This window comes from Mesorhizobium sp. B2-2-4 (assembly GCF_006442375.1).
Classification (GTDB): Bacteria; Pseudomonadota; Alphaproteobacteria; order Rhizobiales; family Rhizobiaceae; genus Mesorhizobium.
Genome location: NZ_VFWB01000012.1, coordinates 54751 through 159572 on the forward strand (window position 1 = coordinate 54751; position 104822 = coordinate 159572).

General features: G+C 64.1%; 109 protein-coding genes and 1 pseudogene (1 of these 110 running past the window's edge). 55 read left to right on the forward strand and 55 right to left on the reverse strand.

The features are described 5' to 3' along the window. From FJ959_RS26150 to phnG, 4 genes and pseudogenes are all read right to left on the reverse strand, one after another. Positions 1 to 321 (reverse strand): annotated as a pseudogene (locus FJ959_RS26150) (alpha-D-ribose 1-methylphosphonate 5-phosphate C-P-lyase PhnJ) (its annotated part extends 519 nt beyond the left edge of the window); the annotation flags it as partial. Next, a complete protein-coding gene (locus FJ959_RS26155) occupies positions 318 to 1430 on the reverse strand; it encodes a carbon-phosphorus lyase complex subunit PhnI (protein WP_140584116.1) in 1113 nt (370 codons plus the stop codon). The pseudogene FJ959_RS26150 and the gene FJ959_RS26155, both read right to left, overlap by 4 nt. A 2-nt stretch (positions 1431 to 1432) precedes the next feature. Beyond that, a complete protein-coding gene (gene phnH, locus FJ959_RS26160) occupies positions 1433 to 2044 on the reverse strand; it encodes a phosphonate C-P lyase system protein PhnH (RefSeq protein ID WP_140500314.1) in 612 nt (203 codons plus the stop codon). Then, entirely contained in the window at positions 2044 to 2505 is a 462-nt protein-coding gene (gene phnG / locus FJ959_RS26165; protein ID WP_140566022.1) for a phosphonate C-P lyase system protein PhnG, read from the reverse strand. The genes phnH and phnG overlap by 1 nt, the downstream gene beginning before the upstream one ends. A 116-nt stretch (positions 2506 to 2621) precedes the next feature. Here phnG and phnF point away from each other — a divergent pair, with 116 nt between their 5' ends. Continuing rightward, positions 2622 to 3371 (forward strand): phosphonate metabolism transcriptional regulator PhnF, encoded by a 750-nt coding sequence (gene phnF, locus FJ959_RS26170; protein ID WP_140513789.1) that lies wholly within the window; start codon positions 2622 to 2624, stop codon positions 3369 to 3371. A 123-nt stretch (positions 3372 to 3494) separates the two neighbouring features. On the opposite strand, the gene FJ959_RS26175 is transcribed toward phnF, so the two are convergent. The 6 genes from FJ959_RS26175 to FJ959_RS26200 form a co-directional block, all read right to left on the reverse strand. Next, complete coding sequence (locus FJ959_RS26175; RefSeq protein WP_140632884.1) at positions 3495 to 4514, reverse strand: zinc-binding alcohol dehydrogenase family protein; 1020 nt, start codon at positions 4512 to 4514, stop codon at positions 3495 to 3497. A gap of 61 nt (positions 4515 to 4575) precedes the next feature. Then, the gene (locus FJ959_RS26180; RefSeq protein ID WP_140500307.1) at positions 4576 to 5544 is read right to left on the reverse strand and encodes an ABC transporter permease; all 969 of its coding nucleotides are present in this window, start codon (positions 5542 to 5544) and stop codon (positions 4576 to 4578) included. After that, entirely contained in the window at positions 5541 to 7094 is a 1554-nt protein-coding gene (locus FJ959_RS26185; RefSeq protein WP_140584122.1) for a sugar ABC transporter ATP-binding protein, read from the reverse strand. Before FJ959_RS26185 ends, FJ959_RS26180 begins: the two co-directional genes overlap by 4 nt. Positions 7095 to 7156: 62 nt before the next feature. Further along, a complete protein-coding gene (locus tag FJ959_RS26190; RefSeq protein WP_140513786.1) occupies positions 7157 to 8152 on the reverse strand; it encodes an ABC transporter substrate-binding protein in 996 nt (331 codons plus the stop codon). Positions 8153 to 8488: 336 nt separating this feature from the next. Beyond that, positions 8489 to 9487 carry an aldo/keto reductase gene (locus tag FJ959_RS26195; protein ID WP_140632887.1) on the reverse strand — a complete coding sequence of 333 codons (999 nt, stop codon included), beginning with the start codon at positions 9485 to 9487 and terminating at the stop codon, positions 8489 to 8491. Positions 9488 to 9599: 112 nt separating this feature from the next. Continuing rightward, positions 9600 to 11105 (reverse strand): altronate dehydratase family protein, encoded by a 1506-nt coding sequence (locus FJ959_RS26200; RefSeq protein WP_140632890.1) that lies wholly within the window; start codon positions 11103 to 11105, stop codon positions 9600 to 9602. A 253-nt stretch (positions 11106 to 11358) separates the two neighbouring features. Between FJ959_RS26200 and FJ959_RS26205 the strand changes: the two genes are divergently transcribed. The 6 genes from FJ959_RS26205 to gndA all read left to right on the forward strand — a co-directional run bounded on the left by FJ959_RS26205 (position 11359) and on the right by gndA (position 17212). Next, positions 11359 to 12261, forward strand: a complete 903-nt coding sequence (locus FJ959_RS26205) for a GntR family transcriptional regulator (protein WP_140513783.1) — start codon at positions 11359 to 11361, stop codon at positions 12259 to 12261. Between the two features lie 138 nt (positions 12262 to 12399). Then, the gene (locus FJ959_RS26210) at positions 12400 to 12756 is read left to right on the forward strand and encodes a DUF2946 family protein (protein WP_140500463.1); all 357 of its coding nucleotides are present in this window, start codon (positions 12400 to 12402) and stop codon (positions 12754 to 12756) included. Between the two features lie 102 nt (positions 12757 to 12858). After that, a complete protein-coding gene (locus tag FJ959_RS26215; RefSeq protein ID WP_140500295.1) occupies positions 12859 to 13401 on the forward strand; it encodes a copper chaperone PCu(A)C in 543 nt (180 codons plus the stop codon). Between the two features lie 38 nt (positions 13402 to 13439). After that, positions 13440 to 13958, forward strand: coding sequence for a YcnI family protein (locus FJ959_RS26220; RefSeq protein WP_140500293.1), 519 nt, complete (start codon positions 13440 to 13442; stop codon positions 13956 to 13958). 85 nt (positions 13959 to 14043) lie between these two features. After that, positions 14044 to 15648 (forward strand): copper resistance CopC/CopD family protein, encoded by a 1605-nt coding sequence (locus tag FJ959_RS26225; protein WP_246679011.1) that lies wholly within the window; start codon positions 14044 to 14046, stop codon positions 15646 to 15648. Positions 15649 to 15763: 115 nt separating this feature from the next. Then, the gene (gndA, locus tag FJ959_RS26230) at positions 15764 to 17212 is read left to right on the forward strand and encodes an NADP-dependent phosphogluconate dehydrogenase (RefSeq protein ID WP_281405975.1); all 1449 of its coding nucleotides are present in this window, start codon (positions 15764 to 15766) and stop codon (positions 17210 to 17212) included. Positions 17213 to 17316: 104 nt separating this feature from the next. On the opposite strand, the gene FJ959_RS26235 is transcribed toward gndA, so the two are convergent. Continuing rightward, the gene (locus FJ959_RS26235) at positions 17317 to 18360 is read right to left on the reverse strand and encodes a LacI family transcriptional regulator (RefSeq protein ID WP_140632898.1); all 1044 of its coding nucleotides are present in this window, start codon (positions 18358 to 18360) and stop codon (positions 17317 to 17319) included. Between the two features lie 403 nt (positions 18361 to 18763). On the opposite strand from FJ959_RS26235, the gene FJ959_RS26240 reads away from it, so the two are divergent. From FJ959_RS26240 to FJ959_RS26275, 8 genes are all read left to right on the forward strand, one after another. Then, positions 18764 to 20002: an ABC transporter substrate-binding protein gene (locus tag FJ959_RS26240; RefSeq protein WP_140513777.1), complete on the forward strand. Its 1239-nt coding sequence runs from the start codon at positions 18764 to 18766 to the stop codon at positions 20000 to 20002. A gap of 99 nt (positions 20003 to 20101) precedes the next feature. Beyond that, positions 20102 to 20995 (forward strand): sugar ABC transporter permease, encoded by an 894-nt coding sequence (locus FJ959_RS26245; protein ID WP_140500283.1) that lies wholly within the window; start codon positions 20102 to 20104, stop codon positions 20993 to 20995. After that, positions 20988 to 21923, forward strand: coding sequence for a carbohydrate ABC transporter permease (locus tag FJ959_RS26250; protein ID WP_140632901.1), 936 nt, complete (start codon positions 20988 to 20990; stop codon positions 21921 to 21923). The genes FJ959_RS26245 and FJ959_RS26250 overlap by 8 nt, the downstream gene beginning before the upstream one ends. Next, positions 21923 to 23023, forward strand: a complete 1101-nt coding sequence (gene ugpC, locus FJ959_RS26255) for a sn-glycerol-3-phosphate ABC transporter ATP-binding protein UgpC (RefSeq protein WP_181171978.1) — start codon at positions 21923 to 21925, stop codon at positions 23021 to 23023. Before FJ959_RS26250 ends, ugpC begins: the two co-directional genes overlap by 1 nt. A gap of 38 nt (positions 23024 to 23061) precedes the next feature. Next, a complete protein-coding gene (locus FJ959_RS26260) occupies positions 23062 to 23808 on the forward strand; it encodes a sugar phosphate isomerase/epimerase (RefSeq protein ID WP_140632904.1) in 747 nt (248 codons plus the stop codon). Positions 23809 to 23819: 11 nt separating this feature from the next. Next, positions 23820 to 24962, forward strand: coding sequence for a Gfo/Idh/MocA family oxidoreductase (locus FJ959_RS26265; RefSeq protein ID WP_140500277.1), 1143 nt, complete (start codon positions 23820 to 23822; stop codon positions 24960 to 24962). A gap of 133 nt (positions 24963 to 25095) precedes the next feature. Then, the gene (mgrA, locus tag FJ959_RS26270; RefSeq protein ID WP_140632907.1) at positions 25096 to 26142 is read left to right on the forward strand and encodes an L-glyceraldehyde 3-phosphate reductase; all 1047 of its coding nucleotides are present in this window, start codon (positions 25096 to 25098) and stop codon (positions 26140 to 26142) included. 183 nt (positions 26143 to 26325) lie between these two features. Further along, positions 26326 to 26730, forward strand: coding sequence for a Fur family transcriptional regulator (locus FJ959_RS26275; RefSeq protein ID WP_140500273.1), 405 nt, complete (start codon positions 26326 to 26328; stop codon positions 26728 to 26730). Positions 26731 to 26769: 39 nt separating this feature from the next. Here FJ959_RS26275 and polA read toward each other — a convergent pair whose 3' ends face one another. Continuing rightward, on the reverse strand, positions 26770 to 29721 hold the full coding sequence (polA, locus tag FJ959_RS26280; RefSeq protein ID WP_181171980.1) for a DNA polymerase I: 2952 nt from the start codon (positions 29719 to 29721) through the stop codon (positions 26770 to 26772). A gap of 475 nt (positions 29722 to 30196) precedes the next feature. Here polA and FJ959_RS26285 point away from each other — a divergent pair, with 475 nt between their 5' ends. The 7 genes from FJ959_RS26285 to FJ959_RS26315 all read left to right on the forward strand — a co-directional run bounded on the left by FJ959_RS26285 (position 30197) and on the right by FJ959_RS26315 (position 36375). Then, entirely contained in the window at positions 30197 to 31579 is a 1383-nt protein-coding gene (locus tag FJ959_RS26285; protein WP_140632913.1) for a M20/M25/M40 family metallo-hydrolase, read from the forward strand. 148 nt (positions 31580 to 31727) lie between these two features. Then, entirely contained in the window at positions 31728 to 32348 is a 621-nt protein-coding gene (locus tag FJ959_RS26290) for a ribonuclease D (protein WP_140500266.1), read from the forward strand. 83 nt (positions 32349 to 32431) lie between these two features. Next, entirely contained in the window at positions 32432 to 32635 is a 204-nt protein-coding gene (locus FJ959_RS26295; protein WP_140522542.1) for a hypothetical protein, read from the forward strand. A 110-nt stretch (positions 32636 to 32745) separates the two neighbouring features. After that, the gene (locus FJ959_RS26300; protein ID WP_140500262.1) at positions 32746 to 33000 is read left to right on the forward strand and encodes a GlsB/YeaQ/YmgE family stress response membrane protein; all 255 of its coding nucleotides are present in this window, start codon (positions 32746 to 32748) and stop codon (positions 32998 to 33000) included. Positions 33001 to 33023: 23 nt separating this feature from the next. Beyond that, complete coding sequence (locus tag FJ959_RS26305) at positions 33024 to 33170, forward strand: hypothetical protein (RefSeq protein WP_140513770.1); 147 nt, start codon at positions 33024 to 33026, stop codon at positions 33168 to 33170. Between the two features lie 137 nt (positions 33171 to 33307). Continuing rightward, complete coding sequence (locus FJ959_RS26310) at positions 33308 to 35572, forward strand: transglycosylase domain-containing protein (RefSeq protein WP_140500258.1); 2265 nt, start codon at positions 33308 to 33310, stop codon at positions 35570 to 35572. Positions 35573 to 35622: 50 nt separating this feature from the next. Next, positions 35623 to 36375 carry an SDR family oxidoreductase gene (locus FJ959_RS26315; protein WP_140500256.1) on the forward strand — a complete coding sequence of 251 codons (753 nt, stop codon included), beginning with the start codon at positions 35623 to 35625 and terminating at the stop codon, positions 36373 to 36375. Positions 36376 to 36401: 26 nt separating this feature from the next. On the opposite strand, the gene FJ959_RS26320 is transcribed toward FJ959_RS26315, so the two are convergent. Further along, positions 36402 to 37322, reverse strand: coding sequence for a zinc-binding dehydrogenase (locus FJ959_RS26320; protein WP_140632916.1), 921 nt, complete (start codon positions 37320 to 37322; stop codon positions 36402 to 36404). A 143-nt stretch (positions 37323 to 37465) separates the two neighbouring features. On the opposite strand from FJ959_RS26320, the gene FJ959_RS26325 reads away from it, so the two are divergent. After that, positions 37466 to 38275: a helix-turn-helix transcriptional regulator gene (locus tag FJ959_RS26325; RefSeq protein ID WP_140632919.1), complete on the forward strand. Its 810-nt coding sequence runs from the start codon at positions 37466 to 37468 to the stop codon at positions 38273 to 38275. A 90-nt stretch (positions 38276 to 38365) separates the two neighbouring features. Next, the gene (locus FJ959_RS26330; RefSeq protein ID WP_140500250.1) at positions 38366 to 38803 is read left to right on the forward strand and encodes a VOC family protein; all 438 of its coding nucleotides are present in this window, start codon (positions 38366 to 38368) and stop codon (positions 38801 to 38803) included. Between the two features lie 134 nt (positions 38804 to 38937). Here FJ959_RS26330 and FJ959_RS26335 read toward each other — a convergent pair whose 3' ends face one another. Further along, on the reverse strand, positions 38938 to 40722 hold the full coding sequence (locus FJ959_RS26335) for a cation:proton antiporter (RefSeq protein WP_140624421.1): 1785 nt from the start codon (positions 40720 to 40722) through the stop codon (positions 38938 to 38940). 215 nt (positions 40723 to 40937) lie between these two features. Next, positions 40938 to 41387: a host attachment family protein gene (locus tag FJ959_RS26340; protein ID WP_140513765.1), complete on the reverse strand. Its 450-nt coding sequence runs from the start codon at positions 41385 to 41387 to the stop codon at positions 40938 to 40940. A gap of 431 nt (positions 41388 to 41818) precedes the next feature. Between FJ959_RS26340 and cysG the strand changes: the two genes are divergently transcribed. The 5 genes from cysG to FJ959_RS26365 all read left to right on the forward strand — a co-directional run bounded on the left by cysG (position 41819) and on the right by FJ959_RS26365 (position 46707). After that, entirely contained in the window at positions 41819 to 43264 is a 1446-nt protein-coding gene (gene cysG / locus FJ959_RS26345; protein ID WP_140513764.1) for a siroheme synthase CysG, read from the forward strand. After that, positions 43261 to 43554, forward strand: coding sequence for a DUF2849 domain-containing protein (locus FJ959_RS26350; protein ID WP_140500242.1), 294 nt, complete (start codon positions 43261 to 43263; stop codon positions 43552 to 43554). The genes cysG and FJ959_RS26350 overlap by 4 nt, the downstream gene beginning before the upstream one ends. Before the next feature lie 48 nt (positions 43555 to 43602). Beyond that, positions 43603 to 45273 (forward strand): nitrite/sulfite reductase, encoded by a 1671-nt coding sequence (locus FJ959_RS26355; RefSeq protein ID WP_140513763.1) that lies wholly within the window; start codon positions 43603 to 43605, stop codon positions 45271 to 45273. After that, a complete protein-coding gene (locus FJ959_RS26360) occupies positions 45248 to 46012 on the forward strand; it encodes a phosphoadenylyl-sulfate reductase (protein ID WP_140500238.1) in 765 nt (254 codons plus the stop codon). The genes FJ959_RS26355 and FJ959_RS26360 overlap by 26 nt, the downstream gene beginning before the upstream one ends. Positions 46013 to 46173: 161 nt before the next feature. Next, the gene (locus tag FJ959_RS26365) at positions 46174 to 46707 is read left to right on the forward strand and encodes a DUF934 domain-containing protein (RefSeq protein ID WP_140500236.1); all 534 of its coding nucleotides are present in this window, start codon (positions 46174 to 46176) and stop codon (positions 46705 to 46707) included. A 107-nt stretch (positions 46708 to 46814) separates the two neighbouring features. On the opposite strand, the gene FJ959_RS26370 is transcribed toward FJ959_RS26365, so the two are convergent. Both FJ959_RS26370 and FJ959_RS26375 read right to left on the reverse strand, forming a co-directional pair. Further along, positions 46815 to 47837 (reverse strand): fatty acid desaturase, encoded by a 1023-nt coding sequence (locus FJ959_RS26370; RefSeq protein WP_140500460.1) that lies wholly within the window; start codon positions 47835 to 47837, stop codon positions 46815 to 46817. A 164-nt stretch (positions 47838 to 48001) separates the two neighbouring features. Further along, a complete protein-coding gene (locus FJ959_RS26375) occupies positions 48002 to 48202 on the reverse strand; it encodes a hypothetical protein (RefSeq protein WP_140500234.1) in 201 nt (66 codons plus the stop codon). Positions 48203 to 48441: 239 nt separating this feature from the next. On the opposite strand from FJ959_RS26375, the gene grpE reads away from it, so the two are divergent. Beyond that, positions 48442 to 49077 carry a nucleotide exchange factor GrpE gene (gene grpE / locus FJ959_RS26380; protein ID WP_140500232.1) on the forward strand — a complete coding sequence of 212 codons (636 nt, stop codon included), beginning with the start codon at positions 48442 to 48444 and terminating at the stop codon, positions 49075 to 49077. Positions 49078 to 49189: 112 nt separating this feature from the next. After that, entirely contained in the window at positions 49190 to 49822 is a 633-nt protein-coding gene (locus tag FJ959_RS26385) for a trimeric intracellular cation channel family protein (protein WP_140560243.1), read from the forward strand. A 117-nt stretch (positions 49823 to 49939) separates the two neighbouring features. On the opposite strand, the gene FJ959_RS26390 is transcribed toward FJ959_RS26385, so the two are convergent. The 6 genes from FJ959_RS26390 to FJ959_RS26415 all read right to left on the reverse strand — a co-directional run bounded on the left by FJ959_RS26390 (position 49940) and on the right by FJ959_RS26415 (position 56906). Beyond that, on the reverse strand, positions 49940 to 50827 hold the full coding sequence (locus FJ959_RS26390; RefSeq protein WP_140500229.1) for a GNAT family N-acetyltransferase: 888 nt from the start codon (positions 50825 to 50827) through the stop codon (positions 49940 to 49942). A gap of 181 nt (positions 50828 to 51008) precedes the next feature. Then, on the reverse strand, positions 51009 to 53318 hold the full coding sequence (locus FJ959_RS26395) for a PAS domain-containing hybrid sensor histidine kinase/response regulator (RefSeq protein ID WP_140632922.1): 2310 nt from the start codon (positions 53316 to 53318) through the stop codon (positions 51009 to 51011). Between the two features lie 85 nt (positions 53319 to 53403). Then, entirely contained in the window at positions 53404 to 54396 is a 993-nt protein-coding gene (locus FJ959_RS26400; RefSeq protein ID WP_140632925.1) for an MDR family oxidoreductase, read from the reverse strand. 62 nt (positions 54397 to 54458) lie between these two features. Continuing rightward, positions 54459 to 54947, reverse strand: coding sequence for a signal peptidase II (lspA, locus tag FJ959_RS26405; protein ID WP_140500223.1), 489 nt, complete (start codon positions 54945 to 54947; stop codon positions 54459 to 54461). 13 nt (positions 54948 to 54960) lie between these two features. Next, a complete protein-coding gene (locus FJ959_RS26410; protein ID WP_140632928.1) occupies positions 54961 to 55821 on the reverse strand; it encodes an RNA methyltransferase in 861 nt (286 codons plus the stop codon). Then, complete coding sequence (locus FJ959_RS26415) at positions 55821 to 56906, reverse strand: class I SAM-dependent rRNA methyltransferase (RefSeq protein ID WP_140632931.1); 1086 nt, start codon at positions 56904 to 56906, stop codon at positions 55821 to 55823. The genes FJ959_RS26410 and FJ959_RS26415 overlap by 1 nt, the downstream gene beginning before the upstream one ends. Before the next feature lie 134 nt (positions 56907 to 57040). Between FJ959_RS26415 and FJ959_RS26420 the strand changes: the two genes are divergently transcribed. From FJ959_RS26420 to FJ959_RS26430, 3 genes are all read left to right on the forward strand, one after another. Then, positions 57041 to 57727: a YafY family protein gene (locus FJ959_RS26420; RefSeq protein ID WP_140632934.1), complete on the forward strand. Its 687-nt coding sequence runs from the start codon at positions 57041 to 57043 to the stop codon at positions 57725 to 57727. A gap of 102 nt (positions 57728 to 57829) precedes the next feature. Beyond that, positions 57830 to 58225, forward strand: coding sequence for a VOC family protein (locus tag FJ959_RS26425; RefSeq protein WP_140632937.1), 396 nt, complete (start codon positions 57830 to 57832; stop codon positions 58223 to 58225). Further along, positions 58222 to 58653: an EVE domain-containing protein gene (locus FJ959_RS26430; protein WP_140632940.1), complete on the forward strand. Its 432-nt coding sequence runs from the start codon at positions 58222 to 58224 to the stop codon at positions 58651 to 58653. The genes FJ959_RS26425 and FJ959_RS26430 overlap by 4 nt, the downstream gene beginning before the upstream one ends. A gap of 1 nt (position 58654) precedes the next feature. Here the strand turns inward: FJ959_RS26430 and FJ959_RS26435 are convergent, their stop codons facing one another. The 4 genes from FJ959_RS26435 to sppA form a co-directional block, all read right to left on the reverse strand. After that, positions 58655 to 59620, reverse strand: a complete 966-nt coding sequence (locus tag FJ959_RS26435; protein WP_140632943.1) for an ornithine cyclodeaminase family protein — start codon at positions 59618 to 59620, stop codon at positions 58655 to 58657. A 57-nt stretch (positions 59621 to 59677) separates the two neighbouring features. Next, a complete protein-coding gene (locus FJ959_RS26440; RefSeq protein WP_140522516.1) occupies positions 59678 to 60010 on the reverse strand; it encodes a DUF1049 domain-containing protein in 333 nt (110 codons plus the stop codon). A 53-nt stretch (positions 60011 to 60063) separates the two neighbouring features. After that, the gene (locus FJ959_RS26445; RefSeq protein WP_006200394.1) at positions 60064 to 60348 is read right to left on the reverse strand and encodes an integration host factor subunit beta; all 285 of its coding nucleotides are present in this window, start codon (positions 60346 to 60348) and stop codon (positions 60064 to 60066) included. 80 nt (positions 60349 to 60428) lie between these two features. Further along, a complete protein-coding gene (gene sppA, locus FJ959_RS26450) occupies positions 60429 to 61385 on the reverse strand; it encodes a signal peptide peptidase SppA (protein WP_140522514.1) in 957 nt (318 codons plus the stop codon). Positions 61386 to 61768: 383 nt separating this feature from the next. Between sppA and lptC the strand changes: the two genes are divergently transcribed. From lptC to ptsN, 6 genes are all read left to right on the forward strand, one after another. Next, entirely contained in the window at positions 61769 to 62482 is a 714-nt protein-coding gene (gene lptC / locus FJ959_RS26455) for an LPS export ABC transporter periplasmic protein LptC (protein WP_140500206.1), read from the forward strand. Beyond that, positions 62469 to 63053: an LptA/OstA family protein gene (locus FJ959_RS26460; RefSeq protein ID WP_140500204.1), complete on the forward strand. Its 585-nt coding sequence runs from the start codon at positions 62469 to 62471 to the stop codon at positions 63051 to 63053. Before lptC ends, FJ959_RS26460 begins: the two co-directional genes overlap by 14 nt. Next, positions 63053 to 63871, forward strand: a complete 819-nt coding sequence (gene lptB / locus FJ959_RS26465) for an LPS export ABC transporter ATP-binding protein (protein ID WP_140500202.1) — start codon at positions 63053 to 63055, stop codon at positions 63869 to 63871. Before FJ959_RS26460 ends, lptB begins: the two co-directional genes overlap by 1 nt. Positions 63872 to 64066: 195 nt before the next feature. After that, positions 64067 to 65593, forward strand: a complete 1527-nt coding sequence (gene rpoN / locus FJ959_RS26470; protein WP_140632946.1) for an RNA polymerase factor sigma-54 — start codon at positions 64067 to 64069, stop codon at positions 65591 to 65593. A gap of 266 nt (positions 65594 to 65859) precedes the next feature. After that, positions 65860 to 66438 carry a ribosome-associated translation inhibitor RaiA gene (gene raiA / locus FJ959_RS26475; protein ID WP_140500197.1) on the forward strand — a complete coding sequence of 193 codons (579 nt, stop codon included), beginning with the start codon at positions 65860 to 65862 and terminating at the stop codon, positions 66436 to 66438. A 58-nt stretch (positions 66439 to 66496) separates the two neighbouring features. Next, positions 66497 to 66961 (forward strand): PTS IIA-like nitrogen regulatory protein PtsN, encoded by a 465-nt coding sequence (gene ptsN / locus FJ959_RS26480; RefSeq protein WP_135898701.1) that lies wholly within the window; start codon positions 66497 to 66499, stop codon positions 66959 to 66961. Positions 66962 to 67028: 67 nt separating this feature from the next. Here the strand turns inward: ptsN and FJ959_RS26485 are convergent, their stop codons facing one another. Both FJ959_RS26485 and FJ959_RS26490 read right to left on the reverse strand, forming a co-directional pair. Beyond that, positions 67029 to 67298, reverse strand: coding sequence for a DUF1150 family protein (locus FJ959_RS26485; RefSeq protein WP_140500195.1), 270 nt, complete (start codon positions 67296 to 67298; stop codon positions 67029 to 67031). 76 nt (positions 67299 to 67374) lie between these two features. Then, positions 67375 to 67800, reverse strand: a complete 426-nt coding sequence (locus FJ959_RS26490; RefSeq protein WP_013893014.1) for an Hsp20 family protein — start codon at positions 67798 to 67800, stop codon at positions 67375 to 67377. 301 nt (positions 67801 to 68101) lie between these two features. On the opposite strand from FJ959_RS26490, the gene FJ959_RS26495 reads away from it, so the two are divergent. Then, positions 68102 to 69043 carry a nucleoside hydrolase gene (locus FJ959_RS26495; RefSeq protein WP_140584710.1) on the forward strand — a complete coding sequence of 314 codons (942 nt, stop codon included), beginning with the start codon at positions 68102 to 68104 and terminating at the stop codon, positions 69041 to 69043. A 171-nt stretch (positions 69044 to 69214) separates the two neighbouring features. Here the strand turns inward: FJ959_RS26495 and FJ959_RS26500 are convergent, their stop codons facing one another. The 4 genes from FJ959_RS26500 to FJ959_RS26515 all read right to left on the reverse strand — a co-directional run bounded on the left by FJ959_RS26500 (position 69215) and on the right by FJ959_RS26515 (position 73336). Next, on the reverse strand, positions 69215 to 69829 hold the full coding sequence (locus FJ959_RS26500) for a LysE family translocator (protein WP_140584714.1): 615 nt from the start codon (positions 69827 to 69829) through the stop codon (positions 69215 to 69217). 111 nt (positions 69830 to 69940) lie between these two features. Further along, positions 69941 to 71380 (reverse strand): amidase, encoded by a 1440-nt coding sequence (locus tag FJ959_RS26505; protein ID WP_140632949.1) that lies wholly within the window; start codon positions 71378 to 71380, stop codon positions 69941 to 69943. 9 nt (positions 71381 to 71389) lie between these two features. After that, positions 71390 to 72295 carry a ribokinase gene (locus FJ959_RS26510; RefSeq protein WP_140632952.1) on the reverse strand — a complete coding sequence of 302 codons (906 nt, stop codon included), beginning with the start codon at positions 72293 to 72295 and terminating at the stop codon, positions 71390 to 71392. Positions 72296 to 72457: 162 nt separating this feature from the next. Further along, the gene (locus FJ959_RS26515) at positions 72458 to 73336 is read right to left on the reverse strand and encodes a bifunctional helix-turn-helix domain-containing protein/methylated-DNA--[protein]-cysteine S-methyltransferase (RefSeq protein ID WP_140549513.1); all 879 of its coding nucleotides are present in this window, start codon (positions 73334 to 73336) and stop codon (positions 72458 to 72460) included. A gap of 114 nt (positions 73337 to 73450) precedes the next feature. On the opposite strand from FJ959_RS26515, the gene FJ959_RS26520 reads away from it, so the two are divergent. Beyond that, positions 73451 to 74266 carry a class I SAM-dependent methyltransferase gene (locus tag FJ959_RS26520; protein WP_140632955.1) on the forward strand — a complete coding sequence of 272 codons (816 nt, stop codon included), beginning with the start codon at positions 73451 to 73453 and terminating at the stop codon, positions 74264 to 74266. A 44-nt stretch (positions 74267 to 74310) separates the two neighbouring features. Here the strand turns inward: FJ959_RS26520 and FJ959_RS26525 are convergent, their stop codons facing one another. Next, entirely contained in the window at positions 74311 to 74805 is a 495-nt protein-coding gene (locus FJ959_RS26525) for a DUF2244 domain-containing protein (RefSeq protein WP_140500184.1), read from the reverse strand. Between the two features lie 22 nt (positions 74806 to 74827). On the opposite strand from FJ959_RS26525, the gene nth reads away from it, so the two are divergent. Then, positions 74828 to 75631: an endonuclease III gene (gene nth, locus FJ959_RS26530; protein ID WP_140632958.1), complete on the forward strand. Its 804-nt coding sequence runs from the start codon at positions 74828 to 74830 to the stop codon at positions 75629 to 75631. A gap of 1 nt (position 75632) precedes the next feature. Here nth and FJ959_RS26535 read toward each other — a convergent pair whose 3' ends face one another. From FJ959_RS26535 to FJ959_RS26545, 3 genes are all read right to left on the reverse strand, one after another. After that, positions 75633 to 77141, reverse strand: coding sequence for a tripartite tricarboxylate transporter permease (locus FJ959_RS26535; protein WP_140513750.1), 1509 nt, complete (start codon positions 77139 to 77141; stop codon positions 75633 to 75635). 10 nt (positions 77142 to 77151) lie between these two features. Then, positions 77152 to 77613, reverse strand: coding sequence for a tripartite tricarboxylate transporter TctB family protein (locus FJ959_RS26540; protein WP_140513749.1), 462 nt, complete (start codon positions 77611 to 77613; stop codon positions 77152 to 77154). Positions 77614 to 77688: 75 nt separating this feature from the next. After that, positions 77689 to 78666: a tripartite tricarboxylate transporter substrate-binding protein gene (locus tag FJ959_RS26545; protein WP_140496395.1), complete on the reverse strand. Its 978-nt coding sequence runs from the start codon at positions 78664 to 78666 to the stop codon at positions 77689 to 77691. A gap of 309 nt (positions 78667 to 78975) precedes the next feature. Here FJ959_RS26545 and FJ959_RS26550 point away from each other — a divergent pair, with 309 nt between their 5' ends. Next, the gene (locus FJ959_RS26550; protein WP_140632961.1) at positions 78976 to 79515 is read left to right on the forward strand and encodes a GNAT family N-acetyltransferase; all 540 of its coding nucleotides are present in this window, start codon (positions 78976 to 78978) and stop codon (positions 79513 to 79515) included. A gap of 112 nt (positions 79516 to 79627) precedes the next feature. Here the strand turns inward: FJ959_RS26550 and FJ959_RS26555 are convergent, their stop codons facing one another. Continuing rightward, on the reverse strand, positions 79628 to 80476 hold the full coding sequence (locus FJ959_RS26555) for an IclR family transcriptional regulator (RefSeq protein ID WP_246679010.1): 849 nt from the start codon (positions 80474 to 80476) through the stop codon (positions 79628 to 79630). Between the two features lie 183 nt (positions 80477 to 80659). On the opposite strand from FJ959_RS26555, the gene FJ959_RS26560 reads away from it, so the two are divergent. The 5 genes from FJ959_RS26560 (at position 80660) to FJ959_RS26580 (ending at position 85894) form a co-directional block, all read left to right on the forward strand. Then, positions 80660 to 81637, forward strand: coding sequence for a tripartite tricarboxylate transporter substrate-binding protein (locus FJ959_RS26560; protein ID WP_140632964.1), 978 nt, complete (start codon positions 80660 to 80662; stop codon positions 81635 to 81637). 130 nt (positions 81638 to 81767) lie between these two features. Then, positions 81768 to 82304, forward strand: a complete 537-nt coding sequence (locus tag FJ959_RS26565) for a tripartite tricarboxylate transporter TctB family protein (RefSeq protein WP_140632967.1) — start codon at positions 81768 to 81770, stop codon at positions 82302 to 82304. A 4-nt stretch (positions 82305 to 82308) separates the two neighbouring features. Further along, entirely contained in the window at positions 82309 to 83832 is a 1524-nt protein-coding gene (locus tag FJ959_RS26570; RefSeq protein WP_140549523.1) for a tripartite tricarboxylate transporter permease, read from the forward strand. A gap of 15 nt (positions 83833 to 83847) precedes the next feature. Next, entirely contained in the window at positions 83848 to 85032 is a 1185-nt protein-coding gene (locus FJ959_RS26575; RefSeq protein WP_140560258.1) for a CoA transferase, read from the forward strand. Between the two features lie 16 nt (positions 85033 to 85048). Then, complete coding sequence (locus tag FJ959_RS26580; RefSeq protein ID WP_140560259.1) at positions 85049 to 85894, forward strand: citryl-CoA lyase; 846 nt, start codon at positions 85049 to 85051, stop codon at positions 85892 to 85894. A 5-nt stretch (positions 85895 to 85899) separates the two neighbouring features. Here the strand turns inward: FJ959_RS26580 and FJ959_RS26585 are convergent, their stop codons facing one another. After that, positions 85900 to 86376, reverse strand: a complete 477-nt coding sequence (locus FJ959_RS26585) for an NUDIX hydrolase (RefSeq protein ID WP_140496381.1) — start codon at positions 86374 to 86376, stop codon at positions 85900 to 85902. Between the two features lie 123 nt (positions 86377 to 86499). Beyond that, on the reverse strand, positions 86500 to 86778 hold the full coding sequence (locus FJ959_RS26590; RefSeq protein WP_224557047.1) for a hypothetical protein: 279 nt from the start codon (positions 86776 to 86778) through the stop codon (positions 86500 to 86502). A 367-nt stretch (positions 86779 to 87145) separates the two neighbouring features. Between FJ959_RS26590 and FJ959_RS26595 the strand changes: the two genes are divergently transcribed. Then, positions 87146 to 87721, forward strand: coding sequence for an invasion associated locus B family protein (locus FJ959_RS26595; protein WP_140632970.1), 576 nt, complete (start codon positions 87146 to 87148; stop codon positions 87719 to 87721). A 71-nt stretch (positions 87722 to 87792) separates the two neighbouring features. Here FJ959_RS26595 and coaBC read toward each other — a convergent pair whose 3' ends face one another. The 5 genes from coaBC to ubiE all read right to left on the reverse strand — a co-directional run bounded on the left by coaBC (position 87793) and on the right by ubiE (position 91915). Continuing rightward, positions 87793 to 89025, reverse strand: coding sequence for a bifunctional phosphopantothenoylcysteine decarboxylase/phosphopantothenate--cysteine ligase CoaBC (coaBC, locus tag FJ959_RS26600; protein WP_140560367.1), 1233 nt, complete (start codon positions 89023 to 89025; stop codon positions 87793 to 87795). Continuing rightward, entirely contained in the window at positions 89022 to 89264 is a 243-nt protein-coding gene (locus FJ959_RS26605) for a hypothetical protein (RefSeq protein ID WP_140632973.1), read from the reverse strand. Before FJ959_RS26605 ends, coaBC begins: the two co-directional genes overlap by 4 nt. Before the next feature lie 2 nt (positions 89265 to 89266). After that, positions 89267 to 89476, reverse strand: coding sequence for a hypothetical protein (locus FJ959_RS26610; protein WP_140632976.1), 210 nt, complete (start codon positions 89474 to 89476; stop codon positions 89267 to 89269). Positions 89477 to 89550: 74 nt separating this feature from the next. Further along, complete coding sequence (ubiB, locus tag FJ959_RS26615; protein WP_140556481.1) at positions 89551 to 91125, reverse strand: 2-polyprenylphenol 6-hydroxylase; 1575 nt, start codon at positions 91123 to 91125, stop codon at positions 89551 to 89553. Positions 91126 to 91138: 13 nt separating this feature from the next. Next, the gene (gene ubiE, locus FJ959_RS26620) at positions 91139 to 91915 is read right to left on the reverse strand and encodes a bifunctional demethylmenaquinone methyltransferase/2-methoxy-6-polyprenyl-1,4-benzoquinol methylase UbiE (protein WP_140513738.1); all 777 of its coding nucleotides are present in this window, start codon (positions 91913 to 91915) and stop codon (positions 91139 to 91141) included. A 133-nt stretch (positions 91916 to 92048) separates the two neighbouring features. Between ubiE and FJ959_RS26625 the strand changes: the two genes are divergently transcribed. From FJ959_RS26625 to FJ959_RS26635, 3 genes are all read left to right on the forward strand, one after another. Continuing rightward, positions 92049 to 93023, forward strand: a complete 975-nt coding sequence (locus FJ959_RS26625; RefSeq protein ID WP_140556482.1) for an adenosine deaminase — start codon at positions 92049 to 92051, stop codon at positions 93021 to 93023. A 130-nt stretch (positions 93024 to 93153) separates the two neighbouring features. Beyond that, a complete protein-coding gene (upp, locus tag FJ959_RS26630; RefSeq protein WP_140496366.1) occupies positions 93154 to 93783 on the forward strand; it encodes a uracil phosphoribosyltransferase in 630 nt (209 codons plus the stop codon). A 187-nt stretch (positions 93784 to 93970) separates the two neighbouring features. Further along, a complete protein-coding gene (locus FJ959_RS26635) occupies positions 93971 to 94534 on the forward strand; it encodes a TIGR02281 family clan AA aspartic protease (RefSeq protein WP_140556484.1) in 564 nt (187 codons plus the stop codon). A gap of 30 nt (positions 94535 to 94564) precedes the next feature. On the opposite strand, the gene deoA is transcribed toward FJ959_RS26635, so the two are convergent. The 6 genes from deoA to FJ959_RS26665 form a co-directional block, all read right to left on the reverse strand. Beyond that, positions 94565 to 95884: a thymidine phosphorylase gene (deoA, locus tag FJ959_RS26640; RefSeq protein ID WP_140624389.1), complete on the reverse strand. Its 1320-nt coding sequence runs from the start codon at positions 95882 to 95884 to the stop codon at positions 94565 to 94567. Next, entirely contained in the window at positions 95884 to 96690 is an 807-nt protein-coding gene (locus FJ959_RS26645; protein WP_140632979.1) for a purine-nucleoside phosphorylase, read from the reverse strand. The genes deoA and FJ959_RS26645 overlap by 1 nt, the downstream gene beginning before the upstream one ends. After that, complete coding sequence (gene cdd / locus FJ959_RS26650; RefSeq protein WP_140522725.1) at positions 96687 to 97079, reverse strand: cytidine deaminase; 393 nt, start codon at positions 97077 to 97079, stop codon at positions 96687 to 96689. The genes FJ959_RS26645 and cdd overlap by 4 nt, the downstream gene beginning before the upstream one ends. 65 nt (positions 97080 to 97144) lie before the next feature. Next, positions 97145 to 98116, reverse strand: a complete 972-nt coding sequence (locus FJ959_RS26655) for an ABC transporter permease (RefSeq protein ID WP_140496358.1) — start codon at positions 98114 to 98116, stop codon at positions 97145 to 97147. 1 nt (position 98117) lies between these two features. Continuing rightward, positions 98118 to 99257, reverse strand: coding sequence for an ABC transporter permease (locus FJ959_RS26660; RefSeq protein WP_140632982.1), 1140 nt, complete (start codon positions 99255 to 99257; stop codon positions 98118 to 98120). Next, complete coding sequence (locus tag FJ959_RS26665) at positions 99254 to 100786, reverse strand: ABC transporter ATP-binding protein (protein WP_140513932.1); 1533 nt, start codon at positions 100784 to 100786, stop codon at positions 99254 to 99256. Before FJ959_RS26665 ends, FJ959_RS26660 begins: the two co-directional genes overlap by 4 nt. Positions 100787 to 100999: 213 nt before the next feature. Here FJ959_RS26665 and FJ959_RS26670 point away from each other — a divergent pair, with 213 nt between their 5' ends. Together FJ959_RS26670 and FJ959_RS26675 are read left to right on the forward strand one after the other, a co-directional pair. Then, positions 101000 to 101209 (forward strand): SlyX family protein, encoded by a 210-nt coding sequence (locus tag FJ959_RS26670; protein WP_140513732.1) that lies wholly within the window; start codon positions 101000 to 101002, stop codon positions 101207 to 101209. 17 nt (positions 101210 to 101226) lie between these two features. Further along, complete coding sequence (locus tag FJ959_RS26675; RefSeq protein WP_140632985.1) at positions 101227 to 101604, forward strand: hypothetical protein; 378 nt, start codon at positions 101227 to 101229, stop codon at positions 101602 to 101604. Here FJ959_RS26675 and FJ959_RS26680 read toward each other — a convergent pair. The 4 genes from FJ959_RS26680 to FJ959_RS26695 form a co-directional block, all read right to left on the reverse strand. Beyond that, the gene (locus FJ959_RS26680) at positions 101599 to 102039 is read right to left on the reverse strand and encodes a GNAT family N-acetyltransferase (RefSeq protein ID WP_224681353.1); all 441 of its coding nucleotides are present in this window, start codon (positions 102037 to 102039) and stop codon (positions 101599 to 101601) included. The genes FJ959_RS26675 and FJ959_RS26680 overlap by 6 nt on opposite strands. Positions 102040 to 102169: 130 nt before the next feature. Then, positions 102170 to 103159, reverse strand: a complete 990-nt coding sequence (locus FJ959_RS26685; RefSeq protein ID WP_140496350.1) for a BMP family ABC transporter substrate-binding protein — start codon at positions 103157 to 103159, stop codon at positions 102170 to 102172. 193 nt (positions 103160 to 103352) lie between these two features. Continuing rightward, complete coding sequence (locus FJ959_RS26690; RefSeq protein ID WP_140513730.1) at positions 103353 to 103670, reverse strand: hypothetical protein; 318 nt, start codon at positions 103668 to 103670, stop codon at positions 103353 to 103355. 129 nt (positions 103671 to 103799) lie between these two features. Then, positions 103800 to 104549, reverse strand: coding sequence for a hypothetical protein (locus FJ959_RS26695; RefSeq protein ID WP_224655828.1), 750 nt, complete (start codon positions 104547 to 104549; stop codon positions 103800 to 103802). Between the last annotated feature and the right edge of the window lie 273 nt (positions 104550 to 104822).

Consider the following 104822-nt stretch of genomic DNA (forward strand, 5'->3'; position numbering starts at 1 on the left):
GATGCTGGCGCTGGCGGTATCGGTCGTAACCGCCACATTGGCGACCTTCTTGAAAAAGGCGCGGATCGAGACCGCATTGGTGGTGTCGTCGGCGCCCTGGTCGATGACCTTCAGCACATCGTCGGGGCCGATGATCGAAGCGGTAACCTGGACGCCGCCGGTGCCCCAGCCATAGGGCATCGGCATTTCGCGCGAGGCGAACGGCACCTGATAGCCGGGAATGGCGATGCCCTTGAGGATCGCGCGGCGGATCATCCGCTTGGTCTGTTCGTCGAGATAAGCGAAGTTGTAGCTGGCGATGTCGGTCGGTTGCGCGCTCATTCCGCGGCCTCTTTCTTCTCTTCAATCTTGCCGGGATTTTCGCGGGCGTCGTACTCGGCGCGCATGCGGCGCACGAGGTCGAGTTCGGCCTGGAAGTCGACATAATGCGGCAGCTTCAGATGTTCGACGAAGCCGGTCGCCTGGACGTTGTCGGAGTGCGAGATGACGAATTCCTCGTCCTGGGCGGCGGCGACAATGTCCTCGCCGAGTTCGCTTGCACGAAGAGCGCGGTCGCAGAGTGCCATGGCCATCGCCTTGCGCTCGCTCTGGCCGAAGACCAGCCCGTAGCCGCGTGTGAATTGCGGTGGCGCCTTGGCCGAGCCCTTGAACTGATTGACCATCTGGCATTCGGTAACGCGCGCGGTACCGAGCGGCACCGCGAAAGGCAGTTCGGGCACGTCGAGCTCCAGCTCGACCTCGCCGATGCGGATCTCGCCGACGAAGGGATGGTTGCGGGCATAGCCGCGCTGCGTGGAATAGCCGAGCGCCAGCAGGAAGCCCTCGTCGCCGCGCGACAGCGCCTGCAGGCGGATGTCGCGAGCCATCGGGAACTCCAGCGGCTCGCGGGTGATGTCGCCGGGGACATGGTCCTGCGGCATGTCTCCGTCCGGCTCGATCAGCCCATCGCGAGCGAGGATCGCCGAGACGCGCGGCATTGCCTGCGCTTCCGTCTCGCGCCGCAAGGGCGCGGCGACATCGGCGCCGGCGGCAAGCTCGGGATCGAGCAGCCGGTGCGTGTAGTCGAAGGTGGGCCCAAGCAACTGGCCGCCGGGCAGGTCCTTGTAGGTCGCCGAAACGCGGCGTTCGACCAGCATGGTGGCGGTGTCGATGGCATTTGTATAGCCAAAGCGCGGCAGCGTGGTGCGGTAGGCCCGCACCAGGAAGATCGCCTCGATCATGTCGCCGCGCGCCTGCACGATAGCGAGTGCGGCGAGTTCGCGATCGTAAAGCGAGCCTTCGCTCATCACCCGGTCGACGCCGAGCGCCAGCTGTTCGACGATCTGGTCGAGGCGCAGTGCCGGTACCGAGCGGTCACCGCGCCGACGGTCAGCGAGCAGGCTGTGGGCGTTGGCGATCGCGGCTTCGCCGCCTTTTACCGCAACATACATCGCTAGGCCTCCGTCGTCTTGATGCGTGTCGTACGCGGCAGGCAGGCGAGGCTGTCATGTGCCGCCAGGATGATGTCGACGCCGCGCGGAAAGCGGTTGATGTTCTGCTTCCACTGCTCGATGAAATGACGCGGCATGCGGGCCGGCGCGATCGTCGCCGTCTTCTCGATGCCAGGACCTTCGAGCAGCAGCGGCGTGCCTGACGTGAGATCGCCGACCTGCAGGATCAATGTGGTCGAGCGGTCGGGATAGTCCTGCGTGCCTTGCGAGAAACCGTCGAGCGCCATCATCTCGGCCGGCGAGGCCACAAACGCGAAATGCGCGTCGGCCGGGGTGTTGGCCAGCGGCGCACCGCTGTGAAAGCCGAGCCAGGACATGACCGCTGCCGAGGCATGCAGGGCCGGGTCGAGCCAGAGCGGCGTGTCATTGTCGCACAATGCCAGCGCAACCGCGCCCGATGTCGCCGAAAGCGGCGCCGGCGGGCGGGCCAGGGCCGGCAAGGGTTGCACGCTGCCCGGCCGCGCCATTGCGTCCATGACGGCGCGAAACACCGTCTGGGCGTTGAACACCGGATCGGCGAACCCGCCCTCGATCGATTGCGCTGCGATATCCATCAATCTTCTCCGCGAACCATGGTGAAGAAATCCACCTTCGTTGCCGCCGTTTCGGCGCGGCGCCTTTCTCGTGCCGTGGTCAAGGCAGCCCGCAGCGGCGCGAGAAGGCCCGTTTCGACCGCCTCTCGGTGGGCGGGGTCCTGCCACAGCGCGTCGGCGATGGCCGCCAGCTTCGCCTTCTGCTTGTCGCGGCCGAGCGCATAGCAATGGCCGACCTGTCCGGACGGCAGGCGCACTGTGGCGCGGGTCACGGTGGCCTCGCCGACATTGAACGGCGCGCCGCCGCCGCCGATGCGGCCGCGCATGGTAACCAGGCCGGTCTCGGGACCGCGCAGCAGTTCGACCTCGGCAGGCAGGCCGGATTCGTTCCAGAGGCGAACGATGTCGTCGCCGCTGGACTGCGCCAGGGTTGCCATGGCCGCCTTGCGTTCGGCCTGGTCGCGCGCTTCCTGTCCTCGCATGAGCAACATCCTTGCTTCTAATTTGTCTATTGATATAGACAACCATACGAATTATACCCATTACCTAACGCGAGTCCATGACGGGTGCGTGACAGGGGCCGGCCAGGGGCGAAACCGTGAACGGAAAACACGTGGCTGACGGTATCGAGCGGCGCAGCGGCGTCTCGTTGTGGCGCCAGATCGCCGACCGAATCCTGCAATCGATCGCTGCCGGCGATTTTGCCGAGAATGCCGCGCTGCCGCCGGAGGTGGCGCTGGCCGAGCGCTATGGCGTCAACCGTCACACGGTGCGCAGCGCCATCGCGGCGCTCGTGCAAGACGGGGTACTGCGGGCCGAGCAGGGGCGCGGCACTTTCGTGCTGTCGCGCAAGCGGCTGTCCTATCCGATCGGCGCGCGCACGCGATTTTCAACCGGCTTGCAGGGCCAGGCGTCGGAGCGGCATATCGTGCTGCTGGCCTCATCGGTCGAGCCCGCCAGCCGGCGCGTCGCCGAAGCCCTGGGCGTTGCCAGGGGATCGGATGTGATTCGCCTGGAGACGCGCGGCGAGGCCGATGGGAAGCCGGTGTCGCGCGCTTCCGGCTGGTTCGACGCCAGGCGCTTCGCCGGCATCGATGTGGCCATGGCCGAGACCGGGTCGATCACCGCATCGCTCAAGCGTTTCGGCATAGACGATTATCTCAGGCAATCGACGGTGCTGTCGGCGCGTCACGCCGATGCTTCCGACCTTGCCGACCTCGATCTGCAGCCGGGCGGCATCGTGCTGGTCACGGTGGCCGTCAACATGACGCCGGACGGCCGGCCGATCCAATTCGCCGAGGCGCGCTTCCCGGCGGAGCGGGTGGAGCTGAAACTGTCGGCGCTGTAGGCGTGTCGGCCTAACGCTGGAATCAGACCAGCCCGGTCGCGCGCACTTGTCAGCGGCTTGGCGTTTGGGGGTCGACCTGCGCGGGGGTGTGGTCAATTCGGGCCGGGTTCACGGCCTGCCATGTTATGCCCCTACCTCGATCACGGCCTTGATCAGCCCGGATTTCTCATGCGCCCAGCGGGCGAGGTCACGTGGCGTGTCGGCAAGCGTGGTGCGGTGGGTGACGAGCTTGGCCAGCGGCACCGCGCCATCGCGGATCGAAGCGGCGACGTGGTCAAAGTCGGCCCTCAAGGCATTGCGGCTGCCGACAAGCGTCATCTCGCGCTTGTGGAACTCGGGGTCGGAAAAGGCGATGTCGTCCTTCACGACGCTGACCAGCACCAATGTCCCGCCATGCGCGACATGAGCGAAGGCCGACTGCACCGAGGGGGTGTTCCCGGTGGCGTCGAAGACCACGTCGAAGCCTTCGCCTGATGTCGCTTCGCTGACCAGATCGGATGCCGCGCCGCGCGACCCGTCGAGGGTCTTGAAGCCGAGTTCATTGGCGGCGAAGCCGAGCCTTTCGCTGCTCATGTCGAGCAGCGTCACGTCGAGCCCGGCGATGCGGGCGAAGATGGCGGTGCCGAGCCCGATCGGTCCGGCGCCGATGACGAGCGTCCGTGCGCCGGGATCGGCACGCGAGCGCCGCACCGCATGGGCGCCGATGGCCAGGAACTCGACGGCCGCGGCATCGGCCAACGACAGGCCGTTGGCTGGATAGAGGTTTTGTTCCGGGATAAGGATCTGTTCGCACATGGCGCCGTCGCGATGCACGCCGAGCACTTCGATCCGGACACAGCAATTGGGTTTACCGTGCCGGCAGGCGATGCATTTGCCGCACGCCAGATAGGGATTGATGATGACCGGCTCGCCCGTGGCAAGACCAACGCCTTCGCCCGCCTCGACGATGGTCCCCGACACTTCATGGCCCATGATGCGGGGGTAGGCGAGGAAGGGATGCTTGCCCTCGAAGATGTGGTAGTCGGTGCCGCAGATGCCGACATGGCTGACCGCCACCAGCGCCCAGCCGGGAGGCGGCGAGCCAGCCGCGGGACGGTCTTCCACGACAAGGTCGCCGGGCGAACGGCAGACAACGGCTTTCATGCTTCAATCCAGTCGGTTCATGGAATCGTCGGCCGATTTTCGACCCGGCCGGCGATCGATTTTACTTGCCACCTCGGCGGCGCAGGCCGTCGAAGTAGACGATGACGATGATCAACATGCCGGTGATGACGCGCTGCCAGAACGTGTTGACGTTGAGCAGGTTGGCGCCGTTGTTGATGGTGGAGAGGATGAACGAGCCGATCAGCGGCCCGTGCACCGAACCGATAGCGCCGAACAACGACGTGCCGCCGATCACCGACGAGGCGATGGCTTGCAGCTCGTAGGTGTCGCCCTGCGTCGGATTGCCGATGCCGATGCGGGACGCGAGCAGCACGCCGACGAAAGCCGCGCACAGGCCGGACAGCACATAGGCCATGTAGATCGTGCGCGGCACGTTGACGCCGGAGAGGCGCGCGGCTTCCGCGTTCGAGCCGACGGAGAAGAGATAGCGTCCCCATCGCGTGTGGTGCAGGAAGACGTAGGAGGGCAGGGCAACCACGATTACCATCCAGAACAGATAGGGGATCCCCAGCAGCGAGCCGCGCGAAAACGCCTGGAACGCGTCGCTGTTGATCGATATCGAATTGCCATTGGTCATCAGGAGACCGATGCCGCGCAGCGAGGTCATGGTCGCCAGCGTGATGATGAAGGGCGGCAGGCCCATCCTGACGATGCCGAAACCGTGGAACAGGCCGATGGCGACCCCCACCAGCAGCGTCGCCAGAACCGCGATCCAGACCGGCCAGCCGGCATTGATCAGCAGCGCGACGATGACGGTGGCGAAGCCGACGATGGCGCCGACGGAAAGGTCGATGCCGCCGGTGATGATGACGAAGGTCTGGCCGACGGCCAGGATGGCGATCAGAGAACCCTGGCGCAGCAGGTTGGTGATATTGAGCGCCGAAGCGAAGGACGGCGTGGCGACCGCCAGGATGACCCACATCAGAAGCAGCAGGCCAAGCAGCGTCAGCCCGAACAGGGCATTGTAGTTGCGCTTCGGCTTTTCGGCAGGGATCGCCTCGGTGCTCATGTCTGTCCTCCCGTCTTTTCTTGTTTCTCGGCCAGGGCCTGGCCCAGAATGTCCTCGTGATCGGCGGTGCGGAAACCATGCGTGGCCACCAGCTTGCCGCGCCTGAACACATGCAGCGTGTCAGCCAGTTCGTAGACCTCAGGCAGATAGGACGAGATCAGGATGATGCCCGCGCCCTTGGACAACAGCACACTGAACAGCCGGTAGATCTCGGCCTTGGTGCCTACATCGACGCCGACCGTCGGCTCGTCGAAGATGAACAGTTTGGCGCCGTGCGCCAGCCACTTGCCGATGACGATCTTCTGCTGGTTGCCGCCCGACAGGCTGGAGGCCAGCGCGCCGCGCGTCGGCGTCTTGATCCTGAGGTCGGCGATCTGCCGGTCCGCCTCGGCCTTCTCCTGCGCAGACGAGATCAGCAGATTTTTCGATATGCGCTTGTAGATCGGCAGGTTGAGATTCAATGCAACCGGCAGGTTGAGGCACAGGCCCTGGTCGCGGCGGCTTTCCGGTGCCAGCGCCATGCCGAGCTTGATGGCGTCGTGCTCGGAGTTGACCTGCACCTCCTTGCCTTCCCACAACACCTGGCCGGCCGATTTGCGGTGGCGGCCGTAGAGGGTGGTGACGAATTCGCTGCGGCCGGCTCCGATCAGGCCGTAGAGCCCGACGATCTCGCCCGCGCGCACCGACAGAGAGACATTCTCGAAACCCTTGCCGGACAGGTTCCGCGCCTCGGCGATGACGGCGCCCGGCGTGAAATGCTCCTTGTGATAGATCTGCTCGATCGAGCGGTTGATCATCAGCTTGACCAGCTCCGGCTCATTGGTCTCGGCGATGTTGCGGGTGCCGACCAGCGTGCCGTCACGCAGCACCGAGACGCGGTCGGCGAGCTCGAACACCTCCTCCATGCGATGGCTGATGTAGATGATGGTGACGCCTTCACCCTTCAGGCGGCGGATCAGCGTGAACAGCTGGTCGGCCTCTTTGCGGGTGAGGTAGGCGGTCGGCTCGTCGAAAATCAGGAATTTGGTGCCGCGCACGGTGGCTCGGGCGGCGGCGATCAGCTGCTGCTGGCCGATGGTGAGATCGCCGAGCACGACATGCGCCGGCAGGTCGAAGCCGAGACCGTCGATGATCTTCTGCGCTTCCCTGACCATGGCTCGTTGCTGGAGGATGCCGAAGCGCGAGTTCTCCTCGCCGAGGAACATGTTGGCGGCGACGGTCAGGTGGCGGCAGAGCACGACTTCCTGGTGCACGGCGTTGATGCCGAGCGCCATGGCTTCGTGCGGCGTCGCCAGGGCAGCCGGCTTGCCTTCCCACACAACCTCTCCGGAGGTGCGCGGGATGACGCCGGTCAGAAGTTTGATCAGGGTCGATTTGCCGGCACCGTTCTCGCCGACGATGGCGTGGATCTCTCCCGCCTTGAAGGCCAGGGTCACAGGCTTCAGCGCATGCGTGCCGGGATAGCGCTTTTCCAGACCCTGCAGCTCGAGGATCGTCCTGCCGGGCTCCAGCACGGGGGCCGGATGCAGTTCCTGCGCGGTCGACGTCATGGCAATCCTCCCTGTTGTTTCCGGGGCGCAGAGGCCCCGGAAACAGTTGCGCGTGCCGATGCTCAGTTGAGCTTCGGGTTGAGCAGCGCGTCGATCTTGGGATCCTTCATGTTGGCCTTGGTGACCAGGTTGGCGCCGGTGTCGACATTGGTCTCGACCTTTTCGCCCTTGGAGGCGGCAAGCGCGGTCTTGATGCCGTCATAGCCCATCCGGTAGGGATCCTGGACGACGAGGGCGGAAATGACGCCGTCGTTGAGGAACTTGATCAGCTTCTCGTCGCTGTCGAAGCCAACCAGCGCCAGCTTGCCGCCGAGGCTGTTTTCGGCGACAGCCTGCCCGACGCCCTGCGCCATGATCAGGTTGGAAGCGAAAATACCCTTGAGGTTCGGATTGGCGGTGATCAGGTCGGTGGCGATGTTGAGGCCGGTGGTGGCCTGGCCGTCGGCATATTTGTCGGCGACCAGCTTCAGGCCCGGATATTTCGCCTTGAGCTGTTCGATGAAGCCCTGCTTGCGCTGTTCGAGCGAGCCGGCGCCAGGCGTGTTGGTGATCAGGGCAACGTCGCCCTCGATCTTGCCGCCATTGGCTTCGCCGATGGCCGCTGCGAGCCCGTCAGCGGCGACGCGGCCGCCCTGGACGTTGTCAGTGGTCAGGAAGGAGGTGAAGGCCTTGGAGTCGGCGCCGGAATCGATGCCGATAACCTTGACCTTGGCGGCGGCTTCGTCGATCGGCTTGCCGAGCGCCTTGAACTCGGTCGGCGAGATGACGATCGCCGCCGGATTGCTGGCGACGGCGTTTTCGAGGATCGAGATCTGGCCGTTTACGTCGGTCTCTGCCTGGGCGCCGAGCTCCGGCACGTTGACGCCGAGATCCTTGCCGGCCTTGCGGGCCCCGGCCAAGACGATCTGCCAGTAGAAGGACGTGGTGTCCTTGACGATGATCGGAATGGTCACGTCCGCCGCCGAAACCGGCGCCGAGTGCATGACGCCGGCAAGCATCGACGCGGCCGCCAGCGCCATGACAGCGCGGCGATTGAGAATGCTGGTCACGAATTTCATGGAATTCCTCCCTAGGTCGCCCGGTGAACGATACGGAAGCTCGGTTCGGATAGGCGTAGCCAAACAGAACTTTATCAATAAAAAACAGTTGCAGTATTTTGATAGTGCATCGATCCGGTCGATGCAAGCGGTGTTTATGCCATCCTCGGGGCATAGCGGTCATGACAGCACTGGCGCCTTGCTCTCCCCACGCTGCCCGCCGCTTCCGTTTCGTGTGACTAACGTATGGAATATTAATTCCATAAATTAGTAAATATAGAATGCCCGTTCCTTCTTCGGTTCGCGGGATCGTGAAGCCCCGCGATCGCACGCCTTCGCCCGGGCGGATCGGACACTTCATGCCAATTCCTGCACTACGGTGTAGGGGCGGTATCTGGCGTAGTCCGCCTGAGGCACGTCGACATCGAGCAGTTCGAGATTTCGGGTCAGGTTCGCCAGCTTGGCGGTGCCGGTCAGCACGGTGGCGACCGAGGATTCCTGGAGGGGGAACTGGAACGCGGCGGCGGCGAGCGGGTAACCACCTTCGGCGGCGATCCGCTCCATCGCGCCGACGCGGTCGAGCACGTCACCGCTGGCGGGCTTGTAGTCGAAATGGGCGCCCTGCACCGGTCCGGTCGCCAATATGCCTGAGTTGAACACACCGCCGATGACCAGCGAAGTCTGTCGGGCACGGCAGAGCGGCAAAAGTTCGGCTTCGGCGCTGCGATCGAGCAAGGAATAGCGGCTGGCGAGCAGGATACAATCGAGCGGCGCGCGACGCATCACGTCGAGACATACCCGGACTTCGTTGACGCCGAGCCCGTAGGCGGAAATGACGCCGGAGTTTTTCAGTTCTTCGAGCGCCTTGAGCCCACCGTCCATCAACTGGCGAAAGTGCATTTTGGTCTTCTCGACGCCATGCGTGTACACGCCGATGTCGTGCACAAACAGGATGTCTATCCTGTTTAGACCAAGCCGCGCATAGCTGAAGTCGACCGAGCGCATGATGCCGTCATAGGAATAGTCGTAGTCGAGCGCGAAGGGCAGCGGATCGACATAGGAGTGATCGGGAACCTGATCCTCCGGAACGGGCCGGAACAGGCGCCCGACCTTGGTCGACAGCACATAGGAATCGCGCGGCTTATAGCGCAGGAAGTCGCCGAAACGCCGCTCCGACAGGCCGAAACCATAGAAGGGCGCGGTGTCGAAATAGCGCAGGCCCGCCTCCCACGCGCCTTGCAACGTTTCCATCGCCGCCTCGCGCGAACAGGCGCGGTAGAGCCCGCCGATCGCGGCACCGCCGAAGCTTACTTCGGTGACCTCGAGCGCCGTCTGGCCGATGCGGCGTTTTTCCATGCACAACCTCCCCGTTGCCCGCCATTATCCGGCGCGGCAGATTCCAAGACCTCAAGCCGCAGCATTCCAGGAAAGTTCGCGGCCACTTTCCGGACTGCGCGACTTCAAAGAGTTAGAGCGTCGCGCCGAGATGCCAGGGCACGAACTCGTTGTCGCCGTAGCCGAAATCCTCGCTCTTGGTCTTGCGGCCGGAGGCCGTCTCGACGATCAGTTCGAAGATCTCGCGGCCCATGCCGGCGATGGTCTTCTCGCCGGAGGCGATGACGCCGCAATTGACGTCCATGTCCTCTTCCATCTGATGATACATGGTCGAGTTGGTGGCGACCTTGATCGACGGCGTCGGCCGGCAGCCAAAGCAGGAGCCGCGGCCGGTGGTGAAGACGATGATGTTGGCGCCGCCCGCCACCTGGCCGGTGGCGGACACCGGGTCGTAGCCGGGCGTGTTCATGAACACCAGCCCGCTGCCGGTGACCTTTTCGGCATAGCCGAAGACGCCGTTGAGCGGCGTCTGGCCGCCCTTGGCGACCGCGCCCAACGACTTCTCCAGGATGGTGGTGAGGCCGCCGCGCTTGTTGCCGGGCGAGGGGTTGTTGTCGATCGAGGCGCCGTGCTTGGCGACGTGGTCTTCCCACCACTTGACGTAGCCATCGAGCTTCTTGGCGATCTCGGGCGTCGCGGCGCGATAGGCGAGCAGATGTTCGGCGCCGTAGATTTCCGTCGTCTCGGAGAGAATACCGATGCCGCCGACGCCGGCGAGGATATCGACCGCGGCACCTAGAGCAGGATTGGCCGTGATGCCCGACATGCCGTCGGAGCCGCCGCATTGCAGGCCGACGACGATTTCGCTTACCGGGATGGGTTCGCGCTTGAGCTCGCCGACTTCCTCGGCGATCTCGGCCAGTACGCCCATGGCCTTTTCGACCGATTTGCGCGACCCGCCGGCGTCCTGGATGTTGAAATGGCGTTTACCGGCGGCCGCACCCTTCTGGCCGTACAGCGTGAGCTGGTTGACCTCGCAGCCGAGCCCGACCATCAGCACGCCGCCGAAATTGGGGTGGCGGGCATAGCCGGCCAATGTGCGGTGCAGCACCATCATCCCGTCGCCGGTGGCGCTCATGCCGCAGCCCTGGCCGTGGACGATCGGGACGAAGCCGTCGATGCCGGGATATTTTGGCAGCAGCGTGCGGTTGGCCGCGTCGGCGATGGCGTGGCAGACGGTCGCCGAACAGTTGACGCTGGCGATGATGCCGATGAAGTTGCGCGTGCCGGCGCGGCCGTCGGCGCGGCGATAACCCATGAAGGTGCGGGCGCGGTCAGCCTCGGTCGCATGTTCGGCCTCGCTTGGCGGCACCACCGGCAGGCGGCCGGCCTCAAACACCAGATTGTGCGAATGGACATGTTCGCCGGGCGCGATGTCCTGCGTGGCGCGGCCGATTGCCTGGGCATATTTGACCACGGCGGACCCGGCGGGAATCGGCTTGATCGCCACCTTGTGGCCGGGCTCGATGATAGCGGCGGCAAGCGCTCCGCCGGGCAGCGCGGTGCCGGTCTCGATGCGGCCATTGGCGACCGCGACATTGTCGGCTGGGGACAGAAGAATTGAGTTGGAGGCGTTCACGGGCGTTTCCTGGGGTGATCCTGGGAGGCGCGGATTGACACGCGCTTGTTAAGAGTTAATGTCTTTTATCGTGAAAAAACAGTTTTACGTCAATTGTTTTTTCCGGCAGTTCCTGTGCGCCTGGATGAGTAGCGGCGCTGCAACCGGTAAGCGAGCCCCTCGGCAAAGCGATTCCGCTTTCGAGGGCGATAGGAACGTCATATTTGCGCTTCAAGCCGGCCGCCGCAAGCGCCGGCCAGCGATGGGTCAGGGCATGTCGAAGAGCAACAACGTTTACAAGGATGCCTATAACAGGTGCCTCAGGCTGCTCGACGAGACGCGCAGCCTGCCTTCGGAACCGGAACTGGGTACGCTGCTCGGCGTCAGCCGCACCACGGTGCGCAGCATCCTTGGGCGCATGGAAGAAACCGGACTGATCGCCTGGAACAAGCGCGCCAAGACGGTGCTGCGTGAAACGCGCCCCGATGATTTCTTTCCCGAGGAAGAGACCGACACGCTGGCCGAGATCATCGAGCGGTCGTTCATGCGCAGGCTGCTCGCCGGCGGCGCCGAGGCCGGCATGCAGATCAACGAGCTCGAACTGGCGCGCGAGATCGGCGTCGGCACCACCAGCGTGCGCGAGTTCCTGATCCGCTTCTCCCGCTTCGGCCTGATCGAGAAGCGCCGTAACAGCCATTGGGTGCTGAAGGGTTTCACCCGCGCCTTCGCGCTGGAGTTGACGGAAATCCGCGAGATGTTCGAGCTGCGCTCGGCATCGGCGTTCACCGCACTGCCGCAGGACAGCGCGGTGTGGGTCGATCTCGACAATCTCGAAGAGGAACACCGCGGCCTGGCCCGTGACATCGCCACGCGTTTCAACGAGTTCTCGGAGCTCGACGAGCGCTTCCATCGGCTGATCCACCGCGCCTCGCACAACCGCTTCATCGTCGATTTCTATGATGTCATCGCCATGATCTTCCACTACCACTACCAGTGGAACAAGGCGCAGGAGCGCGAGCGCAACGAAATCGCGATCGGCGAGCATCTGGCCTATATCGCGGCGCTCAAATCACGCGACCTGGGCAAGGTCGATGCCGCCTGCCGCAAACATTTGAAGTCGGCGCGCCAGACGCTGCTGACCTCGATTCCCGAGAGCCGGCACCCACAGAGGCCCTGATCGCGCCGCGTTGCCGCAGCACCGATTTGCCGATTTTCCGTCTCTTGCTGCCGTGGTAGACATCTTCCGGTGATCGCTTGAAGATGCAGATGGTTTGAACAGGCAAGTCATTTGACCAAAAAGGGGAGACGGTGGAGCATTCCGGTCGCGCTTGTCGCGGCCTACCTGCTGCTGCTTCAGTCGACGCTGAGCGCATTCGCCTTCGCCACCGGACCGGCCGCCTCGCAAATCGACGCCTTCGGCAACGTCATCTGCACCCACGAGGGCACTGCCCAGCTTCCCGATGGCGGCCCGCATCCGTCGCATCTGCCGGCATGCTGCATGCTGGGCTGCAGCATGGTTTCAGCGGCCTTTGCGCCGCCACCCGATGCCGGGCTTGCGCTGGCCTCGCTTTCGTTCGAAGCCGTCGTTTTCATCTTTCCGGCGGCCACGCATCTCAATTTCGCGCGCCAGCGGTCGCCGTCGAACCCGCGCGCGCCGCCGCTTTCGGCCTGAGCCTGCTGTACGCTCGGCGGAACCTTCCGCCGGTGCTTTCATCCAAAGAACGAATCGTTCGCGACCGGCCAACGGCGCGATCCCCTATTCATGGAGCAAACCATGTCCCAAGCTTTTCATATCGCGGCGCCTCCTTCGGGCGGCCGCACCAAATTCCCGCGCCGTTTCAATGAACGTGTCGGCCTTGCCGTGCTGGCGTTTGTGCTCTTGTTCTTCGGTGCCCAGGCCGTCTGCGCGCATGAATTCAAGGCCGGCGATCTCGAGATCGAGCATCCCTGGTCGCGCGCGACACCCACAGGCGCCAAGGTGGCCGGCGGCTATTTCACCATCACCAACAAGGGCAATGCGGCCGACCGGCTGCTGTCGATTTCCTCCGATGTCTCCGACAAGGCAGAGCTGCATGAAATGGGCGTCAAGGACGGCGTCATGACCATGCGGCCGGTGGTGGGCGGCCTGGAGATCCCGGCCGGCGGCAAGGTGGCGCTGGCGCCCGGCGGCTATCACCTGATGTTCATCGGCCTGAAGCGGCAACCCAAGCAGGGCGAAGAATTCGCCGCCACGCTGACTTTCGAAAAGGCTGGCGCCGTCAACGTCGAGTTCGCTGTCGAAGGCATGGGCGGCGGCATGGACGACCACGCCAATTGACCGCGCCATCCACAACTATTGAATTCAGAGGGACCATCATGAACAAGTATCTTTTGTCGGCCGGCGCGCTTCTGGCGCTGGGGACCAGTGCCGCCTTTGCGCATGTCACGCTCGAAACACAGGAAGCGGCGGTCGGTTCGACCTACAAGGCCATCCTGCGGGTGCCGCATGGCTGTGACGGCAAGGCGACGACCGCCGTGCGCGTGCAGATCCCGGAAGGGGTGATCGCGGTGAAGCCGATGCCGAAGCCCGGCTGGACGCTGCAGACCAAGAAGGGCAAGTACGAGAAATCCTACCAGCTCTACGGCCAGGCGGTGGCCGACGGCGTCAAGGAGGTCGATTGGAGCGGCGGCAATCTGCCGGACGAATTCTACGACGAGTTCGTCTTCCGTGCGATGCTGACGGCAGACCTCCCGGCGGGTCAGAAACTCTATTTCCCGGTGGTGCAGGAGTGCGATGGCGCCGCCGACCGCTGGATCGAAATCCCGGCGGCCGGGCAGGACGAAGACGCCCTGGAGAACCCCGCGCCCGGCATCGAGCTCACGCCGAAAAAGTAAGCTCTCGCGGTGCGCTCCATGTCGGGAGCGCGCTGCATTTCATGGCAATGACATGACGGTGATATTCCCTTCCAGGATGGTTCGCATGGCCGGCAAGCTCATCGGCCGGGTTTCTGCTGGGCTGCTGGTCGTGGCCGTGCTGCTGATTGCCATGGCGGCGACAAATCAGGCTTTCGCCCACGCCGCGCTGATCAAGACCGATCCGGCCGATGGCGCCGTGCTGTCGCAGGCCCCGGCGCAATTCGCGCTGACTTTCAGCGAACCGGTCTCGCCACTGGTGCTGACGCTGGTGAAGCCCGACGGCACGCCCGTTCCGCTGACGTCCTTCCGCCTCAGCGACCAGACCGTCGTGATCGACGATCCGCAGGCACTTGGATCGGGCACGCATGTGCTGAGCTGGCGAGTGATTTCCGCCGATGGTCATCCGGTCGGCGGCTCTCTGCTGTTTTCCATCGGCGCGGCGAGCCAGCCGCCGGCTGTTTCCGAAGCCGTCGACTGGCAATTGCGCTCGGCGATCTGGATCGGCAAGGTCTGCCTCTATATCGGCCTATTCCTCGGGGTCGGCGGCGCCTTCGCTCTCGCCTGGCTGGCGCGGGGTGGCCGCGCCGGACAGCGCTTCGTCGCCGCCGCAATCCTGTGCGGGCTGGTCGCGGCAACCCTGTCGCTTGGCTTCCAAAGGCTGGATGCGCTCGGCGCGCCGCTCTCGCATATGGCGCAGCCGGCCATCTGGACCGCCGGTCTCGGCACCAGCTTCGGCTGGACGGCGTTGATCGCGTTGATCGCGCTGGGGCTCGGTCTTTTGTCGCTGGCCGGGCCGCGCGCGGCCGCCAGGCCCCTCGCGCTCGCCGGCCTGGCCGGAACGGGTCTCGCGCTCGCCGCCAGCGGCCACGCAAGTGCCGCCGAGCCGCAATGGCTGACGCGGCCGATGGTGTTCCTGCATGGCGCGGGCATTGCCTTCTGGGCCGGCGCGCTGGCGCCGCTCGGACTCGCGCTGAAACGGCAGGATGCCGAAGCCGTCACGTTCCTTCGCCGGTTCTCCGCCGCTATCATGCCGGTGGTGGCCTTGCTTGCCGCCGCCGGCGTGGTGCTGGCCGTCATCCAGGTGCAAACACCCGCAGCGCTGGTCAACACCGCCTATGGCCGGCTGCTGCTGGTCAAGCTCGCGCTGCTGGTCTTCCTGTTCACGCTCGCCGCCGTCAACCGCTGGAGGTTGACGGCAATGGCCGAGGCGGGGGCGACGGAAGTGCGGCGCAGGCTCACCCGTTCGATCGGCGTCGAAATACTGATCGTACTCGCCATCTTCGGTGTTGCCGCCGGCTGGCGCTTCACGCCGCCGCCACGGGCGCTGGCGATTGCCGCGGCGCAGCCGGTGTCGGTTCATATCCACGCGCTGAAGGCGATGGCCGACCTCAGCATCACGCCCGGCCATGCCGGGCCGGTCGCCGCCTCGATGATCATCATGACCGGCGATTTCGGGCCGCTCGACGCCAAGGAGGTGACGCTGGTGCTGTCGAAGCCGGACTCCGGCATCGAGCCGCTGAAGCGGGCCGCGACAAAGCCCGGCGACGGCAGCTGGCGTGTCGACGATCTCGTCATCCCGGTCCCTGGCCGGTGGACGGCGCGCATCGACATACTGGTCTCCGATTTCGAGATGGTGAAGATCGAGGCGCCGGTAGACATCAGGCCGTGATGGCTCTCCAACACAATTCGGCGAGGCGGTTGACGCGAGCCTGAAGGCCCGTCAATCATCCTGGCAGGATGCATCTTGGCAAAAACCCGGGCAATCGCGGGCTCGAACAAACAAGATCCGAAAGCAGGGAAGAAACATGGAAAAAGCCGAAATTGGCCTGATCGGCCTTGGCACGATGGGCTCCAACCTGGCGCTCAACATCGCCGAGCACGGGCACCGCATCGCTGTGTTCAATCGCACCAAGGCGCGTACGGATGCCTTTGTCGAGAATGCCGGCGCGCTCAGGGATATGGTTGTCCCCTGCTACAGCCTGGAAGAACTTGCCGCCGCGATCCGGCCGCCGCGTCCGATCATCATCATGGTGCTGGCCGGCAAGCCGGTCGATGAACAGATCGCCGCATTGCGCGGCGTGCTGTCCCATGACGACATCGTCATCGATGCCGGCAACGCCAATTTCCGCGACACGATGCGGCGCTTTTCCGAGCTGGCGGGCTCCGGCCTCACCTTCATCGGCATGGGCGTGTCCGGCGGCGAGGAGGGTGCGCGCCACGGGCCGTCGATCATGGTCGGCGGCACCGAGGAGTCCTGGAAGCGCGTCGAGAAGGTGCTGACGGCAATCTCCGCCAAGTTCAAGGACGAGCCATGCGCGGCCTGGCTCGGCACCGACGGCGCCGGCCATTTCGTCAAGACCATCCACAACGGCATCGAATATGCCGACATGCAGATGATCGGCGAGATCTACGGCATCCTGCGCGATGGCCTGGGCATGGCGCCGAAGGAGATCGGCGCCGTATTCGCCGGCTGGAACAAGGGCCGGCTCAACTCCTACCTGATCGAGATCACCGCCAAGGTGCTGGCGTCAGATGATCCCAAGACCGGCAAGCCGGTGGTCGACATCATCCTCGACCGCGCCGGCCAGAAGGGCACCGGCAAATGGTCGGTTATCGAGGCACAGCAACTCGGCATTCCGGCGACCGCCATCGAGGCGGCGGTGGCGGCACGCGTCCTGTCATCGATCAAGGACGAGCGGCTTGCGGCGGAAAAAGCCTATGGCAACATCGGCGTCACCAGGATTTCGGGCGACAAGGCAGACCTGCTCAAGGATATGGAACTGGCGCTGTTCGCCGGCAAGATATCAGCCTACGCGCAAGGCTTCGCCGTGATGAGCGGCGCTTCGAAGGCGTTCAACTGGAACCTGCCGATGCCGACCATCGCCAAGATCTGGCGTGCCGGCTGCATCATCCGATCGCAGTTGCTCGACACCATGGCCGAAGCCTTCGGCCGCGGCGGCGCTTCGACCAATCTCCTGATGGCGCCGGCCTTCATCACCATGATGCAGGAGGCGCATCCGTCACTGCGGCGCGTCGTGGCCAGGGCTTCCGAAGCCGGATCGCCGGTGCCGGCGCTGTCTTCGGCCCTTGCCTATTTCGACAGCTATCGCCAGGGCCGCGGGACCTCGAACCTGATCCAGGCACAGCGTGATTTCTTCGGTGCGCATGGCTTCGAGCGTATCGATGACAAGGGCGCCTTCCATGGACCCTGGGGGAGCGGCGCGGCTGGCTAGAACGGTTCAGCATTTCGCGGAACGGCGAACCGCTCTATCTCTCTGTTTTTGCGCAATTTCCTTGAGAAAGCTACGCGGGAATTGCTCTGGCGGCGCGGCTTCAATCAGCCGCGATAAGCCACAACCTCGCCCGGCGCGCTGAGCGACTGCAGCGAGCCGGGGGCCGCGCCGCCGATCCAGCCGAGCACGGCGCGGGCGAGCTCGGAACCGGCCAGCCGGAAGTTCTCGTTGACGATCAGCAGTTCCCGGCGGAACAGATGCAGCAATTCCGACGACTGCTTCGACACCACGTCGATGTCGCGGCCGAGTTTCAACCCGGCGTCCTCGACGCCGGCAACAATGGCGAGCGTGGCGGCGGCGGCGCTGCTGACGATGCCGTCCGGCCTGATGTCGCGCCGCATCAGCTGCGCGGTCCTCATCCTGATCTGCTCGATCGAGTGGTCGATCGAAACGGTGTTGAACGGCACCTCCGAGGCGCCGACTTCGCTCAGCGCGTCGGCAAAGCCGTTCACGGTGTGGCCGTGATAGGTCAGGCCGACCGGCGGCGTCACCAGAGCCAGCCGACGCCGGCCTAAGCCGGCCAGATGGCGCACCGCCTCGGCCGCGAAGGCGTAATTGTCGAAATCATGATAGGGGTGCACGAGCCCCATATCGGTGCGGCCGTGCGTTGCAAAAGGTATGCCGCGCTCCAGCATGTAGCGGGCCCTTGGATCGTTGGGCTGCGTGCGCGAAATGATGACGCCATCGGCGGAGCCAGTCTCCACCAGATAACGCACCGGATCCAGCGGATCCTGCGAGCGCGAGTAGGGCGTGACGATCAGATGGTAGGGCGTATCGGCGATGACTTCGGTGACGCCGTAGATGATGTCCGAGACAAAGCTCATGATCTCGTGCTCGGTGTTGAGCACGAGGCTGATGACGTTGGTCTTGCCGGTTCGCAGGCGCACGCCGGCGCGGTTCGGCCGGTAACCGATCTGCTTGGCCACGAGCTGGACGCGGCGCCTGGTCTCGGCGCCGATCTCCGGCGCGTCCTTCAGCGCCCGCGACACGGTGGTGACGCCGAGCCCGGTCATGAAGGCAAGCGTCTTCAGCGTCGGCCGCTCCCTGGCCGACGTCTCGTCATCGCTGTCCGTGCGCCGTCTGTCCATTCGTCCCGCCCCGTCAGGCGCTTAGCAGCCGCCGGCCAGGCCGGCAATCGCCGCCGTCGCTCCCATGGCGCGTCTCCTTAGCTGAACAAGCCTATACTGAAACGTTACAGATTGTCACGACCGGTGTTCGACCAGGCTGTGGCCGAGGTCGAAAGTCCGCATGGGCTCGCCGCCGAAAAGCGTTGGGAATCAGCAGGAAAGGCATTGGGAGCAAGCTTCTTGCGAGCTTTCTGTCTTGCCATGTGGGATTTTGCGTATTGCGCTGCACAACGGGTTCCATCCCGAAAGGATTTTGTTCGCGCCTCGAAAAATATCGAACTGACTTTCAAGGGAAGGGTTGCGCATATCTTGCAATTGCCGTATCGAAAATCTGTAACGTTTCAGATTCTGGGAGGAAACCGAAATGCGATACAAATTCCTGACCGCCGCGCTTGCGGCGACGGTGGCGTTGAATTTTGCCGGGCCGGCGGCCGCAACCGATCTGGAAGTCACCCATTGGTGGACATCCGGCGGCGAGGCGGCGGCGGTCGCCGAACTCGCCAAAGCCTTCGACGCAACCGGCAACCACTGGGTCGACGGCGCCATCGCCGGGTCCGGCGGCACGGCGCGGCCGATCATGATCAGCCGCATCACCGGCGGCGACCCGATGGGCGCCACCCAGTTCAACCACGGCCGGCAAGCGGAAGAGCTGGTGCAGGCAGGCCTGATGCGCGATCTCACCGATGTCGCCACCAAGGGCAAGTGGACCGAGGTCGTGCGGCCGAAGAGCCTGCTCGACGGTTGCACCATCGACGGCAAGATCTATTGCGTGCCGGTCAACATTCACTCCTGGCAGTGGCTGTGGCTGTCGAACGCGGCCTTCGAGAAGGCGGGCGTGCCGGTGCCGAAGAACTGGAACGAATATGTCGCCGCCGCCCCGGCGCTGGAAAAGGCCGGAATCGTCCCGCTCGCGGTCGGCGGGCAGGCCTGGCAGGCATCGGGCGCATTCGACGTGCTGCTCGCCGCAGTGGGCGGCACGGACACCTTCCTCAAGGTCTACAAGGACAAGGATGCGACGTTCGCCGCCGGTCCCGAAGTCGCCAAGGTCTTCAAGGCGGCCGACGATGCGCGCAAGATGGCCAAGAACACCAATGTGCAGGACTGGAACCAGGCGACCAACATGGTCATCACCGGCAAGGCCGGCGGCCAGATCATGGGCGACTGGGCGCAGGGCGAATTCCAGGTCGCCGGCAAGACCGCCGGCAAGGACTATACCTGCCTTCCCGGGCTTGGCCTGAACGAGGTCATCGCCACCGGCGGCGACGCCTTCTACTTCCCGCTGCTCAAGGACGCCGACAAGTCCAAGGCGCAGGAAGTGCTGGCCGAGACCTTGCTCGATCCCAAGACCCAGGTCGCCTTCAATCTCAAGAAAGGCTCGCTGCCGGTGCGCGGCGACGTCGACCTCAACGCTGCCAATGATTGCATGAAGAAGGGGCTCGACATCCTGGCCAAGGGCGCTGTCATGCCCTGGACGGACCAACTGCTCTCGCAGGACAGCCAGAAGCAGAAGGAGGACCTGTTCTCGGAGTTCTTCGCCAAGCCCGACATGACGCTTGAAGAGGCGCAGAAGCGCTTCGCCGACATCATCGCCTCGGCCGATTGACCGCCGACGAGCCGCCTCGCTCCCGACCCGGCCACCGCAGGGCCGGGAGCGAGGCGTGCCGACCTTGCCGCCCTTACCCGATCCAGCATGGCTGCACCGATGAGCAAGAGCGAACGCCCGAGCCAACTCTTCCGCAATCTCAACGCGAAGGTCGCCTCGATCCCGATGATCCTCACCGCGCTGGTGGTGTTTGTCGGCGGCACGGCCTGGACGGTGCTTTATTCCTTCACCAATTCGAAGCTTCTGCCGCGGCTGCATTTCGTCGGGCTCGACCAGTACTACCGGCTGTGGGCGACGCCGCGCTGGCTCGTCTCGATCGAGAATCTCTTGATCTACGGCGTGCTGTCGCTCGTCTTCTCGCTGGTAATCGGCTTCCTGCTCGCCGCCCTGCTCGACCAGAAGATCCGTTTCGAGGACACGTTCCGCACCATCTTTCTCTATCCCTTCGCGCTCTCCTTCATCGTCACCGGCCTCGTCTGGCAATGGCTGCTCAATCCCGATTTCGGCATTCAGGGAGTGGTTCGCGACCTCGGCTGGACAAGCTTCAATTTCGATCCGCTCTACAATTCGAGCATCGTCATCTACGGCATATTGATCGCCGCGCTGTGGCAAGGCACCGGGCTGATCATGTGCCTGATGCTGGCCGGCCTGCGCGGCATCGACGAGGACATCTGGAAGGCCGCGCGGGTGGACGGCATCCCCACCTGGAAGACCTATCTCTTCATCATCATCCCGATGATGCGGCCGGTCTTCATAACCACGCTGGTGATCATCGCGTCGGGCATCGTCAAGGTCTACGACCTCGTCGTCGCGCAGACCAGCGGCGGTCCCGGCATTTCCTCTGAAGTGCCAGCCAAATATGTCTACGACTACATGTTCTTCGCCCAGAACCTCGGCCAGGGTTTTGCCGCCTCGACCATGATGCTCTTGTCGGTGATGATCGTCATCGTGCCGTGGGCCTATCTCGAATTCGGGGGCCGCAAGCGTGTCTGATCATGCCGTCTCCCTGGCCGCGTCCCCCGCCGCCATCCGCGCCGATGCCTCGGGGCCGAGCGGACCGAAGCCCCGGCACATGTTGTCGCGCCGCAACATCTTCCTGTACGGCACGCTCATCGTGGTGATGCTCTATTACCTGCTGCCGCTCTACGTGATGGTTGTCACCTCGCTCAAGGGCATGCCGGAAATTCGTCTCGGCAACATCTTCTCGCCGCCGGTCGAGATCACGTTCGAGCCGTGGGTCAAGGCATGGTCGCAGGCCTGCACCGGTCTCAACTGCGACGGTCTCTCTCGCGGCTTCTGGAACTCGGTGCGCATCACCGTCCCCTCGGTGATCCTGTCGATCGCAATCGCCTCGGTGAACGGCTATGCGCTCGCCAACTGGCGCTTCAAGGGCGCCGACACGTTCTTCGTGATCCTGATTGTCGGCGCCTTCATCCCCTATCAGGTAATGATCTATCCGATCGTCATCATCCTGCGCGAGATCGGCCTCTATGGCAGCCTGAGCGGCCTGGTGATCGTGCATTCCATTTTCGGCATGCCGATCCTGACGCTCTTGTTCCGCAACTATTTCACCTCCATGCCGGAGGAGCTGTTCCGGGCGGCGCGCGTCGACGGCGCCGGTTTCTGGGGCATTTATCTGCGCATCATGTTGCCGATGTCGCTGCCGATCTTCGTCGTCGCCGTCATCCTGCAGGTGACCGGCATCTGGAACGACTTCCTGTTCGGCGTCGTCTATACGCGCCCCGACACCTATCCGATGACGGTGCAGCTCAACAACATCGTCAACTCGGTGCAGGGGGTGAAGGAATACAATGTCAACATGGCCGCCACCATCCTGACCGGGCTGGTGCCGCTGGTCGTCTACTTCATTTCCGGCAAATTGTTCGTGCGCGGCATTGCCGCCGGCGCGGTGAAAGGGTGATGTCGATGGCGGCAAACGGCACCAGCGTTTCGATCCAGGACCTGTCGCTGAACTTCGGCTTGGTCTCGGTGCTGCAGACGCTCAACCTCGACGTCGCCGAGGGCGAGTTCATAGTGCTGCTCGGACCCTCGGGCTGCGGCAAGTCGACCTTGCTCAACTGCATCGCCGGACTGCTCGACATTTCGGACGGCCGCATCTTCATCAAGGGCAAGAACGTCACCTGGGAAGAGCCCAAGGACCGCGGCATCGGCATGGTGTTCCAGTCCTACGCACTCTATCCGCAGATGACGGTGGAAAAGAACTTGTCCTTCGGGCTGCGCGTCGCCGGCGTGCCCAAGGACGAGATCGCGAAGCGCATCGCGCGGGCGGCCGAGATCCTGCAGATCGAGCCGCTGTTGCAGCGCAAGCCCGCGGCGCTCTCCGGCGGCCAGCGCCAACGCGTGGCGATCGGGCGCGCGCTGGTGCGCGACGTCGACGTATTCCTTTTCGATGAGCCACTGTCGAACCTGGACGCCAAGCTGCGCTCCGAACTGCGCGTCGAGATCAAGCTTTTGCACCGAAAATTGCAGAACACCATGATCTACGTCACCCATGACCAGATCGAGGCGATGACGCTGGCCGACCGTATCGCGGTCATGCGCGGCGGCGTCATCCAACAACTCGACGCGCCGCAGACCATCTATAACAAACCGGTCAACCGCTTCGTCGCGGGCTTCCTCGGTTCGCCGGCGATGAACTTCATCGACGGCAGGCTCGAGAAAGACGCTGGCGACTGGTTTTTCGTGGCCGACAATCTCAAGGTTCCACTCGGCACCTATCAATTCGACAAGCAACCGGACGCCGGCCCTGCCGTGTTCGGCATCAGGCCCGAGCATGTCAGCCTGAACAGCGGCACGGGCTGGCCGTTCTCGACGGCGGCCAATGTCGAGGTGGTCGAACCGATGGGGTCCGACACGCTGGTGTGGCTGAAACTTGCAAAGCAGAATTTCAGCGTCCGGGTCACCTCGGAACGCACGCCCAAGAACGATGAGGCGGTGACGGTGGGCTTCGACCCGATGCGCGCCTCGCTTTTCGACGCCCAAACCGGCAGCCGCATCTAACGCCCGATAACCATCCCCAAGCAGAACGGACAAAGACGATGAACTGGTCATTCCAACTTTACAGTGCGCGCAATTTCCAGCCCTGGGAAGGCGTGCTCGAGATGCTCGGCAAGCTCGGCTATACAGAGGTCGAAGGCTTCGGGGGCGTCTATGACGATCCCAAGGCCTTCCGGGCCGAACTCGACAAAAACGGCCTTGCCATGCCGACCGGGCATTTTTCGATCGACGCACTGGAGAAGGATTTCGACGGCGTGCGCAGGATAGCCGAAGCGCTCGGCATCAAGCTTTTGATCTGCCCCTACCTCATGCCTGAGTCCAGGCCGTCGGACGCTGCCGGCTGGCGTGGCTTCGGCGAGCGCCTAGCCAAGGTCGGCGAGACGGCGAAGAAGGCCGGCTACGGCTTTGCCTGGCACAATCATGATTTCGAGTTCAAGAAACTCGCCGACGGCTCGCTGCCGCAGGATCACATCCTGGCTTCAGCGCCCGACATCGGCTGGGAGATGGATGTCGCCTGGGTGGTGCGCGGCGGCGCCGATCCGCTGCCCTGGATCGAGAAGCACGGCAAGCGCATCGTTGCCGTCCACGTCAAGGACATGGCAAGGCCGGGCGAGGGGCTGGACGAGGACGGCTGGTCGGATGTCGGCCACGGCACGATCGACTGGGCCGGCCTGATCGAGGCGCTGCGGGCCAAGAGCGCGGCCAAATATTTCGTCATGGAGCAGGACAATCCCAACGACATCGAGCGCTTCGCCCGCCGTTCGATTGCAACCGTAAAGGCCTACTAGGAACAATCATCATGGCAAACAAACTTGGCGTCGGCGTCATCGGCTGCGGCAACATCTCGAAGGCATATTTCTCGCTGGCGCCGCTGTTTCGCGGCATCAAGATGCGGGCCTGCGCCGATATCAACATGGACGCCGCGAAAGCGCGGGCGAAGGAGTTCAAGCTGCGCGCCGAGACGGTCGAGGACCTGCTCAAGGCCGACGACATCGACATCATCGTCAACCTGACCATTCCGGCCGTGCACTACGAAGTGTCGAAACAGGTGCTCGACGCGGGCAAGCATGTCTATTCGGAAAAGCCGTTCGTGCTTTCGGTCAAGGAGGGGCTCGACTTGAAGAAGCGGGCGGAGAAGAAGGGACTTCGCATCGGCTCGGCGCCCGACACCTTCTTCGGCGGCGCGCATCAGTTGGTGCGCAACCTGATCGATACCGGCAAGCTCGGCAGGATCACCAGCGGCACCTGCCATGTCATGGGGCACGGCATGGAGCACTGGCACCCCAATCCGGACTTCTTCTTCCAGCCGGGCGCCGGCCCGGTGCTCGACATCGGGCCGTATTACATCACCAATCTGATCCAGCTGATCGGACCGGTGAAGCAGGTGGCGGCCTTCGCCACAACCCCGGCCAAGGAACGCACGATCAGTTCGAAGCCGCGCGCGGGCGAAAGGATCCCGGTCAACACGCCGACCACCATCCACGGCCTGCTGGAGTTCGAGAACGGAGCCGTGATCACGCTCAACACCAGCTGGGACGTCTGGAGCCACGGCCATGCGCCGATGGAGCTCTATGGCGAGATGGGGAGCGTATTCGTGCCGGATCCGAACTTCTTCGGCGGCGACGTGCGCTTCACCGAAGCGGCCAAGCCGGTCAAGAAGCTGCCGAAATGGCAGCATCCGTTCGGCGTGCCCAATGAGATGCATTCGCAGGGCATGATGGCCAATTATCGCACCGCCGGCCTCGCCGACATGGCGATTGCGATCTCCGAGGGCAGGCCGCACCGCTGCTCGATGGAGCTGGCGCTGCACGCCGTCGACGTCATGACGGGAATCCTGCGCTCGGGCGAAACCGGCAAGTTCGTCGCCATGCAGACCACCTGCGAACGTCCAGCCGCGCTCGGCATCAAGGAAGCCAAGGCGCTGATGGCGAAGAAGAGCTAGATCGCGGATTATCGATAATTTTGATGAACCCTCTCCCCGTTTTCGCGGGGAGAGGGTAAGGGTTGGTGCGCAGGGCCTGCGCGTCGCGTTCCGATGACAGTGCCCAATCCATCCAGCTTCGAGGATTTTCCCCATGCCCTATGTCGCCGCCGAAAACCGCTATGAAAAAATGGTCTATAACCGCTGCGGGCGGTCCGGCCTGAAGCTGCCGGCGATCTCGCTGGGGCTGTGGCACAATTTCGGCAACGACACGCCGCACGGGACCAAGCAGGCGATCGTGCGCAAGGCCTTCGACCTCGGCATCACGCATTTCGACCTCGCCAACAATTACGGGCCGCCGCCCGGCTTGGCCGAAATTGCGTTCGGTGAGATACTGCGCACCGACTTTGCCGCCTACCGCGACGAACTCATCATCTCGACCAAGGCCGGCTACGAGATGTGGGCGGGGCCCTACGGCCAATGGGGCGGACGCAAATATTTGCTGGCCAGCCTCGACCAGAGCCTGAAGCGGATGGGGCTCGACTATGTCGACATCTTCTATTCGCACCGCTTCGATCCGGATACGCCGCTGGAGGAAACGATGGGCGCGCTCGACCATGCGGTGCGCGCGGGCAAGGCACTCTATGTCGGCATCTCATCCTACAATTCGCAGCGCACGCGCGAGGCGGCCGATATACTGAAGCGGCTCGGCACGCCTTGCGTAATCCATCAGCCGAGTTATTCGATGCTGAACCGCTGGGTCGAGGACGATGGCCTGCTCGATACGCTCGATGGGCTGGGCGTCGGCTCCATCGTGTTCTCGCCGCTGGCACAGGGCATGCTGACCGACAAATATCTCGGCGGCATCCCCGAGGGCAGCCGTGCCTCCCAGGGCAAGTCGCTGCGGCCGGCCTTCATCAACGACAAGACCATCGCCAACATACAGGCATTGAACGCGATCGCGGGCCGCCGCGGCCAGACGTTGGCGCAGATGGCGCTGGCGTGGGTGCTGCGCAAGGGCAAGGTGACATCGGCGCTGATCGGCGCCAGCCGGCCGGAGCAGGTGGAGGACTGTGTCGGCGCGCTGGAGGCGCCCGACTTCAGCGACGCCGAGCTTGCCGAGATCGACAATTATGCGCGCGAGTCCGACATCAATCTGTGGGCAGCCTCGGCCGAGCGCAATGGCCCGCCGAGGAAGTAGGCATCGGAGCCGGCAAACGACAACGGTGGGAGCCCTCCCGCCGGTATCGTTTGCGGAATGCCGCGCCAGCGCGTTTCAACAGAGGAGTAGCAAAGACAGCGGTTCGTCGCTATCTGAATGGGACGGGCCGTTTGCATATGGAAACGGCCTGTATGTGACACAAGGCAGGTCGGAAACAGGATCATGGCGGCAAGGGATGTGCTGACGAAGAACCAGCTGTGCGTGCTCGAGAAACTCGAGGCCGCCAGCGGGCCGCTCAGCGCCTACACCTTGCTTGACCAGCTGCGCGAGCGGGGTTTCCGCGCGCCGCTGCAGGTCTACCGCGCGCTCGACACGCTGGTGAAGTCCGGCTTCGTGCATCGGCTGGAAAGCCTCAATTCCTTCGTCGCCTGCGTCGAACCGCACGATCACAGCCATTCCATGACCGCTTTCGCCATCTGCGACACATGTGGCCAGGTGAGCGAAATGTCCGACCATGATGTCGGCCACCGGCTGGACGAATGGGTGCGCTCCACCGGCTTTGCCGCCAAGAAGGCGGTGATCGAGTTCCGCGGGACATGTGCCAAGTGCCGGGCGCAAGCTGCCTAGTCTAAGGTGTATCGATATTCAGGTGATGCCGGCCTGGCGCTAGTGCGCCTCGTCCCAATTGTTCGCCGCTCGAGCGTCCACATGCAGCGGCACCGACATCGACACCGCCGGCATGGCCGCGTTCTCCATGACATGGCGCACGACGGGGATCGTCGCCTCCACTTCCGCCTCGATCGTCTCGAAGATCAGCTCGTCATGCACCTGCAAGAGCATGCGGGTCGAAAGCCTGGCCTTCTCCAGCGCCTCGTCCATGCGCACCATGGCGCGGCGGATGATGTCGGCGGCGGTGCCTTGCAGGCGCGCGTTGATCGAGGCGCGCTCGTTGAAGGCGCGGATCGAGGGATTGGAAGACCGGATCTCGGGGTAGTGGATGCGGCGGCCGAAGATGGTTTCGACGAAACCGTGCTCGCGGGCATAGGCCTTGGTCTCTTCGATATAGTCGCGGATGCCGGGGAAGCGCTCGAAATATTTTTTGATGTAGTTGCTGGCCTCCTCGCGCGGGATCGACAGCTGGTTGGCAAGGCCGAAAGCCGAGATGCCGTAGATGATGCCGAAATTGATCGCCTTGGCGCGGCGGCGCACTTCCGAAGGCATGCCCTCCACGGGCACGTTGAACATTTCCGAGGCCGTGATGGCGTGGATGTCGGCGCCGTCGGCGAAGGCCTGCCGCAATTGCGGGATCTCGGCGACATGGGCGAGCACGCGCAATTCGATCTGGCTGTAGTCGGCCGAAACCAGGCGGTTGCCCTTGTCGGCGATGAAGGCCGTTCTGATCCTGCGCCCCTCGGCGGTGCGCACCGGGATATTCTGCAGGTTCGGGTCGGAGGATGACAGCCGCCCCGTCGTCGTCGCGGCGAGCGCGTAAGAGGTGTGGACGCGCTTGGTGTCCGGGTTGACGAAGCCGGGCAGCGCATCGGTGTAGGTCGATTTCAGCTTGGTCAGCTGGCGCCAGTCGACGATCTTGCGCGGCAGTTCGTGGCCTTCGGCGGCGAGGTCTTCCAGAAGCTGCGCCGAGGTCGACCATTGGCCGGTCTTGGTCTTGGAGCCGCCGGGCAGACCCATGCGGCCGAACAGGATGTCGCCGAGCTGCTTGGGCGAGCCGATGTTGATGCGCTCGCCGACGAGCTGGTAGATTTCTTCCTCGAGCCGGGCTGCGCCCTGCGCCAGTTCGCCCGACAGTCGCGACAGGATCTGCCGGTCGACCGAGATGCCGCGCTGTTCCATGCGCGCCAGCACCGGCACCAGCGGCCGTTCCAGCCGTTCATAGACCGACACCAGGCCCTTGGCGGCGAGCCGCGGCTTCAGCACCAGCCAGAGCCTGAGCGTCACATCGGCGTCCTCGGCCGCGTGGGCGGTCGCCTTGTCGACGTCGACCTGGTCGAAGCCGACGGAATTTTTCCCGGAGCCGGTCACGTCCTTGAGCTGAAGCGGACTATGGCCCAGCCATTTCTCGGCAAGCGCGTCCATGCCGTGGCCATGCGAGGTGCCGGCATCGAGCACGTAGGAGATCAGCATGGTATCGTCGAAGGGGCCTACGTCGATACCGTAGCGGCTCATGATGACGAGATCGTATTTCAGGTTCTGCGCGATCTTGAGGACAGACTTGTCCTCGAGCAGCGGTTTCAGCACGGCCAGCGCCTCGCGCAGCGGGATCTGGTTGTCGATCGGACCACCGCCGAGCAGGTCGCCATTTCCGCTCCTGTGGGCGAACGGCACATAGGCGGCGCGACCTGGCGCCGTCGCCAGCGACAAGCCGATCAGTTCGGCCTGCATCGGATCGGGCGACGTCGCGCGGGCATCGAAGGCGACGATGCCGGTCTCCAGCGCCTCGGCGACCCAGGCCTTCAGGCTGGCGACATCGCGGATGCATTGATAGGCCGAAATGTCGATCTTGCGGGCGGTGGCGGCCTCCAGGCGAAGCGCCGACAGAAGCGAAGGGGTGTTGCCCTCCTTCGTGCCGCCGGCTGCGGCTAGGGCCGTCTCGCCGTCCTGCTTCGCCTCGGCGCTGGGCGCGACCGGCGCGCCGGCGCCGACATCCGGCCCATGCGCGGAGTCGGCGCGTTCGACCGTCACAGCGATCGCCTGGACGTCGCTTGCCTCGGTTCCCGTGGTTTCCGCCACGCGGCGGGTCAGCGAAGAGAATTCCATGGCCTTGAGGAAGCCGATCAGCTTCGGCCCGTCCGGCGCGTGCAGGACGAATTCGTCCAGCCCCTCGGCCACCGGCACATCGTTCTTCAACGTCACCAGCTGGCGCGAGATGCGCGCCTTGTCGGCATTGGCGATGATGGATTCGCGTCGTTTCTCCTGCTTGATCTCGCCGGCGCGCTCAAGCAGTCCGTCTAGGTCACCGAACTGTTCGAGCAATTGCGCCGCAGTCTTCGGTCCGATGCCCGGCACGCCGGGAACATTGTCGACGGAATCGCCGGTCAATGCCTGCAGGTCGATCATCTTCTCCGGCGGCACGCCCCATTTCTCGATGACCTCGGGAATGCCGATCTGGCGATCCTTCATCGGATCGTACATGCTCACCGTCGGGCCGACCAACTGCATCAGGTCCTTGTCGGAGGAGATGATGGTGGTGTCGCCGCCGGCCTCGCAGGCCAGCCGGCAATAGGTCGCGATGAGGTCGTCGGCCTCGAACCCTTCCATCTCGAGACAGGGCAGGTTGAACGCCCTGGTCGCCTGGCGGATGAGGCCGAATTGCGGGATCAGGTCTTCCGGCGGCGCCGAACGGTTGGCCTTGTATTCGGGATAGAGATCGTTGCGGAAGGTTTTCGACGAATAGTCGAAAATGACGGCGAAATGCGTCGGCACGATGCCGACATCGGTGTTGCGGGCATCCTGCATCAGCTTCCACAACATGTTGCAGAAGCCGGACACGGCGCCGACCGGCAGGCCGTCGGACTTGCGGGTCAGCGGCGGCAGCGCATGATAGGCACGGAAGATGTAGCCGGAGCCGTCGACAAGAAAGAGATGATCGCCTTTTTTCATGCCGGCAGGGATAGCGCGGCGCGGCGGCTTGGTCCATGCCAAAGGCACCGCTTCCAGCAACACCCTGACAGGCAGGCGACGGGTTGGTTGGAAAGAGCTGAAATCGGCATTATTTTCGCCCGCGGGAGGGCTTGGTCCCGCCTGTCGAACGGCAGCTCACGGCCATGTTACAAAAGTGTAATATTCGTGCCCTTGAATCGCCACGTTCGAGGACACAGATAAATGTCATCGGCAATTTTCGCCGACGTCCGGAGCAAGGCCCGTCCCCCGCCTATCCCGGACACCTGCGGCAGCCTATCCCCCCTCTCCGGGCTGCCGCATCGTTTCGAGTAGAAGGGCCGCCGTGGTTCCCCCTCCACCACGGCGGTCTTTTTTTGTTTCGAATAAACGCTTGAGCCCGTGGTCCAATGCTCCCGGGCTTTTCGTTTGTCCGCTCTGCCTTTACGGTTCCGGCACTGAATCGAAAGGCTCGCCAATGTCAATTTCCCCCGTTCTCGACCGTCTCGACAAGAATCTCGACCAGAGCCTGGAGCGCCTGTTCGGCCTGCTCCGGATCAGGTCGATCTCCACCGATCCGGCCTATGCCGCCGATTGCCGCAAGGCGGCCGAATGGCTGGTGGAAGAACTCAAGGTGATCGGCTTCGACGCCAGCGTCCGCGACACGCCCGGCCACCCGATGGTGGTTGCGCATCATGACGGGCCGGCCGGTTCACCGCATGTGCTGTTCTATGGCCACTATGACGTACAGCCGGTCGATCCGATCGAGCTTTGGGAAAACGACCCGTTCGCGCCGGCGGTCAAGGAGATCGAGCCCGGCCACAAGGTGATCACCGGGCGCGGCTCGGCCGACGATAAGGGTCAGTTGATGACCTTCGTCGAGGCTTGCCGGGCCTGGAAGCAGGTGCATGGCAATCTGCCGTGCCGCATTACTATCTTGTTCGAGGGAGAGGAGGAGTCGGGCTCGCCGTCGCTGAAGCCCTTCCTCGAGGCCAATGCCGATGAACTCAAGGCCGATTTCGCGCTGGTCTGCGATACCAGCATGTGGGACCGCGACACGCCGTCGATCTGCGTGGGGCTGCGCGGGCTGGTTGGCGAGGAGATCATCGTGAAGGCCGCCGACCGCGACCTGCATTCGGGTCTCTATGGCGGCGCCGCTGCCAACCCGATCCGCATCCTGGCAAAGGTGCTGGCCGACATTCACGACAAGGACGGCCATATCACCATCCCGGGCTTCTATGACGGCGTCGAGGAAACGCCGTCGCAGATCCTGAAATCATGGGAAACGCTGGGCGAAACGGCCGAGACGTTCCTTGGCCCCGTCGGCCTGTCGATTCCGTCGGGCGAAAAGGGCCGCTCGCTGCTGGAACTCACCTGGGCACGGCCGACGGCCGAGTTCAACGGCATCACCGGCGGCTATACCGGCAAGGGCTTCAAAACAGTGATTGCGGCGCAGGCCTCGGCGAAAGTATCTTTCCGCCTCGTCCACAAGCAGGATCCCAGGAAGATCCGCGCCGCCTTCCAGCAATTCGTCAGGGATCGCATTCCGGCCGACTGTTCGGTGGAGTTCCACCCGCATGGTGGCTCGCCGGCGATCCAGCTTTCCTACGACTCGCCGTTCCTGGCCAAGGCCAAGACGGCGCTGTCGGACGAATGGCCGAAGCCGGCGGTGACGATCGGCAGCGGCGGCTCGATCCCCGTGGTCGGCGATTTCCAGACCTATCTCGGCATGGAATCGCTGCTGGTCGGTTTCGGCCTCGACGACGACCGCATCCACTCGCCCAACGAAAAGTATGAGTTGAGTTCGTTCCACAAGGGCCAGCGCTCCTGGGCGCGCATTCTGGACGCGCTGACGCGCTGAGCCGGGAACTCACGAAAGGCGGGAAAATCAAGTTTATGTTGATTTTTCCGCCGATCACGGCAAGGACGGGTTGCCAGCGCAACGTGCTGGAGCGCGCGCGTCCGCTCGATGGATGCGCGATGCCGAAAGCGCGACCCCGGAGAAGACGATGAGCGATATCCGTTTCCACAAAAACGATCTGCCCGACCTGTCCCGCTACAATGTCGGGGCGGTTGCCATCGATACGGAAACGCTGGGCCTGAACCCGCATCGCGACCGGTTGTGCGTGGTGCAGATTTCACCCGGCGACGGCAGCGCCGACGTCATCCAGATCGCGCCGGGCCAAAAGGAAGCGCCGAACCTCGTCAAACTCTTGGGAAACCACAGCGTGACCAAGCTGTTCCACTATGGGCGCTTCGACCTTGCCGTGCTCTACCATGCGTTCGGTGTGATGCCCGAGCCGGTATTCTGCACCAAGATCGCCTCGCGGCTGACCCGCACCTACACCGACCGGCATGGTCTCAAAGACATCTGCTTCGAGCTTCTGGGCGTCGGCCTGTCCAAGGCGCAGCAATCGTCGGACTGGGCGGCCGAAACGCTGTCGCCCGAACAACTCGAATACGCCGCATCCGACGTGCTCTATCTGCACCGGCTGCGCGACGTGCTGGCGGCGCGGCTGGCGCGCGAGGATCGCACGAAAGAGGCCGACGCCTGTTTCCGCTTCCTGCCGACACGCGCCAAGCTTGACCTCATGGGCTGGGACGAAGAGGATATTTTCGCTCATAGCTGACGGCGTCGCGGCGCTGCCGCCGATGTTCCGTCCGGGACCAGATGCCGGCCGTCGTGTTCCGTCGGCTCGAAAAGAGGGATGACATGACGGACAGGAAGCCCATATCGACCGCGCCCACCGACGGTTCCAAGGTCACCGTGACCTGGAAGGACGGCGACGGCGTGCTCAACGAATCCATCGCGCAATACCGAGACGGCGGCTGGTGGGTCTACATCGACAGCGATACGCAGAAGAAGGTCGAGCCGACGAGCTGGCGGCCCGCCGCGAGCGACGACGGCGACCAATGAGCAGGCCGCTGGCGAGGCCGGCCGCTTTCGCATAGCCTGAAGCCGTTGATATCGAGGCCGATTCGGGGCTTTCCGCTCCGCGCTCGCCTCTTGCTCGGAGGGAAATCGCCATGGGCGTCGAAAGCCTGCTCGTCTTCATCATCATCGGTGCCATCGCCGGCTGGCTCGCCGGTCTCATCGTCTCCGGTTTCGGCTTCGGCCTGATCGGCAACATCATCGTCGGCATCATCGGCGCGTTCATCGCGGGCTGGCTGTTCCCGCGGATCGGCTTGTCCATCGGCGGCGGCATCCTCGCCTCCATTATTCACGCCACCATCGGCGCCATCATCCTGCTGATCCTGGTCAGGGTCCTGAAGCGAGCCTGAGGCCGGGCACCGAGGAGCGCGCCATGAAACAGAATACGCTCTATCTCGTCATTGGCGCGCTCGTCGCCGTGGTCATCGCGCTCGGCGTCTACGTCTACCGCGAACAGACCAAGCCGAAAGGCGTTGAACTCAAGATCGACGACAAGGGCATCTCGATCCAGCAGAACTGAACGGAGCCCGGGCTTGCCGGCTCCGCATTGCTCCCCACGCCTGACTATCGCTGCCTGCCGGATTTAACCCGCCTTTAAACCGCCGCATCTACTCTGCAACCCGAACGCCATAGGCATCGGGATATCAAGCGCAGCGCATGGCGAACCGCAGAGACAGCCGCATCGAACCCAGTTTCGAGGGACCGCCACAAGCGAGATCCCAGACCGGTCTTTCGGTGAGCGAGGAGGATCGCGTCGTGCCCAGCAACCGCAAAGCCTCCGCCAAACGCAAACCGCCAAAGGCAAAATCGTCGCGTGCCAGGCGCGGCAGGAGCCGGCGCGGCCTGTTCGGCGTGCTCGGCCGGCTGGTCTACTGGTGCTTCGTGCTGGCCATCTGGGGCGGCATCGCCGTGGCCGGCGTCGTCGTCTACTACGGTGCCAAGATGCCGGCGGCCACGACCTGGTCGATCCCCGATCGCGCGCCCAATATCAAGATCGTCTCCGCCGACGGCCAACTGCTCGCCAATCGCGGCATGAGCGGCGGCGAGGCGGTCGGCCTGCACGAAATGTCGCCCTACATCCCCGAGGCGGTCATCGCCATCGAGGACCGCCGCTTCTATTCGCATTTCGGCGTCGACCCGATCGGCCTGTCGCGCGCCATGGTCGCCAATCTCGCCGGCGGGCATTTCTCGCAAGGCGGTTCGACGCTGACGCAGCAACTGGCCAAGAACCTGTTCCTGACGCCAGACCGGACGTTGGAGCGCAAGGTGCAGGAGGTGCTGCTGGCGCTGTGGCTGGAGCACAAGCACACCAAGGACCAGATCCTCGAAATGTACCTCAACCGGGTCTATTTCGGCTCGGGCGCCTATGGCGTCGAAGCGGCCTCGCGCCGTTATTTCGGCAAGAGCGCGCGCGATGTCACCTTGTCGGAGGCGGCGCTGCTTGCCGGTCTCCTGAAGGCGCCGTCGCGACTGTCGCCGGCACGCGACCCCAAGGCCGCCGAGGACCGCGCGCAGCTGGTGCTCGCCGCCATGCGCGACGAGGGCAAGATCAGCGCCAAGGAGCTGACCACGGCGATGAGCGCGCCGGCAACGCGCGCGCCGTCCTACTGGACAGGCTCGGAAAACTACGTTGCCGATACCATCATGGAAGAACTGCCCGATCTGATCGGCGACGTGCGCGGCGACATCGTCATCGATTCTACCGTCGACCTGAACCTGCAGAAGCTCGCGGAACAATCGATCCGCCGGCTGATCGACGAAAGCGGCAAGAAGCTCAACGTCACCCAGGGCGCGCTGGTGTCGATCGACGATTCGGGCGCGGTGCGCGCCATGGTCGGCGGCTACGATTATTCGACCAGCCAGTTCGACCGCGCCTCGGAAGCGCGCCGGCAGCCCGGTTCGGCGTTCAAGCCGTTCGTCTACATGGCCGCCCTCGAGGCCGGCCGCACGCCCGACAGCGTGCGCAACGATGCGCCGATCAAGATCGGCAAATGGACACCCGACAATTACGGCGGCAAGTATTTCGGGAAGGTGACGCTGGCAACCGCCTTGGCGAAGTCGCTGAACTCGGTGGCGGCCCAGCTGACCATGGAAGTGGGGCCGGACGCAGTGGTCGAGGCGGCGCATCGCATGGGCATCCAGTCCGATCTGCAGGCCAACACCTCGATCGCGCTAGGCACGTCGGAAGTGACGCCGCTGGAGCTGACCTCGGCCTATGTGCCTTTCGCCAATGGCGGCTACAAGCCGGACATCCATTTCATCCGCCGCGTGACATCAGCCGAGGGCAAGGTGCTGTACGACGCCGGCAGCGGCAGCGCGCCGCGCGTGGTGAAGCCCGAGATCGTCGGCATGATGAACTCGATGATGACCGGGACGGTGGAGATCGGCACGGCCAGGAAGGCGGCCTTCACCTGGCCGTCGGCCGGCAAGACCGGCACCAGCCAGAATTCGCGCGACGCCTGGTTCGTCGGCTACACCGCCAATCTCACCACCGGCGTATGGTTCGGCAATGACGACGGCAGCCCGATGAAGAAGGTCACCGGCGGCGCGCTGCCGGCGCAGGCCTGGCACGAGTTCATGGTCGCCGCGCATGAGGGCGTGCCCGTGCGGCCGCTGCCTGGTACCTGGAAATCGACGCCGGCCGATAGGATCGTGCCGGACGAAATCCCGTCGGCCGATGCGACACAGCCGGCTCCGAAGCCGCAAGCGCCTGTCGGCCAGTCGGCGCCCGCTGCCGTCGCGGCGCAGCCAGCGCCGGTTCGCGCGCCCCGCCCGGCCCAGACGGTCGACGCCGACGGTTTCGATATGCCGGGCGACTCCGGAACCACCGCCTCGGTCGGACATCCGGTGCCGCCGGGCAGTGTCGGCGGTCCGCTCAAGAAGCGGCAGACGTCGATCCTCGACATTCTCGGCGGAGGCTAGCGGCAACTCGCCTCTCGCCAGCGCCACACCGTTCGGCTACACCTCCCGACATGGCAGAGATCGACACCAGGAAGACCATTGTGCTGACCGGCGCCAGCCGTGGCATCGGCCATGCCACGGTCAAGCGTTTCTCGCGCGAGGGCTGGCGCGTCATCACCTGCTCGCGCCAGGCATTTGCCGAGGATTGCCCGTGGCCGGCCGGGCCCGAGGACCACATCAAGGTCGATCTCGCCGACCAGGAGGATGTCGGCATCGCCGTCTCCGAAATCCGCCACCGGCTCGAGGCGCATGGCGGCCAGCTGCACGCGCTGGTCAACAATGCCGGCATTTCGCCAAAGCTCAAGGACGGCAACAGCCGCATGAACTCCATCGACACGCCGATGCATGTCTGGCGCGACGTGTTCCAGGTCAATTTCTTCGCGCCGATCATGCTGGCGCGCGGGCTGTTCAAGGAACTGGCATCGGCGAAAGGGTCGATCGTCAACGTCACCTCGATCGCCGGCACCCGGGTGCATCCCTTCGCCGGCACCGCCTATGCGACATCGAAGGCGGCGCTCGGCTCGCTGACGCGCGAGATGGCGCATGATTTCGGGCCGCACGGGATCCGCGTCAACGCCATTGCGCCGGGCGAAATCGACACGGCGATCCTGTCGCCGGGCACGGACAAGATCGTCGAGACCATTCCGCTCAGGCGGCTGGGTACCACGGCCGAGGTCGCCGACATCATCTTCTTCCTGTGCTCCGGGCAGGCGTCTTATGTGACCGGCTCGGAAATCCACATCAATGGCGGCCAGCACGTGTGATGGGCTGACCTCAGGCTAGGGATCGTTCATCCGGTCATGGTGAGAACAGCCTTGCCGCTGAAGCTGCGCTGTCGCAGCGCATCCAGGGCTTGGGCGATGTCGGTCCATGGCATGGTCAGGGCGACGCGGGTTTCCAGCCGGCCGGCCGCAACGAGAGCGAGCAGCGAGGCGATGTCCGAGCCAATGCCCGCGCCAGACGTGTAGTAGGCGAAAGTCTGAAGCCTCGCCCCCTCGTGACCCGGAACGAACTGGCGGAACCCAATTGGCGTGAGTTCGCCACTGCTTGAGCCGAACATGACGATCGTCCCGCCGGGCGCGACGCGTTCGATCGCGTGGGCAAGGCTTTGGCCGCCGACCGATTCGGTGATCAGCGAGAACGGCCCCTCAGCCAGTTCGATCGCCTCGACGACTTGCCCGGCACCCAGGCGGCGGAGATCCTCGCCATGCCGGGAGGCCGCGACCGCGGTCACGCTCGCGCCCTGTTCGCGCGCGATCTGGATCTGGAAACGGCCGACCGCTCCACTTGCGCCGGTGATCAGGACCCGTTGGCCGGCAAGGTCGCCGCCATGGCGCAAAGTCCTGAGCGCGGTGGTGCCCGCGACCGGAAGCGTGGCCGCGGAAACGAAGCTGACGTCATCCGGCAGGACGGCGAGGCGGTCAGTCGAAACCGCGACGCGTTCGGCCCAGCCCGCCTGGTCGACCAGAGCCGCGACCCGGGCGCCCACGGCTGGCCCGGAGCCGTCGGCCGCTGGCCGTTCGACGATCCCGACGAGGTCCTGGCCGGGTATCCAGCCGTCCGGGCGTATGGTGAGCAGGCGCAATTCGCCGCGATTCAACGAGGTTGTGTGGACCGAGACAAGCGCCTCGTTTGCGAGAGGCCGTGGGTCCTCGACCTCGGCAAGCGTCAGTCCGGCGGGGCTGTCGGAAGATATGGCTAGGGCGAGCATGAGACGTACCTTCCTGCTGGTTTGTGGATGCAAAGCGCGGTGGCATCCTGATCAACCGGGTGCATGGGCAAGCTGGAACCTATCGACTTCCCAGCTTGAAGAATTTAGCTATCGTGGCGTTTAATCGCTAAAAGCCGTCAATCATGAGACAACCTCTTCGTTACCCATGGCTCGATTTCAATGTGGATGACGTCCTCGCACCGGCAATCGCCGTGCGCGTCGACGTTACCGAAACCAGGGCCGAAGTCCCCTCCCATCGGCATCGCAAAGGCCAACTCGTCTTCGCGCTCGGCGGTGGCGTCACATGCCGCGTCCCGAGCGGCCTGTGGATGGTGCCGCCGCATTGCGGGGTGTGGATTCCCGGCGACATGGAGCACAGCAATATCGCGACCGCCAACGCCCGGATCTTCTTCGTCTACATCGAGCCGGGAGCCGCCGAATTGCCGGACCGGTGCTGCACCCTTTCGGTCTCGCCGCTGCTGCGCGAACTGATCATCGAACTGTCCGATGGCGTGGGGGATGATGAGGCGAGGGATGCGCTTTTGATCAGGATGCTGCTTGCTGAGCTGCCGCGCATGCCTGTCCAGCGGCTGCATCTGCCGATCTCATCCGAGCCGCGATTGAGGCGGATCGCCGAAGCGTTGGCGCAGGATCCCGCCGACCGCAGCACATTGTCGCAATGGGCCAGCCGGGTTGCGCTCAGCGAGAGCAATCTCGCCCGTCTCGTCGTGAAGGAGACTGGCTTAAGCTTCGGACGCTGGCGCCAGCAGTTGCATCTGATCGTCGCAATTCGAGAACTTGCCTCCGGTGCGAGCGTGCAGCAGGTCTCCGGCGATCTCGGCTATGATTCCGTCACCGCCTTCATCACCATGTTCAAGAAGGCGCTTGGCAAGCCGCCGGCAAAATACCTCGGCAGCGTCGCGCAAAATGGCGGCTCTGCCTTCGTGGCGTGATCAACCTGGCTGCAGGCGGAGCACCTCGAGCATCCATTGTTGGACCAGGCGACGCCTTGTAGATTCGAACGACACCTTGGAGATGGAAACATGGCGCTCAAGCGGATGGACAACGTAGGAATCGTCGTCGAAGACCTCGGAGAGGCGGTTGATTTCTTTCGCGAACTCGGCCTCGAGCTCGAAGGACGGGCCACGATCGAAGGAGAATGGGCCGGACGTGTCACCGGACTGGGCGATCAGCATGTCGAGATTGCCATGATGCGCACACCGGACGGCCATAGCCGGCTCGAGCTCTCCCGGTTCCTCAGGCCGCCTGTCGTCGCAGATCACCGGAACGCCCCGGTCAACGCCCTAGGCTACCTCCGCGTCATGTTCACCGTGGATGACATCGACGAGACGCTTGAAAGGCTCCGCACGCGCGGCGCGCAGCTCGTAGGCGAAGTAGTCCAGTATAAAGACGTGTATCGGCTCTGCTACATCCGTGGGCCTGAGGGGTTGCTCATCGGACTCGCCCAAGAACTCGGTTAAGCGCAATACGAAGAAATGGCAGGAGTGGCCGATGTCAGCGGGCGCGTCCAAGGCCGCCCCACCTGTTCGAGGTCCAGCCCTCCACGGTCGGCCGCGTTCTCGCTAAGCACGGATTAGGTCCGTGCAGGATCGGCTCAGGCGGCGGACGGTTCAGCCGCCCGCGGCTTGTGACCAAGCACCTCTTCCACGATGCCGCGCGCGATCTCGCGTTCGCCCATGATCACCGTATCGGCGCCGAGCCCCTTGAGATGCTCGACCTCGGCATCGGAATGGGCGCGGGCGACGACGTTGATGGCGGGATTGGCGGCGCGCGCACGCAGCACGATCTGACCGGCCTCGAAGGCATTGGGGATGGCCAGGATTAGCCGTTTTGCGCCTTCGGGGTTGGCGGCTGCAAACACTTCGGCATTGGCGGCGTTGCCGGCCACGGTCTCGATGCCCTCGGCCCTGAGCTTCACCAGTGTCTTGTCGGCATCCTCGACCACCAGGAAGGGCAGGGCGGCTTCCTTCAACGCAGCGCCGACGAGACTGCCGACACGGCCGTAGCCGATCAGGATCGCGTGGCCGCTGAGGGCTGTTCTTGGCGGCGGCCCATCTTCCTGCTTCGCCGCCGAGGCTACGGAAGCCACCTGGCCGGGCTCCGTCGCCGGGCCGACCGGTTTGGGCTCCACAGGCGGCGCCGTCCTGGCGGCGCGGGCCTCGAGCCATGGCTTCATCCAGTCGATGACCAGGAACATCACCGGGTTGAGCACGATCGAAAGGATGGCGCCCGCCAGGATGAGATCGCGCCCCTGTTCGGGCAGCAGTTTCAGCCCGACGCCGAGTTCGGCCAGGATGAAGGAGAACTCGCCGATCTGGGCAAGGCTCGCCGAAATCATCAGCGCCGTCGCCAGGGGATAACCGAAGGCGACGACGATGAGGAAGGCCGCCAGCGACTTGCCGACGACGATGATGGCGAGCGTTGCCAGAATCGGCAAGCCGTTGCTGAACAGGCTGAACGGGTCGAACAGCATACCGACCGAGACGAAGAACAGCACCGAGAAGGCATCGCGCAACGGCAGCGATTCCTCCGCGGCGCGGTGGCTGAGTTCGGACTCGCTCATGATCATGCCGGCGAAGAAAGCGCCCAGTGCCAGCGAGACGCCGAACAGCTTGGCCGCGCCGAAGGCGACGCCAAGCGCTATCGCCAGCACCGAAAGCCGAAACAGCTCGCGCGAGCCGGTATGGGCGACATAGTGCAGGATCCAGGGAATGACGCGGCGGCCTACCACCAGCATGACGATGACGAAGGCGGCGACCTTGGCCAGCGTGATGCCGACGACGCCCCAGATGCCGTAGCTCGCGGGCAGCGACAGCAGGCCGCTCGCATGGGCATCCGCCTGCTCCTGGCCGCCAAGCACGCCGGCAAGCGCTGGCAAAAGCACCAGGGCCAGCACCATGGCCAGGTCCTCGACGATCAGCCAGCCGACGGCAATGCGGCCGCGCTCGGTCTCGATCAGTCGACGCTCCTGCAGGGCGCGCAGCAGCACCACGGTCGAGGCCACCGACAGCGCCAGGCCAAAGACCAGTCCTGCTCCCGCCGACCAGCCGAGCATCCAGGAAAGCCCCGCGCCGAGTGCCGTGGCAAAGCCGATCTGGACGATGGCGCCGGGCACGGCAATGGCGCGGACCGACAGGAGATCCTTCAGCGAAAAATGCAGGCCGACGCCGAACATCAACAGGATGACGCCGATTTCGGCGAGCTCATTGGCAAGGCCTGCGTCAGCGACGAAACCGGGCGTGTTCGGCCCAACCAGCACGCCGGCCACGAGATAGCCGACCAACGGCGGAATGCGGAAGCGGTTGGCGAGAGCGCCGAAGACGAAAGCGAGCCCCAGACCGGCTACGATGGTGGCGATAAGGGGAGTGTCATGCGGCATTGTCTATGGAGCGCCTTTCAAGCCAGCGATGCAGGATATGCGCCGCCCGAAGCCGCCGCCTGCTTGCAATATGGTGGATTGGGTGTCGGCCACGCAACCCCGCAAAACCGGGAATTGCCGGTGAAGCGACAAATACCTCGCCGGTGGGCAAGCAAGCCGGAATTCGAGGTCAGCCGAAATCATGCGCCGCAACGGCGGCGCTCGATCGCCAACGATCAAGCTGCCCGCAACAGGGCCTCGATCTCGAATACCGCGTGGTTGGTCAGCGTCTTGGGAATTTCCGCGCTGACCTTGTCGCTGACTTCCTTGTGCAGGATCTTGCGCATCGCGCCGAGCACGAGCGGCGGCGCGATGAGGATGATTTCGTCAAAAGAGCCTCGATGAGCCAGCTTGTAGAGCCGTTCGGCGAGTTCGTCGGCAAAGCGCTCCTTGCCGATCCGATGCCAATCCGTCTCCTCAACCGCGCTGCGATGAACCGAGGGGCCGTCATTGTAGCGACCGGGACTGTCGCTGCCTTGCTCGCGCGTTGGCGGGTTGTCCTGCCTCATTTCCTGCACCACTTCGAGGTTCGGAAATTTGGTGTCACCTGCATTTCTGAGGAAGAGCGCTTTTTCTCCGTCGGCCACCATGATCCAGATGCCGTGCTTCAACTTGATCGCGCTCATGACGCCGGGCTCCTTCCTTCGCTGCCGCCACGCTTGGCTTCACGCCGCGGCCAGGTATGATTTTGAATTGCGCATGCGGAAGGAACGCGCCTCGATCCGGTAATGTTCCAGCCAAAAAGCCAGGTCATACGGACGCTCCGTCGAGGTGGAGGCGCGCGCACGACCGCCAGGCAGCTTTAATCTACTAAATTAGTAGAATTTAGAAAAAACGGTTTTGTCATAAGCGCGTTCGGCCCAAAAAAGAGGAGAAATCAAGGCCCGCGACAGCGGCTTGATGCCGGTCTCCGCAACAAGGTGGAATATTTTTCTCTTGGCCGCGGCCCTTTAGAAAAAGCGATTGCATCCCGGAAGGTGATGCGCGAGTGGGTTTCTTCAGCTTTTTCGCGCCCACGCGTAGAAGTGAAGACCAGATCAGGATTCCGTTCGTATCCATGCCGCAGCCCGCCCCCAAGCTCAATGCCTTCCCCGTCTTCGTACGGGTCGAGGACGAAGCCGTAACGATCGTCGGCGGCGGCGACGAAGCGTTGGCCAAGGCACGATTGCTTGGGCAGTCCAGCGCTACGCTGCGCATCGTCGCGGAGAGCGCCTCACCGGACATGCTCGGCTTCATCGCGCAGAGTGGCGCCACCCACATCGCGGCCTATGAGGCGAGCCGGCTGGAAGGCTCGGTGATGGTGTTCGCTGCCAGCGGCGATGAGGCGCTCGACCGGCGCGTTGTCCAGGATGCGCGCCGGCTCGGCATCCCCGTCAATGCGGTGGACCGGCCGGAGCTTTGCGATTTTTTCACCCCGGCGCTGGTCAATCGCGCACCGGTCGCGATCGCCATCGGCACGGAAGGCGCTGGGCCGGTGCTGGCGCAGATGCTGCGTGCCCGCATCGACCGCATGCTGTCGCCTTCGTTGGGCAGGCTGGCGGCTCTCGCCGCGTCGTTCCGGGCCGCCGCTGAAAGCCTGCCCAGGGGCAATTCGCGCCGCCGGTTCTGGAGCGAGTTCTTCGGCGGTGCGCCGGCGCGCGCCGTCGAAGCTGGCAAGCTTTCGCAGGCGCATGACGCAGCCGCCGATCTTCTGCGTTCGGCTGCATCCGCTTCAGGCCATATCGCCCTGGTTGGCGCGGGCCCCGGTGCCGAGGACCTTTTGACGCTGCGTGCGCATCGCCTGCTGATGGAGGCCGATGTCATCGTCCACGACGCGCTGGTGCCGGAGGCTGTCGTCGCCATGGGCCGACGCGACGCCGAGCGGCTGGCGGTCGGCAAACGCAAGGGCTGTCACACCAAGAGCCAGGCCGAGATCAACGCGCTGCTGGTCGAGCTTGGCCGCGAAGGCAAGCGTGTGGTGCGGCTGAAGTCGGGCGATCCCCTGGTGTTCGGCCGGGCCGGCGAGGAGATGGCGGCGCTGCGTGATGCGGGCGTGGCCTATGAGGTGGTTCCGGGCGTCACCGCTGCTTTCGCCGCCGCCGCCGATTTCGAATTGCCGCTGACGCTGCGCGGGGTTTCCTCCTCGATGGTGTTCACCACCGGTCATGATCTCAAGGGCAATTCGCTGCCCGACTGGGCCAAGCTTGCCATTTCGGGTGCCACCGTTGCTGTCTATATGGGCCGCTCGGTGGCCGCAGAGGTTGCCGGCCGGCTGATCGAGGCCGGGCTTTCGCCCGATACGGCGGTAGCCGTGGTCGAGAATGCCAGCCTCGGCAATCGCCGCCGTTTCCACGGCACGCTTGCCGACCTGCCGTCGTTGGAAGCGCGCGCCGATCTCTCAGGTCCGGTCATGACCATCATCGGCGATGCGGTCGCCGGCGCCAATTTCGAACGGTCCGAACCGCTCGCGGCACACAGGCATGAAGGTGCGCCCATAGCTGCCACCGAGGGAGTTCAGCAATGAAGATACTGACCGCCAACCGGCTCGCCGACGGCATCGCCGTCTGGTACGCAGACGGCGGCTGGGCCGAGAGGGCGGACCATGCCGACCTCGCCCATGACAAGGCGGCCGAGGATCGCCTGGAAGCGATCGGTGCCAAGGCCCACGCCGACAACGAAGTCCTCGACGTCAACCTCATCGATGCCGAAATCGTGAACGGCGTTGTCGAGCCGGTGCGGTTGCGCGAGAAGATCCGCGCCGCGGGCCCGACCATCCGCAACGATCTTGGCAAGCAGGCCTCCCGGGCGGCGTAAGCCCAGACCGGAAGTGAACACGGGCGGACGCGCCCTGAAAGACGAAGCATGTACCGCTACGATGAGTTCGATCACGATTTTGTCCAGGCCCGCGTCGCCGAGTTCAGCGACCAGGTCCAGCGCCGGCTCGCCGGCGAGATCACCGAGGACCAGTTCCGGCCGCTCAGGCTGATGAACGGCGTCTACCTGCAATTGCACGCCTATATGCTGCGCATCGCGGTGCCCTATGGCACGCTGAACGGCAAGCAGTTGCGCATGCTCGGCCACATCGCGCGCAAATACGACAAGGGCTACGGCCATTTCACCACGCGCCAGAACATCCAGTTCCACTGGCCGGCGCTGTCCGACATTCCTGCGATCCTGGCCGATCTGGCGAGTGTCGAGATGCACGCCATCCAGACCAGCGGCAATTGTATCCGCAACGTCACCGCGGACCATTTCGCGGGTGCGGCGGCCGACGAGGTCGCCGATCCGCGTCCCTATGCGGAAATCCTGCGCCAGTGGTCATCTGTTCATCCGGAGTTTTCCTACCTGCCGCGCAAGTTCAAGATCGCGGTAACCGGCGCGGAGCGCGACCGCGCCGCCATCCAGACCCACGACATCGGCCTGCACCTGAAGAAGAACGCGGCCGGCGAGCTCGGCTTCGCCGTCTATGTCGGCGGCGGCCAGGGGCGCACGCCGATGGTCGCCAGGAAGATCCGCGATTTCCTGCCGGAAGCCGACCTTTTGTCCTACTGCACGGCGATCCTGCGCGTTTACAACCTGCATGGCCGCCGCGACAATAAGTTCAAGGCGCGCATCAAAATCCTGGTCCACGAGACCGGCGTCGAGGAGATCACGCGCCAGGTCGAGGCGGAATGGCAGCAATTGAAGGACGCCGAGTTGAAGCTGCCGGAAGCAGACATCCGCGCCATCGACGCCTATTTCGCGCCACCAGCGCTGACCGCGCGGCCGGACGGCGACGAGGCTGTAAAGCTGGCACGCCTCGATTCCAAGGGCTTCTCGGATTGGCTCGACCAGAACGTGGTGACGCATCGCCACCCCGACTATGCGGCGGTGACCATCTCGCTGAAGGGTATCGGCGAAGTGCCGGGCGATGCGACCGACAGCCAGATGGAAGCGATTGCCGATATCGCCGAGAAGTATGGATACAACGAGTTGCGCGTCAGCCACGAGCAGAACCTGATCCTGCCGCATGTGGCGCGCGCCGACCTGAAGGCGGTCTATGACGCGCTGGTCGATATCGGCCTGGCGACCGCCAATTCGAACCTGATATCGGACATCATCTCGTGCCCGGGCCTCGACTATTGCGCGCTGGCCACAGCGCGTTCGATCCCGATCGCGCAGGAGATCTCGCGTCGCTTCGCCTCGCTGGAGCGGCAGCGCGAGATCGGCGAGTTGAAGCTGAAGATCTCCGGCTGCATCAATGCCTGCGGCCATCACCATGTCGGACACATCGGCATTCTCGGAGTCGAAAAGAAAGGCACCGAGCTGTACCAGGTGACGCTTGGCGGTTCGGCCGACGAGAACACTTCGGTGGGCGAGATCATCGGCCGCGGCTTCTCGTCGGAAGAGATCACCGACGCCATCGAGCAGATCGTCGAGACCTATCTCGGCCTTCGGCTCAACTCACAAGAGAAATTCATCGACGCCTACCGCCGTGTCGGTCCCGCGCCGTTCAAGGAGGCGCTCTATGCTGGCGAAGCCAAGGCCGCTTGACCCTATCGTCGACGCCGATGACGGCATCGCCGCCAAAGCGGCGGGGTTTGACGCGCTTTACGGCCACCTGAATCCGCTCGACATCATCGAACGCGCGGCAGGCGACCTGTTTCACGATGAGATTGCCGCGGTGTCTTCCTTCGGTGCCGATTCGGCCGTGCTACTGCACATGATTTCCGAAGTCGATCGCTCGCTGCCGGTCATCTTTCTCGATACTGGCAAGCATTTCGAGGAGACGCTCGGCTATCGCGACGCCCTGGTCGCCGATTTCGGGTTGACCAACATCCAGGTGATCAAGCCCGACGAGGCAGCACTCGAGCGGATCGATCCGACCGGCAATCTGCACCAGACCAACACCGACGCCTGCTGCGACGTGCGCAAGGTCGAGCCGCTGGCACGGGGCGTGGCGCCTTTCCGCGCCTGGTTCACCGGCCGCAAACGCTTCCAGGCCTCGACGCGCGCAGCACTTCCGGTGTTCGAGGCGGTCGGCCCACGTATCCGCATCAATCCGCTGGCGCACTGGACGACGTCGGACCAGGCGGACTACATGCGCGCGCATGCACTGCGGGAAAATCCGCTGGTCGCCTATGGCTATCTGTCGATCGGCTGCTTCCCGTGCACCCAGCCGGTGCAGCCGGGCGAGGACGCGCGCAGCGGCCGCTGGGCCGGCCATGCCAAGACCGAGTGCGGCATTCACCTGTCGGGACTGGAGAAGTCGCTGACCGACGCATCGTTATAGGGTATGCTGATATTCAGGTGAGGCCGGCCTGCAAACGGCGGCTTCGGGGGCTCACGTACTACAAGTACGCTCCGCTCCGGCTCTCGGAAGCTACCGTTTTCGACTCGGGCCTGCTTGAATCTCCACACCCCCTTGAGCTCTTTGAATTTTAGGAAATTTCGATGACTGAACCGACGATACCGGAGACCCGCCTCTGGACCCCGACGGGTTTTCGGGAGGATGAGTGGGCTCATGCCGAAGGCGCGGAAGCGCTGTCCGGCAATGGCCGCTTCATCCTGCCGCTGCAGGCGTTTCTCGATCTCGATCCGGAGGTGCGCCGGTCGGCCAAGGAAAGGATCGGTGTCGTGCTGCAACCCGGCGATCAGCTCGAAAGGATTGCTGGCCTGCTCGACCAACTGTCGCTGGTGGCGCTGGCTTTTCCGTCGTTCAGCGATGGCCGCTCCTTCTCAAAGGGCGAATTGCTGCGCAGCCGACATCATTTCGAAGGTGCCGTGCGCGCCACCGGCCAGGTGCTGGTCGACCAACTGCCGCATATGCTGCGGCTCGGTTTCGATGAATTCGAAATCTCCAATCCCGTGCTCTTGAAGCGGCTGGACGAAGGCCGCACCGGCGGATTGGGACTCTACTACCAGCCTGCCGCCGTGCCGAAGCCCAAGGGACCAAAATACTCCTGGCGTCGGCTGCGTGCCGGCTGACGTCACGACACTTCCAGCGACAGGTTTGCGGCCGCCTGTCCTCTCCCGTCACGACGACAGGAGGTGCCGCCGGCGGATCGGGGACAGCAGAGCCAGGCAGAAGATGGCTACGCCGCCATCCGTGCCTGGCGAAACGACACCAGCTTGCCGCTGTTTTCATCCCACAGCGCCAGCTTGACGCAGCGCAGGCTCTCAAGAAGGGTGATGCGGCCTATGCCGCGCAGTTCCGGATAATCGCGCAGCACTTCCTGCAGGCGGTAGCCTGGCACCTTCGCGGAGAGGTGATGGACATGATGGACACCGATGTTGCCGGTGAACCAGTTCAGCACCGGCGGCAGGTCATAATAGGAGGATCCGTGCAAGGCGGCACGCTGGAACTCCCACTCATCGTCCTTCGCCCATTCGGTCTCCTCGAACTGGTGCTGGACATAGAACAGCCAGATGCCGGCGGATCCGGCAAGGATGACGATCGGCAGGTGGACGACCAGAAAAGCGCCAATACCGACGAACCATATCAGGATCGACGCTGCCAGAACGATGGCGAGGTTGGTGGCCATCGAGGATACCCAGGGCTTCAGGCCACCGCGCATCATCCCGACCGGCAGCCTTTGCTCGAAGATGAAGAGCCATATCGGCCCCAGTCCGAACATGACCAAGGGATGGCGATAGAGACGATAGGCGAGGCGACCTCTCCAGGACATCCGCCGGTACTCCGCGACCGTCAACGTCTTGATATCGCCAACGCCGCGCTCGTCGAGATTACCCGCGCTGGCATGATGGGTGGCATGAGCACTCCGCCAGCAATCATAAGGCGTCAGCGTAAGCACGCCCAGGACGCGGCCTATCCAGTCATCGGCGGTGCGGTTGGCGAAGAAAGATCCGTGCCCGCAATCGTGCTGGATCATGAAAATCCGCACCAGGAAGCCCGCCGCCGGCAAGATCAGCACCAGCCCCCACCAATGGCCATAGGCAAAGGCGATCGAGGACAGCGCCCAGAGTGCTGCGAAAGGGATCAGGGTGATCGCCAGTTCGACGGCGCTGCGCCGCCTGTCCGGCTTCTTGTAGCGCGCCAGGATCTTCAACCAGGCGCGCTTACTGTTGGCGGCAGTCTCAGGGGAAATCATGTTCATCATGAAGCATAGGCGGAGGGGCCCGGCTCCCGCAAGGCTAATCACGAGAAATTACCGCGCGTAATTGTCGCGATGGGGCGCGGGATCCTCGATCCAGGCCGCGACTTCAGGTTCTGTTCTAACCCTGCAACTCTGCCAACCCGGATCGCATCCGGTCACATGCATCAATGGCGCGCGCCGCCAGCCATGCTGTTTTCCAGGCCGTCGAGACGTTCGAGCTGGTCCCGGAAGCGGTCGGGAATGTCTTTCTCGGCGCGAAAGGCCGGCAGCGCATGCAGAAAGCGTCTCACCGCCGCCGTGCCTAGCTGGCGCCGGATTTCGGCGGCGATCCGATCTTTCTTTTCGCCCTTGTCGCGGGGTGTCATTTCAAAAATCCTGTGTCGGTTCGAAAATCCTCCAGCCAGCAAATGGTTCCCCGATCGCGCCGCCGGGGCAAGCAAAGGTGGAAGCTATGGTAAAGTTTGAATTAAAATCGAAGCATCGCACTGATCGCCATTCGGTTTGAACGGCTGGGCGCGTGCCTTCGCTTACCCCTTGATTTTTGCCCACCAAACCTCGATATCGGGCTCAAAATCCACACTATTCGAGATGATGGGAAACGGCGATGAGCGACCAGGCAAAAGACGAACGCGCGCCCGACGAAATTGAGGCGACCGAAGCCAATGCCGAGCGCACGGAAGGTGGCGTCGATGGCGATTATGAAGCGGTTGTGCGGCTCCTGAAGGAGAATGAAGAGCTGAAGGACAGGGCGCTTCGCGTTGCGGCCGAGATGGAGAACCTGCGTCGCCGCACCGCGCGCGACGTGCATGACGCGCGTACCTATGCGGTCGCGAACTTCGCCCGCGACATGCTGTCGGTTTCGGACAATCTGCGCCGCGCGCTGGACGCTATTCCCGCCGAGGCCAAGGCGTCCGGCGATGCGGGTTTCAAGGCGCTGATCGACGGCGTCGATCTCACCGAGCGTGCCATGCTGTCCGCACTGGAGCGGCACGGCGTCAAGAAGCTCGCGCCGGAAGGCGAGAAGTTCGATCCCAATTTCCACCAGGCCATGTTCGAAGTGCCCAATCCCGATGTGCCGGCCAACACGGTGGTGCAGGTCGTGCAGCCGGGCTATTCGATCGGGGAGCGGGTGCTGCGCCCGGCCATGGTCGGCGTTGCCAAGGGCGGCCCGAAAATCGCCGCCGGCGAAGCGCCGGTCGAGCCGGGGCCCGTCAACGAGCAGGCGGAGAAGGATGCGTAGTTAGGGGAATAGCGCAGTAAGGCAGTAAGGCAGTAAGGGGCGTATCAACAGTACGGCTTCGTGCTAAACATACTTCCCTACTCCCCTGCTGCCTTACTCCCTGGTCCCGCCCTTGAACCCCATCGCGCTTCTCGACTATGCCGGCGTTGCGGTCTTCGCGGCGACAGGTGCGCTTGCCGCGTCGCGCAAGCAGCTCGACGTTATCGGCTTCCTTTTCCTGGCGTGCGTCACCGGCATCGGCGGCGGCACTCTTCGCGACGTCATCCTTAACCTGCCGGTTTTCTGGATCGCCAATTCCAGCTATGTGCTGATCTGCGCGGCGGTTTCGGTGCTGGTGTTTTTCAGCGCGCACCGTGTCGAATCCCGCTGGAAGTGGCTGCTCTGGCTCGACGCCGTCGGGCTAGCCGCTTTTTCGGTGATGGGTGCGGCCAAAGGGTTGGCCATCACCGGTTCGCCAGTCGTTTCCGTCATCACCGGCGTGCTGACCGCCACATTCGGCGGCATCCTGCGCGACGTGCTGGCAGGGGAGCCTTCGGTGCTGCTGAGGCCGGAAATCTATGTTACGGCCGCCCTGGTTGGCGCGTCGATCTTCACATTGGGCGATGTCGCCGGACTGCCGCAGATCGTGTCAGGCTTGGCCGGTTTCGCCGCGGCATTCGCCGTGCGCGGCGGCGCGCTCAAATTCGGCTGGTCGTTTGCGTCCTACAAGAGCCGGCCCGGCAGGCGGCCGGAGGATATTTCGTGAGAGAAGGGATTAGGGGTTAGTGATTAGTGAGTAGTGAGTAGTGATTAGGGTTAATCAGTAGGTGTAAATTATGATGTCTTCACTACTGACTACTGACTACTGACTACTGACTACCGATCACGCCGCAAAACGCTGCGCTTCCCCGCCGTAATAATTGACGTAGCGGGCGCCGATCTCCTTGACCGGCATCACCACGAACACATCGACCGTCGAGAATTCACGATCGATGACGCAGCCGTCGCCGATGCGGGCGCCGACCCTGAGATAGCCCTTGACCAAGGGCGGCATCGCAGCGATCGCTGCCTTGGCATTGACCGCCTCGATCGGCATCAGGTCCATGGAACAATAGCGCCCGGCGACGGCGCGCACGTCCCAAGCCGAATTCGTGCGGCAGTGATGCGCCAGATAGGTGAGCGCCTCGGCATGGGCCGCCGGCACCGTGCCCTGGAAAGACGCACAGCCGGTCATCACGCCAATGCCGTAGTGGTTGATGTAGGCCCAGATGCCTTGCCACAACGCCTCGATGGTGCGCTTCGAACGGTATTCCGGCAGGACGCAGGAGCGGCCGAGCTCGAGAAAGCGCTGGCCGGGGTGACGGGCGATGAGCTTGGTCAGCTCGAACTCGCCTTCGGAATAGAAGCCGCCGGCGGCCGCAGCGATTTCTTGCCGCAGCAGCCGGTAGGTCCCGACGATGCGGCGATGTTCGGGGCCGGAAAGCGAGGTATCGAAGACGAGCAGGTGATCGCAGTGCGGATCGAAGCGGTCGGCATCACGGCGGTCCTGCACCTGAAACAGGTTCTTCCTGGCGCCAAGCTCGTCGTAGAATACCCGGTAGCGCACTTCCTGCGCGGCCGCGATCTCGGCCTCGTTGCGGGCCAGCCGCACTTCGAGGTTGCCGATACGGCCGAGCGCTGCGCCCTTTGTGACGGAATCGACATTGCGCCCGGCAAGCAAGGCGCCGCCGGCGTTCGGCCGAGTGTCACATTCCGGCATAACTGTATGCACGAGTGATTCTCCTTCGAGCCATCCCTCTTGGCACGGGGATACGGTGTAGGTGCAACAGGATTGTGACAGTACCGTGATACGGCGTCGCGGGCAATACTTCGTCGGCTGGCGAATACGGTCAACCGGCTACGTTATGCAAAAGCAGGGTGGCGCCGCTCGGCAGGAGATTGATGAAAAAGTCTCAGGCGGCGACCTGCCCCTCGATGGCGTCGACCAGTGCATCGGGGTCGAGCGGCTTGGTGACAAAGCCGCTGGCGCCGTGGGCGAGCACCGCATGGCGGGTCTTTTCCTGGCTGTCGGCCGACAGCACCATGATGGGCACTGGCGGCACGGCCGTCTCCTCCTCATGGCGGCGGATGGCGGCGATGGCGTCCATCCCATCCATCACCGGCATGTGCAGGTCCATCAGCACCACGTCGAAGCGGTGTTTGTGTCCGGCACCGGTAACGGCCTCGACCGCCGCCTTGCCGTTGCCGACAACCTTGACGCGATGACCGGCCTTTAGCAGCGTGGCGCGAGCGAGCATGGCGTTGATGTCATTGTCCTCGGCGATCAGCACCGACAGGCCACGCTGGCGATCACTGGCGGCGCGAAGCGCCGGCGGGTGGGGCTTTTCCGGCCGTGTCGGGGCAAGCGCCGGCGCATGACTGCTCAGAAGCACACGCAAAAGTGTTCCGCCTCGCACCGGTCTGGCGAGGAAGGTCGCGTAGCCGCTGGCGCGGAACTCGCCGAGCATGCCGCGATCGGTCGGGGCGATCAGCGTGATGGCTTCGCAATCGGAAAAACCGCTTTGGCGCAGCCGCTTGAGCAGTCTTCCGTCGCCCTCTTCCATGGCCGCGTCGACCAGCAGCACGTCGCAATCGCCGGAGAACGATGCCGCCTGCGCCACGGTGGTGGCGATATCGACCGCGCCGCCGTTGGCGCGGATGCTGCGGGCGATGGCGTCGGCCTCGACGATATTTCTCGACAGGATTACCGCGTGCCTGCCCTGAAGCGCGTCCATCCGGCCCGGTGGTGGCTCGCTCGCGGAGATGGCCGGGATATCGAAGACGAATTCCGAACCCTGACCCAACCGGCTGGAGACGGAAATCGTGCCGCCCATGGCGGTCACCAGGCGCTTGGAGATGGCAAGACCGAGACCGGCTCCGCCATGCGCGCGCGTCGAGGTACCGTCGGCCTGCTCGAACTCCTCGAAAATGCGCTCCATGTCGTCTTCATGCAGGCCTGGCCCGGTATCCGCGATGGTGAAGCATATGCGGTCAGTGGTTTCAGTGCGGGCGCGCGCTATACTCACCAGCACCCCGCCGCTGTCGGTGAACTTGATGGCGTTGCCGATCAGGTTGAGCAGCACCTGCCTGACCCGGCCCGGATCTGCGGTGATCAATTGCGGCACGTCGGGCTCGACATGGCAGCCGAGGCCGATATCCTTGGAGAAGGCGCGCGCGGCGAGGAGCTCGACAACGTTGTCGGCGATCTCGCGCACCGACATTGGCTGCGGTTCGGGATCGAAGCGTCCCGCCTCGATCTTGGAATAGTCGAGCAGGTCCTCGATGAGGGCCAGCAGCGCGCTGGCCGAGGTCGAAATGGCGCCGACATAGGTCTGCTGCTCCGGCGACAGGCTGGTATCGGCCAACAGCCTGGCCATGCCCATGATGCCGTTCATCGGCGTGCGGATTTCATGGCTGACGGTGGCGAGGAAGCGCGATTTGGCCTGGCTTGCGTATTCGGCCCGCTCGCGCGCGGTGATCAGCGAGGATTCGGCACGCTTGCGGGCGGTGATGTCGCGGGCGATGGCGCGATGCGAGACAGAACCGCTGTCCTTGTCGCGCACCGACAGTTCGATCCACGAGAACCAGCGCGAACCGCCAGGGGTGCGGATGGCGACGTCGGTGGAACTCAGGCATTCATGGTCGGAAAAGGCGGCGTCGGGAACGATACCGACTTCGATGCCAAGTTCCGCCAGGGTCTTGCCGGCGAGGTCGCGCTGGTCGACCTCGACGAGATCGGCGAACACCTTGTTGGCATAGACGATATAGCCGTCGCGGTCGCGATGAATGACGAGATCGCCAAGCGCGTCGATCAGGCCGCGAAAGCGCTCTTCGCTCTCCTGCATCTCCCACATGCGATCGGCCAGCGTCTCGATCTCGGCACGGCTGCGAGCCGTGGTTTCATCAAGCAGCGCGGCGGTGCGGGATTCGTTCCTTCTGGCGCGCAGGTGCAGGCCGAAGCCGGCAAGGCCGGTCGCCAGCAAAGCGAGGCTGATGAAGATCGGCGCGCCGGTCAGGTGCGTCAGCCCCGCCAGCATGATGATGGCGACGAAGGTCAGCAGCGGCAAGCCTTCGCGGCCGGCCAATCGCGGCTGATTCCTGGCCTGTTGCGGCTCAGGCGCCAGCGGCGGTGCGGCGACGAACCGCCGCGCCGACGCCGGCGGGGGTACCGCATCGACGTCTTCGCCAGTCTCCGCTTCCTGGATGCCGGATTCCGCGACCATGCGAAAACCCTACCGGACAGAAATTATGGAAGCCTGCGGGGGATCGTTCGAATTTTAGCGGATAGGTTGTTTTACCCCGGCGAACTCACTGCATGTCGACAACGACGCGGCCGCGGATCTTGCCGTCGACGATGTCGCGCGCGGCGTCGATGATGTTGTCGAAGCCGATGGTCGTGGACAGGCTGGCGAGCTTGCGCAGATCCAGGTCGGCGCCGATGCGGCGCCAGGCCTCGAGCCGCACCGGTTTCGGCGCCATCACCGAATCGATGCCGAGCAGCGAAACGCCGCGCAGGATGAAAGGTGCCACGCTCGACGGCAGGTCCATGCCGCCGGCCAGGCCGCAGGCCGCGACGGCACCGCCATAGGCGGTCATAGAGAGCACATTGGCCAGTGTGTGGCTGCCGACGGAATCGATGCCGCCCGCCCAACGCTCCTTGGCGAGCGGCTTGGTCGGCTGGCTGAGTTCGTCACGCGATATCACCTCCGCGGCGCCAAGATCGATGAGATACGGGCTTTCGGCATTGCGCCCGGTCGAGGCAATGACGTGATAGCCCAGGCTGGACAGGATGGAGACCGCGACCGAACCGACGCCGCCGGCCGCGCCCGTCACCACCACGGGCCCGCGATCGGGCACGATGCCGTGCCGCTCCAGTGCCATGACGCACAGCATTGCGGTATAGCCCGCGGTGCCGACCGCCATCGCGTCATGCGCGCTGATGCCGTCGGGGAGCGGCACCAGCCAGTTGCCGTTGACGCGGGCGCGTTCGGCATAGGCGCCAAAATGCGTCTCGCCGACACCCCAGCCGTTCAGGATGACCTTGTCTCCCTTGCGCCAGTCGGGATGGGAAGAGGATAAGACCGTTCCGGCGAAATCGATGCCTGGCACCAAGGGCCAGCGGCGAATGACCGGCGCCTTGCCTGATATTGCGAGCCCATCCTTGTAGTTCACCGTCGTCGCTTCGACTGCGACGGTGACGTCACCGTCCATGAGATCGGCTTCGGTGAGGTCGGTCACCGCCACCGACTGTCTCTTTTCGGCGTCGCGCGAAACGAGGATGGCTTTGAAGGTTTCGGGCATTTTTCTCTCCTCGATCTATCGACGTTTGGACTCTGCTGCGGCGGCCGCGCCGGGTCAATCGCTCAGGCGTCGGGACCCTGGGGCTTGGGCTGGCGCCGCCAGCCCAAAACTTCGTCAAGCACGACCAGCGCGGCGCCGACCGAAATGAAGGCATCGGCGAGATTGAACACGGCGAAGGACCAGACCGGAGTGTGGAACAGGATGTAGTCGATGACGTGGCCGTAGACGGCGCGGTCGATCAGATTGCCGAGCGCGCCACCGATGATCAGGGCAAAGCCGGTGCGGGCAATAACATGGCCCGCTGGCGTGTGCGTGGCCAGATAGAGCACGAAGGCGACGACGAGAACGGCGATGATCACCAGCCCGGTATCGCCGAAGGATGAGAACATCGAGAAGGCGATGCCGGTATTATAGGTGCGAAACAGCGCCAGGAAGGGCAGGAGATCGAGCTTTTCCTGAAAGGGAAGGCCGATCTCGACCAAATGTTTTATCCACTGGTCGAGCGCGATGGCCGCGACGACCAGCAGCGCATAGGGAGACCATGATTTCACGATTGGGCAACCCTCATTGCGAATCCACCATAGGGTCCAGTTTCAGCGCGCCGCGGCGGATCTCGAACAGCATGACGCCGGTGGCGACGGCAAGATTGAGCGAATCGGCACGCCCTGCCTGCGGAATCCTGAGCAGCCTGTCGCAACTCGCCGCCAGGCTTTCGGGCAGGCCTTGCTGTTCATTGCCCATCATCAGCAGCACCGGCCCCCGGGAAAAATCGACCGAGCGGTAGTCGACCGCGCCTTTGAGGTGTGTGCCGGCGACGAGGCCCGAAAACCCGCCGCGCCAGGCGAGGAATGCCTCGGTCGTCGTCTTGGCCACCGGAACGGCGAAGATAGAGCCCATGGTGGCGCGCACCGTCTCCACCGAAAAGGGATCGGTGGTGTCTCCGACCAGGATCACGCCCTTCGCGCCTACGGCGTCCACCGTGCGGATGACGGTGCCGAGATTGCCGGGATCACGCACCCGGTCGAGCGCCACCCAGACATCGCCATTGTCGGCGCGGATATCCTTCAGGGCCAGGAATTTCTGCGAGAAAACGCCGATCACCATTTGCGGATTGTCGCGGCGGGTTATGGCGACAAGCACTTTTTCCGAGACTTCAAGCACCGTGCCGCCGGAAGCCACCGTGCGCGCAGCGACCTTCTCAACCGCCGCGTTGCCGCGTCCGGCCTTGGCGAAGACCAGGGTCCTGATCTGCCAGCCGAGGTCGAGCGCATCGATGACCAGCTTCAGTCCCTCGGCCATGAAGGCGTTCTGCTGGTCGCGGAATTTTTTCAAGGCCAGCGCCTTGATGTCCTTGACCAGCGGATTGGCGAGGCTGGTGACCTCTTTCACCTGCCCGACCGGACGGGCGCCGTCATATCCACTCATCAGGCCACCCAGCGCGAGAACAGCGAGGTCGACAGCGCGCGGCCCGCCGATTTTTCGCGGATGATCAATTCGCCCGATTCAACCCTGCCGCCCATGCCGGCAAAGGTGTCGCGCATGAGGGCATGGATGGCGAAGAAGGAGGCGCGGATCGAATAAGCGGTCAGCACCACGGCAAGCGGTTTCGGGGTCAGGATCGATCGGCAGAGATCGGTCAATGCCGGCAGGTCCTCGAACAACTGCCAGACCTCGCCCTTGGGGCCGCGGCCATAGGCGGGCGGGTCGAACAGAACGATGTCATAGCGGCTGCCGCGGCGCTCCTCGCGCTCGGCGAATTTCACTGCGTCTTCGACGATCCAGCGGATCGGCTTGTTGCCAAGCCCGGCCATCTCCTGGTTTTCGCGAGCCCAGCCGATCGCCTTTTTCGAGGCATCGACATGGGTGACCTCCGCGCCGGCGCGCGCCGCCACCAGCGAGGCAAGACCGGTATAGCCGAACAGGTTGAGCACCTTGACCGGCCGCCTGGCCGCCGCGATCAGTCCGGCCATGTGATCCCAGTGCGAGGCCTGCTCGGGAAACACGCCGACGTGGCGAAACGAGGTGAAGCGGCCGAGATAATCGATGCCGTCGTGCTTCATAGGCCAGGTCTCGCCGAGCGGCGTCCCGGGGAAGCGCCAGCGGCCAATGCCTTCCTCGTCGGTATCGCCGGTGAAGACAGCGTCGGCGCGGTCCCATTCCCTTGCCGGTAGCGCCTTCTGCCAGATCGCCTGGCCCTCGGGGCGGACGATCCGATAAGGACCGTATTGTTCGAGCTTCTGGCCGGCGCCGCTGTCAAGCAGCGCATAATCGGCATTGGGCGCCACTTCGAGGATCAGCGGAAGCTGTTCGGCCGGAAGAGCGCCGTCGCGACGGGCCAGGATGCGGGGCGCCGACTTCGGTTCGGGGCGCTCGTCGGCCCTGGCGTCGGGCCGCTCCTGCGGCCTGGCGTCCGGCCGGGCCGTTCCACGACCTTCATGCGGACGCGCCTGTTGTGCACCGCTTTTTGCGGGCGGACGGCTGTCGCGGCGTTTGTCGCGAAAAGATTTCAAGCAGGAGCATCTCCGAGGCGTGGCCGCTTTTGACATAGGGCAACCGGCTTCGCAACCAAGTCCGCCGCGCAAGCGTCGCCTGGTCATGTCGGCTTGCGATGGACCAATGTCAAAGAAACAGGCAAATCTTCGATATGTCCCGCTCCGAACGCCTGCTCGACCTGATCCAGACATTACGCCGGCATCGCATGCCGGTGAGCGGGCAGTCGCTCGCCGACGAACTCGGGATTTCAATTCGCACGCTTTACCGCGACATCGCAACGCTGCAGGGCCAGGGGGCGCCGATCGATGGCGAGGCGGGGCTCGGCTATGTGCTGAAGCCCGGATTCATGCTGCCGCCGTTGATGTTCAGCGACGAGGAGATCGAGGCAATTGTGCTCGGTTCGCGCTGGGTCGCCAAGCAGCCGGATTCGCGGCTTTCGGTAGCGGCCGTCAACGCGCTTGCCAAGATCGCGTCGGTGCTGCCGGATGATCTGCGCGAGGATCTCGACGCCACCGCACTGCTGGTCGGGCCGCCCAGCGGGACTGTCGAAGGCATCGATCTCGGCCTGGTGCGGCAGGCGATCCGCAACGAGCGCAAGCTGGACTTCTTCTATCGCGATGCCGGTGGCGCGGGCTCGCGGCGCATCGTGTGGCCGTTCGCGCTTGGGTTCTTCGACAAGGTGCGGGTCGTGGTGGCGTGGTGCGAAATGCGGCAGGATTTCCGGCATTTTCGCACCGACCGCATAGCCGAGCTCAAGACGACGGATCTGCGCTATCCGCGCCGCCGTCAGGCGCTGCTGAAGGAATGGCGGGCAACGCTCGACACCCCACGGCGTTAGCGGTGTGTAAGCTGTCCAGGGCGCCTTTCGTGACGGATACTGCCAGAATCTGACAGTGATGCGCTTTATGTCTGTCCCGGTCGAAACCCCTGGAGAACAGTCATGGTCACCCCCAATTTCGTCATCCTCTACGTCGACCAGCCGCAGCGTAGCGGCGCCTTCTACAGCGCGCTGCTCGGCCGCGAGCCGGTCGAAAGCGCGCCGACATTCGTGCTGTTCGTGCTCGACAACGGTTTCAAACTCGGTCTCTGGTCGAGGCATACGGTGGAACCGGCGGCGGCAGCGACCGGTGGCGGCGCCGAGATCGTCTTTGCCCTGGATACGCCCGAGGCAGTCGATGCCGCCCATGCCGACTGGTCCGGACGTGGGCTGAAGATCCTGCAGGCGCCGACCGACATGGATTTCGGCCGCACCTTCGTTGCGCTCGATCCCGACAACCATCGCCTGCGGGTCTACTGGCTGTCGGACGGGCAGCAGGCCGAGGGGGAGCAGGAATGAGCGCGTATTGGATCGCGGTGGCGTCGGCGCAGCACGTCCGGCGCGGCCGCGAGGGCGGCTTTATGCAGGTCAACCACGGCAAGGCGGCGCCGCTGCGGCGGATGCAGCCCGGGGACGGCATTGTTTATTATTCGCCGACAACGATTTTGGGCGAGAAAGACGGGCTGCGGGTGTTCACGGCGATCGGCACGGTACGGGAGGGAGAACCCTATCAAGGCGACATGGGCGGCGGCTTCACGCCCTTTCGCCGCGACGTCGACTGGGCGGCGGCCGGGGAAGCGCCGATCAAGCCATTGCTCGACAGGCTGGACTTCACGGCCGGCAAGCCGAATTGGGGGTATCAACTGCGCTTCGGCCTGTTCTCGATAAGCGCGGCCGATTTCGCCGTAATCGCCGAAGCTATGGGCGCTAACCAGCCGGGACAGTAAGCTAGGTCCTGAGCGCCTTGTAGACGGCAATGCCGGCGGCAAGGTCCTCGAGCGCGGCGCCGACCGACTTGAACAGCGTGATCTCGTCGGCGCTCCGGCGCCCTTGCTTCTGACCGCGCGCCAGCTCGTGCAAATCGGCTATGATGGCTTCCGATTTCAGCACGCCGGAAGCGAGCGGTATGACGATGTCGCCCGCTTCCTTGGTGGCGCCGGCGCGGGTGTCGACATAGACCCGGGCGCGCCCTATCGCCTCGTCGTCGCTTTCGCGCATTGTCGGGGTGAAGCCGCCGACCATGTCGACATGGCTTCCCGGCTTCAGGCGGGCGCCCTTGATCAGCGGATCGGTGGCGATCGTCGCCGACGAGACGATATCGGCCTGGCCGAGTTCGGCATCGAGATCGGTCGCTGCGCTCGCCGCGAAGCCCTCGGCGCGCAGTCCGGCGGCGACCTTCTCGGCGTTGTCCAAGGTGCGATTCCAGATGCGGATGGTCCTGATCGGCCGCACGGCGCAATGCGCCTTGGCGAGGAATGGCGACAGCGCACCGGCCCCGATCACCAGCAGCCGGGAAGCGTCTTCGCGCGCCAGATAGGATGCGGCGAGCGCCGAGGCGCAGGCCGTGCGCCATTGCGTCAGCCGCTGGCCGTCGATCAGGGCCTCCGGTTCGCCGGTGGCGCCGTTGAGCAGGAGATAGACCCCCATCACCGCCGGTTTGCCGATGGCATTGTTGTCGGGCGAGACGGTAACGATCTTGACGCCGATGTGTCCCCCGGCCGAGATGCCGGCTGCGTTGAAGTCGGTCCAGGCCGGCATCAGCAGCAAGGTCGAGGCCGCACCGTCCGGCCGTTCGACCGTGTGATGGTGCCGGACAGGTTGCACCGCGCCGTCACGGAAAGCCACGCGCAGCGTCTCCACCAGCCCTGGGAAGGTCAACGCCTGGTCGACCTCTGCGGCCGAAATGGTCAGCATGGGAAACTCCGTGAAGAAAATCGCGGGCCCGAGAGGGCCCACAGCGCCGTGCGGCGGTCAGTTGGTCGGCTTCGGCAGCACCGGTCCCTGCGGTGTCGACGGGGTGCGGCCGATCGCCTGGCGCAGGTTCTCGGCCTCGACGCCGCGCTGGCGCGCCAGCTTGCGGTAGCGTCCCTGCTTGACCCAGGTCGCCAGGCTGCCGACGACCATGCCGACGGCGAGGGCCAGGAACAGGAAGATGAACAGCGGCAAAGTGAGCGTCAGCGCCGGATTGCCGGGATTGAACGGATCCAGCGTGAAGGCGACGAGTTCGCGATTGGCGACGGCCAGCGCGATCAGGATGACCGCCAGGGGCACGAAGACCACGATGAGCATGAAGCGATTGAGCATGATGTTTTCCGTCGGAAACCGGCCTCCCGGGAAGGGCCGGTCTGGCGTCGCGCCTATTTTCCGCCATTCAGCCTTTCGCGCAGTTCCTTGCCGGTCTTGAAGAAAGGCACCCATTTCTCCTCGACCTCGACGGATTCACCGGTGCGCGGGTTGCGGCCGGTGCGGGCGGGGCGATTTTTCACCGAAAAGGCACCGAAGCCACGCAATTCGACCCGGTTGCCTTCGGCGAGCGCGTCGGTGATCTCGTCGAAAATCGCGCCGACGATGTTTTCAACGTCGCGCAGGAAAAGATGCGGATTGCGCGTGGCAATAATCTGCACAAGTTCGGACTTGATCATCGGACGGGTCCCCTGAAATCGGTGCGGTCGAAATTATGAGGATGATTTTGTTTGCTTTTTCATCCACCCCAAACGGCATCTCAAGGGTGCCAGACGGAAACGAGACCGTCAAGAAACAAGCGGTCGGCGCCAAGTTCATGGATGATATCGCCGCTGTAGTCCGGCAGGCCGAGCGCGCCGGCGATCGTGCGCACCATCGCTTTGGAAAACAGGAAGCCGCCGCGCCGCTCAGTGTCCTTCCATTCGACCACCTTGAGTTTCGAGTCGACGCCCTTGGTCGCCAGCCAGTCGATCGCCTCGGTCTCGCCGCCGACGGCGTCGATCAGGCCGTTGGCGACCCCTTGGCGACCGGTAAAGATCGATCCGTCGGCGAGCGCCAGCGCTTGCTCGCGGGTCATCTTGCGGCGTTCGGCGACGATGCCGACGAACCAGTCGTAGCTGTCGAGGATGAGCTTGCGGACCATGGCGCGCTCGTCGTCGTTGGTCGGCTTGAAAGGCGAGGGCGAGGCCTTGAGCGGCGAGGATTTCACTTCCTCCAGCTTGACGCCGAGCTTGTCCATCAGGCCGCTGACATCAGGATACTGGATCAACACGCCGATCGAGCCGACGATCGAGGTCTTGCGGGCGACGATGTGATCGGTGGCGCTCGCGATCATGTAGCCGGCCGACGCGGCGAGCGTGCCGACCTCGGCCGCGACAGGCTTGTCGGCGGCGAGCTTGCGCACCTCCTCATAGATCGATTCACCGCCGACGGTGGTGCCGCCGGGGGAATCGATGGCGAGGATCACGCCTTTCACCCTCGGCGACTTGCGGATGGCTTCCAGCCGCTCGATCAGTTCGTCGTCCTCGGTTATGGTGCCTTCGATCCTGACCTTGGCGATATGATCGACGGCCGACCCGCCGAAATCGTCGCGATAGAACCAGGCCGAGATCGCAATGACGCCGAGCGCAACGATGGCGATGGCCGCAGCGCGCCAGAAGGTCAGCTTACGCCGCAAGCGGCGGCGGTCGATCAGGTCGTCGGCTCTCAATGCCATGGTCAGCCTCACGGTCGATGGAAAGAGATGCTTTTAGACCATGACGTCCCGGTCTGGAAGCAATTCCGTCTGCGCATGACGCGGCAATCCGCGCGCGGCGCACGCGAGGCAAGTGCGCGTCAGCGTCCGCCAAGACGTCGGTTTCGTGATTGGTCCGTGAAACGAACGGCAGGTAAGGAGAGAGCCGGCGGTAACGAAAAATGTACGCCAGACGTCTATTTCTGCTATGAAGCAGGGCTGTCGGTGTCGATCCGTTCTGATCTGCACGACCGCAACTGTCACATTTTCGCGGTTTTCGTCGGCTTGTGCTTGCTTGAAAGCGCCGACGTCCCACCTATAGGCGGTGTTGCCCGGCGGGCAGGGGTTTTTAGAAGAAAGCAGTTATGTTAGCGCGAACGAGTGAAGCGAGCAGCACCGAGACGGAGTTGGCTCCCCCGGCGGACGGCCCGGCGAGGGGGGACGCGTTCGATCGCGCACGGCGGCATTCGCGCCGCGTGCGCGTGCTCAAATTCGCCGTGCCGGTGCTGGCGGCGTTGATCGCCATCGCCTTCCCGGTCTATTCCTACCTCGCCGCACCGGTGTCCGTCGCGGTCCAGGCGGAAGGCACCGCCTTTTCCAACGGCAAGCTGGTGATGGCCAACCCCAAGCTCAACGGCTTCACCAAGCAGAAATTGCCCTATTCCATGACGGCATTGCGCGCCATACAGGACGTCAGCACGCAAGGCATCATCGAACTCGACGGCATCGACGCCAAGGTGCCGATCGCGGCCGACAATGTCGCTGCGATCAAAGCCACGCATGGTACCTACGATCGCGAAGGCAATACGATGCACCTGACCAGCGACGTCACGATCGCCACGACCGACGGCCTTCAGGCCAGGTTCAAATCGGTCTTCCTCGACATGGGCAAAGGCACTATGAAGACGGATGATCCCGTGGACGTCAGCCGTGACGGGTCGCAGATCACCGCGAATTCCTTGTCGGTGCAGGACAATGGCAAGGTTCTGGTGTTCGAGAACAAGGTGCGCGTCAATATCGATCCCGCCAATCTGAAGGCGGCAGAGGCAAAGGGCGAAGAAGCGAATGTGGCTCATTAGTTCGACACGGCTTGCCGCCGCAGCTTCGGCGCTGCTTTTGCTGGGGCTTGCGCCGGCGCTGGCGCAATCCACCGCCGAGAGCGCGTCCGGGCTCAAACTGTCGGGCGACAAGCCCATCCAGATCGAGAGCGACAAGCTGGAGGTCCGGCAGGCGGACAACGTCGCCGTGTTCACCGGCAACGTCACGGTCGTGCAGGGACCGACCCTGCTCAAGTCCGGCAAGATGATGGTCTACTACGTCAAGGACCCGAACGCGGCCGCAAAGGGGACGGAAGCAGCGGGAGCGGCGATGACCGGCTCCGCCAACATCGACCACCTTGAAGTCAGCGGAAAAGTTTACATCAAGTCGAATGACCAGATCGCGACCGGTGATAATGGCACCTTCGACATGAAGACGCAGGTGCTGGTCCTGTCCGGCAAGGAAGTGGTGCTGTCGCAAGGCCCCAATGTCCTCAAGGGCTGCAAGCTCACCGTGCAGATGAAGACTGGCCTCGCCAATGTCGACGGCTGCGGTGGACGTGTCATCATGTCGATGACGCCACCGCCGAAATCGGGAGCGACGAACCCCTGATGGCCAGCCTGTCGTCGCTGACGGCGCGTCTTCCGGGGCGGGCCGCCGGCAAGGTTTCGGCTCCGGCCACGGTCACCGCCGATAAGGCGAAGTTCAAGGGAACCTTGATCGCCAAGGGCCTGACCAAGAGCTACAAGGGTCGCAAGGTGGTCAGCGGCGTCACGCTCGGGGTGCGTGCCGGCGAGGCCGTCGGGCTGCTCGGTCCCAACGGCGCCGGCAAGACCACCTGTTTCTACATGGTCACCGGCCTGGTGCCTGTGGACGAGGGCACGATCGAGATCGACGGCTTCGATGTCACCTCCATGCCGATGTACCGGCGTGCGCGTCTGGGCATCGGCTATCTGCCGCAGGAGGCCTCGATCTTCCGCGGCCTCAGCGTCGAGCAGAACATTCGCGCCGTGCTGGAAGTGGTCGAAAAGAGCCGCAAGGAGCGCGAGCGCAGCCTCGACGAACTGCTCGAGGAGTTCCATATCAGCCATTTGCGCAAGGCGCCGTCGATGTCGCTTTCCGGCGGCGAACGTCGGCGCCTGGAGATCGCGCGTGCGCTGGCCACGCGCCCGGCCTACATGCTGCTCGACGAGCCTTTCGCCGGCATCGACCCGATCGCCGTCGCCGACATCCAGCAACTGGTGCGTCATTTGACGGCGCGCGGCATCGGCGTGCTCATCACCGATCACAATGTGCGCGAGACGCTCGGCCTGATCGACCGCGCCTACATCATCCATGCCGGCCAGGTGCTCACTCATGGCCGGGCTGATGAAGTGGTCGCAAATCCCGACGTGCGGCGGCTCTATCTGGGCGAGGGATTCACGCTTTGAGCGTGAAATTTGTTTCCTGACGCGATTTTTTTCCTGTCAGGGGCCATTTTCTCGCGATTTTGCTCCGGGATAACGCTCCGGTAAGCGGGTTTTGCTAGCGTTTGCCTTGACAAGCAAAAGCCGGGCCAGTTTCTATCGGTTCGCGAAAATTCCTTCCGGCAGTCCGGATGCAGACGAGGCGTTTGAAACCGAACCATGGCGTTGGCGGCGAAACTACAGCTACGACAGTCGCAGTCGCTGGTGATGACGCCGCAGCTGATGCAGTCGATCCGGCTGCTGCAGTTCACCCATGCCGAACTCGAGCACTTCATCGACGAGGAGATCGAGCGCAACCCGTTGCTGGAGCGCGCCGAGCCGCAGGACGACGCCGCCAGCGACCAGGCGCCGAGGACCGAGGCGGCACCGGAAACGGCGGCCGACGGCGACTGGTTCGAGACCGAAGCGGGATGGAGCGCCGAGGCGATCTCGGAAAAGCTCGACACATCGCTGGAGAACCTGTTCCCGGACGACCCGGGCACCAGCGAGCGGCTCGGACCAGACCTCACGGCGCAGTGGAAATCGGCGACCGGCAATGGCGGCACGTCCTCGTCCGATGGCTTCGACGCCGGCGATATGGCGGCGACCGCCATCACGCTGCGCGATCATGTCAGCGAGCATATTGCGCTCGCTTTCGCCGATCCGGCGGCGCGCCTGATCGCCGGCGAACTCGCGGACGGCCTCGACGAGACCGGCTATATGCGCGCCGATATGGCTGAGATAGCCTCGCGCCTTGGTAGCGGCGCCGACGCCGTGGCCAAGGTGCTGTCGGTGTGCCAGACCTTCGAGCCGGCCGGCCTGTTCGCCCGCGACCTTGCCGAATGCCTGTCGCTGCAACTTGCCGTGCGCGACAGGCTCGATCCGGCGATGAAGGCGCTGATTGCCAACCTCGAACTCCTGGCGCGCCGCGATTTTCACACGCTGAAGCGGATCTGCGGCGTCGACGAAGAGGACCTGCTCGACATGCTGGCCGAGATCCGGGCGCTCGATCCGCGGCCGGGCATGGCATTTTCGGGCGGCGCCAGCGACGCCGTCATTGCCGATGTCGAGGTGCGCGCGGCCAATGACGGCAGCTGGACGGTCGAGCTCAACGCCGAAACGCTGCCGCGCGTGCTGGTCGACCACATCTATTTCGCCCAGGTTTCGCCGCACGCCAAGAACCAGGCCGAAAAGGATTTCCTGGCCGAGTGCCTGCAGAACGCCAATTGGCTGACGCGCAGCCTCGATCAGCGGGCAAAGACCATTCTCAAGGTCGCATCGGAGATCGTGCGCCAGCAGGATGCCTTCCTCGTCCATGGCGTGCGCCAGCTGAAGCCGCTCAACCTGCGCACGGTGGCCGACGCCATAGGCATGCACGAATCGACCGTCAGCCGGGTTACCGCGAACAAGTACATGCTGACGCCGCGCGGCGTGTTCGAACTGCGCTATTTCTTCACCGCCTCGATAGCCGCGTCGGGCGGTGGCGAGGCGCATTCGTCGGAAGCGGTGCGCGACCGCATCAAGCAATTGATCGACGAGGAAAAAACCATCGACGTCCTGTCCGACGACGCGATCGTCGACATGTTGCGCGAAAGCGGCGTCGACATCGCCAGGCGTACGGTCGCCAAATACAGGGAAGGCATGAATATCCCGTCCTCGGTGCAGCGCCGGCGCGAGAAGCGGGCCCTTGCCAGCGCCGGGCGCTAGGTTCGGCGATTTTCCACAGGGTTTCGCGCTTCATTGACAAGCTGCGGTGAAGTGGCTAGAAGCCCGCCCGCATGAGACGGGCTCGACGCCCGCTAGCGGATGGTCCGTCACGACAATGGCCTAGGGGTGGTCAAGAAGGCGGCTTGTGATCAACCGGAAAGTTTGGATTTAAATCGGCGCGAGTGACGCCGCAAAGCTTGTGCGCACGGACCACGAGTATAAACTCCGGCCAGTTTGAAGCCTGAGCAAGGAAGGTCAGTTTTCAGATGAATCTGCGCATATCGGGAAAACACATGGATATCGGCGATGCGTTCCGTACGCGCATCAACGATCGTGTCGGCGAGGCGATCGGCAAATATTTCGACCGCGGCTTTGCCGGACATGTCACCGTCATCAAATCGGGCTCGCGCTATTCGGCGGATTGCATGATCCGGCTGGATTCCGGCGCTTCGCTGCAGGCGACCGGCGATGCCCAGGACCCGACGCTGGCTTTCGAGGCCGCGGCGGATCGTCTGGAAACCCGGCTTCGGCGCTACAAGCGCCGGCTGAAATCGCACAATTCGGGCAATGGCGAGCTCACCGATATCGCCTACACGGTGATGGCGCCACTCGCCGATGACGACGAGGACATTCCGGAGGATTTTGCGCCGGCCATCGTCGCCGAATCGACCATGACGCTGAAGACCATGTCGGTGGCGTCGGCGGTCATAGAACTCGACACAAAGGACAGTCCGGTCTTCGTCTTCCGCAACGCCGGAAACAATCACGTCAACATCGTCTATCGCCGGCCGGATGGGAACATCGGCTGGATCGATCCGTCCACGACCAAGGTCGCACAGGGATAAAACCGGCCGCACGAGGGGTGGGGACTGGTGACGGCAGGCGAACAAGGGATTTTCAAGTATGGATCTGAGCGATCTCATCAACGTTCCGGCGATATTGCCGGCGTTGAAGGCGAACTCCAAGAAGCAGCTTCTGCAATTGCTGTCGGAGAGGGCGGCCGCGATTTCCGGCATTCCGGAGCGGGAAGTGTTCGACACCATCCTGCAGCGCGAGCGGCTCGGCTCGACCGGGGTCGGCAACGGCATCGCCATTCCGCACGGCAAGCTGGCCGGCGTGAAGCGCATCGCCGGCGTGTTCGCCCGCCTGGAGACGCCGGTCGATTTCGAGGCGCTCGACGACCAGCCGGTCGACCTGGTGTTCCTGCTGCTGGCCCCTGAAGGGGCCGGCGCCGATCATCTGAAGGCGCTGTCGCGCATCGCGCGGGTGCTGCGCGACGCCGATACAGTGGCCAAGATCAGGGGAACGCGCGACGCCGTGGCGATCCACGCGCTTTTATCGGACACCCAGGCCTCGCACGCGGCCTGACGTTTTCTGGATGAACAATGGTAGGGCCGCCACGGGCGGCCCCGTTCGTTTTCAGCGGAAAATCGCCTTAATGAATGGCGACCGTGGTCAGGTCGTTTTCCATGGCGCCGGCCAGCGCGCGATCGCGCGCATCTGAAAGCAGGATCGGCTGGCCGTTGGCGGCAAACAGCGCCCACAATTCCATGCCGGGCGCGATTTCGCCAATGCCCGGGAAACGGCCGAGCAGTTCCTCGCTCGTAACCTTGCGCAGATAAGCGACCGAGCCCTCGCCGAGATGGGCGAATTCACCGCTGGTCATGGTGGGATTTTGTGTAGGATTTTGGTCAGTTCTGGTCATTTCAAGCCTCCTTGGCGCGAGACGCCGCCCTGGTTCTGGGCAGTAGGCCATCCCGCATGAGAGCCATCGGCAAAGATCAGTCTTTCACCGATATGTTTATTTTCCGTACCAGCCGCTCGGACTCGGGCCGATCGAGATCGATCGACAAAAGGCCGTTCTTCAGCTCCGCCGCAATCACCCGCATGCCGTCGGCCAGCACGAAGCAGCGCTGGAATTGGCGTGCGGCGATGCCGCGGTGAAGAAATTCGCGCTCGGTATCGTCGGTCTGACGACCGCGCACGACCAACTGGTTTTCCTCCGTGGTGACATCGAGATCGCTTTCGGCGAAACCGGCAACAGCGAGCGTGATGCGCAGCCTTTCGGCCTTGCCGTCGGCGCCGCTGAGCCGCTCGATGTTGTAAGGAGGATAGCTGTCACCGGATTTCGCCAAGCGCTCCAGCGTCTTTTCCATGGCGTCGAAACCCAGGAGAAGCGGGCTGGAGAAAGGCGTCATTCGGCTCATGTTACATTGTCCTCTCAAGAGCGACATAAACTGGAAAAACCCAGATGGCATTTTTCCCGATGGTGTTGATATGGTCCGCCCCACGACCAAGTTCAAGCCATCAAAACACCCGCCCAAAAAGACCACGTCGTGGACTCACAAGAATGATCGACATGGCGCTTGAAACGGCAGTGAGATGCAAGGAGAAGCGCTGCGCCGGGATTCGTCCCCCGGGCGGAGCGGTTCGGCAGCTCAAGGCCGGTTCGGTGCGTTTCGCATGCTCGCTCGGACGCATGAGCTCATGGCCAAACAAGGAATCGAAATGCCCCAAACACGCAAGATCATCATCGACACGGATCCTGGCCAGGACGATGCCGTCGCCATATTGCTGGCGCTTGGCAGCCCCGAGCTGGAGATCGTCGGCATATCAGCCGTAGCCGGCAACGTGCCGCTGAACCTTACCGAAAAGAACGCCCGCAAGATCTGCGAACTGGCCGGCCGACCCGACATCAAGGTCTATGCCGGCGCCGTCCGTCCGCTGGCGCGTGAACTGGTTACGGCCGAGGCGGTGCATGGCCAAACTGGCCTCAACGGGCCACAATTGCCCGAACCGACGATGAAGCTGCAGGATAAGTACGCCGTCGATTTCATCGTCGAGACGCTGATGAAGGAAGAGAGCGGCAGCATCACGCTGTGCGCTCTCGGGCCGCTCACCAATATCGCGCTGGCGCTGATCCGCGAGCCGAGGATCGCGCCGCGCATCAAGGAAATCATCCTGATGGGCGGTGGCTTCTTCGAAGGCGGCAATGTCACGCCGGCGGCCGAATTCAACATTTATGTCGATCCGCACGCGGCCGAGGTGGTGTTGAAATCCGGCATTCCGATCGTGCTGATGCCGCTCGACGTCACCCACAAGGCGCTGACCACCGCCAAGCGCACCCAGGCCTTTCGCAAGCTCGGCACCAAGGTCGGTACCGCAACGGCCGAGATGCTGGAGTTTTTCGAGCGTTTCGACGAGGAGAAATACGGCACCGATGGCGGGCCGCTGCATGACCCCTGCGTCATCGCCTACCTGTTGAAACCGGAGCTGTTCAAAGGCCGTAACTGCAATGTCAGCGTGGAAACCAGCTCGGAACTGACCATGGGCATGACCGTGATCGACTGGTGGGGCGTCACCAAGCGGGAAAAGAACGCCAAGGTGATGGGCGACATCGACCATGACGGCTTCTTCGCGCTGTTGCTGGAACGGCTGGGGCGGCTTTAAATCCGCCTCCTTACCTTCTCCCCTTGCGGGAGAAGGTGGCCTCGCGAGGCGAGGCCGGATGAGGCTGTTCCAGGGAACGCCAACGCCTCACTCCGTCACGCCCCCCCAACCGTCTCGGCGCTGCGCGCCGATCCACCTTCCCCCACAAGGGGGAAGGAAAGGCGGCGGTGCTTACTTCGACCGCGAAAACGCCAGCCACAGGCCGCCGCCGATCATGAAGCTGCCGCTGATCCTGGACAGGAGCTTGACGCGGCGGGCTGACAGGATGCGACCGGCGCGGCCGGCGGCCAGCGCATAAGTCGAATCCGACATGGCGGCGAAGATCATGGCGGTGAGGCCCATGACGACGATCTGCAGCGAATAATTGCCTTGCGGCGCGATGAATTGCGGAAAGAAGGCGCCGAAGAAAATCAGCGTCTTCGGGTTGCTGAGCGCCACCAGCAGGCCCTGCAGGAAAAAGCCGCCGCGCGGCTTCCGCGCCGTTCCGTCGGCGTTCAGCTTGCCCTTGGACCGGAACATCTGCACGCCCATCCAGATCAGATAGGCGGCACCGATCAGCCGCACCCATTCGAACCAGTGCCCCATGCCCGATATCAGCGTGTTGAGGCCGATGCCGACGATGGCGATCATGACCGCCAGGCCGGCCTGCGTGCCGGCGACATTGGCCAGGCCGGCGCGGGCGCCATGACGGATGCTGTTGGCGATGATCAGCGTGACCGTCGGCCCTGGCACCAGGATGATGACGACGCACGCAAGGACATAGGCGGCATAGAGTTCCAGCGACATGATTTTTTCCCTCGGGCAGAATGCCGCCTGTGCGGCGCCACAATCAATGCATGGCGGCGATGCCGGTGCAAGCCGGCACATGGAGCCGCGCGATACGCAGATGCACCGGATTCAGGCGCCGGACGGCCACGGCAGTGTCGTCTCATAGGCCGCCGCCGCCTTCAGCACAGCCATGTCGCCACGCGGCCGGCCGATCAGCTGCATGCCCATCGGCCGGCCTCTGGCGTCGAAGCCGACCGGCACGCTGACGGCCGGGCAGCCGCCCATGGTGGCGGGCGCCGAAACCTGCATCCAGCGGTGATAGCTGTCCATCGGCCGGCCGGCGATCTCGCGCGGCCAATGGGTGCCGACGTCGAACGGAAAGACTTGCGCGGTCGGCAATGCAATCAGGTCGAAGCGGTCGAACAGCGACAGCAGCATCCGGTACCAGGACGTCCGGACGACCGAGGCGGCGCGAATCCGAGGCGCCGTCAGGAGTTGCGCGTTCTCCACCTCCCAGACGGCTTCGGGCTTCAACAGGGCGCGCCTGGCAGGATCGTCATAATGCACTTTCAGCGCGCAGCCGCTGCTTGCCTGGCGCAACGTCACGAAGGCCTGCCACAAGGCCTCGAAATCAAAATCCGGCACCAGTGCCTCGGCCTTGAACGAGGCCTCCCCGAAGCGGTCGAGCGCGGCCTGGCAGAGCTCGAGGATGCCGGGCTCCATGGGCAAATGCCCGCCCAGATCGCCGAGCCAGGCGACACGGCCGCCTTTGGCGGGCATATGCAGGCCTTCGAGGAAGGAGCCTTGTTTCTCATAGGACAAGGGTGCGCGCGGATGATGGCCCGCCTGCACGTCGAGCAGCAGCGCCATGTCGCCGACATTGCGACCCATCGGCCCATCGACGCCCATCTGGGCATGAAAGACCTCGACGTCCGGGCCGCCGGGGACGAGCCCCTGCGATGGCCGGAAACCATAGACATTGTTCCAGGCGGCTGGATTGCGCAACGAGCCGCCGAAGTCGCTGCCGTCGGCGACGGGCACCATGTCCAGCGCCAGCGCCACCGCGGCGCCGCCGCTCGAGCCGCCGGCGCTCAAATCTGGATCAAAGGCGTTCAGCGTCGGGCCGAACACGGGATTGTAGGTGTTGGAGCCGAGGCCGAATTCGGGAACGTTGGTCTTGCCGATGATGATGGCGCCGGCCTTGCGCATGCGCTCGACGAAGAAATCGTCCTCCTGCGGCACGAAATCGGCGAAGATCGGCGAGCCGAAGGAGGTGCGCAGGCCGCGGGTCATTGCGAGATCCTTGACCGCGATCGGCAGGCCGAAGAGCGCACCGGCCCGGTCCGGACGGGCATCGGCTGCGTCGGCCTCGCGCAGGATATCGCTGCGATCGCGCAAGGAAACGATGGCGTTGACGAGCGGGTTGACGGCTTCGACGCGGTCGAAGAATGCCGTCACGACCTCACGTACCGAAAGTTTCCTTTGCCGGATCGCGTCGGCCAGTTCGACGGCAGACAGGCGGCAGATGTCGCCGGCCGGTGGCGCGGCATGCTTTGTCTGGGGGCGCATTCTGTCGTCTCAGCGGGATTTCAGGAGTGCCTGGTCGACATCGGCGGCCAACGGGATGGCCGGCTGGGCGCCCGGCTTCAGGCATGCCAGCGAGCCGGCCGCGCCGGCCCGGGCGAGCGCCTGTTCGAGGGGCAGGCCCGACGACAGGCCGGCGGCGAAATAGCCGCAAAAGGTGTCGCCTGCACCAACCGTGTCGACCGGGGTGATCTTCAATGCGGGCACCGTCAGGGAATCGGTCGGCGTCGCCGCCATCACGCCGTCGCCGCCGAGCGTGACGACGATGGCGCGGCCGGTTTTCCCGGCAAAGTCGCGCATCCGTGCCGCGCGGTCGCGCCCGCTCAGCGACAGCACCTCGCCATAGAGGTCGAACTCAGTCTCGTTGGCGACGACATAGTCGGCCTTGCCGAGCAAGCCGGCCGCGTCGCGATGGAAGGGTGCGGTGTTGAGCACGGTGACGGCACCGGCCGCGCTTGCCTGATCGAGCGCGGCTTCGACGGTCGCAAGCGGGATCTCGTGTTGCAGGAGCATGACATCGCCTTTTCCGGGGAAGGCCTTGGACAGGTCGCCGGGCAGCACCGAGGCGTTGGCACCCGGTACCACGGCGATAATGTTCTCGCCATCGTCGCCGACCATGATCAGCGCGGTGCCCGTCGAGGCAAAAGTTTCGCCCACGCCAGACAGATCCACCTTGGCCTGGCGCAGCAGCGCCAGGGCCTCGCCGGCGAAACTATCCTTGCCGACGGCTCCCACCATGCGCACCTTTTCGCCGGCGCGCGCGGCGGCCAACGCCTGGTTGGCGCCCTTGCCGCCGGGCGCGGTGGCGAAACCGGAGCCGCTCACCGTCTCGCCAGGGCTCGGCAAGCGGTCGACATTGGCGATAAGGTCGAGATTGATCGAGCCGACGACGATGATCAAGGAATGCCTCCTCATGAATGAGCGGGAAGCTATCCTGTAAGATCGTTGCTTTCCAGTGCATGCCGATATGGCAAGCGCCGCGGTGCCGCGTCATGCGAGTCATCGGGGCGTCGTCGTTTTCCACGTGACAATGCCGGCGGCAGGTCGCCGGCGTTCCCGATTTCAAGAGGTGACCTGTCCCGCCTCCCAGCCCAGAATGGCGCGCTTGCGGGTCAGGCCCCAGTGGTAGCCGGTGAGGTCGCCGGATTTACCGATGGCGCGGTGGCAAGGCACCACGAAGGAGAGCGGGTTGGCGCCGTTGGCGGCGCCGACGGCGCGGCTGGCGCTCGGCGCGCCGATGCTGGCGGCGATCGAGGAATAGGTGCGAGCCTTGCCCATCGGAATCTGGAGCAAGGCCTCCCAGACGCGAACCTGGAAGTCGGTGCCGATCATCACGACATGCAGCGGCTGGTCCGGGCGCCACAGCGTCGGGTCGAAGATGCGCGCGGCGTAGGGACCGGTCGCGGCCATGTCCTCGACATAGACGGCATTCGGCCAGCGGCTGGACATATCCGCGAAAGCAGCGCGCTCCTCGCCCGGATCGCTGAAGGCGAGGCCTGCAAGCCCTCGGTCGGTGGCCATGATCAGGGCGGTGCCGAATGGCGAGGTATGATAGCCATAGCGGATTGTGAGCCCGGCGCCGCGCGTCTTGTAGTCGCCCGGCGACATCGCCTCATGGGTGACGAACAGGTCGTGCAGCCGGCCGGGGCCGGACATGCCGAGCTCGAACGATGTTTCAAGCAGCGGCATGCCGGAATCGAGCAGCCTGCGGGCATGGTCCAGCGTCACCGCCTGCAGGAAAGCCTTGGGCGAAAGGCCGGCCCAGCGTGTGAACAGCTTCTGCAGGCCGGTCGGCGTCTCGCCGACCTCCTCTGCAAGCTCCTCGAGGGAAGGCTGATCGCGATAGTCGAGGCTGATCTTCTCGATGGCGCGGCGCACGATTTCGTAGTCGTTGCCTTCGGGCGTGATGTCCTTCTTGAGGACTGCTGTCTGGGTGCTCATGGGAATTCTCCTTGAGCCGGAATATCAGCCCTTGGGGCGCCGATCGCCACCCGAAACTTGCCTTCTTGCGGCGCATACCCAGATAAACTCTGGTTTTCGAGCCCAGGAGTCGCCATGGCGGGTGAAAAGGTAAATCTCGCCGGCGCGAAAGAAACCTTGCTGATGACGCTCTACGGCAAGGCGCTGGAAAGCCGGATGCCCCATTCGCTGCTTGGGGATCGTTTCGCCGACGAGGCGGTGCGTAAGATCGACTATGATTTCTCAAGACTCAAGGTCGACAGCAATCTCGGCATCGGCCTGGCGATCAGGGCAAAGACGCTGGACGTCCGCGTCGAGGAGTTTCTGGCCAGAAATCCTGATGCCATCGTGCTGCATCTGGGGTGCGGGCTCGACACGCGCATCTTCCGGGTCAATCCGCTACCAGGCGTCGACTGGTTCGATGTCGACTATCCGGAAGTCATTGAACTCAGGCGCAAGCTTTACCCGCCGCGCGACCGCTATCGCCTCATCGCTTCGTCGGTAACAGAGCCGGACTGGCTGGCTGAAGTGCCCCGCAACCGACCGGCCATCGTGGTGGCGGAGGGGCTGACGCCCTATCTTCCGGCCGAGGAAGGGTTCCGCCTGTTCTCGCGCCTGGTCATACATCTTGCCGGCGGCGACCTGATCTTCGACGCTTACAGCGGTTTCGGCCTGAAGCTGCTGCGCCTCAATCCGGCGATCAGGGCGACAGGCGCCGAGGTCCACTGGGCGATCGAGGATCCGCGCGAACTGGAACTGGCTGTCCCGAAGCTGCGATTCATCGAAGACATTCCGGCCTATGGACCTGAACACGCCGCCCGCATGGGCTGGTCCGCGCAGCTGTTCGTTCGGCTTTGGAAATACATTCCCGCACTGCGCAAGATCGGCAGGCTTTTGCGCTATCGCTTCTGAAACGTCGTACCCTTGTTCGACGCGGTCCGGACGCAGCTGTTCGGCTAGCGCGCCTTGGCGGTGGCGAGCGCACGTGAAAAGGCGGTGGCGAAGCTTTCGCGGGAATCGGGGTCGAGAAAGCCGCCGATCGCCACGTTTTGTCCCTGCGCCTCGACCGCCATCCGGGTGATGCCGATTTCGGCGTGACGGGCGACCGAAAAGCGCGCCCAGAACGGGTTGAAGCGGTGCGCTTCCGATTTTCCCGACGGCGCGGTCTTGCGGATATCGAGGCTGGTGCGCGAGATCGACACCTCCTCGCGGGCGCGGGCGGCACGGTAGTTCATGCGGAAGGCAATGTAGACGGCGACAACGTCCAGACCGAAGAAGCCGAAAACCGGCCAGGCGCCGCGCGACAGGAAAAAAGCCCCGGTCACCAGCCAGCCGAACAGCAGCGCGACCATCAGCACGGCGAAGCCGGTCTTGCCCAGCGACCGGTGCGGGGTCAGCAAGGCGCTGAAGAAGGGTTCGTCCGCCTGGAACGAGGCATTTGTGTCGTTCATATCTGGATATTATAGGAAGGAAATGGCAAGCCCCAAGTCCAAAGTACCCGCACAATCCGAAAAGAAGCCACTGCCTGGACGGCGCGACGGCTCGAACGCCAAGCCGAGCCCCAGGCCGGCCCGATCCAGAACGCTCTACAGTCCGGCGGAGGTGCATGAGATTTTCCGGCGCTTTGCCGTCCAGCGGCCGGAGCCGAAGGGCGAGCTCGAACATGTAAACCCCTTCACCCTGCTGGTGGCCGTCATGCTGTCGGCGCAGGCGACCGACGCCGGCGTCAACAAGGCGACGCGGGCGCTGTTCAAGATCGCCGCTACGCCGCGCAAAATGCTGGATCTGGGTGAGGCCAGGGTCGGCGACTATATCAGGACCATCGGTCTGTGGCGCAACAAGGCCAAGAACGTCATCGCGCTGTCGCAGGCATTGATTCGCGATCATGGTGGCGAGGTGCCGGACAGCCGGGACGAACTGGTCAAATTGCCGGGGGTCGGGCGCAAGACCGCCAATGTCGTGCTCAACATGGCCTTCGGCCAGCACACGATGGCCGTCGACACGCACATCTTCCGCATCGGCAACCGCATAGGACTGGCGCCCGGCAAGACGCCCGACCAGGTCGAGCAGGGGCTGTTGAAGATCATTCCCGACGAATATATGCGCCACGCGCATCACTGGCTGATCCTGCATGGCCGCTACGTCTGCAAGGCGCGCAAGCCGGATTGCCCGGCCTGCGTCATCGCCGACCTCTGCAAGGCGCAGGAAAAGACGACCAGCGTGCCGGCGCCGCTGGTCGAGATCGCTCCGCTCGAGGAAGCGAGCGGAATTCAATAAGTTAACTCTCCTCCACAAACACCTCTTCGCGCTTCTTCTTGACCGCGGGCAGGAAGACGATGACGAGCACGGCGAGCGCGATGAGGAGCAGGCCGGCGCTGATCGGTCTCGTCACGAAGGCGCTGGGATCGCCACGCGACAGAATCATGGCCCGGCGGAGATTTTCCTCAAGCAGGGGGCCAAGCACGAAGCCGAGCAGCAGGGGCGCGGGTTCGCAGCGCAGTTTGGTCAGGAGATAGCCGAGGAAGCCGAAAAAGGCGACGGCGTAGAGGTCGTAGACATTGGTGTTGACGCTGTAAACGCCGATCGAGCAGAACGCCATGATGATCGGGAAAAGCACGTAATAGGGGATCGTAAGCAGCTTCACCCAGAGCCCGATCAGCGGCAGGTTCAGGACGATCAGCATCAGGTTGCCGATCCACATGGAGGCGATGATGCCCCAGAAAAGCGCCGGCTGTTCGGTCGCGACATTCGGGCCGGGCACGATGCCCTGGATGATCATCGCGCCGATCATCAGCGCCATGACCGGATTGGCTGGAATGCCGAGCGTCAGCATGGGGATGAAGGAGGTCTGCGCGCCGGCATTGTTGGCCGATTCCGGCCCGGCGACACCTGCGATCGCGCCCTTGCCGAATTCTTCGGGGTTTTTCGATACGCGCTTTTCGACCGTGTAGGAGGCAAAGGCCGCGAGGATCGCGCCGCCTCCCGGCAGGATGCCGAGCGCTGAACCGATGATCGTTCCGCGCACGATGGGCGCCGCCATGCGCCTGAAGTCGTCGCGGGTGGGCATGAGGCCGGAAACCTTTCGGATCATCACCGAGCGCTCATGCTCGTTTTCGAGGTTGCGAAGGATCTCGGCGATGCCGAAGACGCCGACCGCCACGGCGACGAAATTCAGCCCGTCGGCATATTCGGGGATACCGAGCGTGAAGCGCGGCGTGCCGGTGTAGATATCGGTGCCGACAATGCCGAGCAACAGACCGAGCACGACCATCGCCAGCGCCTTGACGATCGAACCGTGCGCAAGCGCGACCGACGAGACGAGGCCGACGACCATCAGCGAAAAATATTCGGCCGCGCCGAATTCCAGCGCGATCGAGGTCAGCGGCGGGGCGAAGATGGCGACGAGGAAGGTCGACACCGTGCCGGCGAAGAACGAACCGATCGCCGCAATCGCGAGTGCCGCGCCGGCGCGGCCGTTCCTGGCCATCTGATAGCCGTCGATCGCCGTGACGGCCGAGGACGATTCGCCGGGCATGTTGATGAGAATGGCCGTGGTCGAGCCGCCATATTGCGCACCGTAATAGATGCCGGCGAGCATGATGAGGGAGGAAACCGGGTCGCCGATCTGAAAGGTGATCGGCAAGAGCATGGCGATGGTCGCGGTGGCGCCAATCCCGGGCAGGACCCCGATCAGCGTGCCAAGAAGGACGCCGATCAGGCAGAATCCAAGGTTCGTCAGCGATGAAGCGGTCGAAAAGCCGAGCGCCAGATTGTCGAGGAGCTCCATGCTCATCTCCTCACAATGGCAGCCATGGGCCAAAGCGTCGGAACGGAAGGCCGAGTGCGTAGCTGAAGACGAAAAATGCAAACAGGGTCAGGCCAGCCGACAGCACGAACGCGGTCAGCGGTTTCATGCGGCCACTGGCGAACGATGCGATCAGCGCCGTCAGGAAGATTGACGGAATGAAGCCAAGGCCGCGCACCGTCAGGCCGAAGAAGATCGGAGCGGGAAGGATGAACAGCGAGCCGCGCCACGCAATGTAGCCGATCGGATCGCCCTCGAATCGCACCGCCTGGAAGAGGATGACGAGGCCAAGCAGGATCAGCACGATCGCCAGCACCAGCGGGAAATAGCCCGGCCCCATGCGGAAGGCGGTGCCGATTTCCAGGCCGAGCGACTGCAACGCGAAAAATGCGCCGAAAACGATGAACAGCGCAGCGCATATGCCGTTCGTCCTGTCGATTGCGAAAGCCTTCATGACATTCCTCCCAAGCTGCGGGCGCGCGACGATACCGAAGCGAAAACGGGGCGCCGGCGGCGCCCCGTTCAAAACTCAGTCGGCGTATTGGCCGGCGGCTTCGATGATCGGCTTCCAGCGCGCGATCTCGTTTTCCAGCTTGGCCTTCAGCGCGGCCGGCGTCGCGTCGGCCTGCGGCGACGGCCTGGTGCCGAGCTCGGCGAAGCGGGCGGCGACGTTCTCGTCCTTCAGCGCGACCTGCAGGGATTTCGACAGCCGTTCGGTGATCTCCGCCGGAGTGCCCTTGGGGGCATAAAGACCGTGCCAGATGCTGACCTGCACGTCGGGAAGGCCGGCTTCCGTCGTCGTCGGGACATCGGGCAGCACATCGAGGCGCTCCGGCGAGGTGACGGCGTAAGCCTTGATCGTGCCGCCCTGGATCTGCTTGGTGGTGTTGGTCGTCTGGTCGCACATGATGTCGACCTGGCCGCCGAGGAGATCGGTCATGGCCGGGCCGGTGCCCTTGTAGGGGACGGTGACCAGCGGCGTCTTGATAGCGCTCATGAACAGCATGCCGCAGAGATGCGAGGCAGCACCTATGCCGGCATTGGCTACGGTGACGCTATCCTTGTTGGCCTTGGCGTACTCGACCAATCCCTTCAAATCGGCCGGCTCGAGGTCCTTTCGGCCAACGATGGTCATTGGCACCTCGGTGACGAGGCCGACATATTCGAAGGCGTTCAGCGTGTCGTAGGCGAGCTTTCGGTAGAGTGTGGCACTGGTGGCCATGCCGATGTGATGGAGGAGCAGGGTGTAACCGTCCGGCTCGGCCTTCGCGACGCGGCCAGCGCCCAGCGTGCCACCGGCGCCGCCGACATTCTCGACGATGACCTGCTGGCCGAGATCCTTGGACATGGCTTCCGCGACAAGACGCGTGACCGTGTCGGTCGGGCCGCCGGCCGCAAACGGCACCACGACGGTGATGGTGCGTTCGGGATAGGTTTGCGCGCCTGCGGCGACAGGATAAAGCGTGACGGCCACGGCGGCAGCCAGAGCGGCGACAAATCTTCTCATCGTGATTTCCTCCCAGAGCTTAAATCTTCAACCGCCGCGCGGAGTTCTCCTCGACACCGGCTGCACGGATACAACTAGGGCAGGCTAACAGATTGCAATCGTACTCAAATGGCAAAGTGCTGATATCCGCAACCGTTCTGGCTGGCGGCCCATGAGGCGCGGCCGGACCATCGGAGGAACGACTGCCCCGGCTGGATCGAGACACGCCAAGCGCGCGCCGTCTGTCTGGAAGATGATCCGCGCCGGCCTGGCCCTTGCTCGCGGCCGGTGATTTGCTAGGTGTTTTGCAGGTTTGAGCGAGGGCGACCCATGAACCATCACAACACAAGCGGCGTTCCGGTGATCGAAACGGCGCGCGCCATCCTGCGAGCGCACCGGCTGGAGGATTTCGACGCCTATGTCGCCATGTGGGCCGATCCGGTCGTCACCCGCTTCATCGGCGGCAGGCCGCGCACGCGAGAAGAGAGCTGGATGCGCTTCCTGCGTCACGCCGGGCTCTGGTCGCTGCTCGGCTACGGTTTTTGGGCGATCGAGGACAAGGCGACGGGCCGTTTCGTCGGTGAGGCCGGGTTTCACGACCTCAAGCGCGATATGGAGCCGCCGATAGAGGGCATTCCGGAGGCCGGGTGGGCGCTCGCTCCGGCCGCCCACGGCGCCGGCCTCGCCACCGAGATCGTCAGCCGCGTGCTTGGCTGGGGCGACGAGACCTTCGGACGTGGCAAAACCGTCTGCATCATCGACCCCGAAAACACCGCTTCCTTGAACGTGGCGACGAAGTGCGGCTACCGGGAGGTGGCGCGGACCATCTATCACGAAACCCCGACCATCCTGCTGGAGCGGTTGGCCTGAGCACTCGCCAAGTGCCTAAAGCGCGCGGCGTCGAAACGGATTCATGCGCTGCGCTTAGCTTTCTTGTTTTACGTCGTTCTCCCAAAGCCGAGGTCCCTTTGGGCGGCATGCATTAGCGGTCGTTCCGCAAGGGCGTCGAAATGATCCGAGAACGCCGTCTGCTCCTGATAACCGCGCCGGGACTGGCATTATCCGTTTGCACCGCGGCTTCGCGAGCCGCTTCATCGAGCATCGAGGCATCCTCGCCGAAGGCGCGGGTGGCGCGGGCCGCCGCCTCGAGCAGCGGCCGCCGCATGCGCCGCAGGAAGGCCGCGTCGACGCGTGTGCTCGGGCCGGCCAGGGTCAAGGCACCGAGCAGAACCCGCCCAGGCCCGAACACCGGCGCCGAGACGCCCGCAGTCTGCGGGTCGCGGTCGCCGATGGCGAGGCAGTTGCAGGTCTTGCGGATGGTTTCGTACGGTTCGCCCGGCTGTCCGGAAAACGCCGCCAGCACACGCCCGCCGGAGCCCACCAGCAACGGCAGGACGTCACCCTCGCGAATCGTATAGCGGATAGGATGCTTGGACTCGACGCGATAGAGACAGGTGCGCACGTCTACCGACCGGACATAGAACGCAACGCTTTCCCAGCTTAGCTCGCAGAGATCGCGCATGATCGGCAGCAGGATGTCGACCGCCACGACCGACCGCTGATAGAGCGCGCCGAGCCGGAAGCTGGCCGGTCCGATGCGGTAGCGTCCGTCGTCCAGGCGCTCCAGCAATTGTCCGCGCAAAAGCGAATTGGCCAGCCGCAGAATGGTGCTCTTATAGAGCCCGGTTCGAGCCGCGATCTCGGAAAGGCTGAGCGAGCGGTCCGCCGTGGTGAATGCATCGAGGATGGCAATGGCCCGGTCAAGCGCGGCAACACCGTCGGCTGACGTGCTCCGGATTTCGATGCCAGCTGGTTTGCCTGCCGAATTCATTGGTCCCCAGTCGAACAAAGGTCGAGCGGCGCGATTGTGTCGCGCAGCTCGAGCATTCTGTCCAGCAGAATATCGTTCCTGTTGACGGAACGCGGTAAAGTCTGCTTGAACTCAAGCACGGGTCTGGTTTCAGGCGCGTTTTTGGCGGGCACCGGAGGAGGTGTCGTGATTTGGAGGAATCCCATGCTGAACAGACGCAGATTTTTGATGAGCACCGCTGCCGCGGGGGCCGCCGGGCTGGTGGCGTCGCGTCTTTCTCCCGCCTTTGCCCAAGGCACGCCGCAGATACAGATTTTCGTGCCAGCCGCGCCCGGTGGCGGCTGGGACCAGACCGCGCGCACGATGGACCAGGTGCTGCGCAGCGAGAAGCTGATCTCCGGCTCGCAGATCACCAATGTCGGCGGCGCCGGCGGCACGGTCGGGCTGCCGCAATTCATCAGTCAATGGAACGGCAAGGGCAATTCGCTGATGGTTGGCGGCATGGTCATGGTCGGCGCCATCATCGCCAACAAGGCCGCCAATAATTTGACGCAGGTCACGCCGATCGCCCGGCTCACCGGCGAGTTCGAAGCGCTGGTGGTGCCGGCGGCCTCGCCGTTCAAGACGGCCGCCGAGTTCGTCGCCGCGCTTAAAGAGGATCCGACGAAGGTTCCCGTCGCCGGCGGTTCGGCCGGCGGCTCCGACCACATCCTGTTCGGCCTGATCGCCAAGACGGCGGGCGTGCCGGCGACAAATCTGTCCTATGTGCCGTTCGCCGGCGGCGGCGAGGCGCTGTCAGCGCTGCTCGGCAACCAGGTGGCGGCGGGCATTTCCGGCTTCGGCGAATTCTCCGAACAGGTCAAGGCAGGGGCGCTGAGGCTGCTCGCCATTTCCGCTGACAAGCGGCAGGAGGGCATCGATGCGCCAACGCTGAAGGAAGCCGGCATCGACGTCGAACTGTTCAACTGGCGCGGCGTCTTCGCACCCCCCGGTGTCTCCGATACCGATAAGGCGGCGATGATCACGCTGGTCGAGACCATGGCCAAGAGCTATGCCTGGGCCACGGAATGCAAGAACCGCAACTGGACGCCCATCCTGCTCACCGGCGACGATTATGCGAAGTTCCTTGCCGAGGATACGGCCCGCATCGAAGCCATCCTCAAGGATCTCGGGCTCGCCTGATTTCCCTGAAGAGGGCGGGTCCATGGTCCGCCCTTTTTCCTCCCGCCGTTCGCATGGACATGCGATCCACCGGGGGTGAAGATAGAATAAAAGCCGACTGTGAGACGCCGGCTGCCTTGGGAGGACATTCATGAGCACCAGCGACCAGCAGGCTGCGTCCTCGCGCCTTGCCGTACCCGAACTGTTGATCGGCATCGGGCTTCTGGCCTGTGCCGGGGCGGTTGCCTGGCAGACCTTGGCGATCCCGGTGTCGCCGCTCTACTCCAAGGTCGGCCCGACCGTCTTTCCCTATCTCACCATGTTCGGGCTGGTGGTTCTTTCGCTCCTGCTCATCGTCGCCGCACTGCGCGGCGGCTGGCAGCCGGAAGAGGAAAAGGAGACGCCGACCGACTGGAAGGCGATGGGCTTCGTCGTCATCGGCCTTGTCGCCAACCTGCTCCTGATCCAGCCGCTCGGCTTCACCGCGGCATCCGTCATCATGTTCGTTCTGGTCTGCTACGGCTTCGGCAGCCGGCATACGCTGCGCGATGCGCTCACTGGCCTCGTGCTGGCGCTGGCCGCCTATTTCGGCTTCGCCAAGGCGCTCGGCGTTAATATCGGCGCCGGTTTCATCGAGAACCAGCTGAATACGGTGATCGATGCGTTCACCAGCACGCTGGGAGGCTGACGCCATGGAAACGCTAGGCCATCTCGCACACGGTTTCGCCGTCGCCTTCACCCCGGTCAACCTTCTGTGGTGCCTGCTCGGCACCACGCTTGGCACCGCCATCGGCGTGCTGCCCGGCCTCGGACCGGCACTGACCATCGCGCTGCTGCTGCCGATCACCTACCAGGTTGCGCCGGAGGCTTCGTTCATCCTGTTTGCCGGCATTTATTACGGCGCCATGTATGGCGGCTCCACGACGTCGATCCTGCTCAACACGCCAGGCGAAAGCGCCACCATCGTCACCGCGCTGGAAGGCAACAAGATGGCCCGGTCCGGGCGCGGCGGCGCAGCACTTGCCACGTCGGCGATCGGCTCCTTCGTCGCCGGCACGCTCGGCACGCTGGGCGTTGCCTTCCTGGCGCCTATCGTGGTCAGGTTCGCGCTGGCCTTCGGCCCGGCTGAGTATTTCTCGCTGATGGTGCTGGCCTTCATCACGGTTTCGGCGGTGCTCGGCTCGTCCTCGGTGCGCGGCTTGACCAGCCTGTTCGCCGGCTTTGTTATCGGCATGATCGGGGTCGACCTGCAGACCGGCCAGCCGCGCTTCACCTTCGGCATGACCGAACTGCTCGACGGCGTCGACGTCATCATCGCCGCCGTCGGCCTGTTCGCCGTCGGTGAGACGCTCTACATGGCCTCGCGCCGTTATGCCGGCAAGGACGAGATCGTGCCGCTGAAGGGCTCGCTCTACATGACGGCGGCCGAATGGGGGCGCTCGTGGAAGCCCTGGTTGCGCGGCGCCGCGATCGGCTTCCCGATCGGCGCCATGCCGGCCGGCGGCGCCGAGATCCCGACCTTCCTGTCCTATGCCATCGAAAAGAAGCTTTCGAAGCACAAGCAGGAATTCGGCACGGTTGGCGCCATCGAGGGCGTAGCCGGTCCGGAGGCCGCCAACAATGCCTCGGCCGCCGGCGTGCTGGTGCCGATGCTGACGCTCGGGCTGCCGACCTCGGCGACGGCGGCAATCATGCTTTCGGCCTTCCAGAGCTACGGCATCAATCCAGGCCCGCTGCTTCTGACGACACAAGGCAACCTGGTCTGGGGACTGATCGCCAGCCTGTTCATCGCCAACGTCATTCTCGTCATCCTCAATCTGCCGCTGATCGGGCTTTGGGTGCGGCTGCTGAAGATCCCGGCGCCGCAGCTCTATGCCGGCATCCTGGTTTTCGCCACCGTCGGCACCTACGGCATTTCGCAGTCGCCGATCGACCTCGCCATCCTCTATCTCCTGGGTGCTGCCGGCTTCCTGATGCGGCGCTTCGATTTCCCGACCGCGCCCGTCATCATCGGCATGATCCTGGGACCGCTCGCCGAAACTCAATTCCGCCGCGCCATGACGATCTCGAACGGCGACTGGTCGGTGTTCTACAAGCACCCGCTGTCGCTGACCCTGCTGACGCTGGCCTTCATCGGCCTGGTCGGGCCGCATATCTGGGCCTACATCGAACGCCGCCGATTGCGGGGGCCGGAGCATGTGCCGGGCGATGCCTGATCGATTTGAAGTGACATGACAGACCTGCTTTCCGGCATTCGCGTGCTCGACCTGACCAACGTCCTGGCCGGGCCCTACTGCGCCTACCAGTTGGCGCTGCTCGGCGCCGACGTCATCAAGGTCGAGGCGCCGCAAGGCGGCGACCTGGCGCGACAGCTCGGCGGTTCGCCGGAACTCAACCAGGCCGGCATGGGAGCTTCGTTCCTGGCTCAGAATGCCGGCAAACGCTCCGTCGTGCTCGACCTCAAGAAGGAAGCCGAGCGCGAACGCTTCCTCGACCTGGTCGCCAGCGCCGATGCGCTGGTGGAAAACTTCCGCCCCGGCGTCATGGGCCGGCTTGGCCTCGGCTACGAGGCGCTGAAGGCGGTCCGCCCCAACCTTGTCTACTGCGCGATATCGGGCTTCGGCCAGACCGGGCCGATGCGCGACAATCCGGCCTATGACCAGATCATCCAAGGCCTTTCGGGCATTATGAGCATCACCGGCACGCCGGAGACGGCACCCTTGCGGGTCGGCTATCCCGTCGCCGACACGCTGGGCGGACTGGTCGGGGCCTTCGCCATCGTCTCGGCGCTGGTAAGGCAGAAGACGAGCGGCGAGGGTGCTTTTCTCGACGTGTCGATGCTTGAATGCACATTGTCGGCGCTTGGCTGGCCGGTTTCCAACTATCTGACGGCCGGGGTCGATCCCAAGCCGATGGGCAATGAGAACATGACGGCGGCACCGTCGGGCGCCTTTCGCACCGGCGACGGTCTGCTCAACATCGCCGCCAACAAGCAGGAGCAGTTCGTAACGCTTTGCCGGCTTATCGAACGGCCGGAGCTGGCGTCGGATCCACGCTTTGCCGAGCGCGAGACGCGCAAGCGGAACCGTGCGGCGCTGAAGATCGAGATCGAGGGGGCCCTGGCGAATGGCCCGGCGGCTGCGTGGGAAGAAAAACTGAACCGCGCCGGGGTGCCGGCGGGCAGGGTGCTGACGATCCCGCAAGTGCTGGCCGAACCGCAGGTGCTGGAGCGCCAGATGACCAGGGCTTTCGACGGCGTGGCTGACATGGAGAGACCGCTGACGGTTCTGCGCGGCGGCTTCATGGTCGATGGCACGGCTCCATTGCCGGCCTCCCCGCCACCGGCCCTGGGCGAGCACATGGACGAGGTTTTCGCCGGCCTGTCGCCGCGAGCGAAGACAAAGGCACTCACATGAACGAGCAAAAGACGATATGAGTGAGCAAAAGACGGGCCGCGAGCGTGCAGAGGAGTGGTGGCAGACCGGCATTATCGAAATGCGGCCGGGCGTCATCCGGCTGCGCGGCTATGAAATCCAGGACCTGATCGGCCGCGTCAGCTTCCCGGCTGTCATCTGGCTGATGCTGCGCGGCGAATTGCCCAGCGAGGAACAGGCCGCGCTGCTCGGCATTGCGCTGGGCGCCGCAGTCGACCACGGGCCGCAGGCGCCGTCGATCGCCATCGCCCGCATGGCGGCGACCTGCGGTGTCGGCATCAACAGCGCCATGGCTTCGGCCATCAACGTGCTTGGCGACGTCCATGGCGGCGCCGGCGAGCAGGCGCTTGCCTTCTATGGCGACATTGCCGCGGCGCTCGATGGCGGCACGACGCTGAAAGAGGCTGTCTCGGGGCGGCTTGACCGGTTCTTTGCCGGGGAAAAGGGCTACGTGCCGGGGCTGGGCCATCGCTTCCATCCGGTCGACCCGCGCGCGCCGCGCCTGATGGAACTGACTCGGGAGTTTGCCGCGCGCGGCGTGATCCATGGCCGCTTCGCCGATATCGCCGAGGCGATCGAGGCGGAGGTCGCGCGGCGCAAGGGCAAAAAGATACCGCTCAACATCGATGGCGCGACCGCCGTCATTTACGGCGAGCTCGGCTTTCCGCCACCGCTAACGCGGGGGCTTTTCGTGCTGTCGCGCTCGGTCGGCATCCTGGCGCATGCCTGGGAACAATCCCAGCAAGCCGAGCGGAACAAAGGTCCGCTGCCACGCGAATGGCTGTGGGCCTATGCCGGGACGCCAGTGCGACCGCTCCCCGAAGAGGACGGCGCCGGGGCGTGAGGCCTTTACGTAGGGCCGATTTGTGCCGGCTGGGGAAGCTTCAAGGTCCTTACCAGCGTCGAAAGTTCGGGTTCGTCGATGAGCATGGCCGCATCGGCCGGCGCCAGCCAGGCCCGTTGCCGCCGTTTGGCTTCCTGCCAGTCGGCGAGCTCTTGCGTTACTTCCAACAGATAGACGATGACATCGACGCGCACGAACCGGTTGGCCAGCCGCTTCCAATAGGAATAGGTGCCCGCTGGCTGCTTCAGGGTCTTGCCGAGCACGCCCGCTTCTTCCTGCGCCTCGATGGTGGCCGCCTTGCGTCCGCTCTTGCCTTTCATCGGCCAGCCCTTGGGTACGATGAAGCGCCTGGTGGTGCGCGAGGTGACCAGCATCACCTCGATGTCGCCGCGCTGGTCCAGCCGAAAAGGGATAGCCGCGACCTGGCGGATCGTCTCGCCCTTCTTGGCCTTGCGCACGGCCTTTTTCTTGGTGGCTGCCATTCGTAAAATCCAGTCGGTGCAGTGCCCATACCGTGACGCGGTGTCGTTGCAAAACCCAAACTGCCGCAAGGGCACCGGAACGCCCCTACCATGTAAGTCGGCTAAATAAAAGGGAAGCCCGCCTCAGCGGCAGGTGCTTACGGCGGTGTTGCCGATTATCTGGGTCTGGCAGTTCGGCCTGACCCGCGGCACGATGGGCGGCGGCTGTTGCACGATCACCCGGTCCTGAGCCCGATTCTGTTGCTGCTGTTGCTGAAACTGCTGCCGCTGGACACGGTTTTGCAAGGCCTGCAGATCGTTCTGCTGGATCAACGCGTTGTTGTCGACGGAGGGAATGAGCACCTGCGCGGAAGCAGGCAGGCAGATGCCCGCCAGCGTCGAGGCTGCCAATGCCGCCGTCATGAAAACCGTTGATGGCCGAAGCGCCAACATCTGCTCATTCCCGCACAAACAAAATTCACTCTACATGTAGTGCGTTTGTCCCCTCGTGCCACGCCAGAGTGCCGATTAACAGGAAATCGCGTGATCGCGCCCCCTTCGCGGCGGAGGAGAATCTGCCCCGCCGCCCGCATCGCACTTGACGGAAGCGGTCGATTCACCGCTCTATCGGGTTGACGCTGGCCTCGAATTCCATGGCGTCAACGGCGTCGGCATGTCCGTCGGATGCAACGGCGCCTTCGAGGAAACGGTCAAACAGAACGCCGACAGTGCGTCCTTCAGGGTCAGCTTCCAGCTGGCTCAGGGATGGAGCCGGGCAAAAGGGGTCCTTATGAGGAAGCACGCGTATCTGCTGGCGATGCTGGGGGCTGCCTGCATCGCCGGTCTGCCGGCCGCGGCGGCGCAGACAAAAGGCGACAAAGCGGCGGCCGCGCCCGCCGCCAACCAGCCCCAGTTGCCCGGCGGCGCATCGGCCCTGTCCGAAACCCATGGCGACTGGGCGGTCAACTGCCAGATATCGGGCGCGGCCAAGGCATGCAGCCTGTCACACCAGCAGTTCAACAAGCAAGGCAACCAGCGTCTGCTGGCGATAGAGCTGTCGAGCAGGACGGGCGAAGACGCGACCGGTACGCTCGCTTTGCCGTTCGGCCTGGCGCTCGCCAAGGGCGTCACCCTGACGATCGACGACCAGAAGCTGGACGGCAGTCTGCAGTTCAACACTTGCCAAGCCGTCGGCTGCCTGGTGCCGGTGGCGTTCGATGCCAACGTCGTCCCCGTGCTCAAGGCGGGCACCACCTTGAAGGTCGATGCCTTCGCGGCGGATACGGGGCAAGCGGTTAGCTTCTCCATCCCGCTCAATGGCTTCGGAAGTGCGCTTGCCCGGACGGCCGAGCTTCTTGCCGACTAGCGGTTCAGCGTTCCACAGAATCGCTAGCTTGCGCTAAGCCTTTGTTTTAGGAATTCCGACGGTCCAGCTCGTCACGCTGCGGTCGTTTTCAGCCGTTCCGCGATCAGGGTGGCGAGCCGGGTCGCCACTTCGTCCTTGCTCATCTCGGGCCATTCCTCGACGCCGGTCTTCGAGACGATGCGAACACGGTTGCGGTCGCCGCCCATCACACCGGATGGGCCGACGCCGCTGGTCTGCGACACGTCGTTGGCGACAATGAAGTCGGCGCCCTTCTTCCTCAGCTTGGCTTCGGCGTTGCGCAAAAGGTCCTGCGTCTCGGCGGCGAAGCCGACCACCAGCGCCGGCCGCTGCTTGTGATGCCCGACGCCCGCAAGGATGTCGGGGTTCTCGATCATGCGCAGCACCGGCGGGCCTTCGCCCGGCGCTTTCTTGATCTTCTCGCCAGCTGGGCTGTCGGTGCGCCAATCGGCGACGGCGGCGACGAATACCGCCGCATCGGCCGGTAGAAGCTGTTCCACGGCATCGCGCATTTCCTGCGCCCGCTCGACGTGGATGGTTTTCACACCAGCCGGATCGGCGATGCTGACGGGACCGGAGACCAGCCTCACGTCGGCGCCGAGCCTGGCCAATGCCGCCGCAATGGCATGGCCCTGCTTTCCCGACGATCGGTTGGCGATGTAGCGAACGGGGTCGATCGGCTCGTGCGTCGGGCCTGACGTGACGATGATCTTCTTGCCGGCCAGCGGCTTGGATCCGGTATCGAGCAGCGCCTCGATGGCGGCGACGATCTCCAGCGGCTCGGCCATGCGACCTTCGCCAGCCTCGTTGCTCTCGGCCATCTCGCCTTTGGCGGGGCCAACGAAGGTGATGCCATCCTTGTGCAGCGCCGCACGATTGCGCCGCGTCGCCGGATGCGCCCACATTCTGGGGTTCATGGCCGGCGCCATCAGCACCGGCTTGTCGGTGGCCAGGAGCACGGTGGAGGCAAGATCATTGGCGTGGCCGTTGGCGAGCTTGGCCATCAGGTCGGCGGTGGCGGGCGCCACCACTAGCAGATCGGCCTCGCGCGATAGCCTGATATGGCCGACATCGTGCTCGTCATTGCGATCGAAGAGATCGGTAAAGACATGGTCTGCCGAGAGCGCACCGGCGGACAGCGTGGTGACGAATTCCCGCGCAGCCGACGTCATGACCACGCGCACCGCCGCACCCCTTTCACGCAGACGGCGGATCAGGTCGAGTGCCTTGTAGGCGGCGATGCCGCCGCCGATGATGAGCAGGATGCGCTTGCCGGAGAGGCTCATGAAGGACCAGAGATCATCAGCGACTTTCTCTGATCAAAATCTGCTTTTTGCAGCTCCCGGCCGAATTCGAGGATCTCCTCCGCCGTAACAAAATCCTTGGCACCTTTGAAGGTGGGCGCCACTTCCTTGAGCAGCAGACTTCTTGCCTCCTGCTCCATCGACACACCATGACGGGCAGCCCGCTCGCGCAGTCTTTGTTTCAAATCCTCGTCGAGATTGCGAATGGTCAGGGTACCCATGGCTAACTTTGCCTGCCTGCCATTGGTTGAGCCTTGGCCTCGTCCTTGAATGTCAGGCGTCCGCCATCGAAGCCTTTCGTGGTCGGAAGCCCAACTGATGCCGCGAGCACATCCCGCGCCTCCTGCTCCATGGAAACGCCGCGCGCGGCACCGCGTTCACGCAATCGCTGCATGACATGATCTTCCAGATTCCGGACAGTAATCCTGGCCATAGTCGCACTCCTGCGCACAACATAGCTATCCCGCCTTTCGACTGCAATGACAGCATCGCTGTCATTGCAGTCACTCAGAGCAGCTTCCAGGCTATATAGACCAGCGTCAGGGCTATCACCCAAAGCGCCACGCGGCCGGAGCGGTTGTAGCGCGCTTCGGCCTTGCCGATGGCACGGGCCGTCGCCTCGTCGAAGCGCAGGCCATGCTCGGCCATCAGGTCGATCTCGCGCGACAGCCGCTCGGTGCGCGCTGCCAACTCGGGGGCTTGGCGGATCAGCGTCAGCATCGCCTTGCCGCCGTCGCGGGCGTCGGCCAGCAGGCCGCTTGGCCCGAGATTTCCTGATATCCAGCCGCTGACCACGGGTTCGGCGGTCTTCCACATGTTGAAGGCCGGATCGAGCGTGCGCGCCACGCCCTCGACCACCACCATGGTTTTCTGCAGGAGGATCAGTTCGGGCCGCGTCGCCATGTCGAAGAGTTCGGTCACCTCGAACAGCAGCGTCAGAAGCTTGGCCATGGAAATGGTCTCGGCCGGCTGGCCATGGATCGGCTCGCCGATGGCGCGGATCGCCTGGGCGAAGGCCGCGACATTGTGCTGGCGCGGCACGTAGCCGGCCTCGAAATGAACCTCGGCGACGCGCAGATAGTCGCGCGTGATGAAGCCGTAGAGGATTTCGGCGAGGAACCGGCGCTCCTTCTTGCCGAGCCTGCCGGCAATGCCGAGATCGACCGCGACGATCGTGCCATCAGCCTCGACGAACAGGTTGCCCGGATGCATGTCGGCGTGAAAGAAGCCGTCGCGCAGCGTATGGCGCAAGAACGACTGGATGAGGTTGGCCGCGATTGCCCTCAGATCGTGTCCAGCGGCGGCGAGTCCGGCGATGTCGTTCATCTTGATGCCGTCGACCCATTCCATGGTCAGCACGTCGCGGCCGGTGCGCTCCCAGTCGACGGAAGGGACGCGAAAGCCCGGATCCTCCCTGGTGCTTTGACCAAGTTCCGAAAGCGCGGCCGCCTCGAGGCGCAGGTCCATCTCGATCTTGGTGGTCTGCGCCAGCGTCTCGGTCACCTCCACAGGCCGCAGCCGGCGTGAGGAGGGGATGTATTTCTCCTGCAGGCGGGCCGCGAGGAAATAGCTTTCGAGATCCTGGAAGAAGCGGCGGCGCACGCCCGGCCGGATCACCTTGACCGCTACCTTCCTGGCGACGCCGCCATCGACGGTTTCAGCGGCATGGACCTGGGCGATGGAGGCCGCGGCGACCGGGTCGCCGAACTGCGTGTAGAGGTCGCCGAGCTTGCGCCCGAGCGAGCCCTCGATGGCCGCCACCGCCTCGGCCGTCGGGAAGGTGTGCATCTTGTCCTGCAGCATGGCGAGATCGAGCGCCATGTCGTTGCCGACGACATCGGGTCGTGTCGCCAGAAACTGGCCCAGCTTGACATAGGACGGCCCGAGCCGGACCACCGCCTTGGCCAGCCGATCGCTGCGCTCATAGGCGAGCGCGCGGCGGCGGGTAAACAGCCGCGCCAGCCGCCAGCCCAATTTCGGCAGGCCGGACAGTTCCTCGCCGGGCAAAGCGGCGACGACGCCCTCGCGCACAAGCACCCAGCCGGCCCGCATGAGCCGAAATCCAGCGCTGACGGTGCTCATGCCCGGGCCTGCCTCAAAGTTTCCAGCCCGAATGAAGCGCGGCGATGCCGCCGGAATAGTTGCGGAACGAGACCCGATCGAAGCCCGCGCGGGTTATCATGGAAGCAAAATTCGCCTGGTTGGGGAATTTCGCGATCGACTCGACCAGATAGGAATAAGGCTCGCCGTCGCCGGTGACGGCCTTGCCGATCTTCGGAATGGCCTTGAACGACCAGGCCTCATAGACCCTGTCGAGCAACGGCATCTCGACCTCGGAAAATTCCAAGCACAGGAACCGCCCGCCCGGCTTCAGCACGCGCAACGCTTCGCTGAGAGCGACGTCGATCCTGGGGACGTTGCGGATGCCGAAAGCGATGGTGTAGGCGTCGAAGGTGGCGTCCGCGAACGGCAGTTCCTCGGCATTGGCTTCGACGAAGTCGGTGTTGCCGGACATGCCTTTCTTTTGCGCCCTGTCGCGACCGACGGCGAGCATCGAGCCGTTGATGTCGAGCACGGTGGCATGAGCATGCCCATGGCTGGCATCGACGATGCGAAAGGCGATGTCGCCGGTGCCGCCGGCGACATCGAGCACGCGCCAGCCCGGCCGCTTCGGCGGATTGAGCCAGGTTACCATGGCATCCTTCCACAGCCGGTGCAGGCCGCCCGACATCAGGTCGTTCATCAGGTCGTAGCGGTTGGCGACCTTGTGGAAAACATCGTTGACCAGGGGCTGCTTGTCGCCTGCCCCTACACGCTTGAAACCATAGGAGGTTTCCATGCCGCCGGCGGCCGTGGTTCTCTCAACTGACATTTTTTTGATCCGTCATAAAACCGGCGGGACCATAGCCGATCGATGGTGCGGGCGCTATTGTTTAAGGCGCGGTGTTCGGCCGCGCTTCCAGGTGGCGGGTTTCGAGACCTGGACTGACCGACGGGATGTTTGAATGCCTTTGAAAGCGGAACTGCACTGCCATATCGAAGGGGCAGCGGCACCGGAACTCGTCATCCGACAGGCGCAGAAATACGGCAAGGACATCTCGCCCTATATCCAGAACGGCTCTTTCGTCTGGCACGATTTCACCTCTTTTCTCGCCGCCTATGACTTCGCCTCCGACCTGTTCCGGACCGAGGAAGACTATGCACGGCTGGCTGACCACTATCTGACCAGCCTGGCGCGTGACGGCGCTATCTACTCGGAGGTCTTCACCTCGCCGGACCATGCCACGAAGGCGGGGCTGTCGCCGAAGGCTTATACGGATGCGCTCGGCGAAGGCATGGCCCGCGCCAAGGCCAAGACCGGCATCGAGGGCCGTATGATCGTCACGGGAGTGCGCCATGCCGGCGTCGAGTCCATCGAGCAGGCAGCGCGTTTCGCCGCGCGCTGCGGGCACCCGCTGGTCACCGGTTTCGGCGTCGCCGGCGACGAGAGGGTTGGCGATATGGAGGACTATGTCAGGGCTTTCGAGATTGCCCGCGAGGCCGGGCTCGGCATTACCATCCATGCAGGCGAGCTGACGGGATGGGAGACGGTCCAGGCGGCGCTCGATCATATCCGCCCGTCACGCATCGGCCATGGCGTGCGCGCCATCGAAAACCCCGATCTTGTCCGGCGCATCGCCGATGAGGGCGTGGTGCTGGAATGCTGTCCCGGCTCCAATATTGCGTTGAAAGTGTTCGACAGTTTCGCCGCCCACCCGTTCCCCGCCCTGCTCGCGGCCGGCTGCAAGGTGACGCTCAACTCGGATGATCCGCCCTATTTCTGGACCTCGCTGAAACGCGAATACGACATTGCGGCCGAGTATTTCTCGATGAACGAGAAGGCGCTGGCGGCCGTTACCCGAACGGCCATCGAGGCCGCTTTCGTCGACAGGAAGACCAAGGCAACGCTGCTCAGCCGGCTGGATGCGAAGGCCAGGTGAATGAAGGCTGGGTGGACAGGGAGTGGCCAGCAGTGAGCAGTTTGGCGGAGCGCGCATCGGGACTCGCAAATCGGCTCACTATTCACTACTCACTATTGGCTACTCACCACGAACCACGTCGGAGCACATCATGAAGGGCGTCACCGTCGTCGACCACCCGCTTGTCCAGCACAAGCTGAGCATCATGCGCAAGAAGGAGACCTCGACGGCCGGTTTCCGGCGGCTGCTGCGCGAGATCTCGCTGCTGCTCGGCTATGAGGTGACGCGCAATCTCGAACTCACGACGACGACCATCGAAACGCCGATCGAAACGATGGAGGCGCCGACGCTGGAAGGCAAGAAGCTGGTCTTCGCCTCGGTGCTGCGCGCCGGCAATGGCTTGCTCGAAGGCCTGCTCGACCTGGTTCCGGCGGCCCGCGTCGCCCATATCGGCCTCTATCGCGACCATGAGACGCTGGAGGCGGTCGAATATTTCTTCAAGGCGCCGAGCGACCTTGCCGACCGGCTGGTCATCGTCGTCGATCCGATGCTGGCCACCGCCAATTCCGCCATCGCGGCGATCGACAAGCTGAAGGGGCGCGGCGCCACCAACATCCGCTTTCTGTGCCTGCTGGCGGCGCCCGAAGGCATCGAGCGCTTCACCAAGGCACATCCCGACGTTCCCGTCTTCACGGCTTCCATCGATCGCCAGCTCAACGAGAAGGGCTACATCATGCCCGGCCTCGGCGACGCCGGCGACCGCATGTACGGGACAAAGTGATTTACCGAAAGTTTACGCAACGGCGCGGTTTCGAGCGGCGTTAAAACGGCAAACACCATCCCGGCGTTAAGGATCGGCCTTCACGACAGCGCCGCGCGTCCTGTCGGACGCTGCGACACTTTAATTCGCGCGTGATCCTTTCCGAAAATCGATCCCGATTTTCGGGGTCATGCGCCAGGGCCGATCCATGCTGCGCAAGCTACTTGTCCTCAGCGTCTTTGCCGGTACATCGGCATCCATCCCGATTGTCTATCAGTCGAATCCGCAGATGTTCGAAAGCCTGCTGAAAACGGCGGTGACGGCCAAGCCAGCGGCCGACGCCCGTCCGGAGGTCGCCTTGGCAGCGGCTCCCGACAAGCCGGTGGCGCCGTTGCCGATGGGCCGCAAGGTTGTCGTCACGGCCGACGCGCGAGGGCATTTCTCGTCGGCCTTCAAACTGAACGGACGCCAGATCGATGGCATGATCGATACCGGAGCGACACTGGTCGCCGTCAACACCTCGACGGCGCGCAGGATCGGATTGTCGCTGAACCCATCGGATTTCAGTCATGAGGTCAACACGGCCAACGGCACGATCAAGGCGGCGGTGGTGATGATCGACCGCTTGCAGATCGGCAGCATCACCGTCAACGACGTGCAGGCTATCGTGCTCGACGACAAGGCGCTGCACACCAATTTGATCGGCATGAGCTTTCTCAATCGGCTGGGCAAATATCAGGCCGAAAACGGCACGCTGCTTCTTGTCCAGTGAGCGGGCACGGCCGTTCGGGGCTGGGTCATATCAGCCACGCGGCAGGATGCGCCGGATGACCGACTTGTCGGCAGGCGGCTTGGAAGCGCCGATCGCATAGGCCGAAAGCACCGTTGCCGCCGCGGCTTCGGCGTCGGACACCGAGCGGGCATGGACCAGCGCCAGCGGCTCGCCAGCTCGAACCTCGGCGCCGACCGGCAACAGCCTGGTGATGCCGACCGCCGGGTCGACCTTGTCGTCTGGCCGGGTGCGGCCGCCGCCCAGCCCGACCACGGCAAGGCCGATATCACGCGTGGCAATGCCGGTGACGAAGCCGTCCGCGATCGCTCTCACCGCGTGTTCCGTTGGCGCAACGGGCAAATATCGTTCCGGCTTGTCGATGAAATCGGCGGGGCCGCCGAGCACCGTCACCATGCGCGCGAAGGTGGCGGCGGCGCGGCCGCTGGCAAGCGTTTCGGTGGCCCGCCGCATGCCGTCCTGGTTGGACGGCACCAGACCCGCCGCCTGCAGCATTTCGGCGGCGAGCGCCAGCGTCACATCCTCCAGGCGCCGGTCGCGAAGGCGGCCGGTCAGGAAATCGACGGCGTTGCGCACCTCGACCGCATTGCCGGCGGCCGAGGCCAGCGGTTCGTTCATGCCGGTGATCAACGCCGAAACTTTTAATCCGGCGCCGCTTGCGACTTCGACCAGGCTGTTGGCGAGCGCCGTCGCGTCGCGCGACTTCTCCATGAAGGCGCCATTGCCGACCTTGACGTCGAGCACCAGCGAGCCCAGGCCCGCCGCCAGTTTCTTCGACAGGATCGAGGCGGTGATCAGCGGCACCGACTCCACGGTTCCGGTCACGTCACGGATGGCATAGAGCCGGCGGTCGGCCGGCGCGAGGTCCGCGGTCTGGCCGATGATGGCGCAACCCGCTTCCAGCACGGCCCTGCGAAACAGCGCGATGTCGGGCTGGCTGGCGTAGCCGGGGATGGAATCCATCTTGTCCAGCGTGCCGCCGGTGTGGCCGAGGCCGCGGCCGGATATCATCGGCACATAAGCGCCGCAGGCAGCGACGATCGGCGCCAGCATCAGCGAGACGTTGTCGCCGACGCCGCCTGTCGAATGTTTGTCCGTGACCGGGCCGGGCAGGTCCGACCAGTCGAGCACGTCGCCGGAATCGCGCATGGCCAATGTTAACGCCACGGCCTCGTCGCGGCTCATGCCGTTGAAGAACACCGCCATGGCGAAAGCCGCGACCTGGCCGTCGGTGACGGCGCCATCGGTTACGCCGGCGATGAAGTCGGCGATTTCGCGCGCCGGCAGCCTGTGGCCGTCACGCTTGTGGCGGATGATTTCCTGCGGAAGCATCAGTTCTCCAACAGCCCGTCGCGGAACACACGCTTCAGGATCGTCGCCAGCCGCGCGCCGCCGACCGGGGCCATATCCTTGGTCTCCTGGTGCGAAAGCTCGGCTCCGGTCATGCCGGCGGCAAGATTGGTGATGATCGAGCAGGCGGCGACACGCAGGCCAAGGAAGCGGGCAAGGATGACTTCCGGCACGGTCGACATGCCGACCGCGTTGGCGCCCATGATGCGCGCCATGCGGATCTCGGCCGGCGTTTCGAAGCACGGGCCGGAGAACCACATGTAGACGCCCTCGTGCAGCGCCGTGCCGGTCGCCTTCGCCGCCTGTTCGATCGCCTTGCGGATGCCGGCATCGTAGGCTTCGGTCAGGCCGACGAAGCGGCGGTCGCTCGGCTCGCCGATCAGTGGGTTGGTGCCGGAGAAATTGATGTGGTCCGATATCAGCATCACCGAACCCGACCCCATCTCCGGATCGACCGAGCCGGCGGCATTGGTGAGGATCAGCTTGGTGATGCCGGTGCCGGCGAGCACCTCCAGCACCGGCCGCATCGCCGCCGCGTTGCCGTGCTCGTAATAGTGGGCGCGGCCCGACAGCATCAGCACCGGCGTGCCGGCAAGCAGCCCGACCACCACCTCTCCGGCATGGCCGGAAACGCCGCTTCTGGGAAAGCCGGGCAGATCGGCATAGGAAACACGGATCGGGTTCTCGACCTGGCTGACCAGCCCTCCCAGGCCAGAGCCCAGCACCAGCGCCGTGGTCGGCGCCAGGCCGTCCAGCCGTTCGATCAGATGGTCGAGCGCTTCCTTCATTTCAGCATGTCGCCGCGAAAGCCGTAAGGCAGCATGTCGCCCATGGTCACGGTTTCGGCGACGCCCGCATTGTCGCAGAGATAGAGTTTCGTTTCCGGACGGCAGAATTCGGCCAGCCGCTGCCGGCAGCCGCCGCAAGGCGAGCATTTGGCCATGCGCTCGGCAAGGACGGCGATTTCCATGATCTTGCCGCCGCCGCCCATGATGTAATGGCCGAGCGCCGTCGTCTCGGCGCACCAGCCTTCCGGATAGGAGGCGACCTCGATATTGGCGCCCGTGAAGACGCGCCCGTCCTCGGTGCGAAGTGCGGCACCGACCGGAAATTTCGAATAGGGGGCATAGGCCTTGGCCATGGCAGCCTTCGCCGCTTCGAATAATTCATGCGACATTTCGGTGTTCTCTCCGATGATCTTGTCCATAAGCCGGCGCGCCTTTTGCGTCGCGCCCTCGATCCTCAGCGTTCCTTGACATAAGGCACGCCGCCGGCGCGCGGCGGGATCGCCTTGCCGATGAAACCGGCGAGCAGGATGACGGTGAGAATATAGGGCAGGGCCTGCATGAACTGCACCGGCACCTTGCCGATGAGCGGCAGCGGCGAGCCTTGCAGGCGGATCGACAGGGCGTCGAGGAAGCCGAACAGCAGGCAGGCGAACATGGCGTTGACCGGCTTCCACTTGGCAAAGATCAATGCGGCCAGCGCGATGTAGCCCTTGCCGGCGGTCATGTCCTTCACGAAGCCGCCATTCTGCACCATCGACAGATAGGCGCCGGCGACGCCGGTCAGGATGCCGGTGCAGATCAGCGCCCTGTAGCGCAGCCAGGCGACCGAGATGCCGGCGGTGTCCACGGCGGCTGGGTTTTCGCCGACCGCGCGCAGCCGCAGCCCGAAGCGCGTGCGAAACAGCACCCACCAGGTGAACGGCACCATCGCGAAGGCGAGATAGACCAGTATCGAGTGGCCCGACAGCAGTTCCGAATAGATCGGCCCGAGAAACGGCACGTCGCGGATCGTCTCGGCGCCGGGCCATGTGATCGCCTCGAACCGCTCGGCTGGTTCCAGCGCCGGCGTGCGCCCGCCTTGCTGGAACCAGGCCTGGCCGAGGATGATGGTCGAGCCGGCGGCGATGAAGTTGATCGCCACGCCGGAAACGATCTGGTTGCCGCGATGGGTAATCGAGGCAAAGCCGTGGATCATCGCGAACGCGACCGAGATCAGGATCGCCATGCCCAGTCCGAGAAAGGCCGAATGGAAGACCGACGCGGCCGCCGCACCGGCGAAGGCGCCGACCAGCATCTTGCCTTCGAGGCCGATGTCGAAGATGCCGGCGCGTTCCGAATAGAGGCCGGCCAGGCAGGCGAGCAGCAGCGGCACCGAGAGGCGGATGGTGGAGTCCAGCGTCTGGACGATGGCGTTGAAGGTGTCCATCTCAGGCGCCTTTTCCCTTGACCGCTTCCATGCCGACCGACCTCGGGCTGAGCGAGGCGAACAGCGCCTGGATGTAAGGCCTGAACATGTGTTCGAGAGCACCGGCGAACAGGATGACCAACCCTTGGATGATCACGATCATGTCACGGCTGATGGCAGGCATCTCGAAGGCGAGTTCGGCGCCGCCCTGGTAGAGCATGCCGAACAGGATGGCCGCCAGCACGATGCCGACAGGGTGCAGGCGACCCATCAGCGCCACGGCGATGCCGACGAAACCGGCGCCGCTGACGAAGTCGATCGCGACATTGTGCTGGTCGCCCATCACCGGGTTGAGCGCCATCATGCCGGCGAGCGCACCCGAGATCATCATGGCGGTGATGATGATGCGGGTTTCGGAAATGCCGGCATAGCGCGCCGCCTTTGGGCTGTGGCCGTAGGTGCGCATCTCATAGCCGAGCTTGGTGCGCCAGATCAGCAGCCAGACCAGGAAGGCCATGAGCAGCGCGAGCAGGAAGGAGATGTTGAGTGGTGCCGAGCGGATCTTGGCGCCGAACAGCTCGATGACCCAGTTGAGTTTCGGCAATTCCGCGCCCGCCAGGAAGTTGCGCGTCTGCGGCGCCTGCGAGGCTGCCGGTTTCAACGGGCCGACCAGCAGGTAGACCATGATCGAAGCAGCGATGAAGTTGAACATGATGGTGGTGATGACGATGTGCGAGCCGCGCTTGGCCTGCAGATAGGCGGGGATCAGCGCCCACAAGGCGCCCACGGCCGCCGAAGCCACGATGGCCAGCGGAAATGTCAGCCACCATGGCAGCACGCTGTCGAAGGAGAGACAGACGATGGCGATGCCAAGGCCGGCGATGTAGGCCTGCCCCTCGGTGCCGATGTTGAACAGGCCGCAATGCGCTGCTACCGCCACCGAAAGTCCGGTGAAGATGAAGGTGGTGGCATAGAAGAGGGTAAAGGCGATACCTGTTCCCTTGCCGAAGGCGCCCTCGACCAGGATGACGGCGGCACGGAACGGGTTCTCGCCGACCAGAAGCACGACGAAGCCCGCGACGATGAAGGCCACAGACAGATTGATCAGCGGGATCAGCCCATAGTCGGCCCAGGCCGGCAATTTGGCATAGGGCGTGCTCATTGCGCCGCCTCCTGGCGCTCAACACCCGCCATCAGCAGGCCGAGCTCGCCCTCGCTCGCCTCCGGCCCGCGTTCGCCGACGATGCGGCCGGCAAACATGACCAGGATGCGGTCGGAGAGCGAGCGGATCTCATCGAGCTCGACCGACACGACCAGCACGGCCTTGCCCTGGTCGCGCATGGCGATCAGGCGCTTGTGGATGAACTCGATGGCGCCGACGTCGACGCCGCGCGTCGGCTGGCCGACGATGAGAACGCCGGGGTCCTGTTCGATTTCGCGCGCGAGCACGATCTTCTGCTGGTTGCCGCCGGAGAAGTTGGCGGTCTTCAGCCGTGGATTGCCGGGGCGGATGTCGTATTTCTCGATCTTGTCCTTGGCATCGGCAACGATGGCATCGATGTTGAGGAAGGGGCCTCTGAGGTAGCGGGGATCGTCATGGTAGCCGAGGATGGAATTCTCGTTCTCCTCGAAGGCCAGCACCAGCCCGACATGATGGCGATCCTCAGGCACATGGGCGAGGCCGCGGTCGCGCAGTTCGCCGGGATCGGCCTTGCCGGTGAGATCGATCGGCTTGCCCTCGAGCATCACCGAACCGGAAACGGCGTGCCTGATGCCGGAGATCGCCTCGAGCAGTTCGGACTGGCCGTTGCCGGCGACACCGGCGATGCCGACGATCTCGCCGGCGCGCAGGTCGAAGGAGATGTCGTCGACCATGGTGACGCCGCGGGAATCCTTGACCGTCAGGTTCTTGACCGCGAGTTTTACCGCGCCGGCTTCCGCTTCGCCCTTCTCCACCCGCAAGAGCACGCGGCGCCCGACCATCAGCTCGGCCAGTTCCGCGACGGTGGTCTTCTTCGTTTCCCTGGTTGCCACCATCGTGCCCTGGCGCATCACCGAAACCGTGTCGGTGATGGCCATGATCTCGCGCAATTTGTGGGTGATCAGCACCACCGTCTTTCCCTGCTCCTTCAATTGCTTGAGGATGCGGAAGAGGTGGTCGGCCTCGGCCGGCGTCAGCACACCCGTCGGCTCGTCGAGGATCAGGATCTCGGCGCCGCGATAGAGCGCCTTGAGGATCTCGACGCGCTGCTGCAGGCCGACCGGCAATTCCTCGACGATGGCGTCGGGATCGACCTCGAGGCCGTATTCACGCTCCAGCCGCTCCAGTTCGGAACGCGCCTTGGCGATGCTTTTCTTCAGCAAGGCGTCGCTTTCGGCGCCCAGGATGACGTTCTCCAGGACCGAGAAATTGTCGACCAGCATGAAATGCTGGTGCACCATGCCGATGCCGAGCGCGATCGCATCGTTGGGCGTGCTTATCGATGCCGGCTTGCCGCCGACGCGGATCTCGCCGCTGTCGGCCTGGTAGAAGCCATACAGAATCGACATCAGCGTCGACTTGCCGGCGCCGTTCTCGCCGACGATGCCGTGGATGGTGCCGCGCGCGATTTCCAGGTTGATGTCGCGGTTGGCGCGCACGGCGCCAAAGCTCTTGTTGATGCCAATCAGTTCGATTGCGGCCAGTTCAATCGCGGCATGCGCCATGCAGCCTGTCCCACTCTTATTTTTTTATCGCTTGGTCAAAATGCCTAGCATGACGCTCCGCCCGTGCCAATTGGCCGGAGCAGCGTCCACTCTCGACAAATCCCGGCGCGCTTGTCAATTTCGAACGTGGCCGAAGCTCTCATATTCGCTAATATGGCAAGCCGATTTGACACTGCGCGCGACACCTGAGGACTTTGCATGACCATGCCCGCCGACCGGCTGACGACGCTGGAGATCCGCTCCGCCGAGCAGGAGAAGACCATCGAGGAACTGTCCGGCCAGATCGCCGAGCAGTGGAAGGTGATCGAGCGCATGCAGCGCAAGCTCGACGCGCTGACCGACCGCTTCCTGGCGCTGGAGGAACAGGCGGCACCCGACGTGCCGGTGACTAAGCCGCCGCACTGGTAGGGGAGGGAAGTCGAGCGATGGCCAGCGATCGCATCGCAAGAGCCGGCGACTACGTGCTTGGCCTGATGAACGATGCAGAGCGCGAACGGGCCGAGCGCGATCTGGAGATCGATCCAGCCTTTCGCGATGCCGTGGTCCAGCTTGCTGAGCACCTGCATATTTTCGACCGCACCGAAGCCGCCGGTGGCGCGGAGCGCTGGCGGCAGATCACGCAGCGCATCGGCGACTTGCCGCAGATGCGCGCTGTCGGTCTTGAGGACGCTAAACCGGTGATCCGGGGCCCCGCCAAGCCGCATGATGTCGGCTTCTATTCTCTCGGCGACCGGCGCGGACTTGCGGTCGCCATTGGACTGATCGTGGCTTTCGCATTGGGTTATCTGGCGGGAAAGCTATAGCCCACATTGGCGCGACATCAGCGCCATCGGCTCCCCGTTCTGCCTGAACGGCTCGACGACCATCCAACCAAGCCTCATGTAGTAATCGCGCGCCTCCCACGTGTAGAGATAAAGCGCCTCCACGCCGAGCGATGTGGCATGAGCTTCGATTGCCCTGACCAGCGCAGTGCCGATCCCTCGGTGCTGGTGCTCGGGAGCGATGGCCAGGCCGGCCAGCCATGGTGTCAGATCATGCGCCGGTTCGAGTTCGTCGCGGACCAGCAGGCAGGTCCCGACCGGCACGTCGCCGATCCGGGCCACGAACGCCGTTTCGAAGCCGTCGCCGTGCAGCAGTTTACGAAGTCCGGCCACGTCGTCGTCCAGCGTTCGTCCGGTGCCCGTGAAAAAGGCGGCAACGCGCAATCGCGCCACCGCTGCAATGTCACGTTCGTTCATGGGTTCGACTGTCAACTGCACCATTGGCCTGGGGTCGTGTTTCTTGCGAGACGTCTGCGTCTACCCGGCAGCGACTTCCAAAACAAAACCGCCGGGACCATGCCCGGCGGTTTGCTGTCGGTTTGGCAGATCAATACGGGCAGGCGTTGTCGGCGGTGTAGTCGTGCACCTCGACCTTGCCGGCGATGATGTCGGCCTTGGCCTTCTCGACCGCCGCCTTCATCTCGTCGGTAACCAGCGCCTTGTTGTTATCGTCCATGGCGTAGTCGACACCGCCTTCCTTGAGGCCGAGATTTTCGACGCCACCCTTGAAGGTGCCGTTCTTGCCGTCCATGAAGGCGGTGTAGACGGCAACGTCGACGCGCTTCAGCATCGAGGTCAGGACCTTGCCGGGCTGGAGGCCGTTCTGGTTGGAATCGACACCGATGCCGAGCTTGCCGGCATCAGCCGCCGCCTGCAGCACACCGACGCCGGTGCCGCCCGCGGCCGCATAGACCACGTCGGAACCCTGGTCGATCTGCGTCTTGGCGATCTCGCCGCCCTTGGCCGGGTCGTTCCAGGCGGCCGGCGTGTCGCCGGTCATGTTCTGGATGACGTCGGTCGCGCCTGCCGATTTGGCGCCGCCGACATAGCCGCATTCGAACTTGCGGATCAGCGGAATGTCCATGCCGCCGACAAAGCTCACCTTCTTCGTCTTGGAGGCCATCGCCGCCATGATGCCGACGAGATAGGAGCCTTCATTCTCCTTGAATACGAGCGAGCGGACATTGGGCAGGTCGACGGCATCGTCGATGATGGCGAAGTTGAGATCGGGATATTCGGTCGCGACCTTCTTCAGTGCATCCTCCCAGGCGAAGCCGGCCATGACGATCGGGTTGTGGCCGTCCTCGGCGAAGCGGCGCAACGCCTGCTCGCGTTGCGAAGCGTTGGAGACCTCGAACTCGACATAGGGGACGCCGGTCTCTGTCTTGAACTTTTCGGCGCCATGGTAGGCCGCCTCGTTGAAGGATTTGTCGAACTTGCCGCCGAGATCATAAAGGATGGCCGGCTGCACATCCGCGGCGAAAGCCGGAAGAACCATTGCAGTTGCGGCCAGAAGGCCGAGAACGATACGTTTCATGTGATCCACACCCTGTCGGTTATTTTTTTCCGTTACGCCCGCCCGCCTGCCCGGTTCTCCGGCATGCGCGCGACGTCAGCCAGGAGTGTATATTCCCCTCCCGCTCAGCGGCAATCTGGCACGGCCCGAAACAAAATTCACGTGGAATTTTGACCTTTTGGAAAAGCATGGCGGGGTGCGATGCCCGTGCCCTTCAGGCGAATTGCCCCGTGCGCCGCTGCCGCCTGTAGCCGATGGCGTAGAGCAGCAAGGCAAGCACCGCGAACACGGCAAAGCCCGGCTGGTTGAGCACCCAGGCGATGGCGCCGTCCCATAGCAGCGGGCCGGCCTTGGCGCGAACGAAGCTTTCAAAGGCGGCGCGCGTGTCGGGCGACACGGCCAGCCAGCTCGCATTGAGCGGGGTCAGCACCAGTGCCGAGGCGGCCACAGTGCGTGTCGTGTCAAGCACCGCCATGATGACCGAAATCGACAGCGCGACCATGGCCGCGAGACGAAAGACAAAGCGAAACATCAAAGACCTTTCCCCTGGCCGATCCTCAACATCCTCCCGAGGATCTCCGGCGGTGTTCCGAACGAGAAATAGAGCGCGCAGGCCCTATTCGCAATCACGGCACGCGAATTGAATCGCGGCCGACGCAGCCTAGCCGGCCGGCCTGCGCTTGCGCCGGTTGGCGAGCCAGACGGCGAGAATGCCGCCGGCAATGGCGCCGACCACCAGCCCGGCCAGGCCGATGAAGGCGGCGAAGTAGCCGCACGCACCCTCAAAGCAACTCACGTCGGTGATATCGGCGATGAGCGAACCGGCCAGGAAGCCACCCACCGCGCCGACGACCGCGCCGAGGATGATGCCGAGCAGCGCGGCGACAATGGAAACGAAGACCGACGGCGCTTCGGCTCGCGGCCTGGCATAAACGGTCTCGGCGCCGGAGCCGCGGCGCAACAGGTAGATGCAAAGCAGGCCGATGGCGATCTCGGCGGCGGTGATGGCCAGGCTTCTGGCGGAGAAGACGAAGCCCGGCACGGCGAGTGCGTAAGCGTGACTTGCCAGCAGCCATATGATCGTGGCGGCCTGCCAGATGGTGAAATGGCTGGGGAAGCGCGCCGAACGGCCGAAGGCGAGGCCGAGCAGGTAAAGCCCCCATAGGATGGTGATGATGTCGGCGACGAGCCCGCTGAAGAGGAAATAGAAAACGGGGTCCGGCAGGCCTGAACTCCCCACCAGCCACAAGGCCGACGCCAGCCAATAGACCGACAGGGCCATAACGATAACCAGCCAGCCCACCGGGACATAGGAAAGTCCGCTGTCCAGATGTCGGGCCGGGATCTTTCCCTCGGCCGGTGGCTGTCCGTTGTCCGGCGTACCGCCCGGAATTCCGCTGCTTGACGTCATGTTGCGACGATGCCCCCCGCAAAGCCTTTCGGACACTCGACAGGCCGCTCGGGACGAAGTCAAGCGCGGCTGGCCTCGCAGCCTTGCCCGTGCACATCATCAAGCAGCGATTGAAGTGGCGGGACTCCAAACGGATGTGCCGGCGGCCCCCATGAACGCCGTGTGGCCGGCAAAGCGAATTGACCGCCGTTATGGCTGTCGGTAGCTAATCAAGTTGTCCGGTTTGGTAGCACATGATCTGTCCGCTTCTGTTTTGGCGTCGAAGCGGTTCAC

What these genes read in the sequence shown, in the direction of transcription:
- FJ959_RS26155 (WP_140584116.1), bottom strand. Translation starts at nt 1,430, where the DNA reads ATGTATGTTGCGGTAAAAGGCGGCGAAGCCGCGATCGCCAACGCCCAC.
- phnH (WP_140500314.1), bottom strand. Translation starts at nt 2,044, where the DNA reads ATGGATATCGCAGCGCAATCGATCGAGGGCGGGTTCGCCGATCCGGTG.
- phnG (WP_140566022.1), bottom strand. Translation starts at nt 2,505, where the DNA reads ATGCGAGGACAGGAAGCGCGCGACCAGGCCGAACGCAAGGCGGCCATG.
- FJ959_RS26175 (WP_140632884.1), bottom strand. Translation starts at nt 4,514, where the DNA reads ATGAAAGCCGTTGTCTGCCGTTCGCCCGGCGACCTTGTCGTGGAAGAC.
- FJ959_RS26180 (WP_140500307.1), bottom strand. Translation starts at nt 5,544, where the DNA reads ATGAGCACCGAGGCGATCCCTGCCGAAAAGCCGAAGCGCAACTACAAT.
- FJ959_RS26185 (WP_140584122.1), bottom strand. Translation starts at nt 7,094, where the DNA reads ATGACGTCGACCGCGCAGGAACTGCATCCGGCCCCCGTGCTGGAGCCC.
- FJ959_RS26190 (WP_140513786.1), bottom strand. Translation starts at nt 8,152, where the DNA reads ATGAAATTCGTGACCAGCATTCTCAATCGCCGCGCTGTCATGGCGCTG.
- FJ959_RS26195 (WP_140632887.1), bottom strand. Translation starts at nt 9,487, where the DNA reads ATGGAAAAACGCCGCATCGGCCAGACGGCGCTCGAGGTCACCGAAGTA.
- FJ959_RS26205 (WP_140513783.1), top strand. Translation starts at nt 11,359, where the DNA reads ATGTCGAAGAGCAACAACGTTTACAAGGATGCCTATAACAGGTGCCTC.
- FJ959_RS26215 (WP_140500295.1), top strand. Translation starts at nt 12,859, where the DNA reads ATGTCCCAAGCTTTTCATATCGCGGCGCCTCCTTCGGGCGGCCGCACC.
- FJ959_RS26220 (WP_140500293.1), top strand. Translation starts at nt 13,440, where the DNA reads ATGAACAAGTATCTTTTGTCGGCCGGCGCGCTTCTGGCGCTGGGGACC.
- FJ959_RS26225 (WP_246679011.1), top strand. Translation starts at nt 14,044, where the DNA reads ATGGCCGGCAAGCTCATCGGCCGGGTTTCTGCTGGGCTGCTGGTCGTG.
- FJ959_RS26235 (WP_140632898.1), bottom strand. Translation starts at nt 18,360, where the DNA reads ATGGACAGACGGCGCACGGACAGCGATGACGAGACGTCGGCCAGGGAG.
- FJ959_RS26240 (WP_140513777.1), top strand. Translation starts at nt 18,764, where the DNA reads ATGCGATACAAATTCCTGACCGCCGCGCTTGCGGCGACGGTGGCGTTG.
- FJ959_RS26245 (WP_140500283.1), top strand. Translation starts at nt 20,102, where the DNA reads ATGAGCAAGAGCGAACGCCCGAGCCAACTCTTCCGCAATCTCAACGCG.
- ugpC (WP_181171978.1), top strand. Translation starts at nt 21,923, where the DNA reads ATGTCGATGGCGGCAAACGGCACCAGCGTTTCGATCCAGGACCTGTCG.
- FJ959_RS26260 (WP_140632904.1), top strand. Translation starts at nt 23,062, where the DNA reads ATGAACTGGTCATTCCAACTTTACAGTGCGCGCAATTTCCAGCCCTGG.
- FJ959_RS26265 (WP_140500277.1), top strand. Translation starts at nt 23,820, where the DNA reads ATGGCAAACAAACTTGGCGTCGGCGTCATCGGCTGCGGCAACATCTCG.
- mgrA (WP_140632907.1), top strand. Translation starts at nt 25,096, where the DNA reads ATGCCCTATGTCGCCGCCGAAAACCGCTATGAAAAAATGGTCTATAAC.
- FJ959_RS26275 (WP_140500273.1), top strand. Translation starts at nt 26,326, where the DNA reads ATGGCGGCAAGGGATGTGCTGACGAAGAACCAGCTGTGCGTGCTCGAG.
- polA (WP_181171980.1), bottom strand. Translation starts at nt 29,721, where the DNA reads ATGAAAAAAGGCGATCATCTCTTTCTTGTCGACGGCTCCGGCTACATC.
- FJ959_RS26285 (WP_140632913.1), top strand. Translation starts at nt 30,197, where the DNA reads ATGTCAATTTCCCCCGTTCTCGACCGTCTCGACAAGAATCTCGACCAG.
- FJ959_RS26290 (WP_140500266.1), top strand. Translation starts at nt 31,728, where the DNA reads ATGAGCGATATCCGTTTCCACAAAAACGATCTGCCCGACCTGTCCCGC.
- FJ959_RS26295 (WP_140522542.1), top strand. Translation starts at nt 32,432, where the DNA reads ATGACGGACAGGAAGCCCATATCGACCGCGCCCACCGACGGTTCCAAG.
- FJ959_RS26300 (WP_140500262.1), top strand. Translation starts at nt 32,746, where the DNA reads ATGGGCGTCGAAAGCCTGCTCGTCTTCATCATCATCGGTGCCATCGCC.
- FJ959_RS26305 (WP_140513770.1), top strand. Translation starts at nt 33,024, where the DNA reads ATGAAACAGAATACGCTCTATCTCGTCATTGGCGCGCTCGTCGCCGTG.
- FJ959_RS26310 (WP_140500258.1), top strand. Translation starts at nt 33,308, where the DNA reads ATGGCGAACCGCAGAGACAGCCGCATCGAACCCAGTTTCGAGGGACCG.
- FJ959_RS26315 (WP_140500256.1), top strand. Translation starts at nt 35,623, where the DNA reads ATGGCAGAGATCGACACCAGGAAGACCATTGTGCTGACCGGCGCCAGC.
- FJ959_RS26320 (WP_140632916.1), bottom strand. Translation starts at nt 37,322, where the DNA reads ATGCTCGCCCTAGCCATATCTTCCGACAGCCCCGCCGGACTGACGCTT.
- FJ959_RS26325 (WP_140632919.1), top strand. Translation starts at nt 37,466, where the DNA reads ATGAGACAACCTCTTCGTTACCCATGGCTCGATTTCAATGTGGATGAC.
- FJ959_RS26330 (WP_140500250.1), top strand. Translation starts at nt 38,366, where the DNA reads ATGGCGCTCAAGCGGATGGACAACGTAGGAATCGTCGTCGAAGACCTC.
- FJ959_RS26335 (WP_140624421.1), bottom strand. Translation starts at nt 40,722, where the DNA reads ATGCCGCATGACACTCCCCTTATCGCCACCATCGTAGCCGGTCTGGGG.
- FJ959_RS26340 (WP_140513765.1), bottom strand. Translation starts at nt 41,387, where the DNA reads ATGAGCGCGATCAAGTTGAAGCACGGCATCTGGATCATGGTGGCCGAC.
- cysG (WP_140513764.1), top strand. Translation starts at nt 41,819, where the DNA reads ATGCCGCAGCCCGCCCCCAAGCTCAATGCCTTCCCCGTCTTCGTACGG.
- FJ959_RS26350 (WP_140500242.1), top strand. Translation starts at nt 43,261, where the DNA reads ATGAAGATACTGACCGCCAACCGGCTCGCCGACGGCATCGCCGTCTGG.
- FJ959_RS26355 (WP_140513763.1), top strand. Translation starts at nt 43,603, where the DNA reads ATGTACCGCTACGATGAGTTCGATCACGATTTTGTCCAGGCCCGCGTC.
- FJ959_RS26360 (WP_140500238.1), top strand. Translation starts at nt 45,248, where the DNA reads ATGCTGGCGAAGCCAAGGCCGCTTGACCCTATCGTCGACGCCGATGAC.
- FJ959_RS26365 (WP_140500236.1), top strand. Translation starts at nt 46,174, where the DNA reads ATGACTGAACCGACGATACCGGAGACCCGCCTCTGGACCCCGACGGGT.
- FJ959_RS26370 (WP_140500460.1), bottom strand. Translation starts at nt 47,837, where the DNA reads ATGAACATGATTTCCCCTGAGACTGCCGCCAACAGTAAGCGCGCCTGG.
- FJ959_RS26375 (WP_140500234.1), bottom strand. Translation starts at nt 48,202, where the DNA reads ATGACACCCCGCGACAAGGGCGAAAAGAAAGATCGGATCGCCGCCGAA.
- grpE (WP_140500232.1), top strand. Translation starts at nt 48,442, where the DNA reads ATGAGCGACCAGGCAAAAGACGAACGCGCGCCCGACGAAATTGAGGCG.
- FJ959_RS26395 (WP_140632922.1), bottom strand. Translation starts at nt 53,318, where the DNA reads ATGGTCGCGGAATCCGGCATCCAGGAAGCGGAGACTGGCGAAGACGTC.
- FJ959_RS26400 (WP_140632925.1), bottom strand. Translation starts at nt 54,396, where the DNA reads ATGCCCGAAACCTTCAAAGCCATCCTCGTTTCGCGCGACGCCGAAAAG.
- FJ959_RS26410 (WP_140632928.1), bottom strand. Translation starts at nt 55,821, where the DNA reads ATGAGTGGATATGACGGCGCCCGTCCGGTCGGGCAGGTGAAAGAGGTC.
- FJ959_RS26420 (WP_140632934.1), top strand. Translation starts at nt 57,041, where the DNA reads ATGTCCCGCTCCGAACGCCTGCTCGACCTGATCCAGACATTACGCCGG.
- FJ959_RS26425 (WP_140632937.1), top strand. Translation starts at nt 57,830, where the DNA reads ATGGTCACCCCCAATTTCGTCATCCTCTACGTCGACCAGCCGCAGCGT.
- FJ959_RS26430 (WP_140632940.1), top strand. Translation starts at nt 58,222, where the DNA reads ATGAGCGCGTATTGGATCGCGGTGGCGTCGGCGCAGCACGTCCGGCGC.
- FJ959_RS26435 (WP_140632943.1), bottom strand. Translation starts at nt 59,620, where the DNA reads ATGCTGACCATTTCGGCCGCAGAGGTCGACCAGGCGTTGACCTTCCCA.
- FJ959_RS26440 (WP_140522516.1), bottom strand. Translation starts at nt 60,010, where the DNA reads ATGCTCAATCGCTTCATGCTCATCGTGGTCTTCGTGCCCCTGGCGGTC.
- FJ959_RS26445 (WP_006200394.1), bottom strand. Translation starts at nt 60,348, where the DNA reads ATGATCAAGTCCGAACTTGTGCAGATTATTGCCACGCGCAATCCGCAT.
- sppA (WP_140522514.1), bottom strand. Translation starts at nt 61,385, where the DNA reads ATGGCATTGAGAGCCGACGACCTGATCGACCGCCGCCGCTTGCGGCGT.
- lptC (WP_140500206.1), top strand. Translation starts at nt 61,769, where the DNA reads ATGTTAGCGCGAACGAGTGAAGCGAGCAGCACCGAGACGGAGTTGGCT.
- FJ959_RS26460 (WP_140500204.1), top strand. Translation starts at nt 62,469, where the DNA reads ATGTGGCTCATTAGTTCGACACGGCTTGCCGCCGCAGCTTCGGCGCTG.
- lptB (WP_140500202.1), top strand. Translation starts at nt 63,053, where the DNA reads ATGGCCAGCCTGTCGTCGCTGACGGCGCGTCTTCCGGGGCGGGCCGCC.
- rpoN (WP_140632946.1), top strand. Translation starts at nt 64,067, where the DNA reads ATGGCGTTGGCGGCGAAACTACAGCTACGACAGTCGCAGTCGCTGGTG.
- raiA (WP_140500197.1), top strand. Translation starts at nt 65,860, where the DNA reads ATGAATCTGCGCATATCGGGAAAACACATGGATATCGGCGATGCGTTC.
- ptsN (WP_135898701.1), top strand. Translation starts at nt 66,497, where the DNA reads ATGGATCTGAGCGATCTCATCAACGTTCCGGCGATATTGCCGGCGTTG.
- FJ959_RS26485 (WP_140500195.1), bottom strand. Translation starts at nt 67,298, where the DNA reads ATGACCAGAACTGACCAAAATCCTACACAAAATCCCACCATGACCAGC.
- FJ959_RS26490 (WP_013893014.1), bottom strand. Translation starts at nt 67,800, where the DNA reads ATGAGCCGAATGACGCCTTTCTCCAGCCCGCTTCTCCTGGGTTTCGAC.
- FJ959_RS26495 (WP_140584710.1), top strand. Translation starts at nt 68,102, where the DNA reads ATGCCCCAAACACGCAAGATCATCATCGACACGGATCCTGGCCAGGAC.
- FJ959_RS26500 (WP_140584714.1), bottom strand. Translation starts at nt 69,829, where the DNA reads ATGTCGCTGGAACTCTATGCCGCCTATGTCCTTGCGTGCGTCGTCATC.
- FJ959_RS26505 (WP_140632949.1), bottom strand. Translation starts at nt 71,380, where the DNA reads ATGCGCCCCCAGACAAAGCATGCCGCGCCACCGGCCGGCGACATCTGC.
- FJ959_RS26515 (WP_140549513.1), bottom strand. Translation starts at nt 73,336, where the DNA reads ATGAGCACCCAGACAGCAGTCCTCAAGAAGGACATCACGCCCGAAGGC.
- FJ959_RS26520 (WP_140632955.1), top strand. Translation starts at nt 73,451, where the DNA reads ATGGCGGGTGAAAAGGTAAATCTCGCCGGCGCGAAAGAAACCTTGCTG.
- FJ959_RS26525 (WP_140500184.1), bottom strand. Translation starts at nt 74,805, where the DNA reads ATGAACGACACAAATGCCTCGTTCCAGGCGGACGAACCCTTCTTCAGC.
- nth (WP_140632958.1), top strand. Translation starts at nt 74,828, where the DNA reads ATGGCAAGCCCCAAGTCCAAAGTACCCGCACAATCCGAAAAGAAGCCA.
- FJ959_RS26535 (WP_140513750.1), bottom strand. Translation starts at nt 77,141, where the DNA reads ATGGAGCTCCTCGACAATCTGGCGCTCGGCTTTTCGACCGCTTCATCG.
- FJ959_RS26540 (WP_140513749.1), bottom strand. Translation starts at nt 77,613, where the DNA reads ATGAAGGCTTTCGCAATCGACAGGACGAACGGCATATGCGCTGCGCTG.
- FJ959_RS26545 (WP_140496395.1), bottom strand. Translation starts at nt 78,666, where the DNA reads ATGAGAAGATTTGTCGCCGCTCTGGCTGCCGCCGTGGCCGTCACGCTT.
- FJ959_RS26550 (WP_140632961.1), top strand. Translation starts at nt 78,976, where the DNA reads ATGAACCATCACAACACAAGCGGCGTTCCGGTGATCGAAACGGCGCGC.
- FJ959_RS26555 (WP_246679010.1), bottom strand. Translation starts at nt 80,476, where the DNA reads ATGAATTCGGCAGGCAAACCAGCTGGCATCGAAATCCGGAGCACGTCA.
- FJ959_RS26560 (WP_140632964.1), top strand. Translation starts at nt 80,660, where the DNA reads ATGCTGAACAGACGCAGATTTTTGATGAGCACCGCTGCCGCGGGGGCC.
- FJ959_RS26565 (WP_140632967.1), top strand. Translation starts at nt 81,768, where the DNA reads ATGAGCACCAGCGACCAGCAGGCTGCGTCCTCGCGCCTTGCCGTACCC.
- FJ959_RS26570 (WP_140549523.1), top strand. Translation starts at nt 82,309, where the DNA reads ATGGAAACGCTAGGCCATCTCGCACACGGTTTCGCCGTCGCCTTCACC.
- FJ959_RS26575 (WP_140560258.1), top strand. Translation starts at nt 83,848, where the DNA reads ATGACAGACCTGCTTTCCGGCATTCGCGTGCTCGACCTGACCAACGTC.
- FJ959_RS26580 (WP_140560259.1), top strand. Translation starts at nt 85,049, where the DNA reads ATGAGTGAGCAAAAGACGGGCCGCGAGCGTGCAGAGGAGTGGTGGCAG.
- FJ959_RS26585 (WP_140496381.1), bottom strand. Translation starts at nt 86,376, where the DNA reads ATGGCAGCCACCAAGAAAAAGGCCGTGCGCAAGGCCAAGAAGGGCGAG.
- FJ959_RS26590 (WP_224557047.1), bottom strand. Translation starts at nt 86,778, where the DNA reads ATGACGGCGGCATTGGCAGCCTCGACGCTGGCGGGCATCTGCCTGCCT.
- FJ959_RS26595 (WP_140632970.1), top strand. Translation starts at nt 87,146, where the DNA reads ATGAGGAAGCACGCGTATCTGCTGGCGATGCTGGGGGCTGCCTGCATC.
- coaBC (WP_140560367.1), bottom strand. Translation starts at nt 89,025, where the DNA reads ATGAGCCTCTCCGGCAAGCGCATCCTGCTCATCATCGGCGGCGGCATC.
- FJ959_RS26605 (WP_140632973.1), bottom strand. Translation starts at nt 89,264, where the DNA reads ATGGGTACCCTGACCATTCGCAATCTCGACGAGGATTTGAAACAAAGA.
- FJ959_RS26610 (WP_140632976.1), bottom strand. Translation starts at nt 89,476, where the DNA reads ATGGCCAGGATTACTGTCCGGAATCTGGAAGATCATGTCATGCAGCGA.
- ubiB (WP_140556481.1), bottom strand. Translation starts at nt 91,125, where the DNA reads ATGAGCACCGTCAGCGCTGGATTTCGGCTCATGCGGGCCGGCTGGGTG.
- ubiE (WP_140513738.1), bottom strand. Translation starts at nt 91,915, where the DNA reads ATGTCAGTTGAGAGAACCACGGCCGCCGGCGGCATGGAAACCTCCTAT.
- FJ959_RS26625 (WP_140556482.1), top strand. Translation starts at nt 92,049, where the DNA reads ATGCCTTTGAAAGCGGAACTGCACTGCCATATCGAAGGGGCAGCGGCA.
- upp (WP_140496366.1), top strand. Translation starts at nt 93,154, where the DNA reads ATGAAGGGCGTCACCGTCGTCGACCACCCGCTTGTCCAGCACAAGCTG.
- FJ959_RS26635 (WP_140556484.1), top strand. Translation starts at nt 93,971, where the DNA reads ATGCTGCGCAAGCTACTTGTCCTCAGCGTCTTTGCCGGTACATCGGCA.
- deoA (WP_140624389.1), bottom strand. Translation starts at nt 95,884, where the DNA reads ATGCTTCCGCAGGAAATCATCCGCCACAAGCGTGACGGCCACAGGCTG.
- FJ959_RS26645 (WP_140632979.1), bottom strand. Translation starts at nt 96,690, where the DNA reads ATGAAGGAAGCGCTCGACCATCTGATCGAACGGCTGGACGGCCTGGCG.
- cdd (WP_140522725.1), bottom strand. Translation starts at nt 97,079, where the DNA reads ATGTCGCATGAATTATTCGAAGCGGCGAAGGCTGCCATGGCCAAGGCC.
- FJ959_RS26655 (WP_140496358.1), bottom strand. Translation starts at nt 98,116, where the DNA reads ATGGACACCTTCAACGCCATCGTCCAGACGCTGGACTCCACCATCCGC.
- FJ959_RS26660 (WP_140632982.1), bottom strand. Translation starts at nt 99,257, where the DNA reads ATGAGCACGCCCTATGCCAAATTGCCGGCCTGGGCCGACTATGGGCTG.
- FJ959_RS26670 (WP_140513732.1), top strand. Translation starts at nt 101,000, where the DNA reads ATGACCATGCCCGCCGACCGGCTGACGACGCTGGAGATCCGCTCCGCC.
- FJ959_RS26675 (WP_140632985.1), top strand. Translation starts at nt 101,227, where the DNA reads ATGGCCAGCGATCGCATCGCAAGAGCCGGCGACTACGTGCTTGGCCTG.
- FJ959_RS26680 (WP_224681353.1), bottom strand. Translation starts at nt 102,039, where the DNA reads ATGAACGAACGTGACATTGCAGCGGTGGCGCGATTGCGCGTTGCCGCC.
- FJ959_RS26685 (WP_140496350.1), bottom strand. Translation starts at nt 103,159, where the DNA reads ATGAAACGTATCGTTCTCGGCCTTCTGGCCGCAACTGCAATGGTTCTT.
- FJ959_RS26690 (WP_140513730.1), bottom strand. Translation starts at nt 103,670, where the DNA reads ATGTTTCGCTTTGTCTTTCGTCTCGCGGCCATGGTCGCGCTGTCGATT.
- FJ959_RS26695 (WP_224655828.1), bottom strand. Translation starts at nt 104,549, where the DNA reads ATGACGTCAAGCAGCGGAATTCCGGGCGGTACGCCGGACAACGGACAG.